Origin of the sequence: Dyadobacter sp. SG02 (assembly GCF_900109045.1) — a bacterium.
In the GTDB taxonomy this organism is placed as follows: Bacteria; Bacteroidota; Bacteroidia; order Cytophagales; family Spirosomataceae; genus Dyadobacter.
Genome location: NZ_FNYL01000019.1, coordinates 57672 through 159777 on the forward strand (window position 1 = coordinate 57672; position 102106 = coordinate 159777).

Annotated in this window: 68 protein-coding genes and 1 pseudogene; 55 read left to right on the forward strand and 14 right to left on the reverse strand. The window is 51.0% G+C overall.

The features are described from left to right. Window positions 1–135: 135 nt before the first annotated feature. Window positions 136–1293: a PepSY domain-containing protein gene (locus tag BMW93_RS31970; protein WP_090386340.1), complete on the forward strand. Its 1158-nt coding sequence runs from the start codon at window positions 136–138 to the stop codon at window positions 1291–1293. Window positions 1294–1298: 5 nt separating this feature from the next. On the opposite strand, the gene BMW93_RS31975 is transcribed toward BMW93_RS31970, so the two are convergent. After that, window positions 1299–2126, reverse strand: a complete 828-nt coding sequence (locus BMW93_RS31975; protein WP_090386342.1) for a family 16 glycosylhydrolase — start codon at window positions 2124–2126, stop codon at window positions 1299–1301. Window positions 2127–2344: 218 nt separating this feature from the next. On the opposite strand from BMW93_RS31975, the gene BMW93_RS31980 reads away from it, so the two are divergent. The 8 genes from BMW93_RS31980 to BMW93_RS32015 all read left to right on the forward strand — a co-directional run bounded on the left by BMW93_RS31980 (window position 2345) and on the right by BMW93_RS32015 (window position 9799). After that, the gene (locus BMW93_RS31980; RefSeq protein WP_090386344.1) at window positions 2345–3373 is read left to right on the forward strand and encodes a bile acid:sodium symporter family protein; all 1029 of its coding nucleotides are present in this window, start codon (window positions 2345–2347) and stop codon (window positions 3371–3373) included. Between the two features lie 3 nt (window positions 3374–3376). Beyond that, entirely contained in the window at window positions 3377–4000 is a 624-nt protein-coding gene (locus BMW93_RS31985) for a DUF4230 domain-containing protein (RefSeq protein ID WP_090386346.1), read from the forward strand. Window positions 4001–4029: 29 nt separating this feature from the next. Further along, window positions 4030–5406 carry a glutamine synthetase family protein gene (locus tag BMW93_RS31990; RefSeq protein WP_090386347.1) on the forward strand — a complete coding sequence of 459 codons (1377 nt, stop codon included), beginning with the start codon at window positions 4030–4032 and terminating at the stop codon, window positions 5404–5406. 252 nt (window positions 5407–5658) lie between these two features. After that, entirely contained in the window at window positions 5659–6432 is a 774-nt protein-coding gene (locus tag BMW93_RS31995) for a glucose 1-dehydrogenase (protein ID WP_090386349.1), read from the forward strand. Window positions 6433–6484: 52 nt separating this feature from the next. Further along, window positions 6485–7870, forward strand: a complete 1386-nt coding sequence (locus BMW93_RS32000) for an aldehyde dehydrogenase family protein (protein WP_090386351.1) — start codon at window positions 6485–6487, stop codon at window positions 7868–7870. 46 nt (window positions 7871–7916) lie between these two features. Further along, window positions 7917–8507, forward strand: coding sequence for a Uma2 family endonuclease (locus BMW93_RS32005; RefSeq protein WP_090386352.1), 591 nt, complete (start codon window positions 7917–7919; stop codon window positions 8505–8507). Between the two features lie 8 nt (window positions 8508–8515). Then, window positions 8516–9220, forward strand: a complete 705-nt coding sequence (locus tag BMW93_RS32010) for a glutamine amidotransferase-related protein (protein WP_090386354.1) — start codon at window positions 8516–8518, stop codon at window positions 9218–9220. A gap of 60 nt (window positions 9221–9280) precedes the next feature. Beyond that, on the forward strand, window positions 9281–9799 hold the full coding sequence (locus tag BMW93_RS32015) for a phosphoribosyltransferase family protein (protein ID WP_090386356.1): 519 nt from the start codon (window positions 9281–9283) through the stop codon (window positions 9797–9799). Here the strand turns inward: BMW93_RS32015 and BMW93_RS32020 are convergent, their stop codons facing one another. The 4 genes from BMW93_RS32020 to BMW93_RS32035 form a co-directional block, all read right to left on the reverse strand. Then, window positions 9800–11257 carry an ATP-binding protein gene (locus BMW93_RS32020; protein ID WP_090386358.1) on the reverse strand — a complete coding sequence of 486 codons (1458 nt, stop codon included), beginning with the start codon at window positions 11255–11257 and terminating at the stop codon, window positions 9800–9802. A 90-nt stretch (window positions 11258–11347) separates the two neighbouring features. Next, window positions 11348–13555 (reverse strand): alpha-galactosidase, encoded by a 2208-nt coding sequence (locus BMW93_RS32025; protein WP_090386361.1) that lies wholly within the window; start codon window positions 13553–13555, stop codon window positions 11348–11350. A 96-nt stretch (window positions 13556–13651) separates the two neighbouring features. Next, on the reverse strand, window positions 13652–15598 hold the full coding sequence (locus BMW93_RS32030) for a KUP/HAK/KT family potassium transporter (RefSeq protein ID WP_090386363.1): 1947 nt from the start codon (window positions 15596–15598) through the stop codon (window positions 13652–13654). An 84-nt stretch (window positions 15599–15682) separates the two neighbouring features. Continuing rightward, window positions 15683–17035 (reverse strand): Nramp family divalent metal transporter, encoded by a 1353-nt coding sequence (locus tag BMW93_RS32035; protein WP_090386364.1) that lies wholly within the window; start codon window positions 17033–17035, stop codon window positions 15683–15685. 154 nt (window positions 17036–17189) lie between these two features. Here BMW93_RS32035 and BMW93_RS32040 point away from each other — a divergent pair, with 154 nt between their 5' ends. The 11 genes from BMW93_RS32040 to BMW93_RS32090 all read left to right on the forward strand — a co-directional run bounded on the left by BMW93_RS32040 (window position 17190) and on the right by BMW93_RS32090 (window position 29224). Then, window positions 17190–17852: a metal-dependent transcriptional regulator gene (locus BMW93_RS32040; RefSeq protein ID WP_090386366.1), complete on the forward strand. Its 663-nt coding sequence runs from the start codon at window positions 17190–17192 to the stop codon at window positions 17850–17852. Between the two features lie 14 nt (window positions 17853–17866). Further along, a complete protein-coding gene (locus BMW93_RS32045) occupies window positions 17867–18949 on the forward strand; it encodes an LptF/LptG family permease (RefSeq protein WP_090386368.1) in 1083 nt (360 codons plus the stop codon). Window positions 18950–18951: 2 nt separating this feature from the next. Then, window positions 18952–19875 (forward strand): DMT family transporter, encoded by a 924-nt coding sequence (locus tag BMW93_RS32050; protein WP_090386369.1) that lies wholly within the window; start codon window positions 18952–18954, stop codon window positions 19873–19875. Between the two features lie 84 nt (window positions 19876–19959). Continuing rightward, window positions 19960–20910: a glycosyltransferase family 2 protein gene (locus tag BMW93_RS32055; RefSeq protein WP_090386371.1), complete on the forward strand. Its 951-nt coding sequence runs from the start codon at window positions 19960–19962 to the stop codon at window positions 20908–20910. Next, on the forward strand, window positions 20903–22339 hold the full coding sequence (locus BMW93_RS32060) for a DUF6056 family protein (protein ID WP_090386373.1): 1437 nt from the start codon (window positions 20903–20905) through the stop codon (window positions 22337–22339). Before BMW93_RS32055 ends, BMW93_RS32060 begins: the two co-directional genes overlap by 8 nt. Continuing rightward, a complete protein-coding gene (locus tag BMW93_RS32065) occupies window positions 22323–24020 on the forward strand; it encodes a hypothetical protein (RefSeq protein WP_229241058.1) in 1698 nt (565 codons plus the stop codon). The genes BMW93_RS32060 and BMW93_RS32065 overlap by 17 nt, the downstream gene beginning before the upstream one ends. A 73-nt stretch (window positions 24021–24093) precedes the next feature. Continuing rightward, complete coding sequence (locus BMW93_RS32070) at window positions 24094–25038, forward strand: glycosyltransferase family 2 protein (protein WP_090386375.1); 945 nt, start codon at window positions 24094–24096, stop codon at window positions 25036–25038. Between the two features lie 4 nt (window positions 25039–25042). After that, the gene (locus BMW93_RS32075; RefSeq protein WP_090386377.1) at window positions 25043–26512 is read left to right on the forward strand and encodes an MBOAT family protein; all 1470 of its coding nucleotides are present in this window, start codon (window positions 25043–25045) and stop codon (window positions 26510–26512) included. Between the two features lie 92 nt (window positions 26513–26604). Further along, a complete protein-coding gene (locus BMW93_RS32080; RefSeq protein WP_019942063.1) occupies window positions 26605–26985 on the forward strand; it encodes a co-chaperone GroES family protein in 381 nt (126 codons plus the stop codon). Window positions 26986–27263: 278 nt separating this feature from the next. Beyond that, the gene (locus tag BMW93_RS32085) at window positions 27264–28292 is read left to right on the forward strand and encodes an aldo/keto reductase (RefSeq protein WP_090386379.1); all 1029 of its coding nucleotides are present in this window, start codon (window positions 27264–27266) and stop codon (window positions 28290–28292) included. Next, window positions 28289–29224, forward strand: a complete 936-nt coding sequence (locus BMW93_RS32090) for a polysaccharide deacetylase family protein (RefSeq protein WP_090386468.1) — start codon at window positions 28289–28291, stop codon at window positions 29222–29224. Before BMW93_RS32085 ends, BMW93_RS32090 begins: the two co-directional genes overlap by 4 nt. 62 nt (window positions 29225–29286) lie before the next feature. On the opposite strand, the gene BMW93_RS32095 is transcribed toward BMW93_RS32090, so the two are convergent. Beyond that, window positions 29287–29478, reverse strand: a complete 192-nt coding sequence (locus tag BMW93_RS32095; protein ID WP_090386381.1) for a cold-shock protein — start codon at window positions 29476–29478, stop codon at window positions 29287–29289. Window positions 29479–29593: 115 nt separating this feature from the next. Between BMW93_RS32095 and BMW93_RS32100 the strand changes: the two genes are divergently transcribed. From BMW93_RS32100 to BMW93_RS32255, 32 genes are all read left to right on the forward strand, one after another. Next, the gene (locus tag BMW93_RS32100) at window positions 29594–30568 is read left to right on the forward strand and encodes a YheT family hydrolase (protein ID WP_090386384.1); all 975 of its coding nucleotides are present in this window, start codon (window positions 29594–29596) and stop codon (window positions 30566–30568) included. A 194-nt stretch (window positions 30569–30762) separates the two neighbouring features. Further along, entirely contained in the window at window positions 30763–32670 is a 1908-nt protein-coding gene (gene serA, locus BMW93_RS32105; RefSeq protein WP_090386386.1) for a phosphoglycerate dehydrogenase, read from the forward strand. An 89-nt stretch (window positions 32671–32759) separates the two neighbouring features. Further along, the gene (locus BMW93_RS32110; RefSeq protein WP_090386388.1) at window positions 32760–33833 is read left to right on the forward strand and encodes an aminotransferase class V-fold PLP-dependent enzyme; all 1074 of its coding nucleotides are present in this window, start codon (window positions 32760–32762) and stop codon (window positions 33831–33833) included. Between the two features lie 75 nt (window positions 33834–33908). Then, window positions 33909–34805 carry an Rpn family recombination-promoting nuclease/putative transposase gene (locus tag BMW93_RS32115; protein WP_090386390.1) on the forward strand — a complete coding sequence of 299 codons (897 nt, stop codon included), beginning with the start codon at window positions 33909–33911 and terminating at the stop codon, window positions 34803–34805. A 156-nt stretch (window positions 34806–34961) separates the two neighbouring features. Continuing rightward, a complete protein-coding gene (locus tag BMW93_RS32120) occupies window positions 34962–35576 on the forward strand; it encodes an RNA polymerase sigma factor (protein WP_090386392.1) in 615 nt (204 codons plus the stop codon). A gap of 91 nt (window positions 35577–35667) precedes the next feature. Continuing rightward, complete coding sequence (locus BMW93_RS32125; protein ID WP_090386393.1) at window positions 35668–36813, forward strand: FecR family protein; 1146 nt, start codon at window positions 35668–35670, stop codon at window positions 36811–36813. Window positions 36814–37029: 216 nt separating this feature from the next. Further along, on the forward strand, window positions 37030–40530 hold the full coding sequence (locus tag BMW93_RS32130; protein WP_229241060.1) for a TonB-dependent receptor: 3501 nt from the start codon (window positions 37030–37032) through the stop codon (window positions 40528–40530). 17 nt (window positions 40531–40547) lie between these two features. Continuing rightward, window positions 40548–42467, forward strand: a complete 1920-nt coding sequence (locus BMW93_RS32135) for a RagB/SusD family nutrient uptake outer membrane protein (RefSeq protein WP_090386394.1) — start codon at window positions 40548–40550, stop codon at window positions 42465–42467. A 27-nt stretch (window positions 42468–42494) separates the two neighbouring features. Beyond that, window positions 42495–43196, forward strand: a complete 702-nt coding sequence (locus BMW93_RS32140; RefSeq protein ID WP_229241062.1) for a DUF3823 domain-containing protein — start codon at window positions 42495–42497, stop codon at window positions 43194–43196. A gap of 50 nt (window positions 43197–43246) precedes the next feature. After that, on the forward strand, window positions 43247–46804 hold the full coding sequence (locus tag BMW93_RS32145) for a PVC-type heme-binding CxxCH protein (RefSeq protein WP_090386396.1): 3558 nt from the start codon (window positions 43247–43249) through the stop codon (window positions 46802–46804). A gap of 37 nt (window positions 46805–46841) precedes the next feature. Continuing rightward, window positions 46842–47573, forward strand: coding sequence for a ThuA domain-containing protein (locus BMW93_RS32150; RefSeq protein WP_090386398.1), 732 nt, complete (start codon window positions 46842–46844; stop codon window positions 47571–47573). Between the two features lie 306 nt (window positions 47574–47879). Next, a complete protein-coding gene (locus BMW93_RS32155) occupies window positions 47880–48998 on the forward strand; it encodes a Gfo/Idh/MocA family protein (protein WP_090386399.1) in 1119 nt (372 codons plus the stop codon). 61 nt (window positions 48999–49059) lie between these two features. Next, window positions 49060–49932 carry a sugar phosphate isomerase/epimerase gene (locus BMW93_RS32160; protein WP_090386401.1) on the forward strand — a complete coding sequence of 291 codons (873 nt, stop codon included), beginning with the start codon at window positions 49060–49062 and terminating at the stop codon, window positions 49930–49932. Next, window positions 49925–52000 carry a hypothetical protein gene (locus BMW93_RS32165; RefSeq protein ID WP_090386405.1) on the forward strand — a complete coding sequence of 692 codons (2076 nt, stop codon included), beginning with the start codon at window positions 49925–49927 and terminating at the stop codon, window positions 51998–52000. The genes BMW93_RS32160 and BMW93_RS32165 overlap by 8 nt, the downstream gene beginning before the upstream one ends. Before the next feature lie 21 nt (window positions 52001–52021). Further along, complete coding sequence (locus BMW93_RS32170) at window positions 52022–53092, forward strand: family 43 glycosylhydrolase (protein WP_090386407.1); 1071 nt, start codon at window positions 52022–52024, stop codon at window positions 53090–53092. 21 nt (window positions 53093–53113) lie between these two features. Beyond that, window positions 53114–54286, forward strand: coding sequence for a cellulase family glycosylhydrolase (locus BMW93_RS32175; RefSeq protein ID WP_090386408.1), 1173 nt, complete (start codon window positions 53114–53116; stop codon window positions 54284–54286). Window positions 54287–54392: 106 nt separating this feature from the next. Further along, window positions 54393–55937, forward strand: coding sequence for an arylsulfatase (locus tag BMW93_RS32180; protein WP_218147759.1), 1545 nt, complete (start codon window positions 54393–54395; stop codon window positions 55935–55937). Between the two features lie 78 nt (window positions 55938–56015). After that, the gene (locus tag BMW93_RS32185) at window positions 56016–57029 is read left to right on the forward strand and encodes a T9SS type A sorting domain-containing protein (protein ID WP_090386410.1); all 1014 of its coding nucleotides are present in this window, start codon (window positions 56016–56018) and stop codon (window positions 57027–57029) included. A 103-nt stretch (window positions 57030–57132) separates the two neighbouring features. Continuing rightward, complete coding sequence (locus BMW93_RS32190; protein ID WP_090386412.1) at window positions 57133–57732, forward strand: RNA polymerase sigma factor; 600 nt, start codon at window positions 57133–57135, stop codon at window positions 57730–57732. A gap of 116 nt (window positions 57733–57848) precedes the next feature. Next, complete coding sequence (locus BMW93_RS32195) at window positions 57849–58973, forward strand: FecR family protein (RefSeq protein WP_090386414.1); 1125 nt, start codon at window positions 57849–57851, stop codon at window positions 58971–58973. A 192-nt stretch (window positions 58974–59165) separates the two neighbouring features. Next, window positions 59166–62501, forward strand: coding sequence for a TonB-dependent receptor (locus tag BMW93_RS32200; RefSeq protein WP_310590253.1), 3336 nt, complete (start codon window positions 59166–59168; stop codon window positions 62499–62501). 35 nt (window positions 62502–62536) lie between these two features. Continuing rightward, window positions 62537–63976: a RagB/SusD family nutrient uptake outer membrane protein gene (locus BMW93_RS32205; protein WP_090386416.1), complete on the forward strand. Its 1440-nt coding sequence runs from the start codon at window positions 62537–62539 to the stop codon at window positions 63974–63976. A 22-nt stretch (window positions 63977–63998) separates the two neighbouring features. Next, window positions 63999–66056: an FAD-dependent oxidoreductase gene (locus tag BMW93_RS32210; RefSeq protein ID WP_090386418.1), complete on the forward strand. Its 2058-nt coding sequence runs from the start codon at window positions 63999–64001 to the stop codon at window positions 66054–66056. A 25-nt stretch (window positions 66057–66081) separates the two neighbouring features. Beyond that, window positions 66082–67725 carry an FAD-dependent oxidoreductase gene (locus tag BMW93_RS32215; RefSeq protein WP_090386420.1) on the forward strand — a complete coding sequence of 548 codons (1644 nt, stop codon included), beginning with the start codon at window positions 66082–66084 and terminating at the stop codon, window positions 67723–67725. 117 nt (window positions 67726–67842) lie between these two features. Continuing rightward, window positions 67843–68316 carry a lipocalin family protein gene (locus BMW93_RS32220; RefSeq protein ID WP_177194260.1) on the forward strand — a complete coding sequence of 158 codons (474 nt, stop codon included), beginning with the start codon at window positions 67843–67845 and terminating at the stop codon, window positions 68314–68316. Window positions 68317–68460: 144 nt separating this feature from the next. Then, window positions 68461–69702, forward strand: coding sequence for an MFS transporter (locus BMW93_RS32225; RefSeq protein ID WP_229241064.1), 1242 nt, complete (start codon window positions 68461–68463; stop codon window positions 69700–69702). A gap of 342 nt (window positions 69703–70044) precedes the next feature. Then, window positions 70045–70566: a gluconate 2-dehydrogenase subunit 3 family protein gene (locus tag BMW93_RS32230; protein ID WP_229241066.1), complete on the forward strand. Its 522-nt coding sequence runs from the start codon at window positions 70045–70047 to the stop codon at window positions 70564–70566. Window positions 70567–70589: 23 nt separating this feature from the next. Further along, on the forward strand, window positions 70590–72302 hold the full coding sequence (locus tag BMW93_RS32235) for a GMC oxidoreductase (RefSeq protein WP_090386428.1): 1713 nt from the start codon (window positions 70590–70592) through the stop codon (window positions 72300–72302). Window positions 72303–72477: 175 nt separating this feature from the next. Continuing rightward, window positions 72478–73143: an RNA polymerase sigma-70 factor gene (locus tag BMW93_RS32240; protein WP_090386430.1), complete on the forward strand. Its 666-nt coding sequence runs from the start codon at window positions 72478–72480 to the stop codon at window positions 73141–73143. A gap of 57 nt (window positions 73144–73200) precedes the next feature. Continuing rightward, entirely contained in the window at window positions 73201–74217 is a 1017-nt protein-coding gene (locus BMW93_RS32245) for a FecR family protein (protein ID WP_090386432.1), read from the forward strand. A 20-nt stretch (window positions 74218–74237) separates the two neighbouring features. Further along, a complete protein-coding gene (locus BMW93_RS32250) occupies window positions 74238–77705 on the forward strand; it encodes a SusC/RagA family TonB-linked outer membrane protein (RefSeq protein WP_090386434.1) in 3468 nt (1155 codons plus the stop codon). 27 nt (window positions 77706–77732) lie between these two features. After that, window positions 77733–79232 carry a RagB/SusD family nutrient uptake outer membrane protein gene (locus tag BMW93_RS32255; protein WP_090386436.1) on the forward strand — a complete coding sequence of 500 codons (1500 nt, stop codon included), beginning with the start codon at window positions 77733–77735 and terminating at the stop codon, window positions 79230–79232. 107 nt (window positions 79233–79339) lie between these two features. Here the strand turns inward: BMW93_RS32255 and BMW93_RS32260 are convergent, their stop codons facing one another. From BMW93_RS32260 to BMW93_RS32295, 8 genes are all read right to left on the reverse strand, one after another. Further along, entirely contained in the window at window positions 79340–87448 is an 8109-nt protein-coding gene (locus BMW93_RS32260; protein WP_090386438.1) for a right-handed parallel beta-helix repeat-containing protein, read from the reverse strand. Window positions 87449–88059: 611 nt separating this feature from the next. Next, window positions 88060–89151 carry a phytase gene (locus BMW93_RS32265; RefSeq protein WP_090386442.1) on the reverse strand — a complete coding sequence of 364 codons (1092 nt, stop codon included), beginning with the start codon at window positions 89149–89151 and terminating at the stop codon, window positions 88060–88062. Window positions 89152–89426: 275 nt separating this feature from the next. Next, window positions 89427–90689, reverse strand: a complete 1263-nt coding sequence (locus BMW93_RS32270; RefSeq protein WP_229241068.1) for a right-handed parallel beta-helix repeat-containing protein — start codon at window positions 90687–90689, stop codon at window positions 89427–89429. A gap of 39 nt (window positions 90690–90728) precedes the next feature. Beyond that, a complete protein-coding gene (locus tag BMW93_RS32275; protein ID WP_090386477.1) occupies window positions 90729–93485 on the reverse strand; it encodes a TonB-dependent receptor in 2757 nt (918 codons plus the stop codon). Window positions 93486–93777: 292 nt separating this feature from the next. After that, complete coding sequence (locus BMW93_RS32280) at window positions 93778–95448, reverse strand: tetratricopeptide repeat protein (RefSeq protein WP_090386479.1); 1671 nt, start codon at window positions 95446–95448, stop codon at window positions 93778–93780. Window positions 95449–95569: 121 nt separating this feature from the next. Then, window positions 95570–96898: a xylose isomerase gene (gene xylA, locus BMW93_RS32285; protein ID WP_090386446.1), complete on the reverse strand. Its 1329-nt coding sequence runs from the start codon at window positions 96896–96898 to the stop codon at window positions 95570–95572. 158 nt (window positions 96899–97056) lie between these two features. Continuing rightward, complete coding sequence (locus BMW93_RS32290) at window positions 97057–99171, reverse strand: peptidylprolyl isomerase (protein WP_090386448.1); 2115 nt, start codon at window positions 99169–99171, stop codon at window positions 97057–97059. 138 nt (window positions 99172–99309) lie between these two features. Continuing rightward, on the reverse strand, window positions 99310–99735 hold the full coding sequence (locus tag BMW93_RS32295; RefSeq protein WP_090386481.1) for a hypothetical protein: 426 nt from the start codon (window positions 99733–99735) through the stop codon (window positions 99310–99312). A 212-nt stretch (window positions 99736–99947) separates the two neighbouring features. Here BMW93_RS32295 and BMW93_RS32300 point away from each other — a divergent pair, with 212 nt between their 5' ends. The 3 genes and pseudogenes from BMW93_RS32300 to BMW93_RS32310 form a co-directional block, all read left to right on the forward strand. Then, entirely contained in the window at window positions 99948–100250 is a 303-nt protein-coding gene (locus BMW93_RS32300) for an SCP2 sterol-binding domain-containing protein (protein WP_090386450.1), read from the forward strand. A 64-nt stretch (window positions 100251–100314) separates the two neighbouring features. Continuing rightward, window positions 100315–101763: a Gfo/Idh/MocA family protein gene (locus BMW93_RS32305; protein ID WP_090386452.1), complete on the forward strand. Its 1449-nt coding sequence runs from the start codon at window positions 100315–100317 to the stop codon at window positions 101761–101763. 93 nt (window positions 101764–101856) lie between these two features. Beyond that, window positions 101857–102106, forward strand: a pseudogene (locus tag BMW93_RS32310) (IS1182 family transposase); the annotation flags it as partial.

A 102106-nucleotide genomic window follows, 5' to 3' on the forward strand; every position in this document is an offset into this window, starting at 1 on the left:
GCGACTAGCTGGTCATGAAGGCTCACCTTCGCGCCAACGCCTATTAAGTACCATCCTCCTTTTTGGTAGTTCACCCCGTTCGCATTATCTTCACAGTCTTAATTGAGTCTAAATAAGATAACTGGCGGCGAATCGATGAAAAAACTGATTGGAAAACTGCATCTGTACCTGGGGCTTGTCTCGGGCATTATGGTGTTTATTATTTCCGTCACGGGGTGTATCCTGGCATTTGAGCAGGAAATCAAAAGCATTACGCAGCCTTACATGTTCGTAACAGGTCCGACGGGCGGGAAAGTACTGCCACCGTCGGAGCTCGCTGAAATCGCCAGGAAAGCATTGCCGGGCAAAGTGGCCAAAGGGGTTCTGTATGATACGCCCGACCGCAATGCGCAAGTCGGCTTTTACAATCTCGATCCTGAATATTACTACGTCGTTTACCTCAATCAATACACGGGAAAGATCGAGCATATCTGGAACGAGGACGACGATTTCTTCCATTTCATTCTGCACGGGCATTATTACCTCTGGTTACCCGAGAAAATCGGTCAGCCGGTAACCGCTTCGGCTACGCTGGTTTTCTTTTGCATGATGATCAGCGGGATGGTGCTCTGGTGGCCCAAAAACAAATCGGCGGCCAAACAGCGTTTTTCGGTCAAATGGAATGCGGCGTGGCGGCGTAAAAACTACGATCTGCACAATGTGCTCGGTTTTTACATCATGTCGATTGGTGTGATATTGGCGGTTACCGGTCTGGTTTGGGGCTTTCAATGGTTTTCGCAGGGGCTTTATACGGTCACTGGCGGGCAGGGATCGGATATGTATTACAATCCAACTTCCGACACCATTTCCACAGCGCAGGTAACCGGCCCGATGCAAGCGGTGGATAAGGCCTGGAATCAGCTGCAAAAAGAATATCCCAAATATTCAAGCCTCAATATTTCCTTCCCGACTGAGAGGGCAGAATCGATTTACTCGTACGTGAACTTCCGCGAAGGCACCTATTACCACGTCGATTATAACTATTTTGACCAGTATTCGGTCAAAAAGATCAATGCGACAGGTCCTTATTCCGGCAAATACAGCGAGGCGGACTTTGCTCAGAAACTGCGTCGGATGAACTACGATATCCATACGGGCGCTATCCTCGGTTTACCAGGGAAGATACTCGTCTTCTTCGCCAGCCTTATCTGCGCTTCGCTGCCGGTGACCGGTTTTGTAATCTGGTGGGGGAGAAGGAAAAAGGCTCCCAAAAAGGTCAGAAAAAGTATCCCCGCAATGAAACCGGCGATTTAAGCGGGTTATTGTTTTTGATAAATCCTCACATAATCCACTTCAAAACGGGCGGGAAATTCTGTTTTGGACAAATCACCGCCGTTATCGCCTCCTAATGCGAGCCCGAGCAGAATGTAATGCGGCTGTTTAAAGGGCGTAATGTCCTTGTTTTTAGCATTAATAGCCTTGGCCTGGTCCTGCGACGCCATTAACATATCATCCACATATATTTTGATGGAATGCTCGTCCCAATCCATCCGCCAGACGTGGAATTTAGAGGACCAATCCGGGTCGTTAAAGGTGCTGATCTGCTTTTTGTTGGTATTCCAAATGGGCTTGTAACGCTCATTGGAACCCCACGCAAGATTCGCGAGCAGCATTCCCCTGTAAAACTCCATAATGTCAATCTCTCCGTTATCGGGCCATTCGCCTTTGTCGCCCAGCGTCCAGAATGCCGGCCATAGCCCCGAGCGCGTGTCGATTTTAGCCCGCATTTCGAAACGGCCGTACTGGAAACTCTTTTTGCCACGGGTAATGATGCTGGCGGAGGTGTATTCGGCATATTCGCGACTTTCTTTCCAGTTGCCGCTGCCCGGTTTGTAGTTCGGGTTTTTGACGCGCTCTTTTTTGGCTTCGATGATCAGGTAGCCGCCTTTGCAATAGGCATTATCTCCCTGATACCATTGGTCTTCATGGTTTCGGGTAAACCCTTTTTCGGGCTGCCACACGTTCGGGTCGGGCGCGCCGTCGTAGTCGAATTCGTCGGCCCAGGCGAGCTTGTATTGTGCAGTGGCCGGTGCCAGTGTGGTAAGCGCCATGATGATTGTGAGCAGAAGTTTGTCAGGGATTGTCATTTGTGGTCAGGTATATTTTTTCAGGAAATGTCGTTTGTAGTCATTTGTTGTTCCAGGTATTATCTGGGAAAGTGGCGTGGGCCTTTCATTTACCCGGAATGGCTATTTGAAAGAATTGACACTATTAATCGCCGCGGCGGGTTTTATTTCTGACAGTTTTCCTTTTTCTTGTAAACAACCGTTGCGGCCTCTGCTGCCGGCCGAAGTTTATTTTTGATATGCGTAAATTCATTGATACTGCTAAAAAAGCCGGTCTGGACGGTTTTATGCTCGCATTGCTCAGCATGATCCTGCTCGCCTGGCTCTGGCCCGCACCGGGCATGCAGGACAGCCCGCTGCACCTTTCTACGGTTTCCACTTATGCGGTGTCAGTCATATTCTTCTTCTACGGCCTCCGCCTCAGCCCGGAAAAACTGAAAGCGGGGCTTGTAAACTGGCGGCTGCACGTGATGGTGCATTTATCGACATTTGTACTTTTCCCCGTATTGGCGCTGGCATTCAGGCCGCTTTTTCACAGTGAAGAAGGGCAGACCATGTGGCTGGCGATTTTCTTCCTTACCGTACTGCCGTCCACCGTTTCGTCGTCGGTGGTGATGGTATCGATCGCACGCGGCAACATTCCGGCTGCGATATTCAATGCGAGCATTTCCAGTTTGATCGGCGTTTTCATCACGCCATTGTGGATGGGGCTCGTGCTGGATTCCGGCACCGGGCCATCCGGTCCGGGACATTTTGATTTGCTTTCGGTAGTCGGAAAGCTGGCGATGCAAGTACTACTTCCGGTATTCGCGGGAATAGCCCTCAACAGGCGCTGGGGGCATTTTGCGGAGGCCAATAAAAAGTACATCCGCTATTTTGATCAGTCGTCGATTCTGCTGATCGTATACACTTCTTTTTGCGAATCGTTCGGCGAGCACCTCTTCGATTCGCTTGGAATAAAAGAAATTGTATTTTTAGGGATAGGAATGCTCGCGCTGTTTTTCGGGATCTATTTTCTGCTGACGTTCATCAGCGGCTTGCTGCATTTCAACCGGGAGGATAAGGTAACCGCGGTGTTTTGTGGTTCCAAAAAGTCGCTGGTGCAAGGTGCGGTTATGTCGAAAGTGCTGTTTGCGGGCCCGGAGGCCGGATTAATGCTCCTTCCGATCATGCTCTATCATGCATTACAGTTGATCGCGGCGAGTATTATTGCCCAACGGTTGGCCCGGGAAACGGAGGTAGCGGAGGATTTTGTACTTAAAAAATAATGTATGCGGATCATATCGTGGCTGGTGCGACTGTTAGTACTGATTTTGCTTTTGGCGGGGATCAATGCGTTATGGTCGGGTTTCAAGACGGGGAGCTGGTTGCCCGAATGGCTCGGCGGCGAGGATAAGGTGGAAACGATGCACACCGTGGTTTTGCAGGAAATCAGCTCGATGGGCAAGTTGGAAGTCGTGAAATACAACTTCAAGGATGTGGTAGAGCAGGAAATCGTGAAGATGTGGCTGCCCAATGCGAAAGCGATCCTGATCGTGCAGGGCGAGGCCATCGGCTGTGTGGATTTAGCCAAAATTTCAATGGAGGACATTAGCTCCGATTCGGAAACACTGGTGATCAACATGCCGGAACCCGAGCTGTGTGTTTTTAAAATAGACCACAGCAAATCAAAGGTTTATAATACTGAATACGCATTTACCGACGAAGCTAAGCTGGTGCAGGAAGCTTATAAACAAGCCGAAAAACAGATCCAAAAATCAGCCCTGGACATGGGTATTCTCGACCAGACGAAAGAGAATGCCAAAAAGATACTGACGCCAATGCTCGAAAAAGCTTCGGGCAAAAAGGTGGTGCTCAAATTTCCGATGAATGCCAAAGTAGACAAGTTGCGATAATATAAACTGCGCTAAACCAACCCTTTCTGATGAGTAAAAAAGGATTTCTGACGCTGGATGAACTTTCGGGCAAGATTGGGGGAGGGGAGATCGAAACCATCATTGTTGCATTTACTGACCATTACGGCCGGCTCATGGGCAAGCGCGTCGACGCCGATTTTTTCCTCGATTCGGTTTCCAGATCGGGCACGCACGGATGCAATTACCTGCTCACGACCGACATGGCGATGGACCCGGTACCGGGCTACCGCTACGCCAACTGGGAGCTTGGTTATGGTGACTTCCACATGGTACCCGACCTATCCACATTGCGCATTGCGGATTGGCTGGAAAAAACAGCCCTCGTGATTTGCGACGTGCATAACGACAAATCGCATCAGCTGGAATCTATCGCGCCCAGATCGTTATTAAAAAATCAATTGGCGCAGCTCGCCGGTGACGGCCACGAATGCTTTGCCGCTTCGGAGCTGGAATATTACCTGCTCGAAAACAGCTATAAACAGGCATTCCAGCAAAATTACCAGAACCTCAGCCCGGCGGGATATTACCTCGAAGATTACCATATCATGCAGGGCACACGGAACGAGAAATTTACCTCGGCCGTCCGCAGGCATTTGAAAAACTCGGGTATTGCGGTCGAAACCTCGAAAGGCGAATGGGGTTTGGGGCAACATGAACTGAATGTGAAATACGCGGATGTGCTCTCTATGGCGGACAACCACGTCGTATATAAGCAATGCATGAAGGAAGTGGCCGACGCAATGGGCCTTTCCGTGACATTCATGGCCAAGTTCGCGACGGATCAGGCGGGTTCGAGCAGCCATATTCACATGAGTTTGTGGAAAGACGGGAAAAATATCTTTGACGGCGACCAGCAGTTCGGGCCGGTGAAAGGCTCTGACATTTTCCGCTGGTTCCTGGGCGGCTGGATCAAACACGTGCCCGATGTAATGCCGTTCTACGCACCGACCGTCAATTCCTACAAACGCTTCGTCGATGGCTCCTGGGCGCCTACGCGGCTTGCGTGGAGTTACGACAACCGCACGGCAGGCTTCCGCGTGGTGGGCAGCGGCGCCAGCCTGCGCATTGAATGCCGTATTCCGGGTGCGGATTGCAATCCTTACCTCGCATTCGCCGCATCGCTCGCTTCGGGTCTCGACGGGATCAGGAACCGCATTGAACCGCCGGAATGCTTCATAGGAGACATTTACGCGGCTGCCCACTTGCCACGTGTGCCCTACACGCTTGCGGAAGCTATTACATTGTTCGAAAACAGCCCATTTGCGAAAGAGGCATTCGGGGAGGAAGTGGTGGAGCATTACACGCATTTTTTCAAAACCGAGCAACATGCGTACGATACATCCGTGACGGATTGGGAGCGCAGGCGGTATTTTGAACAGATTTAGATTTGGCGTTTTTTGGCCAGGAGGCTCCGCAGGAGCCGGTGAATGTCTTTGAAAATGTTGTTGCTATAAACAGCTAGCCCCGCCGGGGCTGGGAATTTCATGCTTGTAGAGCTGTTTTTGCAAGATGTTTGCCGCGGAGCGGCGGCCTGTTTGTAGAGAAATGTCGCCCAAGCTTAGTTCCGGCCCCGGAGGGGCCTCCTTATTAATGACTCAATTACTATTTATTTGTTAAACCATATTAAAATCAACCCCATGCGCTTAGAAAACAAAGTCGCGCTTATTACAGGTGGAAGCGGCGGTATTGGCCGTGAAACCGCTATTCTTTTTGCCAAAGAAGGAGCTAAGATCGTCGTTACGGATGTGAATGACGCGGCTGGCCAGGAGACTGCCGACGAGATCGTTAAAAATGGCGGCGAAGCCTATTTCCTGCATTCGGATGTTTCCAAAGCGGTTGATTGCGAAGCGGCCGTGGCATTCACGGAGGAGAAATTCGGGAAACTGAATATCCTTTTTAACAATGCGGGCATCATGCACAGCGACGATGATAACGCCGTCACCACGGAGGAAGCGATCTGGGACCTTACGATGAATATCAATGCGAAAGGCGTTTTCCTGGGTTGCAAATACGGTATACCCGCTTTGCAGCGCGCGGGAGGTGGTTCGATTATCAATACAGCCTCATTCGTTGCGATTCTGGGCGCCGCTACGCCGCAGGTGGCTTATACCGCAAGCAAAGGCGCGGTCCTCGCGCTTACACGTGAGCTCGCGGTAATACACGCCCGCGAGAAGATCCGCGTGAACGCATTATGCCCGGGCCCGCTGCGTACGGAGCTGCTGATGAAGTTTTTGAATACCGAAGAAAAGAAACAGCGCCGCCTGGTACACATCCCGATGGGCCGCTTCGGCGAAGCAAAGGAAATGGCCTATGCCGCGTTGTTCCTCGCATCGGATGAGGCGTCTTTCGTCACCGGTACCGACTTCCTCGTCGATGGCGGTATTACTTCGGCTTATGTAACACCTCTTTAATGGAGAAAGGAGGATGTACTTCCTCCTTTCATCCCTTTCTCCTTTCAAAAAAATGACTCAAAAAACAATAAGCCCGATCGATGGCTCTGTGTATGTGGAGCGCGAACTGGCGAATGCGCAGGCTGTGGAGTCTGCTTTGGAAAAGGCGGTAGCTGCACAAAAGGAATGGAAAAAGACGACGTTGGCAGAGCGGGAAGCGATTTGCCGGAAGGCGGTCGAATACTTTCTGAACAATGCGGATGAAATCGGTCTGGAACTGACCTGGCAAATGGGGCGGCCTGTTCGCTACACGGCCAATGAGATCCGTCGGGGTTTTCAGGAGCGGGCCAATTATATGATTTCGGTGGCTGAAAAGGCGCTTGCGGATGTAGAGGTCGATGAAATTCCGGGTTTTAAAAGATTTGTCAAAAGGGAGCCGCTGGGCGTGGTATTTGTGGTCGCGCCGTGGAATTATCCCTACCTGACGTCCGTGAACTCGGTAATACCGGCCATTATGTCGGGTAACGCGGTGATTTTGAAGCACGCGCAGCAGACGCCGCTTTGTGCGGAGCGTTATGCGGCCGCATTCGAATATGCCGGTTTGCCGGAAGGTGTATTTCAATATTTACATTTAAATCATGAGCAGGTAGCACAGGTAATCGGCGACACGCGGGTCGATTATGTGGCATTTACCGGGTCCGTGGAAGGCGGCCACGCTGTGCAAAAGGCTATTAATGAAAGGTTTATTGTCGGCGGGCTTGAACTGGGCGGGAAAGACCCCGCGTACGTGCGTGCGGACGCGAACCTGGCTGACGCCGTGGAAAACCTGGTGGATGGCTCATTCTTCAACTCGGGACAGTCATGCTGCGGGATCGAGCGCATATATGTGCATCAGGCGGTTTACGATGAATTTATCAAGGGTTTTGAAGAACTGACTAAAACCTACGTCCTCGGTGATCCTCTTGACGCTGCAACGACATTAGGACCGATGGTAAGGACATCAGCCGCCAATTTTGCCCAAAAACAAATCGACGACGCCGTTGTGCAAGGTGCTACCGCATTAATCAACCCGGCATTGTTTCCGGCGCATCAGTCGGGCACGCCCTACCTCGCGCCGCAGGTGCTCGTGAATGTGAACCATTCGATGGACATTATGACGGAAGAAACTTTCGCTCCCGTAGTAGGCATTATGCCCGTGGCCAGCGACGAGGAAGCCATCCGTCTGATGAACGACAGCCAATACGGCCTCACCGCTTCGATCTGGACATCGGACGTGGACGCGGCATTAGCAATCGGCGAGCAGGTCGAAACCGGCACGTGGTTCATGAACCGCTGCGATTACCTCGACCCTGCATTGGCATGGACGGGCGTCAAGAATTCGGGGCGCGGATGTACGCTGTCCGTGGTTGGTTACGAGGCGCTCACGCGGCCCAAGTCTTTTCATTTGAAAATAGGGTAACTTGGTTTGATAGGTTATATTAAATCAGGCGTAACCGGCTCGAAGAATGGAATGCATTAAAACATTGGATTTGAATGGCACATACACTTATGCAGATTACATGAAGTGGGGGGGCGAAGAACGTGCTGAATTGATTAATGGTAAAGTCTTTCCAATCCCAAATACGCCAGGTACTGTGCATCAGCGAATTTCAGGAATGCTTTCTGCTGAAATATGGCAGTTGCTTAAAAACAGTGATTACCAGATTTTTGCAGCGCCCTTTGACGTGAGACTTTCCAAATTTGATGGTAAAACTGACGAAGAAATTAACACAGTTGTCCAGCCTGATATTTCTGTGATTTGCGATCCAAATAAGGTGGATGAGAGAGGCTGTTTAGGCGCGCCCGATTGGGTAATTGAAATACTTTCTCCGGGGAATGTGGGAAAGGAAATGAATGAAAAGTTCGATGTGTACGAAGAGTCAGGTGTGAAGGAATACTGGTTAGTAAAACCTGATGATGAAGTGGTGTTTGTATATATACTCGATGAAGCAGGGAAATATGTGGGCTTAAAACCCGCCACGATAGGTCGAACTTTAACATCGATCACGATACCAGAGTTTACGATAGATATGAACCAGCTTTTCGATAAAAAGTAAATATAAATATGACAAAAGTCGGATTGCTGGAATGCGACCACGTGCGCGAGGAACTGCTGCCGATTGCAGGCGATTACCGTGAAATGTTTCCGGCATTGTTTTCGCAGGTGGCGCCGGATTGGGAGTTTACATTTTATGATGTTTGTAACGGACATTTTCCAGCTTCTGCGGATGAATGCGAGGTGTATGTCTGTACCGGTTCCAGGTTTTCAGTTTATGATGACGAGCCGTGGATTGCCCGGTTGAAGGAGTTTGTGCAGGAAATCCGAGATTCAGGGCAAAAGTACCTGGGCATTTGCTTCGGGCATCAGATGCTGGCAGAGGCGTTGGGTGGAAAGGTGGAGAAATCCGCTGTGGGATGGTGTGTCGGTGTGCATAACTTCCAGGTATTGAGCCAGGAAGAATGGATGTCGCCGGCGCGGCAATCGTTCAATTTGCTGATGATGTGCCAAGACCAGGTTATGGAACTGCCGGTGGGTAGCACACTACTGGCCGAAACGCAGGATTGCCCGATCGGGATGTTTAGGGTCGGGGACAATATGGTCGGAATACAGGCGCATCCCGAGTTTCCGAAACCTTACGAAAGGGCATTAATGGAAATCCGCACGGAGCGCATTGGCCAGGGGAAGGTGGAAATGGGTATCGTGAGCCTGGAATTGCCGCTGCACGAATTGACTTTTGCGAATTGGTTAAAGAATTTTGCGACACTATGAAGTGGCATGACGGTTTGCTATTTTTACCGCTGCTAGGATTTTAACTTACCAATACCCGCAATGACCGAGAACAGCACGGTATCCAGACGTCAGATTTTGAGTGCCCACCAAACAGGCCAGAAAATACGCCGGATCGCTTTTGAAATATACGAGCAGAATTTTGAGGAAAAAGGCATTATCATCGCCGGTATCGCCGGAGAGGGTTTTGCTTTTGCCAAAAGACTTGTTGCCGAACTCACGGCAATTTCGCCCCTCGACGCGCAACTGATCGAGCTCCGTTTCGACAAAAATATCCACCAGCAAAGCGCGATCCTGTTCGACCGTGACCTGGATATAGAGAATCAGGTTATCATCATCGCGGACGATGTGCTTAACACGGGCCGCACGCTCGCATTTGCATTGGAGCCATTCCTGAAAGTGCCCATGAAAAAGGTACAGGTAGCGGTGATCGTCGATCGCAGCCACCACAAATTCCCCATCCATGCCGATTACGTGGGCTATTCGTTAAGTACCACGCTGATGGAGCATGTACAGGTGGTTTTGAGCAGGGCTGAGGAAGAAGGGGTTTATTTGAAATAATCACAGCTTGCCGCGAATTTCCAGCGTGTTTACCCCCACGGTATACGCGTAAATGGAGGAAGGGACGAAATTGAGGGTGATGCCATTCTTTTCGATTGTCCCTTCCTTGTCAATAGTCGTCACGAGAGCGGATTTTAAATTGTTTTTCTCGCAAAACTGCAATATGCTTTTCAGTTCCTCGGGCCGCTCGTAATACCTGTTGCTCCATTTTACTTCGACAGCCCAGGCGGGCTTCAAGGATTTGTTATCCAAACCCACCATATCTACTTCGCGCTGGAATTTACCATTAGTCCAACGGGCATACCAGGGTGTGAACCAGTAACGGTGTATCCACTGCGAAAAAACAGCCGTTTCGACCATGCTACCGAACAGATCGTCGGTGGCTTCAAGGGGAGCAAACAATGCGCTACGCAATGAGGGATTGGTCAGGAAAACCTTATAGAAATTGGCTCGCTGAAATTTTTTAGCGGTATCGTCAACCCGGTGGATAACCCTGACGAGAAATGCGGCTTCCAGGTATTCCAGGTATTTTTTCAACAAATTCTTATCAATGCCGCTGCTTTTCGACAGTACATCCAGCGAAACTTCATTACCGCTGTAATATGCCAGCGTTGTGAAAAATGCATTAAGCTCCTGCACATCCTGGATACCATAAAGGCTAGGCAAATCGCGGAGCAGCACTTTGTCGACAATATCGCTTTTAATATATCTACCAGGGTTGGCCTGAATGGTTTCCGAAAATATCACTTCGGGGTAGCCGCCAAAGTTAATGTAATCGATGAAATGCTTGTTGACTTCGGTTAAGTGGCTGCTGGTAAAAAACTTATTGACATTTCCGTTCCATGCAATGGAGGAAGGACGGATCAGATGATCCAGCTTCTTTAATTGAATGTACTCATGGAAAGTCAAAGGAGGTAACATAAATTCGGTGAACCGGCCCGCACCGCTTTCATTACTTTTGAGCCTTAACGCGGCAGCTGCCGAGCCGGAAACGATAATTTTGGCGCGAGGATAACTATCTACCATCACTTTTAAATGCACTTCCCAGTCTTTGAGGTATTGAATTTCATCGAAGAACAAGTACCAGTCACTGAGGTCGTCGCTGGCGACTGCCTTGCGCACGAGCGAGAACAGTTGTTCGAGCCCCATGTATAGATAAATGGGGTTATCGATACTGATAAAGGCTATTTTCTCAGGGTTGACCCCATCGTCCAGTAATTTTTGGATGCTATGGTGCATCATGACGGTTTTGCCGACCCTCCTGGGACCCATTAACACCACCGCCCTTTTTACACCGGTTTCGCTCACCAGTTGATGCAGCAGTCCAAAGTACAGCCGGGGCTGCATTTTATGGTATTCGGGATCGATTTTACCGGAAATCCACCATGGATTTTCGAACCGAAGCCGGCTTAATACCAGCTCTTCGGATATGGGTGGAAGTTTTAGCTTTTTTGCCATAGTTTTACAAAAATGTCAATTTAGTATAGATTGATCTATATTAAATTAACATTTTTGTAAATATAAGAAGAAAATGATGTTTTTCAACTCTTATTTCGCCTCCAAAATCTCCAAAATCACACTAGCGCGCCTTGCATTCACAACCGGATTAAACCCGGCCGTCATCAGAAAATCTCCTGAATAGATTTGATCTTCCTTCACCGGCGATTTGGTATCCGGATAGAGATTGAGCTCCCGCACTTTATACTTTTTCCCTGCATCCAAACCCTGCAAACGAACGGCGATGTCCGACCCCGCGCCGTTCCGATTGCTCACCAGATAGGAAAACACAATGGCGCGATCCTTATTTTTAGAAGCGAAAAGCAGCGATGCGAAATCATTTTTCTTCGGATCGACGAGGCGGTAAAGGTCTCCATGCCAAACTACGTCCTTGATTGCATTGTAAGTGGCGACTGACTGCTGGCTGAATTGCAGGTCTTTTTCATTCAAATGGCTCACCACAATGTCGTACCCTAGCTTACCCATCATAGCAACGTCGGTGCGGAATTTCAAGGGCTGCTTGCCCCAGTCGGTCACGTGTGCGCTTTGCGCGAGGGCGGGGAAAAAATGCGAGTATTCCCATTGCATGAAAATACGTTCGAGCGGGTCGGTGTTGTCGCTGGGCCAGAACTCGGTGAAGTACTTCAATGCTTCGTAATCCACCCGTCCGCCGCCGCCGGAGCAAAGCATCATCGGTACTTTCGGGTATTTGGCGCGGAGTTTTTCGAGTACTTTGTAAAGACCTTTCACGTAATCGACATACAGCTGCGATTGCTTTTGTTTGCTCTTTTCGAGGTAGACTGAATGTGCATTGAAAGTAATCGCATTACAATCCCATTTGATGTAGGCTATATCTGGATTCTCCGTGAAAAGCTTATCCAGAATGCCAAAGACGAAGTTTTGAACCTCGGGATTCGACAAATCGAGCGGGAGCTGGTTACGCATGTAATGCTCGGGGCGCTGTGGTTGGCGGATCACCCAGTCGGGGTGTTTTTCGTAGAGCTCGCTTTTGGGGTTCACCATTTCCGGTTCAACCCAGATACCGAACTTGATACCCGCATTTTTTGCCTCTTTTACGAGGTAACCAATACCGTGAGGTAGTTTTTTGATGTTTTCCTGCCAGTCGCCGAGGCCTGCGCGGTCGTCGTTACGGGGGTATTTGTTGGCGAACCAGCCGTCGTCGAGAAGGAACAGGTCCACGCCCAGCTTCTTGCCGTCTTTGAATAGTCCGGCCAGTTTTTCTTCATTGAAATCGAAATAGGTCGCTTCCCAATTGTTCAGCAGCGTGAGACGCGAGCCCTCGCCGTCGAGAATGCGGTATTTGCGGGCCCAGTTGTGCAGGTTACGGCTCGCTTCGCCCTTCCCGTTTTCAGAGAATGTGTAAATGAAAGAAGGCGTTTTGAAGTCTTTTCCAGAAGCCAGCGGGTATTCGGACGCATAGTTGTTAATGCCGGTGATCAGGCGGAGGTTATGATAGGAGTCCACCTCGAAATCCATCCGGAAATTGCCCGACCATGCGAGGGTTCCGAGCAATACTTTTCCCTCGGTTTCGGTGGCTGGCTTATCGAATGAAATCTGAAAACTCGGAGGCTGGAACAGGTTGGCGCGGGTACCCAGCTTGGAATCCAGTACCCGGATACCAGCCGTGAGTTGCTCTTCCTCGGGGTTCATTTCGCGTGCCCAGGTGCCATTGTAATGGGTGAGGTAAAAATCCTTACCAGGAAAATAGAGGTTGGCCGACGCATATTTGTTCAATGTAATCTCGCCTTTTTCGGTGCTTTTGATCACGCTCCATTGCTCGACCACATTCTCGCGGGAGTAGGTTTTGTAAAACAATGTCACCTCGACCGCATAGACGGGATCTTTGAGCTGAATGCTCGTGACAGCCACATTGTCGCCTTCGCGGGTGGTTTGATGGTTTACATAAACAAGGTCCGTCGATTTGTTGCCGTCGGCGTGCGTAATCTGCAAGGCGGGCTCGGAGACGTTCCACGAGCCCGCGGGCGTGTAAGCCGAGTTATAAATGCCCGCATTGCCGTCACGCTGTCGGTTTTGGGAGCTTACCAGGTCGTATTCCGTGGTTTGCGCGAGTTTTTTGCCAAAATAGATGATCGACAAATGCTTGTCCTGGTCGGTTTGCAGCACGAGGGCATTCTGAGCGGTTTCGATGGGAATGGTGACCTTATTCTGGGCCGTAGTTTCCATGGAGTGCATGAAAAGCACCAACACGGGAATGGCGATGTGCCGGAGGAAATTCATTGGAATAGTAAAGGGAATGGTTTGAAACAGAAAAAGGATCGATACCGGCAATGTTACTGGCAATATCGATCCTTTCCAAGGCATTATAGGGGGAAATCAGTGGAAAACGCGCCTTAATTTGACGTTCTCGACCGGCCGGATAATGAGCGGTACCTTTTCGATCTTAACGGAACTGCTGTCGAGCCCGAACCATTTGTCTTCCGGTGTTGTGAAATCTTTCACGAAAAAATAGGTCTTCATCACGAGCTGTTCCAGGAATGGGAGGTCGTTTTCAAAAGAAAGGAACCTTTCGAGTACTACAAACCGGAAATCACCGGTAATGTTCTGTTTGCTCAATGATTCGTAGCGGCTGGTAATATCTACTTCTTTATTCAAAACCATATCCTCGACCACTTTCCGGAAGAACATATTGATCCGCTGATCGACCCGGAAACCAAGCCGGAAATTGATTTTGATCACATTGTCGTGATTGTCTTCGTCGGACAATACCTTGTATTCCATCGTGTAAGGGTCATCCATAATATCGACGTGGATGAACCAGTAGACATCCGCGCGTTTCGGCCGCTTCTGGAAAATGGAGTAAATCACCTTCGTTTCGATTTCCGTCGCCCGCGAGGCGTTGGTCATGAAAACGAGGTGGGTCGTATATTTGGGAATACTGATATCGCGGCTCAGCTCGTGCAATGCGGGCAGGTATTTTTCCAGCTTCGTATATTCGGTGAGCCTGAGTTTAATGTAAAATGCTTTGAGCCATACGGCCATCAGTCCCGCGACCAATGTGCCTACCATGATGGTGAACCAGCCGCCGTGCGTGAATTTCAACAGGTTGGCGCCCAGGAACATGCCTTCGATGAACAGGTACAGCAGCATGAAAGCGATCACAATCCAGAGGTTCACCCGTTTGATATACAAATAATAAGAGAACAGGATCGTCGTCATGATCATCGTGAGCGTAATAGCGAGGCCATATGCGGCTTCCATGTTCGACGATTTCTGGAAAAACAGCACCACACCGCAGCAGCCGAGCCAAAGGAGCCAGTTAATGCTTGGGACGTAGAGCTGGCCTTTCTGGTCGCTGGGATAAATGAGACGGACTTTCGGCCAGAAATTGAGACGGATAGCCTCGGAAATGAGTGTAAACGAGCCGGTAATAACGGCCTGGCTGGCGATAATGGCCGCCAATGTTGCGATCACAACGCCCGGTAGCAGCCACCATTCAGGCATGATTTCGTAGAATGGCTTGCGTGCGTCGAGCAGGTTGCCCATTTCGGTGATCAGCCATGCGCCCTGACCGAAGTAGTTCAGTATCAAGCATATTTTGACAAATATCCAGCTGATCCGGATATTTTCGCGGCCGCAGTGACCGAGGTCGGAATACAGCGCTTCGGCCCCGGTTGTACAGAGGAACACCGCGCCCAGCATCCAGAAACCGCCGGGGTGCTTGGTTAGCAGATCATACCCGTATATTGGATTGAGTGCTTTGAGTATCTCGGGGTGGTCTTTGATCTGGTTCAGGCCCAGTACGCCGAGCATGACGAACCACGTGACCATCAACGGCCCGAATGCACGCCCCACGACTTTGGTACCGAATGCCTGGATGATGAAAATCATCGTCAGGATGGCGATGACAATGGGAACTGTCTGAATATTAGGATATAACAATTGCAAACCTTCGACAGCAGACGAAACGGAAATGGGCGGCGTAATAACCCCGTCGGCCAACAAAGTACTGCCGCCGATCACCGCCGGCACTGTGAGCCATTTCGCATGCTTGCGTACGAGCGCGTAAAGCGCGAAAATCCCGCCCTCGCCGCGGTTATCGGCCCGGAGGATCAGGATTACGTATTTGATAGTGGTTTGGAGCGTGAGCGTCCAGAAGATACAGGAAATCGCCCCGTAAATGATCTCTTCGGTGATGGGCTCATTCATGATAATGGCCTGCATTACATAGAGTGGCGACGTACCGATATCGCCGTATATAATGCCGAACGCCACCAGAAGCCCGGCGGCCGTTACCTTGTCAACTTTGTGTTTTGATTCCATCCACCTGTTCGTAAAACGGCGAAAGTTAGGAAACCGCTTGCAAAGAAGGTATTACAACATGCAATTTAATTTGTCAATGCGACACTATGCGGTGAAAGTGTTGAAAAGCAGGTAACCGTTCAATCCGATTATAACCAGCGCAATAACCCAGCTAATGCCCGCCAGCGCCCGCGAATTGGCAAAACGGCCCATAATTTTGCTGTTCGAAGTGAAAAATACCAGTGGTACCACCGCAAAACTCAGTTGCAGGGAAAGTATTACCTGGCTCAGCACCAGCAGCTCGGCCGTGCCGCGTTCGCCGTACAAATAGGAGACGATAAGCGCCGGAATGATGGCGATACCACGCGTCAACAGCCGGCGTACCCACGGTTTCAGGCGAATATTGAGGAAGCCCTCCATGACGATCTGTCCCGCAAGTGTGCCTGTGAGCGTAGAGCTCTGGCCCGATGCGAGTAATGCCAGTGCGAAGAATATACCCGCAAGGCTTACCCCGAGGACGGGATCAAGCAGGTGGTAGGCGTCGGTAATGTCGGCGATGGTATAATGGCCGTTGGCGTGGAATGCCGAGGCGGCCAGGATCAGGATGGAGCCGTTGATGAAGAATGCCAATGCCAGCGATACCGTGGAGTCGATGGTGGCAAAGCGGATCGCGGAACGTTTTCCTTCTTCATCCCTTTTAAAATTACGCGTCTGGACGATGCTGGAATGCAAATACAGGTTGTGCGGCATCACGGTGGCGCCCAGGATACCGATGGCGATGTAAAGCATTCCCGGGTCGGTCACGATCTCTTTTTTCGGTAAAAGTCCGCCCATGATACCGGCCAGTGAGGGCTGTGAGACGATCATTTCGTACACAAAGCTGAGCAGGATAATGCTCATCAGCCCTGCTACAATGCTTTCGATAATGCGGAATCCTTTTTGCTGGAAATACAAAACAATGAGTACATCGAATGCGGTAAACACGACGCCGACGGGCAATGGGAGCCCGAAAAGCAGGTTCAATGCAATGGCGGAGCCGATCACTTCAGCAAGGTCGGTGGCGGCGATGGCGATTTCGGAAAGCAACCAGAGTACGAACGATACGGGACGGGAATAGTAATCGCGGCAGGCCTGGGCAAGGTCGCGGCCGGATGCGATGCCGAGTTTCAGCGACAAATGCTGCAAAAGCATAGCAAAAAGGTTCGAGATCAGGATCACCGAAAGTAATGTGTAGCCAAACCGCGAGCCACCCTCGATATCGGTGGCCCAGTTGCCCGGATCGATGTAGCCGACGGCCACCATCAGGCCCGGACCGGTAAATGCAGCCATTTTTTTCCAGAAACCCACTCCCTCAGGTACCGAAATTGAGGAGTGAACTTCAGACAGCGAGCGGAGCTGGCCACTGTGGTCCGGCGTTTTCTCTTGCAAAGACTTATCTATTTTCAAATCGTCAATCATTTCCTTGCTCTCCGAAATAAACAATTTAGTTCTCTGAAAACAAAGATAAGGAAATTCTTAATATATTTTTAGGTTAGTCTAAATTTTTTAATTTACAGATAGTAAATCGTACTTTTGCCGGATATTCAAGATTGGTAACCGGGGCTTACAGGGCATGCAGAATTCTTTCACAGAAGAAAATTACTTAAAGATCATCCACGCACTTTCCGGCCGCGAGGGGGTAGAAGTGAGCACGAACGCGCTCGCCGAGAGCACGTCCACCCGCGCGGCGTCCGTGACGGACATGCTGCGTAAGCTGGCGGACAAGGGGTTGATCCATTATAAAAAATACCAGGGTGTAACGCTGACGGAAAGCGGGGAGAAAGTGGCGATCAAAGTGATTCGCAAGCACCGCCTCTGGGAGGTTTTTCTGGTAGAAAAGCTGGGTTTCGGCTGGGACGAGGTGCATGACATCGCCGAAGAGCTGGAACATATTCCCTCGGAAGTATTGGTCGAAAAACTCGACACATACCTCGGGCACCCGAAGTTCGATCCACATGGCGACCCCATTCCGGATGCCAAAGGAAACCTTACCGAACCCGATTATTTAATCCTCACCGATGTGCACGTTGGTGAAAAAGTGTTAATGATGGGGGTACTCGACCATGCACCTTCCTTTCTGCAACATCTTGATAGATCGGGGATTACGCTTGGGGCGGTGATAGAAGTGAAAGAAATTAACGAATACGACAAGTCGGCGTCCGTACAGATTAACGGCGGCCCGACGTTGTTTATCAGTCTCGAAGTGTCCAAAAACCTGCTGGTACAGCGCCGATGAGACCATAACCAGCCATGAACTTCAAAATCCTCGATCGTTACCTGATCAAAAACTTCCTGATTACCTACGTGTTCGTGGCGTTCGTCATCGTACTGATTATTTGTATGATCGACTACACCGAAAAGGTGGATGACTTTCTCGACAAAAAAGCGCCGCTCAGGGAGATCATTATCGATTACTACCTCAACCTGATTCCCTACTGGATCAATTACATCAGTCCGCTGATGGTGTTTATCGCCACGGTTTTCTTCACGTCGCGCATTGCCGCGCGTACGGAGATCATCGCGATGCTGAGCAGCGGGATCAGTTTCACGCGGATGCTGATGCCTTATATGGCCGGCGCCATAGTTTTGGGGATACTGACGTTCATTCAGGTAGGATGGGTTTTGCCCAAAGCCAACAAAATCCGCAACGGGTTTGAAAAAACTTATGTAAAAAACGAGTTCTATTTCAGCGGGCATAATGTGCATATCACCATCGCGCCCGATGTGTATGCGTACCTGGAAAGCTATAATACCACCACGCAGACCGGGAATAAATTCACGATGGAGACGATCAAGGGAAATAAAATGCTTCAAAAGTTTTACGCCGAAAAGATCGTTTGGCAACCAAAAAAGGAGAAATGGACCCTGCAAAATTACCAGGTACGCACGCTCGATAGCCTCGGCGAACGCCTGAGTCGCGGAACGGAGATCGATACGACCATTAATCTTTCACCCAAAGACTTCGAAAGCGACTATAACCTGTTCGAAACTTTCACCTTACCGGAGCTGAACGCGTATATCGACCTGCTGAAAAGCCGCGGAGCCGACGGTCTGGAAGTGTATCTGATAGAAAAGTATACCCGTTTCACGCAACCGTTCGCGATCCTGATCCTGACGGCCATCGGTGTGATCGTTTCCGCCAGAAAGAGCCGCCGCGGGGTAGGCTGGCAGATTGCCCTGGGCTTTATGCTGGCATTTATTTACATCCTGTTCTTCCTGCTTTCGAAAGGCGTGGCCGAGGCGGGCACGATCAACACACTTTTTGCCGTGTGGCTGCCCAATATCGTGTTTTCGCTGATCGGGGTGCTGCTTTACAAAACATTGCCGAGGTAAATATGCTGTCGTCTTCCTCCGTTCGCTCGTACCTGCATTTGCATTTTCTGGTGATGATCTGGGGCTTCACAGCCATCGTGGGCCTCATGGTGACGATCTCGCCGGTTGCATTGGTACTCTACCGGACGCTTTTTGCGGCGATCGGGCTGGGGGTTGTGATCCTGGCATTCAAAAAGAGCTTTGCCGCGGCGGGCCGCGATCTGGTGAAGATGCTGGGCGTGGGTTTCGTGCTTTCGGCGCATTGGATGCTGTTTTTCGCGTCGGCGCGGGTTTCTACGGCTTCGGTCTGCCTCGCCGGAATGGCCACTACTTCGCTCTGGACGAGCCTTTTGGAGCCATTGGTCAATAAAAGGAAAATCAGTCCGCTGGAAGTCGGGCTGGGTATCCTGGCATTTGCGGGCCTGTATGTGGTTTTCAGATTTGAATTCGACCATGCATTAGGCCTCGGACTCGCATTGGCCTCTGCCGTGCTCGCGGCGACTTTTACCGTGGCCAATAGCCGCCTCGTCCAACGGATCGACGCCTGGGTGATCACTTTTTATGAAATGGTGGGTGCTACATTGTTTTCGCTGCTCTTTTTGGGGATTTCAGAGAGCAGAAACTGGAACGGCGGTGCGCCATTTATCCCTGCACCGGGCGATTGGATCTGGATATTGTTCCTCGCGTTCGTATGTACAGTGTACGCGAGCACCATGGCGACCCAACTGATGAAACAGTTCTCAGCCTATCTCATTAACCTGACTATTAACCTCGAACCGGTTTACGGCATCGCATTGGCCTTTTTTATTTTCGGAGAAAAGGAACGGATGACGCAGGGGTTCTACATGGGTACGCTGCTGATTTTGCTCGCAGTACTGCTGTATCCTTTGCTGACTACGACCGTTATGAAGAAAAACAACCGTAAGATAATTGAAGCCGGTAAATAGGTCATATTAATGGCCCGGTGGGCATAAAAGGAGCTTATTAACTTATTACTGCTATTTTTGTCGATTAAACCAACAGGGTGACTTATGAATCCAGCTCGTTTACTTTTAGTCGTACCATGCTACAATGAGGAAGCAATTTTGTACCAGACGTATGCTAAATTAAACACCTACTACAACGGTATCAAGGAGCAGGGCCTCATCGCCGGGGACAGTCGCATTTGTTTTGTGAACGACGGGAGCCGGGATAAAACCTGGGCAATCATCGAGGACATTTGCAGCAAGGATTCTACTATCATCGGCGTTGGCTTGTCGCGGAATTTCGGCCACCAGAGCGCTATTATGGCCGGTTTGGAACAGCATGTCAACGATTTCGACAGCTTCATCACCATCGATGCCGACTTGCAGGACGATATCAACGCTATTACCGCCATGATCGAAAAGCACCGCGAGGGAGCGATGGTCGTGTACGGCGTGCGCAGCGACCGCAGCTCCGATTCCTGGTTCAAACGGTTTTCTGCCGAGAGTTTTTATGTGTTAATGCAAAAAATGGGGGTTCCGGTGGTGTTCAACCACGCCGATTTCCGTTTGATGGATCAGCGTGTACTGAAAGAGCTGGGTAACTTCCGGGAGATAAATATGTTCCTCCGCGGCGTTGTGCCGCTGATTGGTTTTAAAAACGAAAAGGTATATTACAGCCGTCTGGAACGCGAGGCGGGCGAAACAAAATACCCGCTCAGCAAAATGCTGCTGTTTGCCTGGAACGGCATTACCTCGTTTTCCACATTCCCGATGCGCCTGGTGCTGTATTTCGGGTTTGTCAATTTCTTTATCGCGATGCTGATGGTGGTCTACATCCTGTCTTCGTACGTGATCGGGCATACCGTGGCGGGCTGGACGTCGACGATGCTGCCCATTACTTTTTTTAGTGGATTTAATATGATGGCGCTTGGCCTGATCGGCGAATATATCGGTAAGATTTATGAAGAAGTAAAAGGCCGTCCACGCTATATCATAGAAAAAATTGTCAATGAATAGATTTTATAGAAAATACCGGGTTGTTGGCAACTGGGTCAACATTGCCCTGATGCTGACCGTGCTCGTGCCGTTGCTGGCGCTTTCGTACTTCAACCATCCGTCGCCGGCGGACGATTTCTGTTATATCGATACGGTGTTCAAAATCGGCTGGTTCGACGCCATGAAGCTGTATTATACCGAATGGACAGGCCGCTATTTCGGTATTTTCCTCAACCACACCAGTCCGCTGCTGTTCCATTCGATCATTGGTTTCAAGATATTACCGGTGGTTTTGCTGCTCGGGATGGTATTCGCATTGTACAGCCTGTTCCGGCACCTCACACCCACCTTGTCGCGATTGGCGCATCTGGGCTTTGCAGGCGTGGTTTTCTTCCTGTATATCCTCAAAATGATGAGTATTTCGGAGGCATTCTACTGGATGGCGGCATTTGTGACCTACACCGTTCCGAATATTCTCACATTGCTCTGGATCGTACTCGTGCTGCGCTGGTACCGCCAGGATACCCAGCCTGCGAAGTTGTTTGTGGGCGCGCTGTCCGGGTTTCTGATATTTGCGGTGATAGGAAGCAGTGAAACCAACCTGCTGATCATGGTGCTGCTGGTAGGCGCGTGGCTGGCTTACCGGGTACTTTTCCACCGGAAAGTAGATGCATTTATGATTTCGATGGCGGTCGTTACTGCGCTATCCTGCTATTTCTATTTCGCCTCACCGGGTAATGCGGCACGTATTGGTGGTAATCCGCTGGGGGGTAATATTCCGTTTTCCGTTATTTCTTCCTTCAAAAAGCTGGCTTACCTGGGCTACAACTGGGTTTTTCGGACGCCATTGATATTCTTCACGCTGGCATGGCTGTTCGTGCTCTCGCGGCTGTCGGAAGGCGCGCGCAATTACTTCTCGATCCCGGTCTGGTATGCGGTGTTATTGTTTATCGGCGTGCTGTCGGCGCAGTTGTTCCCTTCGTATTACGGGGTAGGAATCGAGCCGACTCCGCGCGTGATCAATTGCGTATATTTCTTCTTCCTCATCGGCTGGTTTTATATCATCGGCGTACTTTTTCATTATTTTAAAAAGAGAAAGATTACCCTCCTGACGCTCACAACCGTGCGGTATGGCATCGTCTCCGCCGTGCTTCTGGTGTCCGTAGCGCTGTCGTTCTTGCGAAGCAGCAATGTCAAAATGATGTATTCCGATCTTTTGAGGGGCAAAGCGGTCGCATTCGATAAGGAAATGTACCAGCGTTACGCTTTGATCAAGAATTCGCAGGAAAACATCCTCTACCTGCCGCCCATCCGCTCGAAACCACTGACGATTTTCGTGGACGACGATATTAAAACCGACCGTACCCACTGGTGGAACAAATGCACGGCCGGCTATTTTGGCAAGGAAGCCATTTACATGAAAGATACAGAAGGTGGACAACAGCAATAAAAAGCCGCTTCTCTTCCTGGCAATGGCGGTGCCCGTGGCGTTATGGGTTGGGGTGATCCTTTACTATTCCGTAAACTTGCCCTGGTACGACGATTTCGATCCGTTTCCGGATTTTCTGCACAAATGGATTACGAACGATTCGTTGCCGGAACGTTTGAAACTCCTTTTTCAACCCAATAATGAACACAGGATGGTGATCGGTAAGCTGGCCACGCTGGTTTACTATTGGGTTACGGGGCACCTCAATTTTACATTCCTGCACATCGGTGCGGCGGTTTTTACATTAGGTACCTTGTCGGTTTTCTGGCGCGCATTCAAGCGCTCGAACCTGAGCGCGTGGTATTTTCTGCCCGTGCCTTTCCTGCTTTTTCAACTTCAGTACCACCTGATATTCCTCTGGGCAATATGCGGATGGCAGCATCAGCCGGTGGTCTTCTTCGTGGTATTGTCGATGTTTTTGCTCTCAGGAAAGCGCTTTGCGGGCGCATTACTGGCGGGCGTATGCGCTACATACGCGATGAGCAGCGGTATTTTCGTGTGGCCCGCTGGTGTAGTGGTGCTTTTGCTGCGGTCGCAATACAAGCAGTTGGCCGCGTGGATTTTGGTGGGTGCGGTGGCGGTAGGGTTGTACTTCTACGGCATGTCGGCGCAGGGGAACGAGTCGAGTTTCGCGTTTTTTGCCAAATATCCTCATTTATCGGCGCTGGGCTTTTTCGCGTTTCTGGGAGGGCTGTTCGATTTCTTTCCTGAAAAAAGCATTGTTGTCCGCTCGGCATTGCCGGTGCTGATGGCCTTTATTGCAATGATCTGGGTGGTAATATGGCTTTGGCGGCAGCTTACGCCCTGGTTCGCACGGACATTTGGCTGGTTTAAAAACGGTACAACGGACGCTCAAAGTGATAGTACGGCTAATTTGAATGCTTTTTTGCTCGGTATTCTCAGCTTTTTACTCGTGGAAGCTTTGATAATCGGGCTGTTGCGGCCGCGGTTCGGTTTCTTTGTGATGATCGTGAGTAACTACAAGATCTATCCGGCTCTTTTTCTGATCGTTACCTATTTGTCATTTGTTGTTTCAACCCAAAACCAAAAGCTGCGAAAGCTCGCGTTGCGCGGGGCTGCATTGGTAGGGTTAGCGATTTGGGGCATTTCGATCTATTCGTACCTGCCGGTTATTTCCGAACGCAGAAAGTATTACACGATGAATGGCTACAATCAGGAGCATAATGGTTTCGGATTGGGCCACGTGCCCTATTCGGAAGCGGCCCGGTATGTCGATAATGTGATGAAATACCTGGTTCAAAACGGTGTTTATACGTACCCGAAGGAAGGAAACGAGCTCGGCAGGCAGGTAAATGCGCTAACAACGGCATTTCCCGTTGAACGGCAGGTTATAATTACCCACCGCGACAAAGGGATTTACGTGAACGATCCGGAAGGTACCATTTCCCCGGCCCGCTCGGATGGTGAATATGCATTTGCGCGTAACGGACAACGCTTGTATTTTTTCAAAATGGAGCCGCACAAGTATACCGGACGCAACTTTTTCAGGCAGTACGACAAAGGTTTTGACATTGAAATACCCCATTCTTCCCTGCTGCCCGGAACCTACGACCTGGGAATCGTGAATGTAGAAGGAGCCTCCCTCAAAGGTGGCGTTCTTGGAAAAGTGACAATACCTTAAATCATAGAATGTTTCGATAATAGATCGAAAGGTGTACTTTTGCCTCTATTGGTCATTGAAAAACTCAGCAATATTGAAGACTCCTCAAATTTCAATCGTCGCGCCACTATATAATGAATCTGAGACGTTTCCGCTACTGGTACAGCGTATCAATGCGTTAATGGACGCCAGCCCGCTTGCGATCGAAGTGGTATTGATCGACGATGGGAGTAAGGATGATACGGCGCTCAAAATCAGGCAGGTGGCTTTGACGGACGAGCGTTATCACGGCGTTTTCCTTTCGCGGAATCATGGTCACCAGCTGGCACTTACAGCAGGCATTGCCGCCGCACGCGGTACCGAGGCGCTTTTCGTAATCGACGGCGATTTGCAGGACCCGCCGGAGCTTTTGCCGGAATTTTACAAATTGTTGCAGGAAGGAAATGACGTCGTGTACGCTGTTCGCAAGAAGCGAAAGGAGGGCTTTATCAAGCGCATGGGTTACCATTGGTTCTACCGGATTCTCCGCTCGATTTCCTATGTGGACATCCCGCTCGACAGCGGCGATTTCGCGTTGATCAGCCGCAGGGTGGTCGATGTTTTAAATAAAATGCCTGAGGAAAGTCGCTACCTGCGCGGGATGCGGTCGTGGATCGGTTTTAAACAGGTCGGTTACGAGTACGAGCGCGACGCGCGCGTTGCGGGAGAATCCAAATACACATTCAAACAGCTTTTTCGGCTTGCATACAACGGTATTTTCAATTTCAGCGAGTTTCCGATCAAGTTTATGAGCCGCGTGGGTATGTCGGCCATTGTCATTTCCCTGATCTATTTCGCGACTGTGGTGCTCAAAAAACTGTTTTTCGCCCACGTGATCGAGGGTTTTGCGGCCCTGTTGTTTGTAATTATCCTGTTCAGCGGTGTGCAACTGCTGGCACTGGGCATTATTGGAGAATATGTGCTCCGGATTTTCTTTCAATCCAAAAACCGTCCCCTGTTTATTATCAAAGAGGAAATAGTCAACCGGGAGTACATTTGACCTGATGGATTTTCATTCGATTCAATTTGCAGTTTTCTTTATAGTAGTCACGCTGGCCTATTTCAGCTTGTCGTGGACCGGTCGTTGGATGCTTTTGCTGGCAACCAGCTGCTATTTTTACATGGTTTTCAAACCGGTTTTCATCCTGATCCTGTTTGGAACCATCATTATCGACTATTATGCGGGGATCTGGATCGAGAAATCGCAGGAGCAGAAGCAGAAAAAATTGCTGCTCGTCATCAGTTTGATCTCCAACATCGGTATTCTCGCATTCTTCAAATACTACGATTTCGTGCAGGATTCGGTGAATACGATCCTCGCCAATCTGCATTTGCGGCCGATGTTTCCCGCATTCACGCGCATCGTTCCCGGCCCGATTGCCGAATGGATGACTACCGGAAGCGGCAAGCTGCTGTTGCCGATCGGGTTGTCGTTCCACACATTCCAGGCCATGAGCTATACGATCGAGGTGTACCGCGGCAACCAGAGGGCCGAGAAGCATTTCGGGATTTATGCATTGTACGTGATGTTCTACCCGCAGCTCGTGGCCGGTCCGATCGAACGGCCGCAGAACATGCTTTTCCAGTACCACTCGTTTTTTAAATACGACTTCGGGCAGGTGAAGGAAGGGCTGATGCAAATGGCTTTCGGCTTTTTCAAGAAAATGGTGATCGCCGACAGGCTCGTAATGCTGGTGGACGCTGCTTACGACAACCCCGCGGGGCATAATGGCCTTACGCTCATCGTCGCCACGGTCTTCTTCGCGTTCCAGATTTACTGCGACTTCTCGGGATATTCGGATATTGCCATCGGTGCCGCCCGGGTAATGGGTTTCACATTGATGGACAATTTCAATACGCCCTATATTTCCAAATCCATTTCGGAGTTCTGGGGCCGGTGGCACATTTCGCTTTCGTCGTGGTTTAAAGATTACCTCTACATTCCCCTCGGCGGTAATCGGAAAGGCGAGTGGACCAAATATCGCAACCAGTTTATCGTGTTCCTCGTGAGCGGGCTTTGGCATGGCGCGAGCTGGAACTACGTGATCTGGGGAGCATTACACGGCTCCTACCAGGTCGCCGCGTCGATCAGGGACAAATGGTTGAAAAAAGCGGGCATCGAAATGCCGAAAAACGCATTCATGAATGTCCTGAATATGATTTTGACATTTGTGCTGGTCACCATTACCTGGGTGTTCTTCCGTAACCACAAGGCACCGGTAGGTCGCTCATTCCTGATTTTGCAAAAAATGGCCGGCTTTTCATTGTCGGACCCATTGCAAACGCCCCTGAACCACGTCGAAATGTGGCTTTGCGTGTTTCTGATCATTTTCCTCCTGATCAAGGAGCATTATTATCTCAAAATTCCTACCCGGAACACAACGGTATTCTTCATCCTGTTCCCGCTGATATTGCTGGCGAACTACTTTTTGGGCGTTGTGTCCGAAAACCAGTTCATTTACTTTCAGTTCTAAAAGGAAGGAGCAAACATTTGCGCTTAATTATTTGTTACCCAATTTTTGACGAACTCCCTGACGTTCTTATTACCGATTAAGTATCAATTACAATGTACGAAGTAACATCCGACAACAGGCTCAAAAGCCTGATCGTAGTAGGCGACCGTGTTTTGATCCGCCCCAAAAGCCCCAGCGACCGCACGAACAGCGGCCTGTACCTCCCCCCGACCGTCACCGAAAAGGAACAGGTTCAAACCGGCTACGTGATCAAAGTGGGGCCGGGCTATCCCATTCCCGTTGCGGCGGAAGACGAGCCCTGGAAAGAAACCGAAGAAAAAGTGAAATATATGCCCCTCCAATCCAAGGAAGGCGACCTGGCTATTTACCTCCAGCGCAACGCCATCGACCTCGAATACGATGGGCAGAAGTACGTGATCGTTCCGCAATCGTCGATTTTGATGTTGGAACGCTCCGAAGATTTGTTTGAATAGTCAGGAGTGGTCAGGTTTTGTCAAGTGTGGTCATTATTGTCAGGAATGGTCAGGTTTTGTCAAGTGTGGTCATTATTGTCAGGAATGGTCAGGTTTTGTCAAGTGTGGTCATTTGTCAGGAGTGGTCAGTTGTTGTCAGAGGGAGAATTCGATTATTTACAATTCTTGGCAATGAATGACAAACCCTGACTACCCCCTGACAACCCCGAACAACCCCGAACAACCCCTGACACCTCCTCACAACACTTGACAAAATCGTAACACTAACCCCTTGACACATGAAATACAACTTCCTGGGAAATACCGGCGTACTCGTTTCAGAACTTTGTTTCGGGACGATGACATTTGGTGGCGATGGTTATTTTGAAGTAATTGGAAAAGTGCAGCAGGATGAGGGAACGGCATTGGTGAAGACGGCGCTGGACGCCGGGATCAACTTCTTTGACACGGCCAATGTGTATTCTTATGGTAAATCCGAGGAGATACTCGGGCAGTCGTTCAGGACGCTTGGCGTGAAGCGCAGCGATGTTTTTATCGCTACCAAAGCGCGGGGCCGGATGGCTCCGGGTGCCAACCAGGTTGGGTTGTCGCGGCTGCATATCATGGATTCGGTGGATGAAAGCCTTAGCCGCCTCGGTACCGGCCATATCGACCTGTTTTACATTCATGGTGTGGATGCGGAAACCTCGATGGAAGAAACCATGCGTGGCCTGGAAGACGTCGTGCGTTCGGGCAAGGTGCGTTACCTGGGCGTGAGCAACCACGCGGCCTGGCAGATTATGAAGGCCAATGGTATTGCGGAGAAAAACGGCTGGACGAAATTTGTGGCCTGCCAACACTATTACACCATCGCCGGTCGCGACCTGGAAAGAGAGCTGATCCCGATGATGAAAGACCAGAATCTCGGATTGATGCCGTGGAGCCCTTTGGCCGGCGGCTTTTTGTCGGGGAAATATACCCGTAGCAGCGAATCTACCGGCGAAAACCGACGGGATAACTTCGATTTTCCACCGGTTGACAAGGAAAAGGCGTACGATATTATCGACATCATTCAGCCCATTGCGCAGGCCCGCGGCGTTTCTGTGGCGCAGATCGCATTGGCATGGTTGCTGCATCAGCAGGCGGTTACGAGTGTCATTATCGGTGCTAAAAAGCCGGAGCAACTGGCCGATAACATTGCGGCTACCAAAGTCGTACTATCGGCAGACGAGCTGGATCAGTTGAACAAAATCAGCACTTTGAAACCCGAATATCCGCAATGGATGATCGAACGGCAGGCGCGGGAACGCATTCCGGCCAAGCCATGAGAAAGTACTTACTCACCGCGCTCGTGTGCATGAGCGCATTATACGCGTACGCACAGGAGCGCAGCGTTGCCATTACGATCGACGATGTTCCGAATGTTCACTTATATGCTGCGGACGGTAATTCATCGGGCTTGTTGAAAAGGCTGGATTCACTGAACCTGCCGGTCGCGATTTTTATCAATGAAGGACATTTGAAACAGAACACGGCATTTGAGCTAAATAAAAAGCTGCTGGAAAGCTGGATTTCACGGCCCTACATTACCGCTGGTAACCACAGCTATTCGCATCCGAATTACGGCGAAATTGGTTTTGACGCATTCAGAGATGAGGTATTGAAAGGGGAGGAGCTGACGAGGAAGATGACAGAGAAGGCGGGAAAGAAACTGAGCTATTTTCGTTTTCCCTTCAATGGAATGGGTAAGGACAGCGCGGAGCAGGTGCGTATGACCCAATTTCTAACGGAGCATCACTACGTTTCGACGCCATTTACCGTCGAAAGCGAGGACTGGCTTTATACCCAGCTTTATGAAAAAGCATTGAAGGAAGGGAAAAAGGAAGAAGCACAAGCGATCGGTAACCGTTACGTCGAGCACAGTCTGAGGCTTTTCGGCTATTTTGAAGGGGTGATTTCGAAAAGTATCGGTAAGTCGGTAAGACAGATTTACCTGTGCCATGATAACCGGCTCAATACCGACTATCTCCCGGTTTTAGTACAAAAATTGAAAGAACAGAATTACAAATTCATCAGCCTGGCAGATGCATTGTCCGATCCGGCATATAGCCTGCCGCTGTACTATTACGGGAACTTCGGGTTCTCGTGGGTTTATCGCTGGATGAAGGATGTAGACAAGCGCCGCTCGCTGATGCGTGCCGAGCCTGTGGATATGGAAACGCAGAATGCTTATGAAGCGCTGACGAAAGGCAAAAAATAGGGCATTAAAAAAGCACGCCTTTGAGAAGCGCGCTTTCGAAATGTCTTTATTATGAACTAACCTTAGATAACGCGCACGTTAACTGCGTTTAGGCCTTTTCTTCCATTTTCTACTTCGTAAGACACTTTGTCGTTTTCACGGATATCGTCCTGAAGACCTGAAACATGAACGAAAATGTCTTTCTCTCCTGATGATGGTTGAATGAATCCGTATCCTTTTGATTCATTGAAAAACTTAACTGTACCTTCTGCCATTAGTATTGATCTTATTATTATGTAATGACCAAATTTAGATATAAAAAGCAGATATACAAGATTAATGTTTCTTTACCTTAGAATTATTCCAATCTGTCAGAATGCTTTTTTTCTCATGCCGCTAGTCCATTATAAATCCAGAATATCGCCATATTGGCTCCCAAACGGACATTTTCAGAGCATTTATCCTGCGCTCTTCCGGGAGATAGACGGTATAAAATATTTTCGTGAAAAAATTGTAACTCCCGATGATGACTTCCTGAATCTGGACTGGTCGCATGCCCAAAATGAGGGTGAGAAGCGGCTGGTAATCCTGTCGCACGGGCTGGAAGGTGACACCACGCGCCAGTACATAACGGGGATGGTTAAACTACTGAACGGGCACGGGTTCGATTGCCTGGCCTGGAACTTCCGGAGCTGCGGCGGCGAAATGAACCAAACGGCCCGGTTTTATCACAGCGGGGCTACGGAAGATCTCGATGCCGTCGTGCAATATGCATTTGGAAAAGGGTATGCCGATGTGCGGTTGGTGGGATTTAGTTTGGGAGGAAACCTGACTTTGAAATACCTCGGCGAACAGGGCGCCGCTATCGACCGGCGTATCAAAGGTTCGATCGTGTTCAGCGTGCCAATGGATTTGAAGGCGTGCAGCCTGGCCATTATCGAGCCCCGGAACCAGATTTATATGCACCGCTTTTTGAAATCATTGAAGCCCAAAGTGGTGGAGAAAGCGGGTTTGTATCCCCAAAAAATAGATTTAAAGGACCATGCATTAGTCAAAACCCTTTATGATTTCGACGACATCTACACGGCACGGCTACACGGTTTTGAAGGTGCTGATCATTACTACGCGCAATGCAGCTCAAAATTTTTCATCGAATCCATCACGATTCCGACAATGATCGTCAATGCCGAAAACGACCCTATTGTACCATTCAAAAGCCTGCCTGTTGAGATGCTTCGGTCGCATTCCAACGTAACCCTGGTGGCGACTAAGGACGGCGGCCACTGCGGTTTCCGCCCCGCCCGTCTCACGGACGAATTCTACTGGTCGGAAAAACAAGCTCTGCAATTCCTGACAAGCCTCTGACCACGCCTGACTCAATCCAACCCGCCGTTCACCTTCGGCCAGACTTCGTCGGGTAAGAAAACTGTTCCAAACATTATTTTGTTAGCAACATATACCAATAGATTTTGGTAATTTTGTGGCCTGTTTCAAACAGGTCGGACCCTTAGCGATAAAAATTACGTTAACTCGATCATTTTTCAGTTATTCCCCGTTTCATGTCCACATTAACTCTCAATCCAGCACCGTACATTATCATTGATTTCGACAGCACATTCACGAAAGTGGAAGGGCTCGACGAATTGGCCGCGATCGCCCTCAAAGGCCATCCGGAGCGTGATCAGATTGTTCAGAAGATTTCTGATCTGACCAACAAGGGTATGAATGGCGAAATGTCGTTTGCGGATGGTCTGCGCCAGCGAATCGCCTTACTGAAAGCTAGCCGTTCGCACATTGAAGAACTGGTTTCTTTCCTGAGAACAAAGGTTTCGGATTCGTTCAAGCGTAATACGCAGTTTCTGACGGAGAATGCGGAACAGATTTTTATCGTTTCCAGCGGATTTAAGGAGTTTATCGTTCCCGTGGCTACCGAGCTCGGCATCCTGGCCGATCATGTGTATGCGAATGAGTTCGTGTTCGATGAAGAAGGAAATATTACAGGGATCGATGAAGAGAACGTATTGTCGATGGACGGCGGGAAGATCAAAATCCTTTCGGCATTGAATTTGTCCGGCGATGTGTACGCTATCGGTGATGGCTATACGGACTATGAATTGAAGGCATCAGGCCTTGCCAATCGTTTCTATGCATTTACTGAAAACGTCGAGCGCCCGAAAGTAACGGCGGTGGCTGACCATATCGCTACATCATTCGACGACTTTCTGTATGACAATAAATTCAGCAGAAGCCAGTCTTACCCGAAAAGCCGTATCAAGGTATTGCTCCTTGAAAACGTGCACCCTGTTGCACGCAAGGCATTCGAGGAAGAAGGTTTCAATGTAGAGTTCGTGAAAGGTGCCCTCGACGAGGACGAACTTTGCGAGCGTATCAAGGACGTGTCCATTATCGGTATTCGTTCTAAAACTACCATTACCAAACGCGTACTCGAAAATGCGAACCGTCTGATGGCGATCGGTGCATTCTGTATCGGTACCAACCAGATCGACCTCGATGAGGCGGCGAAAAAAGGGATCGCGGTATTTAATGCGCCTTACAGCAACACCCGTTCCGTGGTGGAGCTCGCTGTGGGTGAAATGATCCTGCTGATCCGTAATATCGTAGGCAAGAGCAATTCCATGCACAAAGGTATCTGGGACAAATCCGCGAACGGCAGCTTTGAAATCCGTGGCAAGAAACTCGGTATGGTAGGTTACGGAAGCATCGGTACACAGCTTTCGGTAGTGGCTGAGGCGTTGGGTATGGATGTGTACTTCTATGATGCGGTTGAAAAACTGTCGATCGGAAATGCGAAGAAGGTAAATACACTCGAAGAACTGCTGGCGATGTCCGACGTACTGAGCCTGCACGTGGATGGTCGTAGGGAGAACACTAATATGATCGGCAAACGCGAGTTTGACCTGATGAAAGATGGTGTGATCTTCCTGAACCTCTCACGCGGGCACGTGGTCGACATTAAAGCATTGGCGGATGCCGTAAAGAGCGGTAAAGTGGCCGGTGCAGGTGTAGACGTGTTCCCGAAAGAGCCGAAAACCAACGATGAAATGTTCGAAAGCGAGCTGCTTGGCTTGCCGAATGTGATCCTGACACCGCATATCGGTGGTAGCACCGAAGAGGCGCAGGAGAATATCGGTCACTTCGTGCCTTCCAAATTGCTGGAATTCATGAATAACGGTAGCTCTTACGGCAGTGTGAACTTCCCCGAAGTACAATTGCCGAAACTGAAAGATTCGCACCGCCTCCTGCACATCCACGCGAACGTGCCGGGCGTGCTGGCGAAGCTGAACCAGATTTTTGCCAAAAATAATATCAACATTACCGGCCAGTACCTCAAAACCAACGAGCATATCGGCTACGTGATCGTGGATATCGCCAAAGATTATACAGAAGAATTTATCCAGGAAGTGAAAGAGGTAGAAGGAACGATCCGTTTCCGGATGCTATACTAAAAATTGATTCGAATGGTCAGCCGGTTTTAGGCTGACCATTTACGTTTCAAGACCGTGCTTCGCCTATTCACCAAGTCTATAACTCACCAATGTCATTAACATTTTTCACTCCTGGTCCAGCGGCTCTGTACCCGACGTTCGAGCAGCATTTGAAGACATTTGTCGAAAACCAGCTCGGCTCGATCTCGCACCGCAGTCAGCAGTACCGCGATTTGCACAAATTCACCGTAGATCAACTGCGTACGCTGCTCAATGTACCCGATACGCACGCGATTCTTTTCCTGGGCTCGGCCTCGGAAGCCTTTGAACGCATTCTGTTCAGCACGGTGGAGTTAGAAAGCTTTCACCTGGTGAACGGCTCGTTTTCCAAGAAATTCTGCGAATATTCGAGTGCGCTGAACAAATACGCCCACAAGTTTGAAAAACCGATGGGTGAAGGATTTCTGGCGGCTGATGTCGAAGTGCCCGAATATGCCGAACTGATCGCCACTACGCATAATGAAACCAGCTCTGGTGTGCAAATGCCGGTGGCCGAGATCCACAAGCTGAAACAGAAACATCCCGACAAGTTCATCGCCGTGGATATGGTGTCTTCCGCACCTTATCCGGAGCTGGATTACAACATTGTGGATACCGCGTTTTTCTCGGTGCAAAAAGCATTCGGGTTACCGGCCGGTTTGGGCGTGTGGATCGTGAATGAGCGTGCGCTGGAAAAAGCGAAAAGCATTCGCAACACCTACTCCATCGGCGCGCACCACGACTTGCCGACGCTTTGGAAAAATGCGCAGAACAACGAAACACCTGCAACTCCGAACGTGATGCTCATTTATCTGCTGGGCAAGATAGCGGAGGATATGAACCGCATCGGTGTACAGAATATCCGTAAAGAGACGGAACGCAAAGCAGGGTTGCTTTATAAGTTTATCGAGGGAACAGCAGGGTTTTCAGCATTCGTGAAAGAGAAAGCCCTCCGTTCACAGACTGTGATCGTGACGGATACCGAGGCGCCCTCTGCCGATATTATCAAAGCGATCAAGGAAAAAGGAATGGTAATCGGAAGCGGGTATGGTGCCGGAAAGGCTACGCAACTCCGCATTGCCAACTTCCCGGCTACTTCGCTGGAAGACACCGAAAGGCTGATCCACGAGCTCCGCAAGCTCTGAAAAAATAGCTTGTAGAATGGCGTTACCAAAAGGGTGACCGAACGTCTAAATGTTCGGTCACCCTTTTATTTTACGATGAAGCATAACGACATACTATGGAAATCGATACTGGAAGACATTTTCGATGACTTCCTGAAATTCTTCTTCCCGAATGCGGAGACGCTGTTCGACCTCGAAAAAGGTTTCGAATACCTTGACCAGGAACTCGAACAATTATTCCCGGCGGTTACGGACGAGTTGACATCCAAATACGTAGACAAGCTGGTTAAAGTCCACTGCCATTCCGGCGCGGAAGCATGGCTGCTCGTGCATATTGAAGTGCAAGGCTACCGCGACGAAGCCTTCGCCGACCGGATGTTCACATACTATTACCGTATTTGGGACAAATACCGCAAACCCATCACGGCATTCGCCATTCTGACCGACGATTGCAGGCATTTCCTGCCAAGCCAGTTCGAGCAGGCTTGCTTGGGAACGAGTCTGTGTTTTCGATTCAACAGTTTTAAAGTATTGGACCAATCGGAAGACGATCTCGGCGCGAGTGACAGCCCGTTTGCACAAGTGATTCTGGCAGTGAAGTTGGCGATAAAGGGAAAGCGCTTTTCGTCCGAAGAGCTTTACCGTTTGAAAATCAATCTGGCTAAGAGGCTGTTAAATCGCAATTTTTCGAAGCGGAAAGTTGGAAGACTGTTGGATTTTTTGAAATTTTATGTGAGTTTGGGAGACAAAAAACTTGACAGCGAATATCTTGAAGAAATAAAAAAAGTAACCAGTCCAGATCCGATTCCTATGACATTCGAAGAAGCGATTTTACACATTGTTAAGGAGGAAGGTAAGGAAGAAGGCCATCTGGAGAAGGATACCATCTTCGTTCAAAACCTTCTGCGGCAAACCCAGTTCAGCGAAGAGGAAATCGCTCAGCTCACCGACGTCTCCATCGATTTTGTACGAGAAATAAAACAGAAGTTATAGCATTTTGATATTTTTAAGAATTGCCGGAGCTGTCCCAAAAGGCAGCTTTTTTCATAAACAGCCAATAATCGAAGTAAGATAGCCGACAGTCCTAATGGTATTTTAGCGATAAATTTTTAGCTTTATGCATTCTTACGAAAACAGATAGAAGCGGTGATGCAAATTGCTACCTCAACGGGGGAAACCAAAGATCATGATCTATGGCAAAGGATTCGCGTGGGCGATGAGCAGGCCTTTACCGCGATTTTCGAGAAATACCACCGCACGCTTTACAACTACGGCAGCAAGCTTTCGACCAATTCTTCTCTGGTGGAGGACGCTGTGCAGGATGTGTTTATCGACGTCTGGCGGCTGCGGCATAACCTTACCGAGAACGTCACTTCGGTCAAATTTTACCTTTACCGCGCGTTGCGGCGGCGCATTCACGTGGCGCTTGACAAGTTTCCTTCCATGGAGGAGATCAGCGAGCTCGATGATGAGGACACACCGGCCAATCATACCCATTCGGAAGCAATCCTTATCGAAGTAGAATCTTCATCCATGCGTGCGCAACGTATACAGGAATTGCTCGCGCAATTGCCCGAACGGCAGCTTGAAGCGGTCACGCTGCGCTATTTCGATGATTTCAGTGTAGAAGAAATCGCGGAAATCATGAGCGTCAATGAAAAGTCTGTCCGCAATTTCATCTACAAAGCATTGACTTCCCTTCGCCAGAGCCGGGAAATGCTGCTGATTTCTTCCCTGATTTTCTGGCTGTTACTATTTTTTTAAATTTTTCTTCAAAAAATTTCATTTTGGAGAGGTCAAATCCGCATTTCGTCGCTCTGTATGATTGAACGACGATAACTGCATCCCGCGAAACATGAAGCATGATCCTTATTCTCTGACCGAACTGATCAGAAATGAAGAGTTTATCGCCTGGGTAATGCATCCCGACGAACTCAGCGACCGCAAATGGCGGGCGTTCCTGGAAAAGCATCCCAGGAAACGTAAAACCGTTGAGTCCGCCCGGGAGTATGTCATTCTGTTGGCGAAGGACACCGGCAGGCACCAGCCCACGCAAAAACAGAGCGACAGAATGTGGAGTATCGTCGAGAGCCATATGCACGACGAAACTCCCAAAGTTCCGGAGCAGGAGCCGGTAGCCGTTTTCAGAACGAGCCGTGGGCAGGGATGGCGCTGGGCGCGCGTGGCGGCGTCGGCGGCATTGATCCTCAGTATTGGTTCGGTGAGTTACTGGTTCTATTATAAAAAGGCCGACGGGCCTATGCAGGAAGTGGCGGCACGCGAGGAAGCCGAACTGCCCAATACGATCCAGAAATATAACGATACCGACAAGCCGATGACGGTGCTTCTGCAAGACGGAAGTTCGGTGGTATTGCAGCCCGGCGGCAGGCTTAGTTACTCGGAAGGGGTGAACAGGAAGCGGAGAGAGGTTACCTTGACGGGAAAGGCGTTTTTTGAAATTGTAAAAAATAAACAGAAGCCTTTCCTGGTGTATAGCTATGGTTTAGCTACCAAAGTACTCGGTACCAGTTTCACAGTCGACGCTTCATCGGAGAGCAAGGACATTAAAGTGGAGGTGCGAACGGGCACGGTGTCGGTTTTTTCCATTAATAATCTGGATAACAGCCAAAAGGAAGCCGTTCTGGATAAGCCGGAATTGGAAGGCGTGACGTTGAATCATGATCAGCGGATCGCATTCTCGAAAGAGAGTGGCAAGATCATCCCGCTGCCTGTCGCATTGACGGCGGCATCGGACAAGGATGTTTCAAAACAGCATTTTGTATTTGATGAAACGCCGGTGTCGGAGGTGTTCCGGATACTGGAAGGCGCTTACAATGTCCGGATCGTTTACGACCGGGAGAAAATGGGCGGTTGCCCGCTGAACGCGACTTTGATCGGGCAGCCTTTGAAGGAAAAGCTCGAAGTGATCTGCAATGCGCTGGACGCGCAGTACGAAGTGGCCGATAACCAGATAACGATCCTGGGAAAAGGATGTAAGTAGTTTATAACCCGACATAATCAACATTTTACCCTTAACGCCGCCTATGACGTAACGCTACCCTATTGCCCAAAAATAAAAAAGACCAGCCATGTTCCAGCATGACTGATCCGGGTTCCCCAACAGTAACGGACATTACTGCACATCCATTTGGACGATGGATGAGCCGGGGAAGATTTCGTTGAATAATCTCCTTAAACAACAAATTCATTCAAAAATATGAAAAAAGTTCGACGACCTGAAGACTTTCTCATCAAGCTCATGCGAATCACATTAATGCAATGTATCCTGGCTGGCCTGTTCGCGGGCATTACGTGGGCGAACGACGGGAGGGCTCAATCCGCATTGAGCCAGAAGGTTACCGTTGATATTCAGAACGAGGAGATCAAAACGATCTTTTCGCAGCTGGAAAAGCAGACCAATGCAAAGTTCATATTCAGCTCAAAATTGATCCAATCTGAACGCAGGGCTTCGATTAGGGTTAAAAACGGCTCATTATCGGCCGTTCTGGACGCCTTACTGAAACCGCTGGAATTGCATTACAAGATTAAGAACGATCTGATCGTGATCAAACCGGATCATTCTGCGGAAACCGCCGAACCGGTTTCGGAAGAAATCCCGGTGGTGGAAGTCAGTTCTGCTGTCGTGGATAAGGCCATTGCGGGTGTAGTGAAAGACGAAACCGGTGCCGGCTTACCGGGTGTGAGTGTTGTATTAAAAGGTACACAGACGGGTACATTGACAGACGAAAAAGGAAAATATTCAATCACCGTTCCAAATGGTGAGCATATGCTGATATTCTCGTTTGTAGGGTTCCTGTCGCAGGAAGTGACGGTGCCATCCGGTCAGAGCGCATTGGATATTACGCTCAAAGTGGATAACAAAGCATTGGAAGAAGTGGTTGTGGTAGGTTATGGTACGCAAAGAAAAGAATCGCTGACCGGCGCGATCGCGACGGTTACCAGCAAAGACATTGAGCGTGTACACGGAGGTTCGACAGTGAGCTCGGGCCTGGCGGGGAAAATCCCTGGCGTCACCTTCCGGATGCCCGACGGACGCCCCGGCGCGAGCGCCAACATTCAGATCCGCAACATGGGTAACCCACTGTTTGTGATCGATGGCATCCAGCAGGATGCAGGCCAGTTCAACAACATTTCTCCCAATGATATCGAGAGCATTTCGGTGCTAAAAGACGCTTCTGCGGCTATTTATGGCGTTCGCGCGGCAAATGGGGTAGTGGTTGTGACGACCAAACGCGGTAAAATGGGTGCTAAAAACACGGTAAGCCTCGACGCCTACACCGGCTGGCAGAACTGGTCGCGCTTCCCGGATGTCGTGAATGATTCGTACCAATGGATGCTCGGAAAAGCGGAGGCGGAAATGAACCAGTACGGCAAGACGTCGATCACGCAGGCGGAACTGGAAAAATACCGCGCCGGTACCGAGCGTGGTTACCAAACATTCAACTGGAAAGATTTTATTATCAAGAAAAATGCCCCGCTGAGCTCTGTAAACCTCAATATGACGGGTGGTTCGGATAAAATCAACTATTACATCTCGGCAACGCGCCTGAGCCAGAACTCCGTGCTCGGCCGGGAATTTACATTCGACCGGACCAACATCCAGAGTAACATCGACGCCAAGATTACCGACCGCCTCAAACTGGGCGTGCAGATCAACGGCCGCATCGAGAAGCGCGACCAACCCGGTATTCCCGGCTCGGACGACTACTGGCTCCCGCGTTTCGCGATCCTGCGTAACCGCCCGTTCGAGCGCCCGTACGCGAACGATAACCCTGAGTATTTGAACGATATCAAGCACAACGAAACCAACTGGGCTTACAACAACAAGAAGCTGGGTGGTTACTGGACCGAGTACTGGCGTGTTTTGCAAACCAATTTCTCGGCCGAATACCAGATCCCTGGTGTCAAAGGTTTGAGCGCAAGGGGGATGTATTCATACTACATTGCCGACCGGGTGATGAATGGCCATGAGTATACTTATAAGGCCTACACCTACAATCCGAACGACGATACTTACACCGTAACCGGCGGTTCCACCAACCCCTGGCGCGAGCGCGGTACCAAGAAGGTCATGCGCAATGTATACCAGGGCCAGCTTGCCTACAACAACACTTTCGGCAAGCATACCATCGGCGCGACATTCGTTTCGGAGTGGCAGGACGAGCAGGTGCAGGAGCAGTGGGTACATGCCGTTCCCAAAACGAACGTGCTGCCATTGATATACTTCCCAACCATGGATACGTATAACGACAGCGACACGGAGCTGGCACGTATAGGGTATATCGGTAGGGTTAATTATGACTACGCCGGCAAGTATTACGTTGAAGTTTCGGCCCGTCGCGACGCTTCGTGGAAGTTCGCACCGGACCGCCGCGTAGGCTGGTTCCCGTCGGCTTCGGCAGGTTGGAGAATTTCGGAAGAAGAATTTTTCAAAAAGGTAATAGGCGAGCGCAGTATCCTGGATGACCTGAAATTCAGAGGCTCGTATGGTATCCTCGGGGATGATAATATCCTTTTCGATAATGATCCGAACCGCCCGCTCAGCCCATATGCTTACTTGCCAGGTTACGATTACAATAAAGGAAACGTGATCTTGAGCGGCAATCCGGTAGTGACGTCGAGGGACAAAGGTCAGATTATCAATACCATTTCGTGGTTCAAAAGTAAAATCCTCGACATTGGTGCCGACTTCTCGTTCCTCGGAACCAAAATCACCGGTAGCGTAGATTACTTCTACCGCCTGCGCACGGGCTTGCTCGGTCGGAAGTACGACATCCTCGTGCCCAGCGAACTCGGTTACTCGCTGCCTGACGAAAACGTGAACAGCGATTCGCAACGCGGTTGGGAAGGTGCATTGACTTACAATGGCAAAGCCGGTAACATCAACTATTCCGTGGGCGGTAACGTATCGTTTTCACGCACGAGGTTCAATGAATCCTATAAGCCGATTTTTAACAACTCGTGGGACCGTTTCCGCAATTCGAAAGAAGATCGTTATACCAACATTTTCTGGGGATATGAGTCCATCGGCCAGTTCCAGTCGGCACAGCAGATCGCGGAGTACCCCGTTAATATCGATGGCCAGGGCAACCGCACATTGTTGCCGGGTGATTTGATTTACAAAGACATTAATGGCGATAACGTCATCAATGGCCTCGACGAAAGACCGATCGGCTACAATGCAACCGGACAGCCTAATGTAAACTTTGGGTTGAACTTCTCGGTAAGCTGGAAAGGTATCGGTTTCAACGCCGACTTCTCAGGTGGCTCCATGTATTCCTGGAACCAGAACTACGAGCAGCGCTGGCCATACCAGAACGAAGGCGCATTGAATAGCATTTTTCTCGACAGATGGCGCCGCGCCGATCCGTTTGACGTGAACAGTGAATGGATCCCGGGCAAATACCCCGCATTGCGCTACAACGACGGAGGCCATAGCAACTACAAAAACTCGACATTCTGGGTGCACAACGTGAAGTACATCCGTGCACGGACCATCGAGTTGAGCTATTCGCTGCCAAAGTCAATTTTGGAGAAAATCCGCTTGCAGCGTGCGCGGTTCTACATCAACGGCTACAACCTGTTCTCGATCGATAATGTGAAAGAGTACGGCATCGACCCTGAAATCGAGAACGATAACGGGTTGCAGTTCCCACAGAACAAGTTTGTGAACATAGGCATCAACCTATCTATTTAAACCGATTGGATTCCAACATGAAAAAGATATTTCAAATATTATCGATTGCCGTATTGACATTGGGTTGGAGCTGTAACGACGACGATTTCCTGAACCGTCCGCCGACCGGCCAGCTTTCGGAAGAGCAGATCTGGACGGATGAGGGCCAGGTGCTTTCGGTATTGGGCGATCTGTACAACCGCTACGTCGATCAATCTACATTCAAAACGATCCGGGTCGGGGACGTGGATGTTCCCGGATGGACAACGGTGGGAGAATTCAATGAAGCCTTCTGGTCGGAAGCAGGCAGGTATAACAATTTCCAGAACAGCGGCTGGGGCTTCGGTTCATGGGCGCATTGGGATTATGCCTACATCCGCGAAATGAACCTGTTTATTCAGAAATGTACTGCCGCTGAAAAGCTCAGCCCGGCCGTTCGCGAGCGTTACCTGGCCGAGGCACGTTTCCTGCGTGCGTCCTATTATTTTGAGTTGGTGAAAAGAATGGGCGGTGTGCCGTTGATCCTCGAACCGATGGTGTACGATTACAGCGGCGATCCGAGCTACTTGCAACATCCGCGTGCGAAAGAGTCGGAAATCTATGATTTTATCATCAAAGAGGCCGAGGAAATTAAAGACAAACTGCCGGCGACACCGGGCGAAAAATCGCGTGCTACCCAGGCTGCTGCGCTGGCAATGGAGGTGAGAGCGGCCCTTTATGCGGGTTCGATTGCCAAATACGGGACTAATACACCCGCAGTTTCATTGCCCGGCGGCGAGGTAGGCATTCCGGCGACGATGGCAAACGGTTATTATACCAAAGCATTAACAGCCGCCAAGGAAATCATTTCCGGCAAGGCGGGTACCTATGCATTGTATACCAAAAAGCCGGACCTGGCTGAAAACTTCGCCAGCATTTTTTATGATAAGGCTAATAATTCGGAAGTCATTTTTGTAGAGGATTTCAAACTGCAAAGCGGAAAGGTGCATTATTTCACCGGGTGGAACCAGCCGCGTTATGGTGCAGAGGAAGAGGAAGGAGGGCGCATTAACCCTTCACTGCAATTTGTCGAAGCATTTGAGAAGCTGGACAACACCTTCGCGCCGATCCCAACCACCAATGCAAACGGAACGCCGATTTACTACAACGACCAAACCGACATTTTCGCAGGCCGCGATGCCCGCCTTGCCGGAACGGTGATCTTGCCCGGTACCACATTCAAAAGCCGCAAAGTAGATATCTGGGCAGGTTATCAGCTCGGTAACGGCACGATCATCAGCGGCGACGACCGCGGTGCCCAAAAAACGCTTCCCGGTAAAACGGTACCCGAGCAGGTTGTAGGCTTCGATGGCCCGATCGACGGATTTGAATTCACCGCGCAAACCGGTTTTTACCTCCGCAAATACCTCGACCCGGTACTCGGCTCCGGCCAGCGCGGGGTGAACAGCGAAGTGTGGCTCGTCCGCTACCGGTACGCCGAAGTGCTCCTGAATGCAGCAGAAGCCGCATTTGAACTGGGGCAGGCAGCAGAAGCGGCAGGTTACATGAATCAGGTACGCGCCCGTGCAGGACTGGTAACGCCTTTGAAAGCCTCCGAACTTAATTTCGACCGCTTCGTGCATGAGCGTCGCGTGGAGTTTGCATTCGAAGGTCATCTTTTATATGATATGAAAAGATGGCGCATCGCCCACCTCATCCAGGACGGCAATGCGATCACCGCAGCGGAAGTTTCGAAAGACCTGGGTAAAGCTACCAAACGCAACACGCAGCCATGGGGATTGTGGTCCTACAAAATCTACGATCCGGGCTCGGCTAATAATGGTAAATGGATCTTCAAGCAGGTAAAACTCAGCCGCGTCACCGGCGCCGACCGCTTCCAGCTTGGAAATTACTATTCGTACATCGACGACGCCATTATCAGCAATAACCCCAAGCTCGTCAGAAATCCGAACCAATAGACCATCACATTCAAACGATACGATATCATGAAGATCAGATTTCATATTATGCCGCTTGTCGCGATGGTTGCGCTCCTGTCGGCTTGCGAAAAGGACAATTATACCGAACCCAAATCGACGCTTTCCGGCCAGATTGTGTACAAAGGTGAGCCGATAGGCGTCGAAGAAGGGCAGGTGCGTATGCAACTTTGGCAACCCGGCTTCGGTAAACTTGCCGCCATCGACGCGCCGATCGCGCAGGATGGTTCCTATTCGGCACTTTTGTTTGACGGAAATTACAAACTGGTTTTTCCGAGAAACCGCGGTCCGTTCAAAACCGTTGTGAAAGACGCTGCTGCAAAAGACACGCTGTTTGTGAGCGTTTCGGGAAACCAGACACTCGACGTGGAGGTAATGCCTTACTACATGATCCGTACGCCGCAGTTCTCCGGTGGCGAGAGCAAGGTAAATGCTTCGATCAAACTCGAAAAAATCCTGACCGGTACCGAGGGTAAAGATATCGAAAGGGTCTCCTTGTATGTAAACAAAACCGATTTCGTGGCGCGCGCTACCAACGTGGCTGTGACGGACATTGCCGGGGCCGACATCAAAGACCTGAATGCGATCAACCTCACAGCCACGGTACCTACGCTTTCGCCTGCCCAGAACTACGTGTTCGCGCGGGTTGGTGTGAAGATCAAAGATGTGGAGGACATGGTTTTCTCGCCGGTCCAGAAAGTCAATTTGTAAGGATTGATTCCAATACTAAAACCGAAACTTTTCTTTAAAAACCAATTTGAATGAGGAATTACATTGCACTTCTGCTTGTCGGGCTCATGGCGCTGGCATGTGCAAAGAGTAAAACGGCGGGGACGACCGTCGGGGCATCGGCCGTGAAGGCCGGTGCTTCCAAAGGCCGCAGGGCCGAAGTATTGTTCCTGGGGCACAACAGCAAGCACCACGATTCGGGCAAGTATGCGCCCTGGTTGTCGATCAAGCTGTTTAAAAGCGGCATTAATATGTCGTACACGACCAATCCGAACGATATTAATCCTGAAAACCTGGCGAAGTACGACGGACTGATCATCTACGCCAACCATGATTCGCTCGCGCCGTCGCAGGAAAGCGCTATGAAAGCATTCGTCGAAGGCGGAAAGGGGCTTATCCCGATCCACTCGGCTTCGGGCTGTTTCAGGAACTCTGCATGGTATATCAAAACCATAGGCGGCCAGTTCGCTTCCCACAAAACAGGCTCATTCAAAAATACTATTCTAAAACCGGAACACCAGGTCATGAAAGGCATTACCGACTTTCAGACCTGGGATGAAACTTACGTTCACAAAAACCTGAACCCCGACAAAACCGTCCTGGGTGAGCGCGTCGAGGGCCGCCCGGAGGGCGACGTACACGAGCCTTACACATGGGTGCGCAACGAGGGCAAAGGCCGCGTGTTTTACACCGCCTATGGTCACGAGGATAGCACCTGGACCAACAAAGGGTTCCTGGACCTGGTCAGAAATGGTGTGCTATGGGCCGTGGGCGACCAGGTGCAAGCGCAAATCGCCGCATTGAACCTGCCCGATGTCGATATTTACAACTCCGACACTATTTCGCATTACACGAAACGGCACGTCGTGCCGAAAATGCAGGAATCGCTTTCGCCAGCCGAATCCAACAAGCTGACGCAGATCCCGCCGGACTTTGAAATACAGCTGTTTGCATCCGAACCCGATATTACCAACCCGATTGCCATGTCGTGGGACGAGCGCGGACGCCTCTGGGTGGTCGAGTCCGTGGATTATCCCAACACATTTAAAGAAACCGACGGCGCGTCCAACGACCGCATTAAAATTTGCGAGGATACCAATGGTGACGGCAAGGCAGACAAATTCACCGTTTTCGCCGATAAGTTAAATATCCCTACCAGCATGGTCTTTTCCAATGGCGGCGTGATCGTCTCCATGGCACCGGATTTCGTGTTTCTGAAAGACACCAACGGCGACGACGTGGCGGATGTGCGCGACGTGATCATGACGGGCTGGGGTAAAAACGATACCCACGCGGGGCCATCAAACCTCCAATATGGTTTTGATAACAAAATCTGGGGCGTACTGGGCTTTTCTGCATTCAACGGGGCGATTAATGGAAAGAAAACGAGCTTCTCGCAGGGGCTTTATCATTTCAAACCGGACGGAAAAGAGTTTGAATACCTGGGCAGCAGCAGTAACAACACCTGGGGCCTGGGCTTCACCGAGGATAACAATGTTTTCCTCTCCACCGCCAACAACACACACAGCGCATTCTTTTCCATGCCGGGGCGACTCATGCAACGCACTTTGGGTGAAGAGCAGCCATCCGTACAGGCCATTCAGAAGATCGACGGCCATTACGATGCGCACGCTGTAACACCCAATTTGCGGCAGGTCGATGTCGTAGGAGGTTTCACTTCCGCCGCCGGCCACCATTTTTACACAGCCAGAAATTATCCGAAGGAATACTGGAACCGCGTCGCATTAGTGACCGAACCGACTATCCGTTTGATACACAAAGCCATTCTGGAACCGGATGGTGCCGGTTTCAAGGAAAAGGATGGCTGGAACTTCATGGCCAGCTCCGACGAATGGTTCGGCCCGGTACAAGCAGAAGTTGGTCCCGACGGCGCGGTATGGGTGGCCGATTGGTATAACTTCATTATCCAGCACAATGTATTCGTACCCGCACAATCGCCTTCGAAGTTCATTCTGCCGTTTGAAGAACAGCCACATGGCCCCGGTAATGCATTCAGCAGCCCGATGCGCGACCTGAACCACGGTCGCATTTACCGGATCGTTTACAAAAACGGCAAAAAGCCGGCGGCGTTGAAACTCTCCAAAGACGACTTGCCGGGACTGTTGGCCGCATTGGAAAACGACAATATGTTCTGGCGCATGACCGCACAGCGCTTGCTCGTGGAATCGAAGAAATTGTCGGTATTGCCGGATCTGTACAAAATCATCAATAACCCGAAAGTCGATGAAATAGGCTTGAATAGTCCGGCGGTACACGCATTGTGGACATTGCACGGCCTGGGAGCGCTCGATGGCTCGAACGCGGAGGCATTGCAAGTGGCGAGCAAAGCATTGACCCATCCCGCGGCGGGTGTGCGCAAAGCGGCCGCCAGCGTGTTGCCTAAACAGGCGCAGAGTTTTGAAATACTCGAAAAGGGGATGAAGGATGCGAATCTGAATACCCGTCTGAGCGTATTCGTAGCCATTACTGAGTTGCCCGCTTCCGAAAAAGCAGGAGCCGCCATTTACCAGGCTTCCCTCGACGAGCAGAATGCCAAAGATCCGTGGCTTTCGCGGGCTATTCTCGCCGCAGCCATCCAGCATGAAAAGGGCTTCCTGGCAGCGGCCGGTAAGCAGTCGCAGCCATCTGCATTGACCACGCAGGTTACTGAGGCATTGAACAAAGAAATTTATCCACTAGGACGAAGAAATACGTTGCAATTCCCGCCGGACGTTTCCGGCAAGGAAATCACCATCCGCGCTAGCATTACCAAAGGCCGCGACCGCGCATTGCAGGGCTTCATCGCGGGCCAGGGCGGCAAAGACGGCGGTTACGCATTGTACATCCAGGACGGCAAGCTGATCATGGCCGTAAAACAGCATGGCATGATGACCAAGGTTGCGACAACGGAGCCGTTACCCGACAAATTCGACGTAGTGGCAAGTCTCACGCAGGGAGGGAACATTCGCATAGAAATTGACGGGAAAGAGGCCGCTACCGGCAAAGCGCATATGCTTTTCAATGCGCCATTGAGCAACTCGGTGCGTTCCGGCGAGGATATGGAAGGGGAAGACAGGATCGGAGAATACGAAGGCCGCTTCGGGTTTGTGGGTAATTTCCAAAAAGCAGCCCTCGAACTGAACCGTCCGAATGAGGGTGGCGGCCATGCAGCTGCTTCCGCGAAAACTGCTTCCGGGACGACCGCTTCCAATGCGACGGTAATCGAGCTGAAAGTGGAAAAGGAGATTATGCAGTATGATAAAAAACTGATTACCGCGAAGGCGGGCCAGAAAGTGGTGATTAACCTTGAAAACCCGGATGGAATGCAGCATAACCTGCTGATCATCAAACCGGGCACGTTGCAGAAAGTAGGTAAGGCCGCGGACGAGCTTCTTACTAATCCGAAAGCGGCTGAAATGCAATATGTTCCCAAGATCCCGGAAGTGTTGTTTTCGACAAGATTAGTTAATTCGGGGGAAACGGTAACATTGGAATTCACAGTACCCAACGAGCCCGGCGACTACCCGTACGTGTGCACATTCCCCGGCCACTGGCGCGGTATGAACGGTATCCTGCGGGTGACGAAGTGATCGATTTTATAAACGCTTAACCTATAATACTCAGAAAATGGCCCGTACAAATTTGAAAACCATTGCCTCATTATTGCTTCTGTTAGCCATGATTGCCCATCATGTGATGGCGGAAAATCCCGGAAAGAAAAAGGCGATCCGCGTGCTGCTCGTAGGCGGCGGCGCCTCGCACGACTTCGACCGGTGGTATAAGCAGGAAGATGTCCAAACGCTCCAAAAAGGTGGTCTGGCAACGGTAGAATACACGAGCGACCCGTCGGCCATTCTGAGCAAGCTGAAAGACATCGACGTGCTCTACCTCTCGAACAACCAGCCCATCGCCGACAAGGCCACGCGGGAAGCCATTTTCGCATTTGTGGATGCGGGAAAAGGCCTCGTGCTGGCGCATCCCGCCCTTTGGTACAACTGGGCCGACTGGCCGGAATACAACCAGAAGCTCGTGGGCGGCGGCTCGAAAGGGCATGATAAATACGGACCGTTTGAAGTGACGATCACCCAAAAGCACCCGGTAACCAAGGACGTACCCGCGACCTTCAAGTTGGATGATGAGTTGTATTATTTCAAACCCGATGCGGCGGGAACTCCGATCGAAGTGCTCGCGACAGCCAAAGCGGAGACTTCGGACAAAGTGTTCCCAAGCATTTTCATTGTGAAGTATCCGAAAGGGAGGATCGTAGGCATTGCATTGGGGCATGATGCCAAGTCGCATACCATTGAGCCTTATCAGACTATTTTGAGAAATGCCATATCATGGGCATCGGGGCAATAAATGATATTAATTTTTTCTCAAAGAAGCTCTTTATCAACTCTGTCCGTCGGTTAAAACCGACGGCAAGGGGATCGAGAGATGATCATAAATATGCGGCAATTGGGGCCAATGATCAAAATCAATCCCCATGATCCATTGCCCCGGGTTTTAACCCGGGGATTAAGATAGATGGAGATAGAAACAGAGATAGATTAAGATAGAAACAGAGATATAGAAAAAAAAACAGAGCCATCGGCTCGACAAACAAGCAAATCAATCCATTTCTTAACCCCCGGTTTCAACCCGGGGGCTTTAAACAAAATAACAATGAGCGACAAGCAAATCACAGTAGTTATCGTGGGTATGGGTTTCGGGAAAGAGTTTATCCCTATCTATCAAAGCCACCCGAATATCAAGGCGGTGGGGATCTGCACCCGCAGCAAACAAACCCGCGACGAGCTGACTGCCAAGTTCAATCTCGACACTAACCTCGTTTTCGAGCATTTCGAAGACGTTCCAAAGCGCGACGACGTGGACGCAATACACGTGGTAACCCCCGTACCCGACCACGCACGCATGACCCTCGCGTCCCTCAACGCCAACAAGCACACCGCCTGCACGATCCCGATGGCGATGACGGTAGAAGATTGCAAGGCCATTGTAGAAGCCAAACGCCGTTCGGGCAAGGTGTACATGATGATGGAAACCGCATTGTATACCCGCGAATTTCTCTACGGCCTGAACCTCGCGCAAACCGGCCAGCTGGGTCGCATTCAGTTCGTGCGCGGCTCGCATATTCAGGATATGAGCATGGAAGGATGGGGCGAATACTGGAAGGGCTACCCGCCGATGCTGAATGGCACGCACGCCATTTCCCCGCTTTTGAAAATCAATAATACCATCGCAGAAACCGTGGTTTGCCACGGCTCAGGCCGTTTGAGCGACGACCTCGCAAGCCGTTACGGATCTCCATTTGCTGTTGAGACGGCTACATTCACATTGAAGGGTACCGACGTAGTGGCCGAAGCGACCCGTTCGCTGTTCGACGTGGTGCGCCAGTACCGCGAGAGCTACGATGTATATGGTACTAAAATGTCATTCGAATGGGAGCAGTTGCAGGATGAGGAGCACATCATATTCGATGGTGGTGAAAACGCTTCGCGCATTAATGTGCCCGATACCGACGAGCTGCTCATCGAACCGATCAAACATTTCACCAAGCGCGAGAAGATCGACGATCCGAACCACGTGTCGTTCCTTCAAGGCGCGGGCCACGGCGGTTCGCACCCGCATTTGGTGCAGGAATTCGTAGCGGCGATCGTGGAAGGCCGCGATTCCGCAGTGGACGCGGCGTTGGCCGCTAACTACACCTGCGCGGGTATCTGCGCGCACGAGTCGGCCATGAAGGGCGGGATTCGTGTGAACGTGCCGAGTTTTGAAGAATAATTTATGCTAATAAAAAAGCCAGGCCTCAAAACCTGGCTTTTTGCTAAAACCTGAACCCCTTATGCTATTCGGAGCCAGCACATTCATCTGGGTATCCCCGTTTTCGACGGCCAACATCGACCTGCTCACCAGGGTCAAAGACATGGGCTATGACATCATTGAAATAGCCGTGGAAGATACCCGTATCATCGACTGGAAGCTCATCAAAGACACTGCCCGCGATCTCGACCTGAGAATCACCATCAGCGGTGCATTCGGGCCGGAGCGGGATATTTCAAGCACCGATCCTGCATTTCGTGAGATTGGTAAACAGTACATTATCGACTGCATCCGCATTGCCGAACAAATGCACAGCCCTGTATTTGGCGGACCGGTGTATTCGGCCGTCGGCAAGACGCGCATTGTGTCCGACGAACAGAAAAAACAGGAGCGCGGGTGGTGTGTGGATATTTTGAAAGAAGTAAGTCAAATCGCCGGGGATTGCGGGGTGACGCTTGGTTTGGAGCCTTTGAACCGCTTTGAAACGGATATGATCAACACGGTGGATCAGGCTTTATCGATCCTGGACGAAGTAGGAAATCCGAACCTGAAAATCGTGCTCGATACCTTCCATTCCAACATCGAGGAAAAAGATATTCCGGCTTCGATCAGGAAAATCGGGAAAGATCTGCTTTGTCATGTACAAGGCAACGAAAGCGACCGTGGCACGCCCGGTACCGGCCATCTGGAATGGCAGGGCATCCGGGAAGCGCTTGCCGACATCGGCTATGAGGGCGCGGTGGTGATCGAAACCTTCGGACAACCCTCGAAAGAACTCGCGCGCGCGGCTTGCATCTGGCGGCCATTGGCGAACAGCGCCGATGAACTCGCAGAAGAAGGACTCGCCTTCTACAAAAAAATGTTTGTTCCAACACATTCTACTATCAATGCGTAACATCCTGCTTGTTTTCTTGTCCATCGTTTCCGCGGCCCTGTATGCGCAGGTGCCTGTCGATTTAAAAGGTTTTGACAAGAAAAGTGGCGTCCAGGCGACCGTCAGCGACGCAATGCTGCACATCGAATGGCCTGCCGGTAATGCTGAAACCGCGAAAGTTTCCATTGATTTAAACAAAACAAACCCGTTGATCGGCAGCTTGGGTATTGGTACCAAAGAAAAACAATACACCATAGCCCGCAATCTCGACCCGGCTATTATCCTCACCGTAGGCAAGCGCGACCTCGTTTCGCAGAATGGCTGGAATATTTTCTTTGATAAAACCGCCTATCAGAAATACCAGAGCTACGCCGTGAAGCTCGACAAAACGGACGTAAAAGTAGCCAGCAATGGTACCCGCACGGAAGTCACCGTCAATGGGGCCAAAGCCGGACCATTCTCTGGTTCGATTCAGTTTACAGTATACAACGGCAGCCCGCTGATGAATGTGGCGGCTGTCATGTCGACGAACGTCGATTCGCTGGCGGTAATTTATGATATAGGCCTTACCTCGCGCGAAACGCCCTGGCAGAAGCTTTTCTGGGCCGATACGGAGGATTTTATGCGCAATATAGCGGTGTCCAAAATGGATACAGTCCAAATGATGGCCGTGAAATACCGGACGATCGTCGGGCAGGGAAAAGAGGGCAACCTGGCCGTTTTCCCGGCGCCGCACCAGTATTTCTATCCGCTGGATAATTGCTACAACCTCGAACACATCTGGTACGGTGAGAATTACCGCAACCTGCTTCCAGGTTTCGGGATCGGCATCCGGCATGATTTGCTGGGTGACCGCCGCTGGGTGCCGTGGTTCAACGCGCCTCCGGGAACGCAGCAACGATACAATTTTTTCTGCTTGCTGAGCCGGGAAAAAGATGGAAAGGTGCTGGAAAACGTGAAGGCATTTACGCATTCGGATAAGTATGAGCCGCTTCCGGGTTACTACACGATGTCGAGCCATTTCCACCAGGAACACGTCGATGATGTGCTCACGCGCAAGCCATTGCCGGATATGCCGGGTTTTGTGAAAGCATTCCGCAACACGGGCCTGAACATTGTGCACTTGGCCGAGTTTCATGGTCCGGGCAGCCCGCGCGGCCCCGAGGCGAAGCGCTGGCCGGAGCTGAAAATGATGTTCGCGGAGTGTGCGCGGCTTTCAGGTGGTAATTTCCTGTTATTGCCCGGTGAAGAACCGAACAATTTCTTCGGCGGGCATTGGATGAATATTTTTCCAAAACCGGTGTACTGGCTCATGTCCCGTGAGAAAGACCAGCCCTTTGTGGAAGACCATCCCGAATACGGCAAAGTTTATCGCATCGGCAACAAGGAGGAAATGCAGAAATTATTGGAAATGGAAAACGGCCTCGCGTGGACCGCGCATGCGCGTACGAAGGGCTCTACCGGTTTTCCCGACAAACACAAGGACGAGGCATTCTACAAATCCGATCATTTCCTGGGCGCTGCCTGGAAAGCGATGCCTGCCGATTTGTCGCAACCGAAACTCGGTAAACGTGTGCTCGACCTGATGGATGACATGGCCAACTGGGGCTACAAAAAGAATGTGCTCGCAGAGGCGGATCTATTCCGTATCGAGCCCAATTATGAGTTATACGGCCATTTGAACGTCAATTATCTCCAACTCGATCAGCTGCCGCGCTTCGAGGACGGCTGGCAGCCGGTACTGGACGCCATGCGGAAAGGGAAATTTTTCGTCACGACCGGAGAGGTGCTGATCCCGACATTTAAAGTGAATAATGCGGTAGTAGGAGAAACAGCGAAGCCGGACGCGAAAGGAAATGTGGAAATCACGCTGGATGCCCAATGGACTTTCCCGCTTAACCGCGCCGAAGTAATTTCCGGTGATGGCAAAGAAGTTTTTCACGACATCATTAATTTGAACGACACACAAGCATTCGGTCAGAAAAATTTTAAGTTTACCCAAAATATGAAAGGCCGGAAATGGCTGCGGGTTGAACTCTGGGACGTGGCCGCTAACGGCGCATTCACCCAGATTATCTGGCTCGAATAACAATAGTAAACCGAAACAAAAATGATTAAAACACTCTTATCACTACTATTACCACTGATTTTGACCGGTCCCGGGCCGGCGGGCCCCGGACCGGCGGGTCCCGGACCAAGACTTTCCGGCCCCGGCGACAAGGAGTACAAAAACCCCGTTTTCGAACCAATCCTCGCCGATCCGACGGTCGTGAAGGCCGACGATGGATATTTTTACGCTTACGGAACGCAGGACGACTGGGGCGATGGCAACGGTTCGCGGCTGATACCCATTGTCCGTTCCAAAGACCTGGTGCATTGGGATTATGTCAAGGAGGCATTCTCCGCCAGGCCCGCCTGGAAGGAAAAAGGCGGTATCTGGGCACCGGATGTCGTGAAAGTGAATGGGAAATACCATATGTACTATGCCTATTCGACCTGGGGAGACGTGAATCCCGGCGTAGGGCTCGCGATTGCGGACTCGCCTGCGGGCCCGTTCTTGGACCAGGGGAAATTGTTCAATAGTGCGGACGTAGAGGTGCCCAACTCGATCGATCCGTTTTACCTCGAAGCTGATGGTAAGAAGTATGTGTTCTGGGGCAGTTTCAGCGATAAACCTACACAGGGTACCTATGGCGTGGAATTATCGGCCGACGGTAAATCGGTGCCTGATCTTTCGAAGAAATTCAAAGTAGCAGCCGGCGATTTCGAGGCGGTAATGATCCAGAAGAAAGGAGATTACTACTATTTTTTAGGTTCGAAGGAAAGCTGCTGCGAGTTTGAGAAAAGTAAATACCACATCCGGATGGGCCGTTCCAAATCCATTTTCGGGCCGTATCTCGACCAGGAGGGCAAGGATCTGAAAGAGCGCGGTGCCGGTACCTTATTGCTACACGGAAACGATGTGTACGCCGGGCCGGGACACAATGCGCGTTGGATAACCGACGATGCAGGTACCGACTGGCTTTTGTACCATGCGATCAGCAAGGCGGAGCCGAGGGTATCCACCGGCGCTAATCGTCGTGTATTAATGCTGGACAAATTGACCTGGAAAAACGGTTGGCCCGAAATTTCCAATGCAGAGCCAAGCTTAGAAAACCGGCCTGCACCGCTTTTTAAATAACAAAACCAATTCTTATACCTGATGAAATTGTTAAAAACGACGATCTGGGCAGTTGCAGCTTGCCTCATGTTGCAGAACTGCGCCAAGAAAGCCGACGAGCAAAAAGAAGAAGCTCCGGCCCAGGAGCAAACCGCCGCGGGGCGTGAAATATGGACCAAAGAGCAAGCCAAAGAATGGTATGCCAAACAAGGCTGGCTCGTAGGCGCCGACTTCCTGCCGAGCACGGCCATTAACCAGCTCGAAATGTTCCAGGCGGAGTCTTTCGATACCGCTACCATCGACAAGGAGCTCGGTTGGGCACAAAACATCGGAATGAACACGATGCGCGTGTACCTGCACGACCTGCTGTACCAGCAAGATTCCGCAGGATTTATCAAACGCCTCGACACATTCCTGAATATTACTAAAAAGCACAACATCAAACCCGTGCTGGTTCTTTTCGATTCCTGCTGGGACCCGTTCCCGAAACTGGGCAAGCAGCGCGACCCTAAACCGGGTGTTCACAACTCCGGCTGGGTGCAAAACCCGGGTTTCGATGCGTTGAAGGATAGCACCCAGTACCCACGTCTGGAAAGATATGTGAAAGGTACCGTTGCCGCATTCGCGAACGACGAACGCGTATTGATGTGGGATATCTGGAACGAGCCGGATAACACCAACAACAGCTCGTACGGTAAAGTGGAACTGCCTAATAAAGTGGACTATGTGCTGCCTTTGATGGTAAAATCCTTCGAATGGGCCCGTTCGGTAAACCCGTCGCAGCCGCTGTCCTCAGGCGTATGGGCAGGCGACTGGTCATCACCGGAGAAACTGAAACCGATCGAAAAGGCGCAGATCGACCAATCCGATGTGATCACATTCCACAACTATGAAAATGCGCAGGAATTCGAGAAACGGATTAAATGGCTGGAACCATACGGTCGCCCTTTGATCTGCACGGAATACATGTCGCGCGGAAACGGCAGCTTCTTCGAAACCTCGCTTCCGGTTGCCAAGAAATACAATGTAGGCGCTATCAACTGGGGCCTTGTAGACGGCAAATCCCAAACCATTTACCCCTGGGACAGCTGGAAAAAGACTTACACGAAAGAGCCCGATCTGTGGTTCCACGATATTTTCAGAAAAGACGGAACGCCATACAAGCAGGCTGAGGTGGATTTGATTAAGAAGTTGACCAGCGAGAAAAGCAGCTAGCATTAATGATAAGGAACAAAACAGCCTGGAATCACTTCCGGGCTGTTTTTGTGTTAAATCATCCTGAATGAATATCTTCACGGCCGGAATTCTTAACCCCAACCTTATGAAATTGAAGTACTCCCTAATGTCGTCGTGGCTGCTCGCGGCGGTGATGCTTTTGCCGTTTGTGGCGAAGGCGCAGAAAAAGCAATCCAAACCCAACGTTATTTTTATCTACGCCGACGATGTCGGTTACGGCGACCTGAGTGCTTATGGCGCCACCAAAATCAGCACCCCCAATCTCGACCGTCTTGCCAAAGAAGGTATCCGCTTCACGAACGCGCATGCGAGCTCAGCCACGTGTACGCCCTCGCGCTTCGCGCTCATGACGGGCAAGTATCCGTGGCGGCAAAAAGGTACAGGCGTGCTTCCGGGCGATGCGTCGCTGATTATACCGACAAATCAGTTGACCCTACCGGCCGTTTTTCAAAATGCAGGTTATAAAACGGGTTCAGTGGGCAAGTGGCACCTGGGACTGGGCGAAACCAACAAGCAGATCAATTGGAATAAACCCATTACCAAAGGCCCGAACGAGGTTGGCTTTGACTACGCGTTCTTCTTTCCGGCTACCTCGGACCGTGTTCCGACGGTTTTTGTCGAAAATCACGACGTGCAGGACCTCGATCCGAACGATCCCATCGAGGTTGATTATTCCAAAAAAACAGGCAACGAACCGACGGGTCTGGAAAATCCTGAATTATTGAAACTACCGGCATCGCCGAACCACGGGCATAACAATACCATTGTGAACGGCATCGGCCGGATCGGCTGGATGACGGGCGGCAAGCAGGCCCGCTGGACCGACGAGGAAATCGCGCACGTATTCCTGAGCAAGGCGGAGCAATTTATCGAAGACAACCGGAAAGCCCCGTTCTTTCTATATTTCTCGCTCAACGACATTCACGTGCCCAGAATGCCCAGCACGCAGTTCAAAGGCAAAAGTAAAATGGGCCTCCGTGGTGATGTGATCCTGCAAATGGACTGGACGGTAGGCGAGATTTTGAAGAAACTCGAGGAGCTCAAAATCGCCGAAAATACATTGGTCATTTTTTCAAGCGATAACGGCCCGGTGCTGGACGACGGCTATGCCGACCGCGCCGTAGAACTAGCGAAAGGCCATAGCGCCGCCGGCCCGCTCCGGGGCGGCAAATACAGCGCATTTGAAGGCGGTACCAGGGTGCCATGGCTCGCGCGCTGGCCGCAGGCGATCAAGCCGGGGACAGTGTCGGATGCATTGATCTGCCAGATCGATATGATGGCTTCGTTTGCGCATTTCTTTCAACAGAAAACGGGTAGTGAGGAGGCTGTGGACAGTTTCAATGTGATAGACGCAATGCTCGGTAAAAGTCAGACTGGCCGCAGCTGGCTGATCAAGCAGGGCGGGGCACTTTCCATTACCCAGGGAAACTGGAAATACATCGAGCCACGGGAAGGCAAGGCGGTAGCGGAGCTGACGAATATCGAAACGGGGGCCAATCCCAAGCCGCAGTTGTATGATTTGAGCAAGGATATTGGGGAAAAAAACAATGTGGCTGATAAATATCCGGCAAAAGTGAAGGCTATGGCCGCGGAGCTTGAAAAGGTGCGGGATGCGGGAAGGAGTCGATAGCATCAAAAAAATTTACTACTACAACCCGTTACCATTCAAAACCTTCCACGTCTAAAAGCATAAACTCCAAACCAGTTTATGCTAAAAAGATACCTCACCTCCGCACTAGCGCTGCTGGCGTCCCTCGCCGGCAGCGCCCAAACCGTCTACTTTCACCAGAATTTCAGTCAAACTACTGGCCTGATCAACCCACAGCCCGACACTGGCCAGTTCAGCCACGTCATTCTCACGGCCCCGGCGCTTTCCTACCACAAGTTCCACAAAGGTTACATGGAGCTCACCCGCAGCCGGCTGGATTCTGTAACGGGTGGGATTATACGTGCCATGCGCGCCACACCATTCAGTCCCAATCCCGAGACGCTCGTCGTTCGGGTCACATTCAGTGTAGAGGATATCCAGGCGCATGCATTGAATGCCATGTATTTGTATATCGGAGAAGATTTTAACCCGGTCAACAATTCATTTCCCGGGAATGGGCTGATGTTCGCGAAATGTTCGATCAACTTTCTGGAAGACGGTTTCAATATCAAAGACCTCGAAACAGGCCGGGTAAGTAAAACTTATCCCGAAAAGAAGCAAGTTACGCTTACCTGGGTCCTTAATAATTCCACGGTGCCTTTGGTATACCATATGAATGCTACTTTCGACGAAGAAACTGCGCAGCCCGGCACTTATGATCTTTGGGTAAACGACGAAGCTGTTGCCCGGAACACCAAAGCCTACCCCGGCACGCCGGCTTATTCCAAAACCAAACTTTCCAACTTCGAAATGCGCTTCCGGAACGGCGTGGGCAAGATACGGATCGATGAGATTTCCATCGACGATGGGAAACCGAAACCAGTTGCGCAAAAAGCATTAGTCGCTCCGAACCCGGCTGGAAGAGACCGGATTACACTTTCAGCCAAGGGGATAAATGCAGCCTCGGTCCGCCTGATCGACATAAATGGGAAGGTACAGCCTTTGAAGACGGAGATCGCAGCACCGGACAAGCTCAATCTGAAACCGCTGAGCCCGCTCGCTTCCGGCATTTACATTTTGCAGCTGCAAAAGCAGGACGGTCAGAAACAGGCACTTAAAGTGATGATCGAATAGGTATTTGGATAGGACGATAACCTGATTCAATTAAACTAATCTTGTAAAATTAATTGAGTTTGCCGTTTAGTTTGATTTATTTAGGCGTCCCTTTCAACAAGTTATGAAATCAACCTCCGCTTTTCCGGAAGATCGCGTTCTCTGGCAGGATTTCCTGGCAGGGGAGGTGCGGGCGTTCGAGAAGCTGATGTCGGATAACTTTCGCCTGCTTTTCAGGTATGGAAGCAAGTTTTCCAAAGACCGTGAACTGGTGAAGGACAGCATTCAGGACTTGTTTCTCGTGTTATGGGAAAAAAGGGGTAACCTCAACCCCGACGCGGCCGTAAAGCCTTATCTCATGGCGTCGCTCCGGCGCCTCATGCACAGGCAGGTGTCCTCACGCACGTGGGTAGGCGGGGAGGCATTGCAGGAGGAGGACGATTATTTCGAAATCGAGTTTTCGGTTGAGGACGACTACATCCGCAACGAGGCGACGCATTCCCGTACGCACCATTTGCAGAAACTGATCAATGCATTGCCCCGCCGGCAGAAGGAAGTAGTGTATCTCAAATTTTTCCAGGAACTCAGCCGCGAGCAGATTGCCGAGGTAATGGCCGTGTCGCCGCAGACGGTCTCCAACCTGCTCCAAATCGCTATCCGGCATTTGAAAACGCATTGGAAAGCGGAATTCTTTATATTTTTTCTGCTGCATTTTCTATTCTAACCCGCAGTTCATCAGCTGTTCCGGTACGTTTTATTCTTTTTTGAAGAAATAATTTAAAAATTGTTGGTATCCGGCGCCGGACCTGGTCTATACTCATTTAGACACAATGAACTGGTATGGACCGCTACAACGATTTTTCTGTTGAAGACTTTGTCTGGGACGATTTCTTTCGCCAATGGACATTGTCGCCCACTCCCGAAACCGACGCGCTTTGGGACGACTGGATTGATGCCAACCCCGACATGCTCGAAAAAGTGGAGCAAGCCAAGGCCATTGTGCTATCGCTTCGCTTGCACGAGCCTGATATCGACGATGTGGAGATTAACCAGGTCGTGAAACAAACCGTCGGTCGCATTACCGAAACCTATGAAGAGCCGGGCCGGACTTCACGGAGGTTGGTACCTGTTTTTTCCATTCCCTGGATGCAGTTTGCGGCTTCGGTAGCTTTTATCGTGCTGCTGGGCTGGGCGGTGTATTCGGTGACGATGAAAAGGGAAGAGAAATCGCGACCCGGGCAGCAGCACAGTATTACCGGGCACAGCGATGCATTGACGGAAAAAATCAATTCAACTTCCCAAACTATCGAACTTGCATTGGCCGACGGCAGTAAGATCAGCCTCGCCCCGAAAGGCCGCATTCGTTATCCCGAACGGTTCGACGGAGAGCGGCGGGAAGTCTTTCTCGAAGGCGAGGCATTTTTCGACATTGCCAAAGATCCCGGGCATCCGTTTCTGGTGTATGCCAATGGTTTGGTTACGAAAGTATTAGGTACCAGTTTTCGCATTAAAGCTTATGGCGATTCGAGGGAAGTGACCGTGGAGGTGAAGACCGGAAAAGTTGCCGTATTCGCACAATCGGACCCGCATTTGAATGAGAAAGTGGCCGACAAGCATTTGCAGGGCGTGGTACTCACCCCGAACCAGAAGATTATCTATGCCCGCAACGAGGTCAAAATGGTAAAAACACTGGTCGAAAAGCCTGAAATGGTCGTTTCCAAGGCCGAGATACCCCAGTTTGAATTTGAAGACACGCCTGCCAGCGATGTTTTCAACACCATTGCCAGGGCGTATGGCATCGATATTCTCTATGATGAAGCATTATTGAAAGATTGCCCGCTCACCGCCCGCCTCGATAACCAGACACTTCACGACAAGCTTAATATCATTTGCAAGGCCGTAGAATCCAGCTACGAGATCGTCGACGGCCAAGTGGTCATCCACAGCAAAGGATGCAGGAATTAACCCGAAACAATCACGTAACCCTTTAAACCAGCACAAGAAAAAACAGAAAGCTTATCCCAAAAAGAAGAGCCGGCAATGTTCCCGCATCACCGGCTCCGAAAATTCCCTGACAGGTTGGTCACCATTACCCTCCCCAGCGGGAGGCAGGGATCGTTTTGCCAAATTTCCTAATCTACCAAAACAATCAAATCTATGAAAAAACCTTTAAAGTACCGTAGGGTACTACTGTGGACCATGCGAATGACAGCTACTCAACTCATGCTTGCCTTGGTGTTTATCGTCGCGGGTTATGCACGTGAGGGTAGTGCGCAATCCCTTCTCAGCCAGAAAATTTCGGTGACAGCGAATGGCAGTGAAGTCAAAAAGGTACTCGGTCAACTGGAAAAGCAGGTCGATGTACGGTTTGTATTCAGCTCCAAACTGATCAAATCGGCCCGAAAAGTGACGGTCTCGTTAAAAGACAAGCCTTTATACGAGGCGCTAGATCATATTCTGACGCCGCTGGGGCTCGATTACGAAGTTTCCGGCAAGATCATCATCCTCCGAAGGCTGGAAACGACCACGCCCGACGCTCCGGCGGGGCAACCCATACCGGCCAACGCTCCTAAACGGGCGGTTTCGGGCAAAGTGCTGGACGGGGACTCGAATACCGGATTACCGGGTGTGAGCATTGTCCTGAAAGGCACGCAGACAGGTACCACCACCAATTCCGATGGCAATTTCCAACTCGAAATTCCCGAAACAAGTGCGCCGAATTCGGTGCTGGTTTTCAGTTTTGTAGGCTATAAATCACAGGAAATAGTACTGGGAAGTCAGGCCGAACTGACTGTCAGCCTGCTCCTGGAAGACAAATCATTGCAGGAGATCGTCGTGATCGGTTATGGCCAGATCAAGAAAAGCGACCTTACCGGGGCGGTTTCTTCCATTAAATCGTCGGAACTGAATGCATATCCGGCTACCAACCTCGTGCAATCGCTCGCGGGCCGTGCGGCGGGTGTGTATGTGTCGCAAAATACCGGCGCACCGGGTAGTCCGATCAGCGTTCGCGTGCGGGGTACCAACTCCATTCAGGGAAGTAACGAGCCTTTGTATGTGGTGGATGGCTTTCCGTATTCCGGTAACCCTACATTGTTGAATAATGCTGATATTGAATCCATTGAAGTGTTGAAGGACGCTTCCGCAACCGCTATTTACGGTTCGCGCGGTGCTAACGGGGTCGTTTTAATTACTACTAAAAAGGGGAAAGCAGGCCGGGTGAGCGTCGATTATGACGGTTATTATGGTGTTCAGACCATCCGTAAAAAGCTGGACCTGATGAATGCGACCGAATATGCCAATTTCTACAACGAACAGGCGGCCAACGACGGCCTCGCGCCGCATTTCACACCCGATCAGATCGCAGGTTTCGGCAAAGGTACCGACTGGCAGGATCTGGTATTTCAAAAAGCACCCGTCCAAAACCACGCCTTGACGGTAAGTGGCGGGAACGAAAAAACACGCTTCTCGGTAGCAGCGAGCAATTTTAACCAGGACGGCATTGTGATCGGAAGCAACTATGTGCGGAATGCGCTGCGCATTAACCTGAGCTCCGATATTGGTAAGAAATTCAAATTCGACCTGAGTTCCATGCTGAGCCGTATCGATTCCGACCGCAAGAATTCCGAAAGAGGTAACCGCGGAGGAACGCTGATGTCGGCGATGCTCTCCGGCTATCCGACCATTCCCTCAACACTTCCGGATGGCAGCTATTCGCGACTGGCCGAAGCCTATGCCTGGGGTTCGAATGTGATTACCAACCCGTTGAACTTTCTCTACCAGCAATCGGACAAAATTCGCTCCAATAAAATCCTGACCAACGGCGCCGTTACCTTCGAGCCGATCAAAGGTTTGCTGATCAAATCGCTGGCCGGTATCGAAAGCACCGACGATCGTACCGACGGTTATACTACTACCAGGTTTGTCAATTCAAAAGGTAGCGCCAGTATTGAATCACAGCGGGTTACCAGCGTTTTGAGTGAAAATACGATCAGCTATATCAAGGATTTCGGCAAGCACAGCATTTCAGCAGTGGCCGGTTTTACCTATCAGGACTATGTTTCCAATTACCTGAAAACGAGCGGAAGCGGTTTTATCAGCGACAACCAGGGAACGTACGACATCGGTGCCGCAGCCACACAGGGGGTTCCTGAATCGTCCTATTCCAAATGGGCATTGCTTTCCTACCTGGCGCGCGTCAACTACACTTTCAACAGCAAGATCCTCGCTACGGCCAGCTTTCGTGCGGATGGTTCGTCGCGGTACAGCGAAGGGCAGAAATGGGGCTTTTTCCCGTCAGGTGCATTGGCATGGCGCTTGTCCGAGGAAGAGTTTATCAAAAATATCCCCTTCATTTCCGATCTGAAACTGAGAGTAGGCTACGGAGAAACGGGTAATACTTCCATTCAGCCCTATTTTACATTAAATCAGCTGGCATCGGGCCAGGTCGTTTTCGGGGATGCATTCATGACTTCCTACGCGCCCGGCACACGCCTGGCAGGATCGTTGAAATGGGAAACTACCGCTCAGACCGACTTCGGTATCGACCTCGGGCTGTGGAACAACCGTGTGAACGTCACGGCGGATTATTATATCAAAAACACCCGCGACTTGCTGAACAACGTGGCGCTGCCTTCGTCGCTCGGCTACACCTACACGATTCAGAATATCGGAAAAATTCAAAACAAGGGTTTCGAATTCGGGGTTAATGCGGCGGTACTGGAAGGTGCATTCAAATGGAATGTGTCGGCCAATTTGTCTATTAACAAAAACAAAGTCGTGAAGCTCTATGGCGGAAACGACATTCTGGGACAGACAATCGGCGCGGCGGTGAATGATAATGTGAATATCCTCCGCGAAGGCTACCCGCTGGGATCGTTCTACGGGTATGTGGAAAAAGGGTATGACGACAAAGGCTTCATCGCCTACGAAGATTACAATAACAGCGGCAGCCGCGACGCGGGCGACAAGCAGATCATCGGGAATCCGAACCCCAAGTTTACCTACGGTTTCAACTCGAACATGTCATTCAAAAACTTTGAACTGACATTCTTCATCCAGGGATCGCAGGGCAACGATATCTTCAACCTCAGTGCGCAGGGGCAGGGCTACGACTACGGCCAGGCGCTCAATATGCCGCGCGAAGTGTATCTCGATCACTGGACGCCGGAGCATACAAATGCGAAATATCCGGTCATTAAAACGTCCTCGCAGGCACAGATGTCGAACCGCTTCGTGGAGGACGGCTCTTATCTCCGGTTCAAAAATATTCAGCTGAGCTATAATCTGCCGGTGGCGAAGCTGCATATCAAATGGATGAAATACGGGCAACTGTACGTGAGCGGGCAGAACCTGATTACGCTGACCAAATACTCGTGGTATGACCCGGAAGTGAATTCTTACGGAGGGGCTAACTCCTTTGTGCAGGGTGTAGATCATTACGTTTACCCCGTAGCGAAAACCACCACCGTAGGCCTCCGAATCGGGTTTTAAGGTCAGTTTAATCACCGGTTAAAGAAATCATCATTATGAAAAAGATATTCACCAGTTTGTTTTTGGCGGCGGTTTGCATGGCTTGTTCCGACATCCTCGAAGAAAAACCCAAATCGCTCGCTTCCGAGAATTTTTACAATACCGCCGCGGAAGCGAAGGCCGCAGTGAATGCGATCTACGGTCCGATGCGCACCGACGCCGCATTGTCGACTAACTATCCCGCACAGCTGGAAGGCCTGGCCGATTACGGCAATTCAAGAGGGACCCAAACGCCCGTGAGCCTGTACCAGGGCCTCGACAATACGAACATTAATCGCGTTGCGACGATCTGGGACAACTTTTACCAATCCATCCGTAATGCGAACCTGGTCATTGCCAATGTGCCGAAGGGAACAAGCATGACCGACGCGGAAAAGGCTTCATTTGTGGCCGAGGCCAAATACATGCGTGCACTCACCTACTTCGCGCTCGTGCGGAACTGGGCGGGAGTGCCCCTGCGCACGGAGGAGAATATGACCGTTGCCGATATTCCGAGATCGAGTGTCGAGGATGTTTACAAGCTGATAGTCGCCGATGCATTGGTGGCCGAAGCCGGGCTTGCGGATAATCCCTCCGAAATAGGTCGCCCTACCAAATGGGCTGCCAAAACGCTTTTGTCGGAAGTCTACCTCTACCTCGAAAAGTGGGAGGATTCACGCGCGAAGGCGAAGGAAGTGATCGATGCCGGGAAGTATTCATTGGTACCGGTAACCGTTTCGGAGGATTTTCAGAAGATCTATGGCCCGGAAGTGGTGAATACGAGCGAGGAGATTTTCTATTTCAAATACTCGCGCCAGCAGGGTTTCGGGCTCGTGAGCTACGCGCACCGTAAAATCGGGCCCTACAACTATTACGGTCCTGGCGGCGTGTATGCGCAGTATACCGACTCGGTTTCCAATCCGGTGATCAAAAACTGGGATTTCAGGGATTTGCGTAAAAGCCATAACCTGTACAATGTGGATATCGGCCTCGGTACTACCTCGATGCTTTACCGGAAATACCGCGACCCGCTGGCAACGGCCGGGGCGGGTAACGACTACCCCTGGTACCGCTATGCTGATCTGCTCCTTTTCCACGCCGAAGCCGACGCCCGCGCGAATGGCAAACCAACGGCAGACGGCCTCGAAAGCCTCAACAAAGTGCATCGTCGCGCTTACGGAAAACCAGCCGAAGCCGCATCGGCGGTCGATTTCAAGCTAGCCGATTTTGCTACATTACAAACCTTTATCGACAAGGTGGTGCAGGAGCGGGGCTACGAAACGATGTACGAAGGCAAGCGCTGGAACGACCTGAAACGATTAGGAATTGCCAAGCAGCGCATTTTGGAAGTAAAGAACATTGTCATAGCCGAAAAACACATGCTCTGGCCGATCCCCAATTCCGAGATTTTGTATAACAAAGCCATTACGGCCAAGGATCAGAATCCGGGTTATTAAGTATTCAAATCATTCCAAAACAATGAGAAAAAAGATAGCATTAGCGCAGTTCGCTTGCCTGTTTACATTCCTTTTGTCGGGCTTCCGTCCGGTGGCAAATCGGCAGCAGGCCAGCGCATCGTCGGCTGCGGCAGCCCCGGCTGTATCGGTTCAAGCGGATGTCTGCGTTTACGGCGCCACCGCGGCGGGCGTAATCGCGGCTTACACGGCGAAGAAAATGGGGAAATCCGTCGTGCTCATCGAGCCCGGCGGGCATTTGGGCGGGATGACTTCCGGCGGCCTCGGTTACACGGATATCGGGAACAAATATGCCATTACCGGCCTGTCGCGCGACTTTTACCGTCGTATCGGCAGGCATTACGGGAAGTTCGAGCAATGGACATTCGAGCCGAAGGTGGCGAAACAGTATTTGCAGCAATACCTCGACGAAGCAGGGATTAAGGTAGTTTACCAAAACCGAGTGATCAGCGCCAGTAAGTCGGGTGCGGAGATTAAATCCATTGTTTTGGAAAACAGTATGAAACCTGATGCTAAAACCAATCAGACCGTTTCGGCAAAGGTTTTCCTCGACTGTACTTACGAAGGCGACCTGATGGCGAAAGCAGGTGTTTCGTACGCAGTCGGCCGCGAGGCGAACAGCGATTACAACGAAACAATCGAGGGCGTACAACTCATGAAAGGGCACCAGTTGCCGGACGGAATCGATCCCTACAAAATCGCGGGAAAGCCGGAGAGCGGCCTGCTTTGGGGTGTTTCGCCTGCGAAACTGGAACCGAACGGCACGGGCGACAAGAAAGTGCAAGCCTACAACTACCGCATTTGCCTCACCTCCGACCCGGCCAATATGGTACCCATTACCAAGCCGGAAGGCTACGACGTAAGCCATTTCGAACTCCTCGCGCGCCTGATCGCGAAGCAGCCGGAGCGAAAAACGCTGAACGATTACTTCATATGGAGTAAAATGCCCAACAACAAGACGGATATCAACAACCGCAATGGCTTTTCCACCGACATGATCGGGATGAACCACGATTATCCGGACGCCGATTACAAAAAGCGTGCGGAGATTATCCGGGCGCACGAAACCTATACCAAGGGGTTGCTCTACTTCTTCGGCCACGACCCGCGCGTGCCTGCGGAGCTGCGGGAGGCAATGCTGAAATGGGGGTATCCCAAAGATGAATATGTAGAAACCGGCAACTGGTCGCCACAGCTGTACGTGCGTGAGGCGCGACGGATGATCGGGAGCTACGTAATGACCCAGGCGAACTGTGAGAGCAAAGAAGTAGTGAAAGATGGCGTTGGAATGGCGGCCTATACGATGGATTCGCATAATATCCAGCGCATTGTGGTGAATGGAATGGCTAAAAACGAAGGTAATGTCGAGGTGGGCGGCTTCGGGCCTTACCCGATCGCTTACGGCTCGCTGGTACCGAAGGAGAAGGAATGTACCAACCTGCTGGTACCGGTTTGCCTGTCGGCCACGCACATTGCCTATGGCTCCATCCGCATGGAACCGGTATTTATGGTGCTAGCCCAGTCGTCGGCGATTGCGGCAGTAATGGCGATTGATTCCAAGAAAAGCGTGCAGCAGATCGATATTCCGAAATTGCAGGCAAAGCTGAAAGCCGACCCGCTCGTGAATGGCAAGACGCCTGAAATCCTGGTCGATAACGAGGATAGCAAGCATGTTTCTGTTAAAGGAAACTGGGAGTCCGTCAAAAAAGGTGGGTATGGTCCGTCATTTCTGGCTACTTCGGAAAGCGATAAAAATGGGGGCTCGGTGACTTTCACACCAGAAATAGCCGCTCCGGGCAACTACCAGATTTATGCCTATTTTCCCAAAGTAGCCAAACCCGCTTCGGAAATAAAGCTTTCGGTCAAAGCGGGCAGCGAAACCAAGACCATTTCGGTACTCGAAAAAGACATTGTGGTAGAGGGGCAAACATCCGGTGAATGGTACCACGTCGGCAAGTTCAATCTGCCCAAAGGCAATGCAAGTTCGGTGAACATCTCATCGGAAGGCGCTTCGGGGGCCGTGGCGGCAGATGCGGTACTGTTTGTGCCGGAATCAAAATAGTTATTAAATCCTAACCAGATATTGAATGAAAAAATTACGCTTATTCATTGCATTCATCATTTCGCAGGTCGCGTGCGCGGCCTCGTATGCCCAATCCTACGAAGCGGACGTCATCGTTTATGGCGGCACCTGCGCGGCGGTGACGGCCGCGGTACAAGTTGTAAAATCCGGCAAAACGGTGCTGGTGGTTTCGCCCGACAAACATTTGGGCGGGCTTTCGTCCGGCGGACTGGGTTTTACCGATACGGGCAACAAATCGGTGATCGGCGGCCTCGCGCGCGAGTTTTACCATCGGGTTTACCTGCATTACGACAAGCCGGAAGGCTGGCAATGGCAGAAAAAGGAAGAATATGGCAACAAAGGGCAGGGTACGGTTGCTATGGACGGCGCCGAGCGCACAATGTGGATATTCGAGCCGCACGTAGCAGAGCAGGTTTTTGAAGATTTTGTGAAGGAAAACAATATCAAAATCTACCGCGACGAATGGCTCGACCGCGGCCAGAGCGGCGTGCAGAAAACCAACGGCCGCATTGCTTCATTCAAGACACTGAGCGGCAAGACCTTCAAAGGCAAAATGTTCATCGACGCCACTTACGAAGGCGATCTGATGGCCGCTGCCGGTGTGAAATACCACGTAGGCCGCGAGGCCAATAGCGTCTATAATGAAGAATGGAACGGTATTCAGGCGGGTGTTTTCCAGCACAGGCATTATTTCGCGAAGAATATCAGTCCCTATAAAGTGGAAGGTGATCCGAAAAGCGGTTTGCTGCCTTACGTGACAGCGGAGAAAATCGGTAAGAACGGGGAAGGTGATAACAAAATCCAGGCCTATTGCTTCCGCATGTGCCTCTCATCGCACCCTGATAACCGCATTCCGTTCGCGAAACCCGCAGGTTACGATCCGGGCAAGTACGAGTTGCTCGCACGGGTGTACAAGGCTGGCTGGACTGAAACTTTCGATAAATACGATCCCATTCCCAACCGCAAAACCGACACCAACAACCACGGCCCGTTCAGTACCGACTTCATGGGCCAGAATTACGACTATCCCGACGCTTCCTACGAACGCCGCAAAGACATCATCAAGGAGCACGAGGTGTACCAGAAAGGCCTGATGTACTTCCTCGCCAACGATCCCGCAGTACCCGCGGACGTACGCGCAAAGGTGAATGAATGGGGCTTGCCGAAGGACGAGTTCAAGGACAATGGCGGCTGGCCGCACCAGATTTACGTCCGTGAAGCCCGCAGAATGCTGGGCCAGAGCGTGATGACCGAGAATGAAACATTAGGCAAAAAAGCCGTACAACAATCCGTGGGCATGGGTTCCTACTCGCTCGACGCGCATAATGCGCAGCGCTACGTGAAGGAAGACGGTTTCGTGCAGAACGAGGGGGATATTGGCGTACATCCTAAAACACCTTACGGCATTTCTTACGGCTCCATTATTCCCAAAAAGGCCGAATGTGAAAACCTGCTGGTGCCGGTGTGCGTTTCGGCTTCACATATCGCCTATGGTTCTATCCGCATGGAGCCGGTTTTCATGATCCTCGGGCAGAGCGCGGCCACGGCCGCGGTGCAGGCGATCGACGCGAAAGTGGCCGTGCAGGATGTGGATTATGGAAAATTGAAAGAGGAGTTGCTGAAAGACAAACAGAAGCTGGAACTCTGAGGCGACCGGTCGCTCAGTCGGCCTACCGGTCACTCGGTAATATGTCGGGATGGAAAGAGGGTGGTTTAATTTCGTGATTATTTATCACTAAAAAAGGCGACCATGAAAACTTTATCCATGAAAAAACTGACAAATTATCTGATGTTGTTCGTCTTTGCGGCAGCCATGCTGGCATGCAGCAAAGACTCCGACGATCCGACTCCCGAGACACCCTCCGGCAATGCCGTAGAAGGTACCTGGAAAATCAGGGCGATGAACATCGATCCGGCGCAGAACGGCATTACCGACGTACTCGCATATTTTGAAGCGTTGACCGGCAAGAAATGTCTTTCGGAAACCGAGATTACTTTCAAAAGCAACGGCACGGTGGGCTCGAAAATACCTATCGGCTGCGACGACATCCTCGATCAGGCCGACGTGGTAGATGACTCCTCCAAATGGGCGGTTAAGGACAAGAAAATAGTCCTCACGGAAGGCTCCGACGTAACCGAGTTCGATCTCGAAACCGGCGCCAACGAAATGAAATGGTCGTCCATGGAGGAAGAAGACGGCGTCAAATACAAGATAACCATCGTATTCAAGAAGAGTTAGACAAATGAAAGCAAGAGAAAGCGAGTATTATTCAAACAAAACTTTCTCTTTAAATTTTATTAATTTACCAACGAATAGCCGGGCTTATGTCCGGCTATTTGCATAATATTGCAAGTTATTCCGATGAAACCCATACAAAACCAAATGTCAACCGTCACAGCAACGCGCTCAGACGCTTCCTACCTTTTCAGTGCTCCCGTAATTGTCGCTGCCCTTGGTTACTTCGTAGATATTTATGATTTGCTCCTTTTCGGGATTGTCCGCCTGCCAAGCCTGGCAGCATTGGGGCTTTCCGAAGCGGATATTTCCGTAACCGGCGCGAGTATTCTCAACTGGCAAATGACCGGTCTGCTCATCGGAGGGATACTCTGGGGCATCCTGGGAGATAAAAAAGGGCGTCTTTCCGTACTCTTTGGCTCCATCATTACCTATTCGCTTGCCAATATCGCCTGTGGCTTCGTCCAGGATGTTACGGTTTACAAATTGCTCCGTTTCATCGCCGGGGTCGGCCTCGCAGGCGAGTTGGGCGCGGGCATCACGCTCGTGTCCGAGATACTTCCCAAGCAGCTGCGCGCCATCGGCACTTCGCTGGTAGCAGGTATTGGCTTGCTGGGCGCCGTGGTAGCTTATTTCACGGTAGAGTTTTTCGACTGGCGCTATGCGTATTTCATCGGCGGCGGGCTGGGTATTTCGCTGCTGCTGCTGCGGATCGGCGTTTTTGAATCGGGTATTTTTAAGGATATCAAAGACCAAAAGCACGTGGAGAAAGGTAACTTTTTTGCATTGTTTACCAATAAAGAAAGGCTTGGAAGGTATTTGCGGTGCATTGGAATCGGGCTGCCTACCTGGTTTGTGATCGGTATTTTGGCCACATTCAGCAACGAATTCGGAAGAGCGCTGGGTATCGACGAGCCAATTAAGCCGGGCCTTTCCATTATGTGGTGCTATGTAGGGCTTTCGGTGGGCGATCTTTGCAGCGGGTTCATCAGCCACTGGCTCGAATCGCGCAAGAAGGCCGTCTTTTACCTGATGATCTTTACATTGATATGCAGCCTGATTTACCTCTTTGCAGGCATTAAATCGGCCTCGTTTTTCTACACCATTGCCACTTTGTTGGGCTTCGGGATCGGTTACTGGGCCATGTTCGTGACCATCGGCGCGGAGCAGTTCGGTACCAACTTGCGCGCTACGGCGGCCACCACCGTCCCCAACATGGTGCGCGGAACGGTAGTGGGAATGACTACATTATTTGCTATTTTTAAAAGTTCTTTCACCGTCATTCAGGCTGGGGCACTCGTGGGGCTGATCTGTTTTGCAATCGGAATTTTCTGCATCCTGACGATCCCGGAAACGCACGGACGGGACCTGGATTTTCTGGAAGAGTGACGCGCTTTGGTCGGTATGGTCAGGGATAGTTAAGTGTGGTCAGGAAATGGTCATGTGTGGTCAGGAAATAGTCAAGTGTGGTCAGGAAATGGTCAAGTGTGGACAGGAAATGGTCAAGTGTGGACAGGAAATAGTCATGTTTGGTCAAGGATCGTCAGGTGTAGTCATGCCTGATCATCGGCAAAGTGGGAGGAGAACTTTACATTGTTTTAATAAAGGCCAATCCCCGACAATGAATGACAATTTCCTGACAATAGATGACTAACAATGACAATCCCTGACAATAAATGACAAAAATAAAAAACGATAATATTTACAAATACCACGATAAACAAAACGAAGATGGAAAGACGCGTAGCGCTTAAAAGTATGGCAGTGGCCATGGGCGCCATGGCGGGTTTGCCTGCGTGGGCATCCGGTTGGAACAAAAGTGCAGTGGCGAAGAGCGGGTTGCTTTCGGCAGACCAATCCAAAAATCTTACGATGATCGTCGAAACCATCATTCCCAAAACCGACACACCGGGAGCGGGAGAGCTGGGAGTAGGTGATTTTGTGCAGAAAATGGTGAAGGATTGCTACGATTCCAAAGCCCAGGCCAGCCTCGCAAGCGGCATTTCGAATATCGACGAGCAGAGTGTTCAGCGTTTCGGAAAGTCGTTCACGGATGCCAGCAAAGAACAGCGCCTGCAAATCCTGTCGGAAATCGAAAAGGGCAGCGACGCGGCGCAGAAGGGCTTTTTTAGTATGGTCAAAAACCTCACGATCCAGGGCTACATGACGTCCGAATACGTGATGACCAACATTACCCATTACGAAATGATCCCGGCCCGCTACCATGGGTGTGTACCTGTTAAAAAAGGTTGAAAGGGAGGATTACAACCGAAACTATGGCAAATTTTAATATTGATAGTAAAAAAGCCCGTACCTACGATGCCATTGTGATTGGCTCGGGGATCAGCGGCGGCTGGTCGGCGAAGGAACTGACCGAAAAAGGCTTGAAAACCCTCGTGCTCGAACGTGGGCGGGATGTGCAGCACATCAAGGATTATCCTACCACGAACATGATGCCGTGGGAATTCGAGCACCGCGAGCGCCTGACCAAAGAAATTGCGGACGCCAACCCGATCGCGGCGCGTTGCTATAACTTCAAGGAATCGTCGATGCACTTTTTCGCGAAGGATAACGAGCATCCCTACATTCAGGAGAAGCCATTCGACTGGCTGAGGGGTTACCAGGTGGGCGGTAAATCATTGCTTTGGGCGCGGCAGACGCAGCGTTGGAGCAAGTACGATTTCGAAGGGCCGGCGCGCGATAAATTCGCGGTGGAATGGCCGATCGGCTACGACGACATTGCGCCCTGGTACAGCCACGTGGAGAAGTTCGCGGGGATTACCGGCAACAAAGACGGCATCGACGCATTGCCCGATGGCGAGTTCCTGCCCCCGCACGACTTGAACTGCGTAGAAAAGTATTTCAAAGAGCAGGTTTCCAAACAATATAAAGACCGCCACATTATCATCGGCCGTGCGGCACATATCACCGAGCCGCAGCAAATCCATCTCGATCAGGGGCGTGCCAAATGCCAGCACCGCGTGATGTGCGAACGCGGGTGCCCGTTCGGGGGGTATTTCAGCAGCAATGCGTCCACCATTCCCTGGGCGATGAAAACCGGTAATCTGACGCTCCGCCCGCATTCGGTGGTGCATTCGATCATTTACGACGACAAGACGCAGAAAGCTTCGGGCGTGCGGGTGATCGATTCGAACACGAAAGAAACGATCGAGTTCTATGCCAATATCATTTTCCTCAATGCGGCCGCGCTGAACTCGAACCTCGTATTGCTGAACTCGACATCGAGCCGGTTTCCGAACGGGTTGGGCAACGACAGCGGATTACTCGGTAAATACGTGGCATTCCACAACTACCGCGCAACGGTTTCGGGCGAATACGAGGGCTTCCTCGATTCGACGACCGACGGGAAGCGCCCTAACAGCGGCTACATTCCCCGGTTCCGTAACGTTTACAAGCAGGAAACCGACTTTTTGAGAGGATATGCAGCCGGTTTCGGTGCCAACCGCAATACATATAACGACCGCAGCGGCCTGGGCGATTCGCTGAAAGCCGGTTTGCACGAAACCAAATACGGCAACTGGAGCATAGGCTCGCACATGATGGGCGAAACCATTCCGAAGGAAAGCAATTTCGTGGCACTCGATAAGGACAGCAAAGACCAATGGGGTATACCGACCATGCGGATCAACGTCGATTACGATGATAACGACGAGAAGATGATCAAGGATTATATGGAGCAGGTGAGCGAAATGTTTACCAAAGCAGGTTTCACCAATATCAGAACGAACGATAACCACCGCAATCCTGGCAACGACATCCACGAAATGGGCGGTGTGCGCATGGGTAAGGATCCCAGGACGTCATTGCTGAACAAATGGAACCAGCTGCACCATTGCAAGAACGTATTCGTGACCGACGGTGCCTGCATGACATCGACCTCGACGCAAAACCCTTCGCTTACGTATATGGCACTCTCGGCACGCGCTGTCGACTATGCTGTGAAACAAATGAAGGCGAAGAATTTGTAACCCAAAAGAACTAGTTTTAGTAAAAGCCGCTATCCGCAGGGATAGCGGCTTTTTTTATTATCCGGTCATTATGGGTTAAGATATGATTAAAAAAAGTTTTAGTTTTTTTTAAATGAGGCTAAGGGATTTTAAGTGCAAAAAAGTCTTTTAATTATTACATACGAACAGATACTCAATGCACGATCCTTTGCTTAACCCGGAAACGAAGCGCCCTGGCCCATTTGTGTCTCCCGCACACGAAGGCAAGGCCCCAGTAAGTGAAATTGATTCTGCTACCTTCCTCAAATCGGCTTTCGAGCAAAATCCGGGGAAGGGCCTGGAACTGCTGTTTAAAAGATATTACAACCCGCTTTGCAGCCATGCCGTGCGGTTTGTGTATTCCAAACAGATCGCCGAGGACCTGGTGAGCGAGGTGTTCTTCCAGTTTTACCGCACGAAGGCTTACGAGAACATCACGACCTCGTACACCAGCTATCTGTTCCGCTCGGTACGTAACGAATGCTTTACGTATATGCGTAGAGAGTTCGGCAAGACCGATACGCTCGAAATGAACGAGGAGCATTCGATTTCAACCTACCATCAGCAGCCGGATGCCGAGATCCATTACAACAACCTGTTCCTGAAAGTGAACGAAGTGATTGCCCGGCTGCCCATGCAATGCCAGAAGGTGTTCCTGATGAGCCGTTTTGAAAACAAGAAATACCATGAAATAGCGGACGAGCTGCATATCTCGCCCAAAACCGTAGAAGTACACATCTCCAAGGCATTGAAACACCTTCGCTCCGCCCTTCACGGCGAATGGATGATCTCGCTTTGCCTTGCCATTTTGAATATCCTCTAAACCTAGCCCGGAAAGCTTGCCTGGACGGTTCTCGTCAACGTTGTAAACCGAACAAAAATGGAAAAAATTATATCGAAATATACGCTTTTCGAGTACCTGAGCGGGCGCGCCAATCCGCTCGAAAGGAAGCTTGTGGAAGAGTGGATCACCCAGAAGGAGAATGCGGAAACATTCCATCGGTGGCTGCTCGAATATGAAACCCAATCCCCCCAGTTCGTTCCCGATCAGGAGGCTGCTTTGGCAAACCTGCTTCGGCGGGTCGATTCGGCGATGGAGGAAGTTGAGGGAGAATGGAGGAAGGAGGAAGGGGAGGAGGAGCGCGTTCCTTCCTGGCTTGGGCGGAGGAGCAACCGCTTCTGGCTGGCGGCGGCATCGGTAACATTGCTGCTGAGCTGCGGCTGGGCATTTCGCGAGCCGATTCAATACAAATCGTACCAGACAGCCTACGGCCAGACGACCGACGTATACCTCGAAGACGGAAGCCGGGTGGCATTGAATTCGAACTCCAGACTGAAAGTACCCAGACTGGGCTTCTGGGGCGACGTGCGCGAAGTGGCGTTGGAAGGTGAGGCCGAGTTTTCGGTGAGCCATACGATTGACCATAAGCGATTTGTGGTGAAGACTTCCAAAGAATTCCAGGTGGAAGTGCTCGGGACGACATTCTCGGTATTTGCCCGGCCAAGGGGTACCAAGGTAGCATTGAAATCCGGCAGCGTGCGCATCGATTATTCCCAGAATAACCAGCGCAGGGAAGTAATGATGGAGCCCGGCGACCTCGCATTTCTCGATCAGGAAGGCGCTGTGCAGCTGGAAAGAAAACAGGACGTCAAAACATTCGCACCGTGGACCGAGCAGCGCTATGTGTTCAACGGGACGCCTGTGAAGGAAATACTCGCGATGATCGAGGAGAATTTTGGGCAGAAAGTAAGCCTCTCCGATTCTAACATCGCCCAGCGGTCGATTACCGGCAATTTCAAGACGAAAAACGCGGAAGAACTTTTAAAAACGATCTCGGAAGTACTTGACCTAAGGGTCGAGCAAAACGGTGGAAGCATCCTTTTAACGAACAATTAATTATTCCAAACCATTTGATTATGAATCTAACGCTATCAGCCAAGCAATGGGTGGCGATCGGGATTGTGTTGATGACACATTCCTCCCGGATCGTGCATTCCCAGGTCATTGCATTTGCGTCGATGCCGACCAAGCAGCATACTTCGCTCGGTCAGGAAATGAAGCTTAAAAACGTTTTGCTCGATCTTCAAAGACATTATGGAGTAGAAATCATTTTCGAAGACCGCCTGGTCGGTTCCGTGAACGTAGCTTCCAGCAACCTGGATTTTAATCAGCCTATCGAAAAAAACCTCGATGTGCTGCTGCGGCAAAACGGTTTGAAATACAAAAAGACGAGAAAGAATACCTTCGTCATTACCGAAGGAAAAGCAAAGGAAGCGACGCCGGTGAGGGAAAGCAAGGACGAGGCGATGGCACTGCCGGAGGGGCAGATGACCCAGGAAAACCTGACCGCACCGGCACAGGTAACCCAGGCGGCCGTTGACAGGACCATCAAAGGGACCGTTTCGGACGAAAAAGGAGCATCGCTGCCCGGCGTGAGTGTGATATTGAAAGGTACCCAGCGTGGAACTTCCACCGATGCTCAGGGCGATTTCAGCCTGGATATTCCGGAAGGCGGCCAACCGGTACTCGTTTTCAGCTTTGTGGGCTACAAATCCCAGGAGGTAATCGTGGGAAACCAGTCGGCGCTGAAGGTAAATCTGGGGCCCGACGAGAATGCATTGGAAGAGGTTGTGGTAGTGGGGTATGGTACTGTTAAAAAATCCGACCTTACCGGCGCCGTGGGTACCGTAAAAGCCGAAGTGTTGCAGGAACGCCCGGCTTCTTCCCTGAACCAGGGATTATCCGGTCGCATTACCGGGGTGAACGTGTCGTCAAACTCGGGTCGCCCGGGTGGACGCGCCAACATACGCATACGTGGAGCCAGCTCTATCAGTGTTTCCAACAACCCTCTTTACGTAATCGACGGGGTGATCCTGAATGCCGTGGAATTGGCCAACGGTAGTACACCGATCGATTACCTTAACCCGAACGACATCGCGTCCATCGAAGTTCTGAAAGATGCTTCGTCCACAGCGATCTACGGTGCACGCGGTGCCAACGGGGTGATCCTCGTAACGACCAAACGCGGTACATCAGGAGGCGGAAGAGTAACCTACGACACCGATTTCAGCATTGGCGTAGCACCCAAGAAACTTCCTGTTTTGAATTCGAAAGAGTTTTTGCAGGTGGAAGAAACCATTTACGCTAACGCGGCGAAGTATGACCCCGTGGGCTGGGCTACCGGTACCAAATACACCGATCCCAAGCTGAAACGGACCAATCCGCTGCTTTTCGATTCGAACGGTAACCCATTGTACGACACCGATTGGCAGAAAGAAACTTTCCAAAAGGCATTCACCCAAAACCACCAGCTCGGTTTCACGGGCGGTAGTGAAAAAGGGAGTTTCGGAGCATTCCTGAACTACCGTAACGAGGACGGTATCATCAAGGATTCGTGGCAGAAGCGTTTCTCAGGCCGTTTTGTATTTGATTCACAAATCAAAAGCTGGCTGAAAGTAGGCGGTACGCTGGGCTACACGGATCAGAACGAGAAGCAGATCGATCAACTTGGCGGCGGCGGTATCACGGCCATGCGCCAGGTGCTGGAAGCATTGCCGATCATCCCGGTGAAATATCCCGACGGTCGTTGGGCCAGTAACCGCGATTACCCGGGTATGGAAGGAGGCGATAGCCCGCTTCGCGTCGTCGCTGAACGCCTTTATTACCTGAAAACGCAAACGATGCTGGGTAATATGTATGCCAACATCCGCCTTGCCGACGGGCTGGAACTGCGCTCTACCGTGGGTGCGAACGTGATCAACCAGCGTAATGACTACTTCGCGGCCGCAGGGCTCCAATACATTTCCAGCAATGGCGACGCGTCCGTGAGCAGCAGCCGGTACAACTCATGGCAGTTTGAGAACTACCTGACTTATTTCAGAGATTTCGGCAAGATACATTCGATCAATGCAATGCTCGGTTTGTCGTGGCAGCACGTGGACCGGTTCGATAACGCGGCTCGCAGCCAGAACTTCACGGATACTTATTTTCAGTTTAACAACCTTGCAGCAGGTGCAACGGCATTGGCACCAAGCTCCCTGGCACAGGCGTATGGTCTGAACTCGTACTTTGCGAGGATCAATTACAGCCTGATGAACAAGTACCTGGTGACATTCACGGGGCGTCTCGATGGTTCGTCGAAATTCGGGGATGCGAACCGCTATGCATTCTTCCCGTCGGCGGCATTGGCCTGGCGTGTGAACGAAGAAGAGTTCCTGAAAAACTCGCCTACCATTTCCAACCTGAAAATCCGCGCAAGCTATGGCGCAACCGGTAACTCGGAAATCCCGGCATACCGCGCATTGGCGGGGCTGGCGAGCTCGGATGTAATCTTCGGCGGTACCCGCAATATCGGTATCGGCGTAGGCCGTATGTCGAACTCCAACCTGCAATGGGAAAAGACGCAGCAGGTGGATTTGGGCATTGAACTCGGTTTGTTCCAGAACCGTGTGAACCTGGAACTGGACTTGTACCGCAGAAAAGTGAACGAAATGTTGCTGGACGCGCCACTTCCATTGAGCAGCGGCTACACGAGCATCTTCACCAACGTCGGCAGCATGGAGAACAAAGGCTTCGAATTCGCGATCAACTCTACCAATATCAAGGCGGGTGATTTCTCTTGGAGCACTACATTTAATATTTCTGTAAACAAAAATAAAGTACTGGCGCTCTCGGGCGGTAGCGATATCTTCTCGGGTGCGACTGTCATCCGTGTAGGCGAACCGGTGGGTTCTATGTTCGGACGTGTGCATGAGGGTATCTGGTCCACAGCGGAAGCTGAGCAAGCCAAGAAATACAATATGCTACCTGGCGACGTGAAGTACAAAGACCTTAACAACGACGGCACGATCAACGATAACGACCGTACGATCATTGGTAAAGGTATTCCCGATGGCTTTGGTACATTCCTCAACACATTCAACTACAAGCAATGGTCGCTGACGGTTGATTTGCAATACATGTACGGCAACGACGTGCTCGACAGAAGTATTCACTCTGCCGAAGACCGCCAGGGTATCGCCAACAGCTATAAAACCGTGTTGAATGCCTGGACAGAAACGAACCAGAATACGCCGATCGCGCAGATCCGTCCGATCAACGCTTATTACACGACCAACAACGACAGCCACAAGGTAACTGACGCTTCGTTTATCCGCGGACGCAACCTGTTGCTCGCTTACCTGTTCCCGGCGCACATTGCTTCGAAAATGAAACTGGAACGTCTGAGAGCTTACGCATCCGTTCAGAATTTCTTTTTGTCTACCAAATACAAAGGTTATGACCCAGAGGTTTCCAACTCCGGATCGCCCTTCGACCAGGGATTTGGTTTGTACGACTATCCGAAGCCAAGAGTATTCATGCTCGGTCTGAACATCGGTTTATAACAATATTGACTCTTACTGAAAGTAACAATGACAATCATATCAAAGAAAATCGGTTTGCTCGCAATGCTGAGCTTATTCGGGGCCACAAGCTGCTCCGACTTCCTGGAAGAATCCGATCCCAGCAATTTTACCGAAGAGAACTATTTTACGCAGCCTGCGCATGCCAGAAGCTCGGTGAATGCGATTTATACGCCTTTACGTGAACCTATGGTAAGCGGGTTCGGTGGCGGACCGTGGATGATGCCCGAGTTTGCGACCGGATTGGCGGGTACGGACCTTGGTCAGGCTGTGAACAGCTATTTTATCAAAGACCTCCGGAACACTTCCGATAACAGCTACGGACAATCGTATTGGACGCAGTATTACAAAGGCATTGCCGGCGCCAACCTCTCCCTCGCGAGGATACCAGGCATTACCATGGATGCCGCCGAGATGAAAAGGGTGTTGGGCGAGGCTTACTTTCTCCGTGCATTCTATTATTTCCAGCTCGTGCAGATGTTCGGTAACATCCCGCTTGTTACCGAGCCGGTAAACCTGCAATCCGATCAGCTCCGCCCGTCTGCGGCGACGCCGGAAGCGGTCTACAACCTGATTGTAGAAGATTTGAAAACAGCGGAAGCATCCGGACTTCCAATGACCGAAAACAGCGGAAAAGTGACGCTCGGTGCGGTGAAATCGCTGCTGGCGAAGGTATACCTGACGATGGCAGGCTATCCATTGCAAAAAGGCGCTGCCTATTATGACCTGGCTGCTAAAAAGGCCGAGGAGGTAATCGATTCGAAGGCATTCAAGCTCTTCACTTCCTATGACGACCTGCATAACCCGGCCAAGAAGAACATCGAGGAGAATATCTTCATGATCCAGTACAAAACCCAGCTGATCCCGTCGGGCTGGCAGGTTTCCATTATTCCTTATAACAAAAACATCTCGGCCTATTCCGATGAAACGGGCGGTATTTACGCGACGGGCGATTTTGTGAAGTCTTATGAAGCAGGTGATTTGCGTGTGAAAGAGAAGCAATTCTTCTTTACCAAATTCACCAACGAGAGCGACCGTAACAAGGAGGTTGATCTGGGGGGCTATTTTATCTACAAACATTTTGATAATGTAGCGCAGACCAGCAGCGCCAACAGCGATTTGAACTGGCCGGTGATCCGTTACGCCGACGTGCTTCTGATGTACGCGGAAGCATCCAACGAGGTAGGAGGGCCGTCGGCCAAAGCTTACGAGGCGGTGAACTCGATCCGTACGCGGGCGCAGCTGCCTGCACTCGCGGGACTTACCAAAGACACATTCCGTGAGGCAGTATGGGCCGAACGCTGGCACGAACTGTGCTTCGAAAACATCACCTGGTTCGATATGGCGCGTTTGCGGAAGGCTTTCAATGTGACCACGAAGAAGTTTGAAAATTATGTAGGCCATAAATTCTCTTACGGCCCTACCGTCACGGAGCGCGAACTTCTTTTCCCGATCCCGACCGCCGAAGTACGCAACAATACCAATCTTAAACAGAACGCAGGATATTAGCAGAACAGGTTAATCATTAAACTTAGTTAGTTTAATAGTAGATAGTAAATAAAAATGCCGCCGGAATTTCCGGCGGCATTTTTGCTATACAACTAATCTGATGAAAATTATCTGTTAACCATAATCTTCGAGTTCTCGACCTTGCCGTTCAACCGGCTGATCTCTACCACGTACATACCCGCGGCTACATTGCGCAGGCTGACGAGCGCTGTCGGCTGGTTGCCGGAGTCGTAGATGGTACGGCCGAGCATGTCGTAAATGCGGACCTGCTTCACCTGGTTCCAGTTGGTGGTGTTGATCTTCATGTGATCGCTTACCGGGTTTGGATAGAGTGTCGTGATCACTTCCGAACCGAAGTTGAGGTTCACGATGCGGCTGTAAGCGAACGTGTTGTCGTGATCCACCATTTTCAGACGATAGAAATTCGCGCCTTCCACCGGCTCGTCGTGGCGGAATGAGTAAGTACGTTTCACGGTACTTTCGCCATTCGAAGCCAATGTTCCGACAATCTCCCAGTTTTTGCCATCAATGCTGTGCTGGATGTCGAAGCGGTCGCTGTTGGTTTCTTCCGAAGTCGCCCAGGTCAGCAATGCGCTGCTTTCTTCTTTAACAGCATTGAACGAAATAAGCGTAACCGGCAGCGGGCTCGACGAGCTGCTCAATGTCCACGGGGAGAACTGCGTCACGTTGAATGCGGTGGTCGTGTACAGATCGCCGCTGAGCGAAGCCGTGAATGCATCGGTTTTCTTCTCCCATGCCGACCCATTGTAGCGGTAGCCATAGAGCGTTCCCGCGCTCTGGCCGTTCAGGAAGTCTTTGAGGAAACTCAGCTTCACACCATTTCTTCCCGCGCTGGCATTTCCAGGCGTGATGGTCCACAGCACATCGATGGCACCTGCATTGAATGTCGGCGCGATCGGATCGGTGGTGGTGACCCGCTCGATGATGAGCGTGCCGAGGTCGGCACCTGCCGGCAGGTTGACGCCCAGGAAGCTGATTGCGCCCGTGCCTACCGGACGGCTGAGCATTATGGCCTTGCCGAGAATATGGCTTGCCGAGCTTTCAGCCTTTGGACCTGTGGTAATGTCGGTCGCATTGGTATTGAATGCTATCGGCGCAGTGGCCGCATTGAGTATGCCGCTGGTGAACGTCAGCTTACCCTCGATGATGGCCGGCAGGGTAGGTCCTCCGCCCGGTATCGTGAAGTTGCCGTCGATATCCACCGTCGCATCGTCATCCGCAAAGAGGATCGATGCCAGCGCATTTCCGTTCCGGTCGAAAGTGACACCATCTTTCAGGGTAATGTTGTTCACGGTAGAGCCGTTGGTGGCCGCTGCGGAAATGGCAGTCAGCGTGCTGCCTGTCAGTTTAATTTGAGTAGAACCGACTACTGCCTGTGCGTCTTTCCCAAGTACCTGAACACCGTAAACCAAAGGCTGGTCGATCACAACGTTGTTAGTCAATGTAACCTTGACCGTCGCATTGTTGGTATTCGAAGTATTGTCTTTCACGACTACACCGTTCGTCGCGGAGTTGATCGTAACGCCGTCAACCGTATACGCGCTTGATTCCGAGTTCGATCCGGTATTATCCGGATAGCCATCAAAGTTGTTTGCAAATACCCCGTTCAGCACGGTCGAAACAGTCCCGCCTTTCACAGTTACCGTATTCGAAGGGTTATTCCAAAAGTGATAACCGCTGGAAACGCCCGCTATACCGGTAATGGTGTTGTTTTCCACAACCGGCGCCACAGTGCCCTGCGTCGAGCTGATCATGATACCGTCGTTCAACGTCGAGCCTGCCAACGCGGTAATCGTGTTGTTCTTGATCGAGAAATTGGAAGCATTCGAATAGGTCAGGTTTTGCCAGATACCTTTGCGGCTCGCCTCGATCGTGTTGGATTCGATGGCGTGGCTGTTGCCCGGGTCGGCCTGCGAGAAGTTGCCGGTTTGCACACCGATGCGCACGGCGGTCATCACGTTGTTGGTCACATTGGCATAACCATTGTTGTACAGCAACACACCGATACCGTAAACCGTCGGAAGCAGGTTGTTGAACTTGTTGTCGCTCACCACGTTGCCGGTGGTGGCGGTCCCGCTTTCGTTGTAAATATCGATGCCCGCGTAGTTGAGGTTTTGGACAATGTTGTTTTTAACCATCATATTGGTCACCCCGCCAGTCGCCGCGATACCTTCGGCTGCATTCACGTCGGCAGAGCCCATTGCGGCGCCACCGGAAACAGCCGGATTATCCCCATCGATCGTGAAACCGTCGATTTCAACACCCGTTAATGCACCATCTACCGAAATAATGATCCCGTCGGAAGAATTGTTCGTGGCAGGAACTATAATCGATTCATTACCGCGACTACCGGTGTTGGGGTTAATGCCTGCATTGGCCCCGAGCAGTTTCACCGCCTTGTTCACCGTCACGGCCTCGGCATAAGTGCCTTCCTGCACGTTTACATTCCAGCCCGCCTGCGCGGCATCGACGCCCCGCTGGATTTTGGGCGTAAGTGTGGCAGGTGTGAAACTGAGCGGTGTAACATATGCATTGCCGGATTTTACAGTAGCAAACCCGAGTACCGAATCGTCGATTTTGTGAACAATTTTGTTCTCAACCTTATAAAGCGAGGCCAGCGACATGCCCGAGGCCGATTCCAGCCCCGAACCTACATCGAACTTGTTGTTGCTTGCATCCACATTACCGCTCCACGGTGCCATCACGGTTATCGGTGCTGCGGTATTGCCCGTCTGCGCATCCATGGTGATGAAGTTTGCGAGCGACCCGGCGAATTCGTTCTCATTACCCGCGGTACCGATATTGAATGTGCCGAAAACGGGGTTATCGTTATCATGGTTGTAGAATGCGATACCGGTTCCGCCGGCCGAAGTAGCGCCGTTGAACTTGTTGTTGGTAAACGTGGCTCCCACAACAGGCGCATAATACCCGCTCGACGAGCTAAATTCTTTGGTATTGACCGTTACATGGCGGAATGTGGTAGAACTGGAAAGCGGGTTCAGTATGTTGTTGTTGATCGTCACACCCTGCACGTTTTCCAGGCTGATGCCCCATTCGTAGCCATTCAACGTGTTGTTGCTCACGGTGATCGGCTTGTTATTGTAGTTGTTTTTCAAACGGAGCACAGCCGTGCCGGAAGCGTTGGCGGCAACACCTTCGAAGGTGTTGTTGTTAATCGTCAGACCCGTTGAGGAAGCATTCATTTCCGGGACTTCCACACCGCCTCCCTTGAACTGGTTATCGCTGATATTAACGGCGCCGTTACTGGCAAAACGAACGACTACATCGTGGCTGATTGTCGTCAGGTCGTTGTTGGTGAATGTACCCGCTGCCTCGTCCGTCGCGATACCCGCGCGGAACCCGTTTGCGCCCACGCCGGTCACTGTGTTATGCGTGTAAATTACCTCGTTCACACCGCCTGTCGCATTGCGATAGTTGGTAGGGCCGCCGTAATTGACACTCACCGCATTCCGGTCGCCATAGTTGCCGGCCATCGCGGTACCATAAGCTTCGATCAGGTTGTTGGTGACCGTAATCTTGTCGATCCCCGCACCGCTGGCGACAATCGCACTTTTCAATTTGGACACGTCCACCTTGAAATTCAGGTTGTCGATCAACACATTGTCGGCGGAGACGTCGAAAATAGTCAGTTTTCCGGAAGGCGTTCCGGTGAAGTTAACGACCGGACGGTTGGCAGTAGCGCTTTGGATCGTTACGGATTTATTGACGATCACCTGTTCATCGAAAATACCTTCTCCCACTTTGATCACATGGCTATCGAGCGTTTTGGTGCTCGCTACCGCCGCATTGATCGAGCAGAAGCTGATGCCGGTCTGGACATTGACTACAAATCCCGCAACCGCATTGTAGAACACGTCGCGAACGGTGTTGCCGGTGTTGCCGGAAACCTCGATACCGCATGAGTAAGGCGCATTACCCCGACCGAAGAACTGGTCGGCAAAGTTACTTTGATCGCCGTCAGTAGTAGAGTATGCAACATAAGGCAAATGGCCCGACTGGCGCTGAACGTCCACTTCGTTACCCGAAACCGGGTTGTTGACCACCTTGTGATTGGTACCTTCCACGACAATGCCAAAACCTTCGCTGGTGCTGGGCTGGTTGAAGCCTGTTACGGTGTTGCCTGTAACCACCACTCCGGTTGGAACATCCACATTACCATTCGATTCGATCACGCCGCGGCGGTATACCGCGATACCCGCAAGGTCGCGTGCCTCGCCGCCCGGTAATGTTCCCATGGTAACCGTGTTGTTTCTCACAATGATGGAGCCGTCGAGTGAGGCGTCGGTGCTGCCGGTACCGTTCGGATTTTTGATTTCAATACCAAAACGGCCGTTTACTTTAATGGTATTGCCTTCGATGATGTTCGGCCCCGCTCCATTCGTCAGCCCGATAAGCCCGATAGAGCTGTCGTTACCTTCGATGTTGTTGTCCTTGATCAGCACGCCCGAAGCACTACCATCTTGCAACTCGATTCCGCAGCAGTTGTTGTTTTTAACGGTCGAATTTTTAATGGTAATGTGGGTTTTCAGTCCATTCCAGATCACGATGCCGCGTGCGCCCGCGCCGTTGTTTTCGGCGGTCAGGTCGTCGATCGTCACCATGTCGACGGGTCCGTTGGCATAGAAACCGGAAGCCGAAGTATTGTTGGAACTCACCACGTGCAGGATGGTCAGGTTATTGTTGCCACCTACTGCGTAGATACCCGCATTGCTGTTGCCATTGGCACCGGTGTAGTTTTTAATGCTCAGGTTTTGAATGGTAACCCCTGTTTTACCGGTATTGATCACGATCCCCGAGCCTGTGCCCGCGAGCCCGGTACCATCCAGGATCACGCCGGCTTTGGATTCGCCGCTCAGTGTGAGTGCTTTCGAAAGCGTCACGCGCTCGTTGTAAGTACCGTTCGCGATCGCGATCTCGTGGCCATCCTGGGTGTCGCTATCGTCCACCGCGGCTTGAATAGTTGCAAATGTCTCGTTGGTATTGATGTTTTTAACATTGAACTCGCAAGGCGCGGAGGTTTGAAAACCTGTTGTGCCCGGCTGATCGTCTGTTCCGTTGGTCAGTTTCGGTGTAGCTGTAATGCTGCCGCCCCCGGTGCTGCTCAGCAATTCGCCGCCATCGAACCAGTTACAGGACGCATCGGCAGCTCCCGAACCTTCATTCACAATATCAAAGGTCAGTGAGCCGATGAAGCTGTTGCTGTTGATCTTCGCCGGAGAGCCGGTATTGGTGCTTCCACCCGATTTACGTACCACCACGCCTTTGCCGGTCGCATTGAAAATGTTGTTCGACACGATGACCGGAGTAGAGCCGGTATTGTAGTCCGGAGCGGTGTTGCCGGTGTACGAGCCGCCGAGCCACGCAATGCCTTCCGAATAGCCGGTAACCTCGTTGTTCTGGTAGGTCACACTCTTGGCGCCGGAACGGGATGTTACCCAAAATGCCGTCTGACGGTTTTTGTCGGCCGTATTGCCGGGTGTATCATTCGTAAACTTGTTGCCGCTGATGGTAATCTCGGCACCGTCATTGTGCCCGTTTTCCCAGATACCTTTAATGGCGGCCGGTTGCGTCGCATCCGGGGCACCGGTTACGGTAAACTCGTTATTGATGATCTTCAAGCCATCATAAGCGGTACCGCCGCTGGTAGCCGACTGGATCGCGTAAGTCACCGAGTATTTCGAATTGGCATCGTCGCTCACACCGGTTCCGTTGATGAAGAACTTGTTGTTGCTGATCTCGATGTTCTTTCCATAAACATAATGGATACCGATGTTCTGGAAGTTATCGGCTGCCGCGGCGCTTGCATTCAAATCCGCCGGGATATGGAATTCGTTGCCGGTGATTTTCATATTGTCGGCTACATCCACGGGGCCGTTGACGTGGTCGGCGATGATCGATACGTCGAACCCTTTGAGGATCAGGTTGCTGACCGTCCAGTTTTTGAAACTGCTTCCGGTCTTGCTGTTCAGGAAGAGGAAAGTTTCCAGCGAAGTGACAGCCAGATCGCCTCCACCGTCCACGGTTGCGCCCGAATTGGAAGTAATGGTAACCCCGTTTACAGCCGCCGGTGGCGTAATACTGTAATTATCGCCATTGCCGGTCACAGTTCCGATACCGTCAGCCGCTTTGGCATTGGTACCTTTTGCCCATTCTGACGCCGCATTGGATTCGGTCCAGTCGAAGTTGCCATTCAATGTAATGGTCTGGTTCTCCTGCACGCAGCCGATAGCGTTCGCGAGAATGCGGTAGTTGTTGTTAGCTGCGGTGAAAGAGCCGGTAACGGCGTCCACATTCAATGGCGAGCCGGTCGGTACGAAGTTGGTCGCCATAGGTCCCGGTGCCGGAATGTTGATCAGCCATGGCGCGGTAGTCAGGTCGCCGATCTTGTCGCCCGCGAACGAAGCGAAGAAGGCCGGTGCGGAGCCGCCGAATTGTGCCGGGGTCTGGTCGCCGTAGCCGGGTTCGCCTGCTGCCAATGCTTTGGTTTCGGCAGCATTGGTATTGAAAGTATTACAGCTCATGTCCGCGTCGGTGTAAATACTCGTCGGCTGCGGGCCGTGTGCGTAAATGTCGGTATACCAGTTGCCGCTGAACGCATTGTACTTCACTTTCATGTTCGTAGCCGTGATACCGGAGCCGAAGGCATAGTTGAAAATGATCCCGTGAGTAAAGTTATCGCGGATGATATTGTTGGTAATGAGGGAATTACTAATATCGGATCCGAGCGAAATACCGGTGCGGTTTTTCTCGACAAGGCTGTTGGTGATCTTGAAACCTTGCTGCGTATGTGCGTAAATCGCGCTGCGCTGGTCGCGGACGGAGATCTGGTCGATCGTGACGTTGGCCGCATTGATGCTGATACCGGTATCACGCTTGCCTGCCTTCCAGACGGCGTCGGATTTCCCGTAGTCGCGCGTGAAGGAGAGGTTCTGGATTTTGGCATCGGCGGCGCTGATGGTGATCACCGTTCCCTGAATGCCGTAGTCATAAGTACCGCGGATAATGGCACCGTCGCGGCTCTCGCCGTTCAGGGTCAGTTTTTTGTTTAACAAAACATTATCACTGTAAACGCCGTTCGTAAGCGTCAAGACCGCGTCTGTGTTCGAAGCGGCAATCGCGTCGGCGATCGACGGGAAGTAGTTGAATGTACCGTGACCGCTGATATTGGTGCTGTTGGAGGAAACAAAATTGACGGTGCCGGGCCTTGGCTGTACCTGGTCGGCATAAATGACCGTCGTGTTATCGATGGCTCCGGTGTTGGTACCTGAGATCTGATTGGGATAGCTCACGCCCGGAAGTGTATTGTTCGCTTCCAGAATCGGCGCGGCGGGGTTGTCGTGGTCGCTTACGTTGAAACCGCCATTGGTATTACCTGCGAAAATAGTCGGGTTTGCGCTGCCCAGCCAGTTGTTGCGGAGTACGAGCTTGGTGCCTGGCGCCGTGTTGTCGTTCTCGATGCCGCCGGCCAGGTTACCCGTGATATTGTTACTGATCAGGTAGGCTTCAATCGGGGAGTTGGCATTGTCGGTGAGGATAAAACCGTAAGAACGGTTATTGGTCAGCTCATTATCGACAATGTAAATTTTCGATAACGGCGTGACGCCCGCGCTTCCCGGGAAGATAATGCCGGTGCGGTTGTCCTGAAACCGGTTTCTTTTGATCGTAATGTCGGTCGACCCCGGTTCGAGGTAAATGGCCGTCCGGTTGCGGTGGAAATAGCAGTTTTCGATCAAAACATTGTTCGCACCGGCTTGCAATGCTACCGAAATGCTCGGCGCTGCGGCGTTGGGCGGGATCACGCGCTGGATTTTGAGGTTCCAGAGTTCGGTGTTGCCTTGCAGGGAAAGCGGCCCCCCTGAGGCAGTTATGATAGAATTATCGCCTGCGGTACCGATGATCTTCACCCCGCTCTTGACGGTCAGCGAGGAAGCGATGTACGTACCGGCATCAAGCAAAATACGGTCGCCGGACGACGCTTCGGCCATCGCCTTGGTGAGCGACGCAAACGGCGAACCGGAAGACGTTCCCGCGTTGGAATCGTTTCCGGTGGCTGTTGTAAACTTGTCGTTGGCAGTAGAGTTATCGTTTACATAAATGATCTTTTGGGCATAGGATACCTGGCAGAGCGCCAGCAGGGCGGCCTGCAGCGCAATGCAAATAGCGAGTCGTTTCATAGTTATTGAGTCATTAGTTAAAAGAGCGGTTTGAGTATCACGTTCAGGGGCGCAATCCTTCCAGGCTCTTTTCGGGAGAGAAAAGGCAAAGAAAAAGCGTGTTTGCCGGACCAGACAAACGGTTGCGCGCGCACCGCTGTCAGCCCGCAGAAACAATTGCGACCTGGTTAATCGTTGAGTAAAGCCAAAGAAATGCCGTTGCGCCCGTATGGCGGCGTGGCTGGTGTAGCGGGAAGAATAACGTTGAAGTTGAAGGCAAAGTCCGGACGCAGCCAACCACCCGCAGGGTGATAACGGTCAGGGGTAAACGTACTTCGTAACGCTTGAAAGTGGGTTATAAAAGAAGAATCGGCCAAACCGCAGGTTTAGTTCAGAATGCTACTGGTTTGATGCCGGAAAACAGGACCCGTGAAGGTGGTCGGAAGCCAGGGCCCCTAAGTCGGAAAGTGTACAGTTAATAACATAAGGGTTAGAATTTTAGGTTAGTTATAGAAGGTTAATTAAAAGTAGGAAATAACATTGATTAGATATTACATCTCAATCAAAATTATTGTAAATAATCCTAAAAAAAATTGAGAAATAGTTATAGCGAAACTATTTCTCAATTTTGGTTACTTAATTGATTTTAAGTGTTTTCCGGCGATATCTTCCCAGCGATAGAGGTGGAAGGTCTTGTCGTCGCTCATAGCTACAAACAAGCCGCTGCGGAACCGGGCATTGAGGGGGATGGAAACGATGTCGGAACCGTCGCTGTGGGTTGCTTTAACGGTTACTTTTCTCAGAAGCGTATGTTCGTTGGGCTTGCCGGAAGCTCCTTCCCGCGGGAAAATCTGGAAACTGTTGGCACCCTGATCGGAAACGAGGATATAGCCGGTACTGTCGGTGAGTTGGTAAATGGAAATGCCTTCGTGGTCTTCCGTAAAGCCACTGATCCCGAACAGCGCGAGTTCTTCATTGCCTTTTTCGGGATCGGCGTAGTATTTGCGAACCCCCTTGCCTTCGTCGGAATAATAAACGTAGCCGAGCTGGTCGTCGACGGCAATCGCTTCGATCTCTTTCAAGCCGCTGTATTTGCCGAATTTGCGCACAAGCGAGGCTTTCACCTGGCCTTTGCCATTGTCTTCCAACAGATACTGCCAAAGGTACGTGCCGTCGGTAGGCCCCGTTTTACGCCCTACGATCGCATATATTTTACCCGATCTGTTTTTATAAAGCGAAATGCCCATCAGATCGCGGGTACCTTCGCCGGTTTCTCCCACAAAAACATCGATGCCACCATTGTCGATCGGTTTCATATCGGGCACGCTGTAAATGCGGAGCTTGTGCGTGAAACGTTCGGTGGTAACGGCAATGTCCACCGGCTTGCCAGCCAGTGTCAGGCCATATTCAATGTCTACATTGTCAGGTCGTTTCAGGCCGGTGACGGATTTGTCGCGTTGCATTTTGCCTTGCAGGTCGAACACGTACAGGCCGCCGTCCTGATCTTTGTCGGTGCCTATGATCAGACTTTTTGCGGGATCGGTCGGGTTGATCCAGATCGCCGGATCGTCGGTGTCGTGGGCTACGGTGTCGGTGATGAAAACCGGCTGAATCACCGCGCTGATGGTGTCGGCTTGCGCGGCGGAATGGATGGGGGTGCTATTGTTGGACTGGCAGGCCACGACCGCCACCAGGCCAACGGCCGAGAGAATGAATGCTTTCACTGGTGTTAGAATAAAATATGGTTACACGTGGATGTCAGCCGGGCAGGTTTTCTTACGGTGCGCTGCACCTCGTAAAATCACGTGACGATTTCTACAAGTATTACGGCGCTCTGCGCCTTTTACGGGCCAGGTGCAGCGCACCGTAATATTTGTGGATTGTTATCGTAATGGGATTTTAGGAGGTGCGGCGCACCGTATTTCAAGAGAAATCGATTGTTGCATTATCCATTAATCCTTTTGCCGTTAGCTGATTTGGCGTCGCTCGGATAAATGAATTACTTCGTACCCAACGCACCGATGTAGTCGGCGGGAGCGGGGGATTTGTAGGTTACGCCGTTGATCACCAGGCCGTCGGCGTACAGGCGGGTGAAGCCGGTCTTGCCTTTACCCAGCGCCGGGGAGCCAGCCTGCAAATGGAAGTCCCAGGCGGTATTGAAAGTGGCGTTTTTGTTGTCGGTAGTCAATGGGTAGTTCACAAATTTAGGGTCGTTGTCGCCCACTTTTGCTGAAATCAGGTCATTAGCGCCTTTCAGGATCTCTACCGACGGCTGGAATTGCTTCACCCCTTCCTCGGTAGCTCCATAATACAATGTATTGCTTGTCACCGAGCGGTCGTCCACCGATTTGTCGACGTTTTCCTTTTTGATACCGAAGCGGTCGTTGGCCAGCAGGTTGTTGTAAAGGTCCACACGAACGCTTTTTTCAAGCCAGATAGAGCCGCCTTTGGTTGTAGGCCTTCTCCAACCCGCATTGATAATCGTATTGTTGTAACCTACAATGTAAGCTTGCGGTGAACGGTCGCCGGTGTTGGAGAGCTTCAATGCATTGGTATTCGGACTGTACACCACGTTGAATGCCACATCTGCCTGCACACCCGATTTGATATTGATCGCGTCGCCACCCGATACGCCGGTAGTGTTGAAAGTATTGTTGGCGATGATCACATTACCGCCTTCGATATAGAAGCCGTCTTCGTTGAAGTTGCGGATGGTGCTGTTCATTACCACCAGTTTACCATTTACGTTGGGATAGTAAATAACCGGCACGTGCTCGCCCGCAATCGCTTTGTACAAACCGGCTTTCACTGACGGCGATTCTTCGGTCGTTACCGCACCGCCGTATTCAAGGATGGTATTGCTCAATACGAATTCGGCTGAATTCGGACCGGCGATCAATCCGCCCCAAAGGTTACCATACAGGTTGCCAGCCGTTTTCCAGGCATCAGGTACAGTAAATTTCACAGGGGCGGCAGCAGTACCGAGGCTGTACAGGTTACCTTTCACCACCACTTCCGGCTTGATCACGGAGTCGCTGAAAAGTACCGTTACGCCTTCTTCGATGGTAAGCGATTTACCTTCCGGGATTTGAAGGTGGCCGGTCACTTTGTAGGTATTGCCTTTGGTCCAAGTACCGGAGACTTCGCCTGTAACCGATTGTTCGGTGGGCTGTGGATCGGAAGGTGTCGGATCGGATTTGTCGTCGCTGCAACCGGTGATCAGGAATGCGGCTAGCGCTGAAAGCATGAATAGCTGTTTCATTTTGGATTGGTTCATAAGCATTAAAATTTTGATGACTGATTAAAACTTGTATCGTACGCCGAGCAGGTAGGAGCGCTGGTAACGGTCACGGCGGATGAGCGTTTTGCCCGACACGTCCTGATTCGGGATATTGGCATTGGAGGCATTGGTATTCTTCATGTAAACTTCCATCGGGGTATCGAGGAGGTTGTTGGCTTTCAGAAACACGCCGAGGCCGTTTCGGAACGTTTTTTCAACGGAAGCATCCATTTGCACGAAGCCTTTTTGCCAAAGGTCATTGTCGACAAACTGCGATACCGTGTTGATGCGCTCACCGGTGTACCCGCCAGCAAGCTGCGCATCGATGCCGTTCTCCTGGTTTTTGTAAAGGACCGAAAGGTTACCCACATGGGCCGATTGTCCGTACAGCGGCCGCGTTTGCATCACGCTGATGGTTTCCAGGTCACCGCTCTCGTTCCGTATGCGCCTGGACTTGGGTGTGGTAATGCGCGAATGCGTGTAGGTGTAGTTGGCCTTGATCCCGAATTGCTTCACGTATCTGATATAGTCGATTTCCAGCCCGTAGTTCTTCGCATTTCCGAAATTTCCGGGCGAGTAGTAGATATCCTGGCCGCGGATCGCGTCGCGTTGGAGCGTGTATTCGATCGGGTCTTTGATCTTTTTGTAAAAAATGCCCACCATAAACTGCTCCGAAGCACGCGGGAACAGCTCGTAGCGCAAGTCGATGTTGTCGGCAATGGCGCGTTTCAGGTCGGGGTTGCCGCGTTCCTGGTATTCTTCCTGCACAATGCGGTAAGGCACGATCTCGAAGAAGCCGGGTCTGTTAATTGAGCGGAAATAGGACGCGCGGAGGTTGATATGGTCTTCCGGCTTGTATTTGAAATGCAGGCTGGGTAAAATGTCGGTATACTTCTGGTTGCTGCTCGGCCGGTCTTCCCCGATCGGGAAAAGCATCGAATAGCCCTGGTCGGTATGCTCCGCACGTAGGCCACCGAGTATTTCGAGGTTTTTCGTTTCGGCTTTAAACTGGATAAAACCTGCTTTGATCTGTTCGGTGGCATCGTAGTTCAATGCACTCGCCACGGAGCCCCGCGGGTTCTGGATCGTCCAGCGGATCTGGGAGTTTTCGGTGAAATCCCTTCCGTATTCGGCCAGCGGGTCGGCCGGGCGGAGCTGGTAGTTGTTGTAAAAATTGGAGCGCGATTTGTCGCGGAACAGGCCACCGGCCGTCCATTCTACCTGCGTGGAGCCTATGGTTGTGTTGTAAATTAAATTGAGATAGGCAGACAAGTCACGGTCGGAGTTGTGCTCCCACCGCCGCGATGCGTCGCCGACAGTTGTTTTTCTTTCCTGAAAATGCTCCATAACGCCGGTCAGCGGCACAGTCACATTATCGGGAACCTCGTTGGTCGCTTTGGAATACACCGCCGACCATTGCAATGCGAGCGCATCGAGCAACTGGTGCTTACCTTGTAATGTGCTGTTGAAAATCTGCTGTTTGGTCAACCGCGAGCGGGTGGAATAGCTGAGTGTTGCATTGCCGGCCACCGGATCGTAACCGCCGATGGTGAGCTGGGTAGCTTTCGTGTCCCGCACCTGCACGTTGGTCAGGTTCATAAATGCATTGTAGAACTGGATTTTATGCTTCTCGTTGATGCGGTAATCTAATTTTGAATGCAGGCCATACCGGATCTGCTGTTCCGAATATTCGCGCTCGCTCATTTTGGTAAGCACTTCGCCGCGCAACGTATCCACCGCCTCCGAGTCGAAGAAGAGGCTGTTGCTGCCGCGGTGGGTGTTCTGATAGCTTCCGGCGAGCAGAACACCCAGCTTGTCGTTCAGGAAACGATTGCCTATCGCAATGCTGCCGAGCAGGTTGGGAGCGGGTGTTTTAAGTTTATAATTAACCGCAGCTGTCGAAAAATCCGACGGGGTGGCATTGTACTGGTTACCGTTCCGCTCATAGGGAGATTCCGATTCTATATTTTTAAAATCATACCCCGTGAATTTGCGGTTCATGAACAGCTCGTTATAGCCCGTAGAAACATTGGCCGAGAAAGTAAACTTATCGGGTGCGTCTTTCATGACCATATTCACCGCGCCACCGATCGCGTCGCCTTCCATGGCGGGCGTCAATGCTTTGTACACTTCGAGGCGGTCGAGGAGGTCGGAGGGAAAAATATCCAGTGGGACATAGCGGTACTTGTTATCCGGGCTCGGGATCTTCACACCATTCACGAGGGTGTAATTGTAGCGTTTGTCCATGCCGCGCAGGATCGCGTACTGGCCGTCGCCATTGCTGTTGCGCTCGATGGAGATGCCGGAAATACGCTGGATCACGTTGGCGACGGTGAGGTCCGGGGAAATCTGGATCGTTTTGCCGGAAACAATATTCATCACCTGGCTCGCATTGCGCTCCATAAGGCGGGCGGTATTGTCGCTGGCACCGTCGCGCTTGCCGGTAACGGCCACTTCTTCCAGTTTCAGCCCGACCGCCGCTTCCAGCGAAAGGTCCATTTGAATCACTTCATTCCCATTCACCGCAAACTCCTTTTGTAATGGTGCATAGGAAATGTGCCGGATCATGAGCCGGTAAGAGCCCTTTTGAAGGTTAGGGATCGAGAACGAACCATCGAGGCCGGAAATGTCATGAAAGTTGGTACCCTCGATGGAGATAACCACGCCCAGTGCAGGTTCGCCGGTGGCCGCTTCGAGTAGCTTGCCTTTCAGTGTTCCCGCGCGGAGACTGGTAACAGTGATTAGCAGGAGGAGGGTATGTAAAATATTTCGGATCATCATCGTTTGGTATTGGCAGCTGAAATTTTAGCGGTCGGCGGTCGGCGGTCGGCGGTCGGCGGTCGGCGGTCAGCGGTCAGCGGTCGTGTTTTTGACGATGCGAAGGTGTGCAGAACAAACTCAGTGATCCAAATCAGCGCCGTTAACAAAAGGGCAACAGACCGTTTCGGGGCGTTACATGAAGGCAACAAGGGTTGATTTTTGATCATAATGTCTTTATATACAGGAGCTTAAATGCCTGATTGAAGCCATTATGTTTGCGTTACGGCACTGTTAAGAAATTGTTAACCGCCTAGATCGACTGGATATAAGCCGAGAGATTGTCGCCTGCCGCCAGGTTCAGTTTCTTGCGCAGGCGGTGGCGGATCACGCGAAGGCTGTCCTGCGAAATGCCGAGGAGCGTGGCGATATCGGTAGAGGTAAGGTTCATTTTGATCAATGCGATCAGCCGGAGGTCGTTGGCGGTAAGCGGGCCGGTTTGCTGTTGGAGCCGGTCGAAAAACGACTGGTGTACTTGCTCGAATATGCCCCGGAATTCTTCCCAATGCTGGTCGTCCTGCAAGCCTTCGCCGATCTGTTCGGACAATGCTTTGATCTGCTTCCGCTGGTCGCGCTTATCGTCCCTGATCATCTCGTCGAGCCTGGTGCGCAGATCTTCCAGCAACTGGTTTTTACGAATTACGTGTAAGGTATAACTGCTCAGTTCCTGCGTTTTGGTTTCGAGCTGTTGTTTGAGATGCTCTTCTTCGAGTTTTTTGTTTTTTAACTCAACCTCCATCAACTGATTTTTCGCTTCGTACACCTGCTTGTGCTGCGCGCGAAGCTTTTGCTCGTTCCGGATTTTGAGTCGCTGCCGGCTGATAATCAATGCGGCCACAGCGATAACCAATAGTACCACAATGCCTGTTGCAATGGAAATAAGGGTATCGATGCGCCGCGCCTGGGTCAGTTGTTCAATTTCATTATCCTTTTTCTCGATCTCATACAGGGTTTGCAGCAATGCGAGCTGCTTGTTGCTCTCTTCGGAATAAATGTCGTTGAGCAGGCTGCGGCTCAGCGCCAGGTAATGGAATGCGCTGTCGTTGCGGGCGAGGAGGTTATAGGCTTTGGCAATATCATTATAGGCGCTCGAAATCTGGTAACGCTCGCCATTGGTTTCGGCGAGTTTCAAACTTTGGATACTGTAAGCCAGTCCTTCGCGAAAACGGCCGGTTTTCCGAAGTACATCACCCAGGTTATTCACTACTTCCACTTGCGCACGGGTGTTGCGTGTCTGCGCATTAAGCGCGTAAGCTTTGTTGAAATAGAAATAGGCCGAGTCGTATTTTTCAAGGTCTTCGTAAATGCTGCCGATGTTTTCGTAAATCTTAGCGGCGCCGTCGGTATGGCGGTCGAGCTGGTAGGATTGCAGGGCCTGGCGCTGGAAATGGAAAGCGCTGTCGTACATTTCGCGCTTTTCGTACAAATGGCCGATGCGGCCGTAAATTTCTGCTTTGCCGGACTCGTGTTTCAGATTTTGGTAGATAACCAATGCTTCGTCGTATTGTTTCCGGGCGAGTTGTGGTCTGCGGGTGCGGTAATAGAGCTCGCCAAGCATGTTCAGGTTCATAGCCAGCATCTTTTTCTGATCCTGGCTGCGGAATATCTTCTCAGCTTGCAGCAGGTAGTCGAGCGATTGCGGGTAATGTCCTGAAATGAAAAGCAGCCTTCCGATTTGCTGTAAATAGCCGGCGGCTTCTACCTCGTTACTTTTCCCGGCCGCTGAATTGTAGCTCGCTTTCAGGCCGATCAGCAACGAATCAGGGTTCCGCGGACTTGCCTGAATGCCGCGATCCGTTTCCTTGAAGTCAGTTTGGGCAAATGCAGTTTGGGTAAATATGCAGGGTATTATCCACGCCATAAGCAGGATAATGCCGGGTAGGATAGGAGAGGGCGAAAGTTTCTTGGCGCGGCCGGTATGCATGGCAGAAAGCGCTGGGTTAATTTCATGCAAGTTACGGCCGTAGGCCTGCATGAATGCCAAAAGCCATTGAAATACATCAATGGCTTTTGAAAATTAATATTGAGGTAACATTGTGTTAGTCTCAGATGAACCGGTTGATCAGGTTTTCGAGGTATTCCTGTTTGCCGGAAATCGTCGCAGGCTCGCCTTTCGTAGCGGCCAGGTCGAACAGGTCTTCCAGTTTCAATGCACCTTTTTCGAAATCGGCACCTTTGCCGCCGTCGAAGCTGGCATAGCGGTTCTTGCGGATCTTGTCGTAATCTCCGTTCTGAATGATCTTGTCGGCGATCACCAATGCACGGGCCACCGTGTCGATACCGCCGATGTGCGCGTGGAATACATCATCCACGTCGGTCGAGTTACGGCGACGTTTCGCATCGAAATTGATACCGCCGCCTTGTAATCCGCCTGCATTCAGGATCACGATCAATGCGCGCGTCCATTCGGCGATGTCGTTCGGGAACTGGTCGGTATCCCAGCCATTCTGGTAGTCACCACGGTTAGCGTCGATCGATCCCAGGATGCCTGCGTCGGCTGCTACTTGCAATTCGTGTTCGAAAGTGTGGCCTGCCAATGTAGCGTGGTTCACTTCGAGGTTCAGGCTGAAATCGGCCAGCAGGTCGTGCTGACGAAGGAAGCCGATCACGGTAGCTGCATCGTAGTCGTACTGGTGCTTGGTAGGCTCGCAAGGTTTTGGTTCGATGAAGAATTTACCTTTAAAACCATTCGCACGGGCATAGGCTACCGATATTTTCAGCATTTGGGCAAAGTGCTCCTGCTCGCGTTTCATATCGGTGTTCAAAAGGCTCATATAGCCTTCGCGACCGCCCCAGAACACATAGTTTTCACCGCCCAATGCGATGGTAGCGTCCAAAGCCATTTTGACCTGCGCACCTGCGTGAGCAACCACGTCGAAGTCAGGGTTGGTCGAGGCGCCGTTCATGTAACGGTGGTGACCGAAAAGATTGGCCGTTCCCCAAAGGAGTTTCACGCCGGATGCCTTTTGTTTTTCACCCAAATAGGCGGTCAATGCTTGAAGGCGTTTTTCGTTGGTACGTACGTCGTCGGCGTAATCTACCACGTCTACATCGTGGAAGCAGTAGTATGGCAAGCCCAGCTTGGTAATGAATTCGAATGCCGCATCCGCTTTGTCTTTGGCACGGTCTACCGCGTCAGGTTTCTTGTCCCATGGATAGAAAAGCGTAGGCCCGCCGAACGGGTCCAGGCCGGCTCCGCAGAATGTATGCCAATATGCCACTGCGAAGCGCAGGTGGTCTTTCATGGTTTTGCCGGCGATAACGCGGTTTTCATCATACCAGCGGTAAGCCAGTGGGTTGTCGGTTTCCGGGCCTTCGAAAGAGATCTTTCCGATACCCTTAAAATACTCCTGTTCTCCGAGTAGAATGCTCATTGTAATGTAGTTAATCGTGGTCTGATATCAATAAGTGTATGATTGACATTTTATACTGCAATACTATCACTTTTTTCTGAAAATTTTGCAGTACAAACAAAAAAGAGGAGCAGATTTAATTTCTGCTCCTCTTTTGCAAAGATTTTAAGCGATTTTGATCAGAAGAACTTCGCGCGGTGGTCTTCGATTTTTGCACTTTCGCGGATGGCTTCGTTTACCAGGTACGACATACGGCTTTCCAGTGATTGGGTCAGCTGTGTTTTGTACTGGGTGAAGTCGGCGATCTTAGGCGCATCTGTTTTGCTTGAAAGCTCCATGACGAACACACCGTTTTCGCCCGTGAATACACCTGATTTCTGTCCGGCTTTCAAACCGAATGCTTTTCCAAGCGCGATAGGATCGAAACCTGCGCTGGTCAGGAAGCCGGTTGCCAGTGAAATGTCGTTGGCAGATTCAACCAATGCACCTGCACCGTATTTTTTCGCCATGTCTTCGAGTGATCCGGTTGCACCTTTCAGCTTGGCAGTGATTTGCTCCGCTTTGATCTGATTACGCACTTTGGTCGTCAGTTCGTCGCGGAAATCATCCACTTTCACATCTTTCGCATCCGATTTGCCTGTCAGCACAGCTACCACATATTGTTCTTCCGTTTCGAACACAGGTGATACTGTCGAAGGCTTGGTATCTTCTTTGAATGCCCATCTTACGATGTCACGTGCATTCTGGATCGCATTGATATTCGTAGCCGACTCGGGAATGCGGTTTGCATTTGCCAGAACCAACGCTTTGTTTTTCTTGACAGCTTCTTCGAACTGCTCGCGGCTTTTCACGGCGTTCGCGAATTCGTCGGCTCTTCTGTATGCTTCGTCACGGGTAGCCTGGCTTGGAGCGATGGTCTTGCCAATGGTCGCAATGCGGTACAGCGTATTCGATTTCGGAGCAGTTACTTTAATAATGTGGAAACCGAACTGGCTTTCTACCAAACGTGGGATCAGGCCGGGAGCGGTTGCAGAGAAAACAGCTTCCTCGAATGGTTTCACCATCGCGCCGTTGTTCTGGAAGTAACCCAGGTCACCACCGCGTTGTGCCGAGCCGGGGTCCGCGCTGGAAGTAGCAGCCAATGCTTCGAAATTGGCACCTGCTTTGATCTGCGCCAGGATACCTTCCGCTTTGACACGTGCAGCTGTTTTCGCAGAGTCCGACTGGTTTTCAGCACGGATCAGGATGTGGCTGGCTTTGGCAGACGAAACACTGTCGGAACGGGTTCCGCCGTATTTGTAGATATAATAGGTATTGCCTTCGCGGTAAGGTCCGTAAACACCACCGGGAACGAAAGTTTTCACCGCTTCTTTCAACTGGTCGCTCATCGTAGCGTACGACTGGTTGATCGGCGTCGGGATGTCGCTGTTCATCGCGGCGAATGCAGAGTCGCTTTGCGCAGTCGCAAGGCCGCGTGCGAGTTCTTTGATTTCGGTATACAATGCAGCGCTGTCGTCTTTCGCAGGCTGAACCGGGAACGTTACGTACTCGATCGAGCGGGTGTCGGTTCCTTTGTATTCTTTTTTGTGCGCGCTCAGGTAATCTTGCAGCTGCGCGTCGGTTACTTTAATCGTTGTATCTACCACCGAGAAATAAGGTACATAGAGGTAGCGGAGATTGGCTTTGGTATTTTGCGCTACATACTCTTTTTCAGCTTGTGCTTTCGGCGTGTAGGTCGAGAGGCGAAGCATGTTTTCGTATTTCGCACGGGTGCGCTCTTCACGAAGGCTCTTTTCAAAATTCTCCCAGGATTTTTGTTGTTCCAAAGGAAGTGTTTTGAGGTTTTTCAGATAGTTGATCACCGCATTCTTGTCGAAACGGCCGGTGGTAGGATCTGAAAATGCTTGCAGAATCGATGGGCTGATGTGGTTACCCTGTACCATGTCGTACAGTTCTTCGTCGGTTACCGCCAGTCCCAGCTTGTCGTATTGCTTTTTGTAAGCAATGTCGACCACGAACTGGTTCCAGGCCTGGTCTCTCAAATTAGCCAGCTCGCCTTCGTTGAGGCTGCGGCCCGACTGAGCCTCGTAGTTCTGACGGAACCCGTCTACCCGGCTTTGAAAATCTTTGATATTAATTTCTTTCCCGGCAATCTCTCCCACTACCTGTTTGTTGTCGCCAAGTAGAGAATTTGGGCCCAGCAAATCGCCTCCCACCATAAAAAGAATTAAACTGATAGCGATAACCGTGACGGCTACCCCGGATTTTTCTCTGATTTTGTTAATTAAAGCCATTTTCTCGATTCAAATTAGTGCGCAAAATAAAAAGTTTTCTTGATGGAATGCAAGAGCTTACAATCCTATTTACAATTATTGGTAACATCCGGACGTTGCGCGGCGGGTCGGAGATAGCAGGAGGCAGGTTTCAGGGCCTTAATACATGTGTTTCAGATTGAAAGCGTAGAGGATCGCCATGAAAATACTGAAAAATACGCCGGCCATGGCGGTAATGACGCCCATCCAGCCGCCGATCATCAGTAAAGGGGCTGCAAACGCAACCGCGATCCCACCCAGATAGAGGAAATAACCCTTCCGTTGCAGGTTCCACATCAGGTAGGCCGCATAGAGTGACAGCGATTCGAAAATCAGCATGATAATGGCGCTGGTTTTGATGTTTTCCTCGGTAGTCTGATCTATGATCGCCTGGAACATCTTGTCCATCGTTTTGGTCTGGGCGGCGCTGCCCTGACGATCCAGGTTTTCACGGACGGCCTCAAACGTTTCGCGGGTTTTGTCGGCGGTGATGCCGGGGTTCCAGAGCCTTTCGGATTGGGTCCAAAGACCCGAAACAGCACTCATGAAGGTAAGAAAACACAAAATCGTAAGGAACGTGGGGCGATTCACAGGTGCACTCATTCAGTTAATGACAGATCAGCAGGTTTTCTGATGAAGGATGTAAAATTTGCCGTTTTCGGTGAAAACACCAAAGCCATTTGAATATTCTTCCAGTCGGCATACATTTGTCGTTTTTTAATCCAATAAAAACTCAAACTTTCTAACAAACAGTACTTATGAGCCTTCAAATTCTGACTGAACGCATTGCAAATATCCTGGGGACCGATAGCGGACTGGATGCCACAGCCAAATTTGTAACCGACGAAGGGGTCCTGTTTGTCGATGGTAAATCCGTGCCCAACGGCGTTTCCAATACCGACGCAGAGGCCGATTGTACCTTCGAGGTTTCGGTGAAAAATGCATTGAAACTGATCGACGGCGACCTGAATGCGATGATGGCGCTCATGACCGGGAAACTGAAAATAGACGGCGACATGGGCGTTGCGATGAAGATCGCAGAAACCTTCGGACGCCGATAGTAGGCTTTTGGGCCGGGTGCCTTTTCTTCGATACCATCAGTTTTCAACAAACGATCACACAAGCATGGACAATCAGGAAAAGGTATCCGGAACTTCAACCAAAAGAAGAGATTTTATCAAAGCCGGGGCATTGGCCGCCAGCGGTTTTATGATTGTCCCGCGCCATGTACTGGGGCGGGGATTCACCCCTCCAAGCGACAAGCTCAATATTGCCGCGGTCGGTTGCGGCGGCAAAGCCGACTTCAATATCAAGCAGGCCTATAATAATGGTACCGAAAACATCGTCGCACTTTGTGACGTCGACGACCGCCAGTCCGAAAAGTACCGCAAGCAATTCCCCAATGCGCCTTATTATAAGGATTACCGCAAGATGTTCGAGAAGGAGGCCAAGACGTTCGACGCTGTCATTGTCACCACGCCCGATCATATGCACTACCCCGTCGCAATCGCCGCGATGGAGCTGGGAAAGCATGTTTATGTTGAAAAACCATTGACCAAAGACATTTGGGAGGCCCGGATGCTCACCCAGGCTGCGAAGAAATTTAAAGTAGTAACCCAAATGGGCAACCAGGGCAGCAGCAGCGACGGCACGCGCAACACGGAAGCGCTCGTACAATCGGGCGCGATCGGGGACGTACATACGATAGAGGTATGGACGGACCGGCCCGTGTGGCCCCAGGGCGTGCAATCGCCGAAAGACAAAGGCGAATCGCAACCCGTCCCTGCGGGCGTCGACTGGGATTTGTGGCTCGGTACCGCCCCCAAACGTGATTACCACGAAGCCTATATGCCCTTCCGCTGGCGCGGCTACTGGGATTTCGGTACCGGCGCATTGGGCGATATGGGTTGCCATTTCCTCGACGTTCCTTTCCGTGCATTGAAACTCGGTTACCCAACTTCGGTAGAATGCAGCGTGGGTTCCGTATACGCCGATTTCTTTCAGCAAGCATTCTTCGACGACGTCGCTCCGCCTTCGGCCAACATTCATTTAAAATTCCCCTCGAAAACACCGGGCAAGGAAATCAACCTGAACTGGTACGACGGCGGAATGCGTCCGCAATTGCCCGATGGCTGCGATTACAAGACCGTTTTCGGTAGTGTGGATGGTGGGATGCTTTTCATTGGTACAAAGGGTATTATCAGTGCTGAAATGTTTGGTGAAAACCCGAGACTCTGGCCGGAGAGCAAATTCGCGAACGTTCGCATTGCCAGCAAGCCGCGCGCATTGGTGCAAGGCGGCTGGCAAGGGCATCAGCAGCAGTTTGTACAGGCTTGTAAAAAGGGTTATGGGGCTTATACGAGTTCTTCTTTCGACCAATCGGGGCCGCTGACGGAGATTGTGCTCATGGGTAACCTGGCCGTGCGCTCGTACCTGCACAGGGAGGCCAAAGCGGACGGGAAGGGTTTCAACTTTCCGGGCCGGCAGCGGTTGATGTGGGATGGGACTAATATGAAGATAACCAACTTTGACGTGGCGAACCAGTTTGTGAAGCGGGAGTATAGAAGTTTTTGACATGAATGGGGGCTGACCCAAAAGCAAAAAGCCCTTTTTCTACTATGTAGAGCGAGGGCTTTTTTGTATTTTTAATTACGACATTAGAAATACATGGGCAAGATAAAAAAATCTGTTGTTTTTAAGGAATATGACCCCGGGCAATTGCTATTGTTGCCCCCTTCACTGGAAGAGCTGATCCCACAGGCACATTTGGTACGGGTTGTCAACCAGGTTGTCGACCGAATGGACATCAGCGAGCTGGTCAACCTTTACGAAGGTGGCGGCACCAGCGCCTACCATCCACGGATGCTGCTGAAAGTGTTGTTATACGCGTATTGCATGAAAATATACACGGGCAGGA

What these genes read in the sequence shown, in the direction of transcription:
- BMW93_RS32200 (WP_310590253.1), top strand. Translation starts at nt 59,166, where the DNA reads ATGAAAAAACCTTTAAAGTACCGTAGGGTACTACTGTGGACCATGCGA.
- BMW93_RS32280 (WP_090386479.1), bottom strand. Translation starts at nt 95,448, where the DNA reads ATGCATACCGGCCGCGCCAAGAAACTTTCGCCCTCTCCTATCCTACCC.
- BMW93_RS32090 (WP_090386468.1), top strand. Translation starts at nt 28,289, where the DNA reads ATGAGAAAGTACTTACTCACCGCGCTCGTGTGCATGAGCGCATTATAC.
- BMW93_RS32140 (WP_229241062.1), top strand. Translation starts at nt 42,495, where the DNA reads ATGAAGATCAGATTTCATATTATGCCGCTTGTCGCGATGGTTGCGCTC.
- BMW93_RS32225 (WP_229241064.1), top strand. Translation starts at nt 68,461, where the DNA reads ATGTCAACCGTCACAGCAACGCGCTCAGACGCTTCCTACCTTTTCAGT.
- BMW93_RS31980 (WP_090386344.1), top strand. Translation starts at nt 2,345, where the DNA reads ATGCGTAAATTCATTGATACTGCTAAAAAAGCCGGTCTGGACGGTTTT.
- BMW93_RS32305 (WP_090386452.1), top strand. Translation starts at nt 100,315, where the DNA reads ATGGACAATCAGGAAAAGGTATCCGGAACTTCAACCAAAAGAAGAGAT.
- BMW93_RS32115 (WP_090386390.1), top strand. Translation starts at nt 33,909, where the DNA reads ATGAAGCATAACGACATACTATGGAAATCGATACTGGAAGACATTTTC.
- BMW93_RS32005 (WP_090386352.1), top strand. Translation starts at nt 7,917, where the DNA reads ATGGAATGCATTAAAACATTGGATTTGAATGGCACATACACTTATGCA.
- BMW93_RS32145 (WP_090386396.1), top strand. Translation starts at nt 43,247, where the DNA reads ATGAGGAATTACATTGCACTTCTGCTTGTCGGGCTCATGGCGCTGGCA.
- BMW93_RS32160 (WP_090386401.1), top strand. Translation starts at nt 49,060, where the DNA reads ATGCTATTCGGAGCCAGCACATTCATCTGGGTATCCCCGTTTTCGACG.
- BMW93_RS32010 (WP_090386354.1), top strand. Translation starts at nt 8,516, where the DNA reads ATGACAAAAGTCGGATTGCTGGAATGCGACCACGTGCGCGAGGAACTG.
- BMW93_RS31970 (WP_090386340.1), top strand. Translation starts at nt 136, where the DNA reads ATGAAAAAACTGATTGGAAAACTGCATCTGTACCTGGGGCTTGTCTCG.
- serA (WP_090386386.1), top strand. Translation starts at nt 30,763, where the DNA reads ATGTCCACATTAACTCTCAATCCAGCACCGTACATTATCATTGATTTC.
- BMW93_RS32020 (WP_090386358.1), bottom strand. Translation starts at nt 11,257, where the DNA reads ATGGCAAAAAAGCTAAAACTTCCACCCATATCCGAAGAGCTGGTATTA.
- BMW93_RS32300 (WP_090386450.1), top strand. Translation starts at nt 99,948, where the DNA reads ATGAGCCTTCAAATTCTGACTGAACGCATTGCAAATATCCTGGGGACC.
- BMW93_RS32220 (WP_177194260.1), top strand. Translation starts at nt 67,843, where the DNA reads ATGAAAAAACTGACAAATTATCTGATGTTGTTCGTCTTTGCGGCAGCC.
- BMW93_RS31975 (WP_090386342.1), bottom strand. Translation starts at nt 2,126, where the DNA reads ATGACAATCCCTGACAAACTTCTGCTCACAATCATCATGGCGCTTACC.
- xylA (WP_090386446.1), bottom strand. Translation starts at nt 96,898, where the DNA reads ATGAGCATTCTACTCGGAGAACAGGAGTATTTTAAGGGTATCGGAAAG.
- BMW93_RS32230 (WP_229241066.1), top strand. Translation starts at nt 70,045, where the DNA reads ATGGAAAGACGCGTAGCGCTTAAAAGTATGGCAGTGGCCATGGGCGCC.
- BMW93_RS32040 (WP_090386366.1), top strand. Translation starts at nt 17,190, where the DNA reads ATGCAGAATTCTTTCACAGAAGAAAATTACTTAAAGATCATCCACGCA.
- BMW93_RS32235 (WP_090386428.1), top strand. Translation starts at nt 70,590, where the DNA reads ATGGCAAATTTTAATATTGATAGTAAAAAAGCCCGTACCTACGATGCC.
- BMW93_RS31985 (WP_090386346.1), top strand. Translation starts at nt 3,377, where the DNA reads ATGCGGATCATATCGTGGCTGGTGCGACTGTTAGTACTGATTTTGCTT.
- BMW93_RS32015 (WP_090386356.1), top strand. Translation starts at nt 9,281, where the DNA reads ATGACCGAGAACAGCACGGTATCCAGACGTCAGATTTTGAGTGCCCAC.
- BMW93_RS32260 (WP_090386438.1), bottom strand. Translation starts at nt 87,448, where the DNA reads ATGAAACGACTCGCTATTTGCATTGCGCTGCAGGCCGCCCTGCTGGCG.
- BMW93_RS32080 (WP_019942063.1), top strand. Translation starts at nt 26,605, where the DNA reads ATGTACGAAGTAACATCCGACAACAGGCTCAAAAGCCTGATCGTAGTA.
- BMW93_RS32050 (WP_090386369.1), top strand. Translation starts at nt 18,952, where the DNA reads ATGCTGTCGTCTTCCTCCGTTCGCTCGTACCTGCATTTGCATTTTCTG.
- BMW93_RS32085 (WP_090386379.1), top strand. Translation starts at nt 27,264, where the DNA reads ATGAAATACAACTTCCTGGGAAATACCGGCGTACTCGTTTCAGAACTT.
- BMW93_RS32030 (WP_090386363.1), bottom strand. Translation starts at nt 15,598, where the DNA reads ATGGAATCAAAACACAAAGTTGACAAGGTAACGGCCGCCGGGCTTCTG.
- BMW93_RS32185 (WP_090386410.1), top strand. Translation starts at nt 56,016, where the DNA reads ATGCTAAAAAGATACCTCACCTCCGCACTAGCGCTGCTGGCGTCCCTC.
- BMW93_RS32255 (WP_090386436.1), top strand. Translation starts at nt 77,733, where the DNA reads ATGACAATCATATCAAAGAAAATCGGTTTGCTCGCAATGCTGAGCTTA.
- BMW93_RS32055 (WP_090386371.1), top strand. Translation starts at nt 19,960, where the DNA reads ATGAATCCAGCTCGTTTACTTTTAGTCGTACCATGCTACAATGAGGAA.
- BMW93_RS32000 (WP_090386351.1), top strand. Translation starts at nt 6,485, where the DNA reads ATGACTCAAAAAACAATAAGCCCGATCGATGGCTCTGTGTATGTGGAG.
- BMW93_RS32150 (WP_090386398.1), top strand. Translation starts at nt 46,842, where the DNA reads ATGGCCCGTACAAATTTGAAAACCATTGCCTCATTATTGCTTCTGTTA.
- BMW93_RS32190 (WP_090386412.1), top strand. Translation starts at nt 57,133, where the DNA reads ATGAAATCAACCTCCGCTTTTCCGGAAGATCGCGTTCTCTGGCAGGAT.
- BMW93_RS32245 (WP_090386432.1), top strand. Translation starts at nt 73,201, where the DNA reads ATGGAAAAAATTATATCGAAATATACGCTTTTCGAGTACCTGAGCGGG.
- BMW93_RS32155 (WP_090386399.1), top strand. Translation starts at nt 47,880, where the DNA reads ATGAGCGACAAGCAAATCACAGTAGTTATCGTGGGTATGGGTTTCGGG.
- BMW93_RS32170 (WP_090386407.1), top strand. Translation starts at nt 52,022, where the DNA reads ATGATTAAAACACTCTTATCACTACTATTACCACTGATTTTGACCGGT.
- BMW93_RS32095 (WP_090386381.1), bottom strand. Translation starts at nt 29,478, where the DNA reads ATGGCAGAAGGTACAGTTAAGTTTTTCAATGAATCAAAAGGATACGGA.
- BMW93_RS32135 (WP_090386394.1), top strand. Translation starts at nt 40,548, where the DNA reads ATGAAAAAGATATTTCAAATATTATCGATTGCCGTATTGACATTGGGT.
- BMW93_RS32120 (WP_090386392.1), top strand. Translation starts at nt 34,962, where the DNA reads ATGCAAATTGCTACCTCAACGGGGGAAACCAAAGATCATGATCTATGG.
- BMW93_RS32100 (WP_090386384.1), top strand. Translation starts at nt 29,594, where the DNA reads ATGCCGCTAGTCCATTATAAATCCAGAATATCGCCATATTGGCTCCCA.
- BMW93_RS32210 (WP_090386418.1), top strand. Translation starts at nt 63,999, where the DNA reads ATGAGAAAAAAGATAGCATTAGCGCAGTTCGCTTGCCTGTTTACATTC.
- BMW93_RS31995 (WP_090386349.1), top strand. Translation starts at nt 5,659, where the DNA reads ATGCGCTTAGAAAACAAAGTCGCGCTTATTACAGGTGGAAGCGGCGGT.
- BMW93_RS32165 (WP_090386405.1), top strand. Translation starts at nt 49,925, where the DNA reads ATGCGTAACATCCTGCTTGTTTTCTTGTCCATCGTTTCCGCGGCCCTG.
- BMW93_RS32195 (WP_090386414.1), top strand. Translation starts at nt 57,849, where the DNA reads ATGGACCGCTACAACGATTTTTCTGTTGAAGACTTTGTCTGGGACGAT.
- BMW93_RS32175 (WP_090386408.1), top strand. Translation starts at nt 53,114, where the DNA reads ATGAAATTGTTAAAAACGACGATCTGGGCAGTTGCAGCTTGCCTCATG.
- BMW93_RS32205 (WP_090386416.1), top strand. Translation starts at nt 62,537, where the DNA reads ATGAAAAAGATATTCACCAGTTTGTTTTTGGCGGCGGTTTGCATGGCT.
- BMW93_RS32045 (WP_090386368.1), top strand. Translation starts at nt 17,867, where the DNA reads ATGAACTTCAAAATCCTCGATCGTTACCTGATCAAAAACTTCCTGATT.
- BMW93_RS32270 (WP_229241068.1), bottom strand. Translation starts at nt 90,689, where the DNA reads ATGAAACAGCTATTCATGCTTTCAGCGCTAGCCGCATTCCTGATCACC.
- BMW93_RS32025 (WP_090386361.1), bottom strand. Translation starts at nt 13,555, where the DNA reads ATGAATTTCCTCCGGCACATCGCCATTCCCGTGTTGGTGCTTTTCATG.
- BMW93_RS31990 (WP_090386347.1), top strand. Translation starts at nt 4,030, where the DNA reads ATGAGTAAAAAAGGATTTCTGACGCTGGATGAACTTTCGGGCAAGATT.
- BMW93_RS32075 (WP_090386377.1), top strand. Translation starts at nt 25,043, where the DNA reads ATGGATTTTCATTCGATTCAATTTGCAGTTTTCTTTATAGTAGTCACG.
- BMW93_RS32125 (WP_090386393.1), top strand. Translation starts at nt 35,668, where the DNA reads ATGAAGCATGATCCTTATTCTCTGACCGAACTGATCAGAAATGAAGAG.
- BMW93_RS32290 (WP_090386448.1), bottom strand. Translation starts at nt 99,171, where the DNA reads ATGGCTTTAATTAACAAAATCAGAGAAAAATCCGGGGTAGCCGTCACG.
- BMW93_RS32110 (WP_090386388.1), top strand. Translation starts at nt 32,760, where the DNA reads ATGTCATTAACATTTTTCACTCCTGGTCCAGCGGCTCTGTACCCGACG.
- BMW93_RS32130 (WP_229241060.1), top strand. Translation starts at nt 37,030, where the DNA reads ATGAAAAAAGTTCGACGACCTGAAGACTTTCTCATCAAGCTCATGCGA.
- BMW93_RS32250 (WP_090386434.1), top strand. Translation starts at nt 74,238, where the DNA reads ATGAATCTAACGCTATCAGCCAAGCAATGGGTGGCGATCGGGATTGTG.
- BMW93_RS32060 (WP_090386373.1), top strand. Translation starts at nt 20,903, where the DNA reads ATGAATAGATTTTATAGAAAATACCGGGTTGTTGGCAACTGGGTCAAC.
- BMW93_RS32215 (WP_090386420.1), top strand. Translation starts at nt 66,082, where the DNA reads ATGAAAAAATTACGCTTATTCATTGCATTCATCATTTCGCAGGTCGCG.
- BMW93_RS32295 (WP_090386481.1), bottom strand. Translation starts at nt 99,735, where the DNA reads ATGAGTGCTGTTTCGGGTCTTTGGACCCAATCCGAAAGGCTCTGGAAC.
- BMW93_RS32275 (WP_090386477.1), bottom strand. Translation starts at nt 93,485, where the DNA reads ATGATCCGAAATATTTTACATACCCTCCTCCTGCTAATCACTGTTACC.
- BMW93_RS32035 (WP_090386364.1), bottom strand. Translation starts at nt 17,035, where the DNA reads ATGATTGACGATTTGAAAATAGATAAGTCTTTGCAAGAGAAAACGCCG.
- BMW93_RS32180 (WP_218147759.1), top strand. Translation starts at nt 54,393, where the DNA reads ATGAAATTGAAGTACTCCCTAATGTCGTCGTGGCTGCTCGCGGCGGTG.
- BMW93_RS32240 (WP_090386430.1), top strand. Translation starts at nt 72,478, where the DNA reads ATGCACGATCCTTTGCTTAACCCGGAAACGAAGCGCCCTGGCCCATTT.